Genomic DNA, 113,812 nt, shown 5'->3' with positions numbered 1-113,812 from the left:
TGGAAAAAAGGGTTACGGTTATGACGTTCCGACTTTACTTGAGTTTTTCCGTAAAACACTCGATCAGGATGAGGCTGCGAATGTTGCGCTCATTGGAGTTGGAAGTTTGGGAACTGCTTTTCTAAAGTATAATTTCCAAAAAAACCATAATACAAAAATTGTCGTGGCATTCGATACAAAGGCTCCGGTAGAAGGAACGACCATAAGTGATATTCCTGTGTATCATTCGAGTGTTATGCTTGAAAAGCTAGAGGAATATGGAATTGAACTGGTCATTTTTACTTTGCCAAGTCGATCTGCACAGCAAGTAGCCGATCAATTAGAAGCTTCTTCTATTAAAGGGATATTAAACTTTACACCAATACGTTTACAAACAACCGATGCTATCCGTGTACATACCATCGATCTTTCTGTAGAATTACAGACTCTTATTTATTTAATAAGAAATGAACTGACTGAATAACAAAAAAAGCCTTTGACCATAATGCTAACAGGTCAAAGGCTTTTATTAATGAAAAAATAGGAACTGCATATTTGAATATTGTTTAAGAAACTGTTGAATTTCCTCACCGTAAAATTGAACTAGCACAACAAATCCATTTAATAACATATGGGAGATAATTGATGCGATAATTCGCTTTGTCTTGTAATAGATAAATGCGAATATAAATCCGGAAACCGCATATAGTAGTATGTGCGTAAAGTCAAAGTGAATAATTCCAAACACAATTGCACTTACAGAAGCGGCTACAAAGAAATTCGTTTTTGGCAACAGAGTTCCGAAAATGATTCTTCGGAATATCAGCTCCTCTAATATAGGGGCAAAAATGACAATTGAAAAAATAGCTAATGGTACGGTATGGGCAATTTCTATAAACTGAGTTGTATTTTCTGATCCAGGATCCACACCAAATTTAAGCTCGATGCTTGCTGCAATACCCTGTCCTACAAATACTAGAAAGAAACCAGCAATTCCCCAACCGATCGTTTGGAGGGTTGGGCTTGGCTTACCATTTAGTGGCTTCAAGTAAGTCTTGTCTTTACGGATGATTAGCAGGGTGATCAATGTAGCGATTCCCATGCTAAGAAATACCCACCAACCAGAAATGAAAAGTGCTGGATTTTCCACTCCTTTAGCTTCTAATAGGGTATAAAGCTCTGGTAGGAACGGGACAAGTATACCTGAAGATAGTTGCATTATACAGTAAACGATTAAAATGTATATACCAGTTTTTTGTTGTTTCATAAACAGTTTTATTCCTCTCTATATGTACCTTCTTTTCTTATTGTATCGGAAATAGAAAATAAAAGAAAAAGATAGCTTCTTACTTGCAAAATGTTCTGTGATTAATTATTATTATAAGTGTGTTAGCACTCAAAGAGTAAGAGTGCTAATAATATTACATTTTACTATTTTAGGGAGGTAGTTTCACTTGTTAAGACCATTAGGTGATCGTATCGTAATCGAATTAATCGAAGCTGAGGAAAAAACAGCATCTGGCATCGTACTTCCAGACTCTGCTAAAGAAAAACCGCAAGAAGGAAATGTTGTTGCTACAGGGACTGGACGAGTACTTGAAAACGGCACTCGCGTTGAACTTGACGTAAAAGAGGGAGACCGCATCATCTTCTCTAAATATTCAGGCACAGAAGTGAAATATGAAAACAACGATTATTTAATTTTACGCGAAAGCGATGTTCTAGCTATTATTGGCTAATAAAACTTAGGAAAATATATTCAGGAGGTAACTAACACATGGCTAAAGAAATTAAATTCAGTGAAGACGCACGTAGCGCAATGTTACGTGGAGTAGATAAACTTGCAGATGCTGTTAAAGTAACACTTGGACCAAAAGGACGTAACGTAGTTCTTGAGAAAAAATTTGGTTCACCACTTATTACTAATGATGGTGTAACGATTGCAAAAGATATCGAATTGGAAGATGCATTTGAAAATATGGGTGCTAAATTAGTGGCAGAGGTTGCTTCTAAAACAAACGATATAGCTGGTGACGGTACAACAACTGCTACTGTATTAGCGCAATCGATGATCCGTGAAGGGTTGAAAAACGTAACAGCTGGTGCTAACCCAGTAGGAATCCGTAAAGGTATTGACCTTGCAGTTGCTGCTGCAGTTACAGAGTTAAAAGCAATTTCTAAACAAATCGAAGGCAAAGAGTCTATTGCTCAGGTTGCAGCTATTTCTTCAGGAGATTCTGAAGTAGGTGAACTAATTGCTGAAGCAATGGAGCGCGTTGGTAACGACGGTGTCATTACAATTGAAGAATCTAAAGGGTTCACTACTGAACTTGACGTGGTAGAAGGTATGCAGTTCGATCGTGGATATGCATCTCCTTATATGGTAACAGATTCGGATAAAATGGAAGCTATTTTAGACAATCCATATATTTTAATAACAGATAAAAAAATCACAAGCATACAAGAAATTCTTCCTGTGCTTGAGCAAGTAGTACAACAAGGCAAACCACTTTTACTAATCTCTGAGGACGTAGAAGGGGAAGCTCTAGCTACTCTAGTATTAAACAAATTACGTGGAACTTTCAATGCTGTAGCTGTTAAAGCGCCAGGATTTGGTGACCGTCGTAAAGCGATGTTAGAAGATATCGCAGTTCTTACTGGAGCTGAAGTAATCACAGAAGATTTAGGTTTAGACTTAAAATCTGCTAACATTACTCAATTAGGTCGCGCTTCTAAAGTTGTTGTATCTAAAGATAATACTACAATCGTAGAGGGTAACGGAGAGTCTGATCGCATCGCTGGTCGTGTAACACAAATCCGTTCTCAATTAGAAGACACTACATCTGAATTCGACAAAGAAAAACTACAAGAACGCCTAGCTAAATTAGCTGGTGGTGTAGCTGTAGTTAAAGTCGGAGCAGCAACAGAAACAGAACTAAAAGAACGCAAGCTTCGTATTGAAGATGCTCTTAATGCTACTCGCGCAGCAGTTGAAGAAGGTATCGTAGCTGGTGGTGGTACTGCACTAGTAAACGTATATAACAAAGTTGCCGAATTAGCAGAAACAAAAGAAGGCGACGTAGCTACGGGTCTGAAAATTGTACTTCGTGCATTAGAAGAACCAGTTCGTCAAATCGCTAACAATGCAGGTCTTGAAGGATCTATCGTTGTAGATCGTTTAAAACGTGAAGAAGTCGGTATCGGATTCAATGCAGCAACTGGCGAATGGGTGAATATGATCGAAGCAGGTATCGTTGATCCAACTAAAGTAACTCGTTCAGCACTTCAAAACGCTGCATCTGTAGCAGCATTATTCTTAACTACAGAAGCAGTAGTAGCAGATATTCCAGAACCAGCAGGAGCTGGCGGTATGGGTATGCCTGATATGGGCGGAATGGGCGGCATGATGTAATAAACTTCCCCAAAGTACTGATATAACAGTACTTTGGGGATTTATTTTTGTGATTTATCACTAAAATATCACACAGATGTCACTTTTGTTTTATTTTTTGCTAAATCGAGGATGTTTCCGAAGTGTATTTTCACTTTATCGGAGGCATCTTTTTTCATAGTGTCTGTAATATGTGTGTAAATCCTCATTGTTGTATCTGCATCATCATGGCCAACTCGTTTCATAATGGTAGCTAAGTCGATGCCAGCCTCTGTGAGCATGCTGATATGTGTGTGACGAAATATATGAGGAGTTGCTTCTTTTTTAATTGAAGTCATTTTAAGTATTCGATTCATTCGATTCAAAATGGTTTTAGGAATGAAGGGATAGCCATTTGGACGACTAAATATAAAACCTTCATCATGATAATCAGGGTAGTTATGTTTGGTTCCTAACTTAATTTTAGCTTGTCTAATTTTATGTTTTTTCAAAAGTTGTATAACATCCTCATCTATATCTATCGTCCGTATAGCTGCCGGTGTTTTTGGTGGGGTTAATTTGTATTTTTTCATATTGTTATCTGGATTATATATAGTTTTTGTTATACGGATTTCATTTGTCTCAAAGTTTACATCTGTCCATTTTAAGGCGCATAGTTCGCCTGATCTCATGCCAGAGAATGCTAAGAGATAAAATCTTTCAATGTCTTGATCCATACCATGTTTACTAACGGCAGTTAAAAACTCTTCTATTTCAGCATGTTCTAAGTATTCGTCCTCAATAGAATTGTTCTCGATATCTTCAACAGTTAATAGTTTTTTAGGGATTACTGCACCAATAGTAGGGCTATCCTTTCTCATCTTCTCTTTGATAGCATACTTGTAAACCATTCCTGCAGTAATGTGTACACCTTCTATTGTAGTAAACGCATATCCGTTGTCATGTAAATCATTTAATATGTTCTGGTGCATTCGTGAAGTAACTTTTGTTATATTAACTTTTGCGATGTAGCGAAGAATAATCTTTATTTCTTTTCCTCTTAATCTAACCGTACTTTCCTTAACTTTACCTCGAGCGTAAATAGATAACCATTCCCAAGCAACTTTCTCAAATGTCATGTGCTTTAACTTTTTTTCATCTATTCCATGCTCTTTTAATTCTTTGATAGCAGCTTCAACTCTTTCTTTAGCCACTTTCTTCGATTTATTGCGCCTTCTTATCTGATTCCTCTTTCCAGTCACAGGGTCGCGAGGACCATCAGCTACACATTCCCATACACCGCTATTAAGTTGATCACATTTCATTTGATATTCAACCTCCTAAACATCAACCTATCATTTAAACACAGGTTGAATCGGTCTAATTATGTTAATTCCACTATAATATGTGAAGTGTATTCTCTTTAATTTATTTGTGAATGAAATCTTTTGATAATATGATTAGTAGTTTCTAAATCAACTTCATTACCAAGGCCATCAAAAAACTTATCTACGTAGGTGTAAATTTCACCATCTATCAACTTTATTTTCCCCATGAGAGGGATTCCGATATATTCTCCTTTTTCGTCTTGGCAAGCTGCTGTAATTGCATTTAAAGTACCAAATATTTTTTCAGTCATATTTTAATCCTCCTATAGTGATTCGTATGTGATTACTCATGTATTGATCTAGTCTCTTTTTTGCGAAATCATAGTCTACATTAAATATCTTTTGTAACACATATATTGCTTTTGGTTTAGTGTCAGGCAATTTAATATTATCTAGCATAAAAGTAGGTATACACGCATGTAATGCAAAGTTATTAGCTTTCCACTCTTGATAATCCTTATATAGATAAGGGATGTTTAATTGATTACCAATATCGAAAATTGCATGTCGTAATTCATGCCCGAAATCCTGCCATTGTTCTGTGTCAGACAGTCTTGAATCTAAAATGATAGTATCCCCTTCATAAATGGAACCGATCTGCAAATAATCTATACATATTCCAAGCCTTTTCCCAATCATCTCAGGATTTAATTGACGAGGATGAAAAATACCTATGTTTGTGTATAAGTTAAAAATATAATCTTCTAGATGCGTATAAAGGTGCGGCTCTCTCATAAAACCCCTCTTTTCAAACATATGTTCTCGTAATCATAACAAAAAAACCTTCCAATTGGAAGGTGTCTTTTAATGAAATCATTTTACAAAAGTCGTATTGCGTACTTTCCAATCTTCTAACTTTATAAAAACCCAAAAACCATAAATTCCTAATGTAATTAAAGTTAGTAACCACCACTTTATCCAATGTCCAAACAACCCTATAGCTGAACCATTGAATTGCATTCTCTTTCCTTCTACAACTGTGTGATTTATTTTCCACCCATAGATCATCGTAATAGACCATGGATAACATATACCTAATGTGCACACAGTTACTAATGTACCTAGAATAGTCCAACCGATAAATTGTAATAGTCCGCCGTCGAAATAAGATGTTTTACCATTCCTGGTTTCAAGTGATGTTTCTTGTGTTGATATGTTGATAGTCGTCATTTTCTTCTCTCCTTTTATCGTTTTATTATATCTTGTATTACACTTGTTGCTGCAAACCTTTAATTTTCTCCTCAATCATATTAATATCTTTAGATTGTAGGTTATCATCGATATCGTCTTTCTTTAAAAAGAAAAGAACATCCATATATTTATCTATCGCTTTCTTTGAATTGCCCTTGAATTCCTCTTTTTCTGCTTTTTCATACAAATCTTTATACTCAACGAGATGTGTGTATTCCTTAATTTTTCCTAGCATGGTTGAATCCTTAAAATCATATTGTTTTTTCATTTCTTCAAGAAACAATATAGCTTTATTTGCATTGTTTAGTTTACTATTAAGTGTTTTAGCTAAATCAGCTTTTTGTAAACATTCTGTTACAGTAATATTTGCAAATTTATTTATCATTTTTTCTTTTAAAGAAAGATATTTAATTATATTGGCATCGATATCACCAGTAAGTTGGTACCCTTTGTTAGCGTAGTCTTTTAAATAATTGAGGTGGTCTAGTATATCATCAATTCTACCAATTCTTGTTTTGTAGTTCTTTGATTTCTCAACAAGCTCTTTAGATTCTTTAATTATACGAAGATGATTAGTTACTGCTTGTTGAATAAATGGACTACATGATTTACAAGATTTATTTTTATCTATTGTAAGGAAAATACTTTTCTTATTACAATACATACATTGAGCCATTATAATACCACTCCTATTATTTATTCTGTGCCAATTGACTTGCGTAAATATTACTATATGAAAATTATAAAAAGAGACATGCAAATACATGTCTTATTTCTTATCCTCTTGTTTCTTCTTCCAATACTCATAAAAAATTTCGAACTCTTCTAAAGCGTCCAGTATATTTTCTGGCTGATTCTTAAAAGCTAAATTTTCTCTACTTACAAAGAAATCTATTACTTCTTTCTGATATGAAGATAAATTGTTATAGTCTTCATCGGAAATACCTGCTTGTTCATAAGTAGGTTGTTTATATTCAGATATCCCCAGTAAGAAATCTGTAGAGACATTAAAGTATCTCGCTAACTTTTGTAACAGTTCAAAGTCTGGTTCTCTTTTTCCTGTCTCATACTTTGATAAAGCAGAATATGTGATATCTAAGGCCTTAGCTAAATGTTCACGTGTAATATTTTCTTTTTCTCTTAACTTTTTTAATCTTTCGTGAAACATAGACAGCGCTCCTTAAGTATCTTATATATAGATATTACACTTATTGTCCAATAAATAAATGAGTTTGGACAAAATGTGTAATTAAGTGTTGACATTGGACATATTGTCTTATATAGTTAACTCAAAGGACAAAACGTCCAATTAAGTGAGGTGAACATAATGAGAAATAAAATGAAGAAACTCAGAGAAGAAAGAGGACTGAGTGTAGAAGAAATGGCAATATCTCTAGGGATTTCGATATCTCACTATTATAAAATTGAAAGTGGGATTCGAAACCCTAACTTTATCCTAGCTGGAAACATTGCTAAATTTTTTAATTCTAATGTGGATGAGCTTTTTTTTGATAACGAATTAGACAAAACGTCCAAAAAAGTAGTTTAGGAGGAAGGAAAAATGAATCAATTGAAAGGCGGTGAAGTGGATGACAAGACTAAAAGATTTGACAGTATCTATAGAAGTTAAAAATCTAGATGACTTGAAAGAATTGCTCCAAAAGGCTACCGACCAGGTGGAGCAACTACAAGAAACGATAAAAAAAATTAATCAATCAGAGTATCAAATAAAACCTAATTTAGAAACTTAACTTTTTTTTGAAATATTCAACGTTAGCAGTATCAAGCATTTCTTGCCAAGAATCAAAATTAGAATTTTCTATGATGAAGTTGTCCATTTCATCATCAGGTATTTCTTCAAAAGTTGGATATTTTGAGAAGATTTCTTGTTCTTCAAATACTTCAAAGCTACTAAACTTTGTGTTTTTCGATAAGAAATCATCTGTTAAAAGAGTGGTCAATGAAACTGAATCTGTCTTTGATAATTCTTGTAAATTCTTTTGAAGTTTCTTTAGGTTATTTAAACCAGTAATCTTAACGCCCATAGTAACACCTCCATCCAATATTATTTGGAACATTTGTCCAATTAAACTAAATATAACACAATATATTGTGTTAATCAAATTAGGAGGCACACTATATTGATTTTAAAGCTGAAAGAATTACGTGGAAAAAGAGGTATATCTCGCTATCGACTTTCCAAAATATCAGGAGTCAACGAATCTACTATTCAAATGATTGAAAACAGTGAAGATCCAAATCCAACATTCAAAGTTATGTGCAAGATTGCAGATGCTTTGGAAGTTAGTTTAGACGAATTAAGGAGGAGCGAAATATGAATCAATTAATCACAACGCAAAACAATGAGCAAGGCGAAATAATCATAAGTGGTCGTGAACTGCATGAATTTTTAGAGGTTAAGACTGCGTACAAAGATTGGTTTCCGCGTATGAAAGAATATGGTTTTGTAGAAGGGCAAGACTTTAGCTCATTTTTGAGCGGAAGTACAGGTGGTCGTCCGTCGCAAGATCACCATATCAAAATAGACATGGCCAAAGAAATTGCGATGATCCAACGAACTGAAAAAGGGAAAGAAGCTAGACAGTATTTCCTTCATTTAGAAAGAATGTGGAACAGTCCAGAGATGGTTATAAAACGTGCAATGGATTTCCAACAACAAAAAATAATCACGTTAGAAACTCAAATTCAAGAGGATAAGCCTTACACGAGTTTTGGAAAAGTTGTTTCAATGTCGGATGGAGCAATAAACATTGGTCACTTTGCAAAAATACTTTATGACGATCATGGAATCAATATAGGTCGAAATAAGTTAATTGCTTGGCTACGTGATAATGGTTATCTCATTAAGCAAGAAGGAGCTGAAAAGAACCTACCAAAGCAAAAATATATCGAGCAAGGGTTATTTAAAGTTAGACCAACAATTGTAAAAAGAACATCTGGTGATGTACAAAGTGGCACAACACTTGTGACTGGAAAAGGACAAGTGAAGTTAACAGAAGTATTGCTTCAAGAGTTTAAAAAAGCAATTTGAGGAGGCTGTCAAAAGACAGCCGGAAGGAGAAAAACATGTTAAATGTTCAATTTGATGCAGAAGCGTTGCGGGAGATTATCCGCGAGGAAGTACGCGAAGCAATTAAGGATACAGTCAAAACACAACAATTACCACCAATGCTGACTATTCAAGAACTAATGGGAGTCTTGCATATAGGTCGCTCTAAAGCATTTGAACTAATGGCACGAGATGACTTTCCGGTTTGTAGAGAGGCAGGCGTTCTGATTCCAACGGACAAGTTGTTTAAGTGGATTGACTACCATACTCAATGGGTGGAATCGAATACGAAATACTTTAGCTCTGTAATTTAATTATAACTCTGTTGCCTGTAGTCAACGGTCTACTACAAGTTAACTCTTTAATGAAATGTGAATCCAATATATAGGAAGGTTGGTATAAATGAACAAAAGTAAAGTGGGGGAAATGTTGAAAGAAATGAGAGGGGAACAAACACAGTTATCACTAGGTTTCGACCTTAATTTAACTCGTGAAACAGTTTCAAAATATGAAAATGAAAGGTCTAAAGTGCCTGCTGATATATCTCGTACTCTAGTAAATAAGTTTGATAATCCTAAATTTGCTATAACGATTCGAAATGATTACACAGGTACAGGTCCTAAGTGGTTGGATGGGCCGAATGTAGATCTTCATCGTTCCAGTGTAAAAGAAAAGACATTAGAGGAGCTAGGTGAAGCAATAGAAACACTTTCCAACTTTTGCTTATCTAAGCCGTTGAAAAAATTACAGGTGTTTGAAAAGCAAGCCTTAGAGTGTGTTTTGGATGAACTAGTTGAAGCGCAAACAGCAATAGACCATATGGTTGCAGTTGTATGTAAAGAGGCTGAAATTAGCTACACAGGGGTTTGGGACAAGCATTACAAATCATTAATGAGCGCGGGATACCTAGGAGGTACGAGATGAATCAAAATCTATTCAAAAAAGAAGATTATCACGCAGCACTAAGAGAACACTCTAGCATTTTGGATTGTGGAAAAGCTATTGAGGATTGTGTTAAAACAGGTGATTTGAAAGAAGCTCTAATGTTTGTTCAAGACATTAATAATTCTCTAGAGACATTGAAGAGAATGGCAGAAAAGAAAATGGTGGAAGACAATATGAAAACTTTGCTAGATCAGTTAGTTACAGCAGGAGTAAATGTAATGGTGGTGAGAAGACATGTTCAATAGTCCAGAAGGTGTAATGGTGTATGTGGTTACGATAGCAGCATCGATTTATGTAGGAGTGCTTTGGAGAGAGTTTACAGGCACAAAAAAAGCTGACTAACTCGGGAAAGTTAATCAGCAAATAAAATCTTCTGTTAGGTCTATTATGACGGAGCTTATGGCTCCCGTCAAGAAGTCTAGGATTTCCCCCTTTGCTTTCCTAGGCTTCTTGATGGGATTCAACCCACAGGAAGAGGTGAGAATTATGGACAACCCAATGGTATTTGGTTATGGATACGAAGAACAATTGCGAACTCCTAGAAAGGTTGGGTGCTGCAATTATCGACACTGTAAGGAAGATTTATATGAAGGTGAAGGCTATGAGTGGGATGGCTACTTGTATTGTTCTACAGAACATATGGGTGAACACATTGTAGAAGAAAACTTAGCGGTGGATTTAAGTGCATAAAAAAATCCGCTATGTGGAGTAGCGGATTAGGTTCTCTCGAATTATTAAGTAATTTCATTATAACGAGAGACCTTGAAAATTACAAGAGGAGGGCTAAATATGGAAATAGATTTAAAGTCACAGTTCTATAGTTTGAGTCGTTTTGCGAGAAAAAATAACATGAGCAAAGTGGATTTAGACATTCTCAATATCGCATTAGCAGTAGAGTGCCAACGTTTAGTAATTACTAATGAAATTGACCGCTTGCCATCCTTAATGGAACAGTACCAGGACATTGAAAACCAAATACAAAATGAAAATGGAGTGAAAATAGCATGAGTGAATTATCAATGCAATTTCAACAAAACCAACAAGGTGGGGTAGTTGGACAAGCTACAGCATCGCGTGAAATGGAAGAAGTAAAGGGAGCTATCTTCCTTGCTAAACAATTCCCTAGAAATATCTTTCAAGCGGAACAAAGAATACTAGATTCTTGTAAACGTGCATCGCTTGCAGAAGTAGCTATGTATCAATACCCAAGAGGAGGAACAAAGGTTAGTGGTCCTTCTATAAGACTGGCAGAGGTATTAGCTCAGAACTGGGGAAATCTTTCGTTTGGAGTAAAGGAACTTGAACAACGTGAAGGTGAATCGGTAGCAATGGCTTATGCATGGGACCTTGAAACGAATGTAAGGCAAGAAAAAGTATTTACGGTAAAACATAGTAGACAAGCTAGAGGTGGTTTGCAGCAACTTACAGATCCTCGCGACATATACGAAATGGTTGCAAGTAGTGGTGCTCGTCGTGTTCGTGCTTGTGTACTAGGAATTATACCTGGGGACATCGTAGATAAAGCGGTAGCAGAATGTGAGCAAACGCTTAAAGGAAATAACAAAGGACCTTTAAAAGACCGTATTTCAAATGCTTTAAAAACATTCAAGGAACAGCATAGAGTTACGCAGGAAATGGTAGAAGCGAAGTTTGGATATAACGCTGAATCATTTACAGAATACGACTATCTAGAGCTAATTAAGATTTTTAACTCAGTTAAAGATGGCATGAGCAAAGTAGAGGACTGGTTTGACAAAGATGCTGGCAAGAAGAAATCTAGTGATCTTGGAGAAGCATTCACAAAGGAAAGTAGTAAGGAGGCTGCAGTAGATGGTGGCACAATCGAAGCAGGAGATACTACAACTAAACAGTCAGAACTACCACAGTAATGAAGCTAACAAAGAATACTTTTCCGTTTCACAGTTCAAAAACATGTTGGATTGTGAAGCAAGAGCATTAGCTGAGGTGAAGGGCGAATATATTCGTCCTCCTTCTACAGCATTAGTAGTCGGTTCTTATACACATGCAGCATTTGAGAGTGACGAAGAATTTCTAAAGTTCCAAGAAGAGAACCATGATTCAATATTCAAAAGTCGTGGTGGTAAGTACGCTGAATTTGTTCAAGCAGACTTGATGATTGAAACGATTAAAAATGATCCATTCGCAATGTTTGCGATGGAAGGTGAGAAAGAGAAAATTTTCACTGCAGAACTGTTCGGAGCTACATGGAAAATCAAAGTGGATTCCATCAATTATCAGCGTAAAACATTTAGCGATTTAAAGACTACTCAGAGCCTTTCTAATCGATATTGGTCGGATAAGTACCACAAGTATGTATCGTTCGTACAAGCCTATGATTATGTACTACAAATGGCTGTCTATCGTGAAGTAATCCAAAGAAACACTGGTGAGTATTTCAATCCCTATATTGTGGCCGTAACAAAAGAAACTCCTCCAGATAAAGCGGTATTACACTTTGATACTTCTCGCTTTGACTTTGAATTAGAGTACACAGCAAATATGATGGAGCGTTTTGTTCGTGTAAAAAGCGGTGAAGAAAATCCTATCAGATGTGACAAATGCGCATATTGCAGACAGACAAAGCAATTAAATAATACTTTTGAGATTGAATATTTACTAGATTAGGGGTGAGTGAATTGGAAGGGTGGATTAAATTACATCGAGAGTTACTTGAGAAGCCGATATGGGAAGGATCTACTCCAGAACAGAAGGTGATATTAATTACCCTTCTCACAATGGCCAACCATAAAGAAAAAGAGTGGGAATTTAAAGGTGAAAAATACAAAGCTTTACCAGGTCAATTTGTAACAAGTTTGGACTCGATTGTTAAAAAAGCCGGTAGTGGCATCTCAATTAAGAATGTTAGAACAGCCTTACAACGTTTTGAAAAGTTCGGATTTCTGGCAAACCAATCGACAAACAAAAATAGACTCATAACCATTGTCAATTGGGAGGTTTATCAAGGTTCTAATGATGTGGGTGGCAGGCAAGATGGCAAGCAACTGGCAAGCGAGTGGCAAGCAACTGGCAAGCAACCGGCAACTAACAAGAATGAAAGAACTAAAGAACTTAATCTATCTACAACAACTACTACAGATGATGTAACGAAACTTATAAATATATTTAATCAAAACATTTGTCCGTTATCTCCATTTCAAATGGAATCACTGGAAGATTGGTATAAAGATTTTAAAAACAACTTCGAGATTTTGATGGAAGCTATAAAAATATGTGCTGATCGAAACAAAAAGAGTTTTGGATTCTTTGAGTACTTACTTAGAGATTGGGCTAACAACAACATAACTAGTTTTGAACAAGTACAAAGCTATGAGCGGAACAAGTTTGGTAAACCAAATAAACTCCAAGTAGTTCCTTCACCAGAAAAGAAAAAAGATAAACCCGAATACAATTACGGATTTTAGGAGGGATGAATCGTGAAAGCTATTCAAGAGTTCTCAGCTATGCCAAAGCCAGTTATTTTGAACACATACGAATGTGAAGATTGTCTTGAACAGGTGAAGGTTGCAGAAATGCCGATTGCTGGAGGACCTGATAAAGGTAAAATTGAACGCTTCTATCTTGGATGCAAATGTGGAGATTTACCTTTAGCAGAAAGAGCGTTAAAGAATGACAAGAAAGCTCGGATGAATCGCACAAAGGATATATTCGACCAAAACTCTTTGGTAAATAAATCACTGTTAAAAGCGACGTTAGAGAACTATATACCGCCTACCCAAGAGCTGCATGAAGCAAAGGGGACGATTACTAATTTCGTGAATGAGTTTAACCCAAAGGATGGGAAAAACCTTCTGTTAGTCGGCTCTTATGGAACAGGGAAAAGTCACTTGTCCTATGCAGCGGCTAAGAGATTGATAGAAAAGGGACATTCAGCGTTATTCCTATCAGTTCCTAAACTATTAACCAAAATAAAAGAAACCTATAATGCTGGATCTAAGTTTTCGGAGAACGATTTACTAGAGTTTGTGGCAATGGTGGACCTGCTTGTCCTGGATGACTTGGGCGCTGAGTATACAAACGCTAAGAATGGACCGGATAACTGGACTTGGACAAAGCTATTCGAGGTAATCGATAGCAGAGCCGGAAAACATACGATTTACACGACAAACCTATCCAGTACGGATCTCGAGAGTAAAGTGAATGCTCGTAACTTCTCACGGATTATGGATGATACAGAGGTTATTCAGATGAACGGTAAGGATTATCGGAAGAAAACATTTTAGGGGGATGGAAAGTAATGAGAGAGATTAAATTTCGTGCTTGGGAAACAGGAGAAGAGATAATGCACCCAAATGTAACGAATGGGGTTTATCAAGATCCAGATGAAATTATAGACTTTGATTTTGTTCTCGGACTTGAGCGATTTAAGGTCATGCAATATACAGGACTTAAAGACAAGGACGGAACAGAAATTTTTGAGGGCGATATTGTTTCAACTGATTTAAGTAGACCTTTTCTTATTGTTGAGTTTAGAAATGGTGCATTCATGTATCAATGCCACCATAACGGTCAAGATTACTATGATTTTATGGAACCCTCTTACGAAGAAATAAAAGAGTTTACTAAATATCATAAAGTCATAGGAAACATCTACGAAAACCCTGAGCTACTGGAGGTTGAAGCCAATGCCTGAAAATATGAAAGCTTACCAAGTTAGTAACGGAGAGTATGGCTGTATTGCTTTTGGAACTCGCGGACAAGCTCGTTCATTAGGAGCTAATGAATTTGGATGTAATTTTACTGAAGTGGATGTTAAACGTGCAAAATGGGCTGATGAATACCAAGGGGCTGAAAATATACCAAAGGAAGCATTTTTAAAGAATGGTTGGTGGTGGGAATGCAATTGTGGTCAAGCTCAATACGAAGAAACTGCGATTGTAATAAACGAAGCTGTCTATTGTGAAAAGTGCCTTCCTAACCGAGAAAGCGAGGTCGAAGCCAATGCCTAAATGGATACCAGGGCAAGGCTTTCACCTTGTCCAATCAACTGGACCTATCGACCATGAAGCGAATCAAAAGCGAATGGATATCCTCGAGGAACGTTTGCAAGCTGCAGAGATACGTTTCGGGATGAGAGAGGGGAAATCGGCATGAGTAGAGAGGTTAAGTTTCGTGCAAAAGTATTGAATACAAACAACTGGATATACAGACAACCTTTTCATATCAGAGGTACTTGGTATATGTATAACCAACTGTGGGATATGGTTCCCATCGAACATAAGACAATAGGTCAATTTTCAGGACTATTAGACATAAAAGGAAATCAAATCTATGACGGTGATCTACTTAAAGATGATGAAAATTTCATTTGGGAAGTTTGCTACAAACAAGGCATGTTCTATGCGAAATGTGATGATTTACTAGCGCTACAGATGCTTTCGACAGTCAATCTTTATGGAGTTGTTGTTGGTAACACATTTGACAATCCTGAGTTACTGGAGGTAGCGCAATGAAAACGCCAGTTGCAGCGTGCGAAAACCATCGATGTGAAAAGGCAATCCATAAAGGCGACCAGGTATGGCGTAAAGGCTCTGAAATGTATTGCTCCGGGAAATGTCTATTTCAATCGTTTGGACACGTTAAACAAACGATTTTGCGTGAAAAACAGGTAGTTGGAGGTGCGAGATGAATCTAGCGAAGTTATTTGAGACTCAGAGAGTACTAGATGCACGAATTGAAAAGGAACATCCAAGAGTTGAGGGTGAAGATCGTTTAGCTAAAAAGATATTAGCGTTACAAGTTGAACTTGGTGAATGTGCTAATGAATGGAGAGGGTTTAAATTTTGGAGTGCATATCAAAAACCTAAAAATATCATTCACACTACTCAAGGTGCTACAACTGATAACGCTGTTTATTATCAATGTTCTGAAGAAGAATGCGGTGAAAGATTTAATAAAAATGATGAACGTCTAAATGACCTTTTCGGTAAGAATGATGAAGATTGTCCGGTTTGTGAGGATGGTTTGTTATACGCATTCCGTAAAAAGAATCCGCTATTAGAAGAATACGTAGACTGCTTACATTTCATCTTGTCGATTGGGTTGGAGTATGAATTAAAGCAATCTGATTTTGCTTATTTAGGAAGCGAACTCAATGAAACAATTATCGAACAATTTATTATGTTGAATGTTGTTCTTACTGAAACATTTTATACTCCTAAAATGCATATTGAACCAGAGTTTAGACAGTTAATCGAATTGTTCATAGGACTAGGAGAAATGCTAGGCTTCACTTGGGAACAAGTAGAACAAGCCTATTACGAAAAGAACGAAATCAATCATGCACGACAAGAGGCTGGTTACTAATGAGTACTTGTAACCGTTGCAACCGTCCTCTGAAAACATCTAAAAGCATTAAAGAGAGCTATGGTCCAGTTTGTAAAAAGAAACAGGCAGAAGCTGATGCTGAGTTCTTAAAAAGACAATTAACTATCGAAGAAGTGATGGAAGAATGATGACCAGTATTCTTTTCGAAATACCTGGTGAGCCAGTCGCACAAGGAAGACCTAGAGCAGGGAAATCATGGGGCGGTAAAACCGTCCTTTATGATCCAGATAAGTCTCGTGATTTTAAACAGTATGTGAGATTAGTAGGTAGCCAGTACGCTCCAAAAGAGCTCTTAACAGGTCCGATTGACTTAGCGATAGATATTTACAGGGCAACTCCTAAGAAGTATCAGACGAAGCCAAAACAGGCTCTTATTGAGAAGGGTGAGCTAAGACCGACAACTAAGCCCGATGTAGATAATTATGTGAAGGGTGTGAAGGACGGATTGAACAAAGTCATTTGGCAGGACGATAGCCAAGTTGTTAATTTGACCGTTCGGAAGTTTTATAGCATGCAACCTAGAGTGGTTGTTAGGGTTGCTTATTGATAAGGCGTATTAGAAACACATTAAGTGAATTAAAAGAGGTGAAAGAGATGACAAATAAAATTGTAACTTGGGCACTATTTGATAGTGGCAACGGTTGTTATTTTAATGGAGCTTCAAATTTTGCGAATATCGAAGTCTATAGTATTGGTTTGGATATAGAGAATAAAAATAACCATTTTATTAATTTGAATTTAGCAGATTATAGTTACTTATTCGGTGACAAAACCTTATATGAAACGTTGGATAATTTACCTAAACCCGATTTGATTATCGCATCTCCTCCATGTGAATCTTGGAGCGTAGCGAGTGCTATGGATAAAGGTAATGCATGTTGGAAACAAGAACAAGGAGATTCTCTTTTTGAACCGCAAACTCCACTTTCTCGATTCACAATACGGGATTATAAGGATTACGAGAGGTATCAATTCAAACCTGAAAAGTCGTTGGTAAAACGTATTAATGGGGAATTATGCACAGTCAATTTGATTCAAATCATTAAAAAATACAACCCTACTTATTTTATTATTGAAAACCCAGCTAGTAGTAAGATATGGGATTACATCGAAAAAATATTAGGCTTTGAAATCCCTTACGAAAATCTAACTTATTACAACAACTATGATGATTACCCAGTAAAGAAGCCTACAAAATTTAAGTCTAATTTGCAATTGAATTTAAAAAGCGTAGTTATACCAAATAAAATAGAGTTTTGCCAAATGGCAGGTTATAACAATCGTTCGAACATTCCACAGACTTTAGTAAATGAAATATTTGCGAGAGTCATAGAAGAATATACACAAAAATTAGCAATGTAGTTAATACTCTGTACGAATATAAAGTGACTTAGGAAAGGAGCACAAACATGAGAAAAATCCGAGAAAGTTCATTGTTTAGTGCAGAGGAACAAAAAATCATGCGTAAACATGGCATTACTTTAGAAATGGCTAGAGTACGTCACAAAAAGCTAGGCTATTCTAAAGAAAAAGCTATAACAAAGCCTGTTAGAAAGTGGGTGGAGAGAGTATGACGGATGAAGAACGATTAGATAAATTAACTGTAGCAATCTTTGATAATGCACATCTTGAGCAAGAGAATAAGAAACTACGTAAAGCGTTAGAGTTTTATGCTGATGTTGAAAACAATAGATACTTTGCTGATTATCCTGATAGTTATCTAACAGAATCAGAGGTTATGCAAGATGAAGGAAAAATAGCTAGAAAAGCATTGGAGGATTCCAAATGATTAACCGCGTCGTATTAGTTGGGAGATTAACAAAAGATCCAGAGCTTAAATATACTCCTTCTGGAGTAGCGATGGCTCGCTTCACATTAGCAGTTAACAGAACGTTTAAGTCAGAAGGACAACCAGATGCAGACTTTATAAATATTATCGTATGGAGAAAGCAAGCCGAGAATACGGCCAACTTCTTGAAAAAAGGTAGTTTAGCAGGAGTAGAAGGTCGGATTCAGACGGGGAGCTATGAAGGGCAAGATGGGAAAAGAATTTATACTACTGATGTCGTTGCTGATAGCGTTCAATTCCTTGAACCGAAGAATGGACAGGCTTACCAAAACAACGGCACTACAGGGCAATCTCAAACAAATAATCAATCGAACTACACCAGAGCGGATGAAGATCCGTTTGCAAATAGTTCTGGACCAATTGATGTGCAAGATGATGATTTGCCTTTCTAAGTGAGGTGACAGCATGAATTACTTTTTATTTGAAGACGATAAGCACAAGGTGAACATGGTATTTGAGGAAAGAGAATTAGAAACTTTCGTGTGTTATTGGAAAGAAGGATATGGGATTGAGCGTATTTCGGAGGAAATGAAGAGAAAGCCAGTAGAAATTGCTCTTCTAATACTAGACAGAGCTGAGATAGGGAAAATCAAGCCACGGAAAAAAGGGATATTCGGGTAGGGGGTTTCATGAATATGGAAGATTTAAATATAAACCCTAGTACAATGAAACTAGAAGTTGATATAATGGAACTACCTAAAAGTTGTGTGATTGTTATCTGCGACGGCAAAGCAAAACTCAGAGAACTTCCAACACATGGGGAATATAAGATTGTGACGCATCAAGGGAAAGTGAAGAGGATGCGTGTCGAGCAGGGGGAAGAGTTTTGAAAAAAGGTAAATTGGAAAAAATAATACTTTATATAGTTATAAGTGTTTTATTTATATCATTATTAACTTTAATTTTCTTCATGAACTTTTCTCAAGTTAATTTAAATATAAACAGTGACATATGGGGCCCGATATCAACTTTTACTGGGGCATTAACAGGAGCTCTTATATCAGGTAGTATAGCTATTTACGTTATGCATCGTGACATTTCCTCTAGAAGAGGAGAAAAAGTAAAAGAAATAAATAACAACTTTAAAAAATCCTTTGAATTGATAGATATGTGGTCAAACACTTACCTTCAAACTTTAGATTCTATTCATGGATTTGCAAAGTTAAAAGAAGGAACAAAAAAGAATTCAATGGATATAGAATTAAATGCTATGAAAGAGTGTGCAACTAGACTGGAGAAAATAAATGATGATTATATACCTCAGAAAGTATATAAAGATTTTTTAGACTTAAAAGCTATAATAGATTTAACATTCCACCAATACAAAGCCTTTATATCCACTATAGAATTATTAAAGAGTAAAGATAAATTAATTGTTTTAAATGAAAATAATGACCTGAAAAAGTGGATATTAGAATCAAATGAATCAATTAGAAAGAGTTTTATTGGACATTTAAAGGTTCTGCAGGAATATAAAAGTAATTTAGAATAATAGTCCACCCAGCCAACTGGAGGACAACGAACGATTACAGCAACCGCTGTGTCATTTGTTGTCCTCTTTTTTTATTTCATCTAAGGGAGAGATGGGAATGAGAACGATTCAATCAGAGGTTATCGAAAAAGGGTTAAAACAAGTCGATAGAGAGGGTTTAAGGAATGGACACACGAATACAAGCAACAAGAAGAAAGAAACGCTCACACGTAAGGAAATTGAGGAATTGATGGGGTGCAATCGACAAACGTACCGACGTGTTGGTGGAGCTGTACGAAATAAACGATAGGAGTGGAGAAAATGTTCAAAACCGGAACTTCAATAGCATCAATTATTGCAGATTATCAGATGATGAAAACAGAGATAGCTAGATTAGAACAGATTTTGTACGGTTTTAAAATTCCTATGGATAACTGGGGAGTCGCTCAATATGGTTTAGATGCAGCAATGCCAAAAGGTTCTTCCGGTAAAAGTGAATCTGAATTAAAAAAGATGGATGTTAGAGAACGAAAGCAATTGGAACGACTTACTTATATGAGATACTGCGTAAGTATATTAGAAAACTTCACGAACACATTTTCAGATTTAAGAACAAACATTATTTATGATCACATTCTAGATGGATGGACTTATCGACAAATAGCAAGTGAGCTAGGTGTAGGAGTTACTTACGTAAAAGAACGAAAGCATCAAATCATCGATATCATTGTTAGCGCACGAAACGCACAGAACGCACAAAACGACCACTATTTGCCAAAAGAAAAATCTGCGGTGTAAACTGGAAGGAGGGTCGGCTAGGTAGGTCCCCCGGGCGAAAAATAGTTTTCGTATACCATCTTGCGATGCTTTGTAGGAGGATTTTCACTTTCTTTGACGAATATTGTCAATAGGAGGTGGTAATTATGATGGAAATAACATATGCAGAGTTTTTAAAGCATATGAATAGCTTGAGTTTTAATAACTCTACAGTTGAAGATCAAAATTATTCATTGAAAGACGTTGTAGAAGAGGATAAGATATTGTTTTTTTACCCAAAGAATTTCCTTTTCAAAGAGAAGACTATTAAGGACGCAGAATTATTTTTATTTGAAAAAAATAGAATAAGAGTTATTAACTTTTTAGAGGATGGATATATTTCTATAACAAATAGAAATTTAAGTACCATTACTAAAGTTCAACTAAAACATAAAAACAGAAAATCAACATCTCTAACATTATTTTTTAATGATGATTCAGAATACGTTTTTGATAGCCAAAATGATAGCAGTAATTATAATTTTAAACTCCAGACAGTCATTTTGAATATATATAAACAATTGCAACAGTAATTTCGCATCTCTTATGAGGTGCTTTTTTTTATGTCATAAATAGCAAATAGCATAACGGGGTGATGCCATTGATTGAACGTAAATTAACATTAAAGCAACAAGCGTTTGCAGATAACTATATTGAGTTAGGGAATGCCACAGAAGCTTACAAACGTGCATATCCTAATGTGAAAAGGGATGAGACAGCAAGGGCAGCAAGTAGCAGAATGTTAACTAATGTTAACGTAAAATCTTATATAGAGAATCGTATGGAAGAGTTAAAGTCTGAGCGTGTTGCTGATCAACAAGAGATTCTTGAATTGCTTACATCTATAGCTAGAGGTGAGACGACCGCTGCAACACTGCGTAGTGTCGATGTGGGTGTGCAGACAATTGATGAAGATATGCCTCCTACAATGGGTGAACGTATAAAGGCAGCTGAATTATTAGGTAAGCGGCATGCTATGTGGACTGAAAAACAAGAGGTGGGTATCACTGGAACTATAGATAATAAAGTAGATTTCAGCGGATTAAGTACAGAGGAGTTGAGAGCAATTGCCAACTCTAAGCGCCGAACAGATTGAAGCATTATCCCACGAAGCCGAAAAAGAACTAGCTCGACGCAATTATCGTGATTATGTGGAATTTGTACATCATGGTCATTATTCGCATTTCAAGCATACAGAATTAGTGTGTAGCGTACTTCAAAGGATTGCTGATGGTGAACAACTATCTGTATTGATTGAAATGCCGCCAAGGCACGGTAAATCGATGACGGTAACAGAGACATTTCCCTCTTATTACATTGGTCGAAATCCTAATAAACGAGTAATTGCAGCTGCATATTCTGATGGTTTGGCTACCAAGTTTGGGCGTTTGAATCGCAATAAATTCAATGAGTTTTCTAATGAGTTATTTGAGGTTCAATTATCTGATTCTAATGCAGCTACAAAAGACTGGGGTGTTGAAGGTAAACGTGGTGGCATGATTGCTACTGGTATTGGAGGTTCTATTACCGGACAAGGTGCCGATTTAATGATTATTGATGACCCTATCAAAAATATGAAAGAAGCTAGCTCCCAGACTATCCGAGATAATATCTGGGATGAATGGGAAGCAACTCTTTCAACTCGTTTGCATGATGGAGCTAGTGTCATTGTTATTATGACTAGATGGCACGAAGATGACTTAATCGGACGTTTACTTGCTCGTAGTCCTCGAAAATGGATTCGTTTATGTTTACCGGCTATAGCAGAAGATGAAGAAGATTTATTAGGTCGTGTTATAGGTGAACCCCTCTGTCCAGAACTTGGTTTTGATATTCAGTGGGCAGAGGATAAAAAGAGCGAGGTTGGTTCTCGTACATGGGCTTCTCTTTATCAGCAAAGACCTTCGCCTGCAGGAGGTAACATCTTTAAACGTGAATGGATTAAGTATTACGTCCGTACACCAGAACAAAAGAATGAATGGTCGTTGAGTGATGAAATTCTATTATTACCTACCCATTTCGATAAGGTGGCACAGTCATGGGATTGTACATTTAAGGACTCTGAAACAAGTGACTTTGTAGCTGGTGGTGTATGGGGACGCAAGAAAGCCCAGTATTTCTTATTCGATATTGATCACAGGCGTATGGGCTTTGCAGAAACAATGAAAGCGATTCGTGCTATGTCTGATAAATGGCCGAATGCACGAAGTAAATATATTGAGGATAAAGCGAATGGTACAGCTATCATCGAAATGTTGAAAGATGAAATCAGCGGTATTGTTCCAGTTAATCCCGACGGAGGAAAGGAGGCACGCGCTAATGCGGTGTCTCCTTTATTTGAGGCTGGAAATGTTTATTTGCCTCATCCCAATATGTGTGCGTGGGTTGAAGACTTAATTGAGGAATTAGTAAGTTTCCCTAATGCTGCACATGATGACCTAGTAGATATGACCACACAGGCATTGAATCAGCTCTATTCAAACAATGCTAATCCGTTAGATCGTTACAGAAATTTGTTAGGAAAGTAGGTGGTTAAACTGAAATCAATTGATCAAGCAAAAGAGTTACGTAATGACTTTATGCAAGGTAATGGTAAAGCAAACAGTAAAGACAAACTAACTCGTCAAGTAGCAGGTGCGCGACGTAAATTGTCGCAAGATGAACTTTCTGCTTTATATGCTGATAGTCGTATTGTGCAAAATATCATTGAGATTCCTGCAGAGGATATGACGCGTAATTGGTTCACTCTTCGCATGAAGGATGAAAAACTCGCAAGAGATATTATGAGTAAGTTATCAGACTTGAAAGCCAAGCAAGCTTTTAAGAAGATGCGTTCTTATGAGCGATTGCGTGGTGATGGTTTTATATCGTTGGGTGTTACTCAAGGAAATAAATTTACGTTAAATGATCCATTGGATATGAAAAAACTGTACTCAGTTGATTATTTACATGCATTTAGTTCTCTCAAAGTTAATGAGTTTTTAATTAATGAAGACATGTTCGATATAAAATACGGACAATTAGAGGAGCTGCGTATTAATCGGAATTCACGTAACGGTATTCAGACAGTCGAATCAGAATCGGCAGTGCATATTTCTCGTTTATTGCATGACCAAACGAGACGCTTAGAGGATGAATACCAAGGTCAATCATTGCTAGAGCCGATGTACGACATTTTAACTGTACTAGACACGTCCTTATGGTCGGTAGGTCAAATACTTCATGACTTTACTTTTAAGGTGTATTCATCAAAGGATATCGAGAATTTAGATAGTAAAGATAAACAACAGCTTTCCATGCTTATGGATTTCATGTTTAGAACTGAAGCTCTTGCCATGATTGGTGAAGGAGAAAGTTTGACTAAACAATCAACCTCTGTAACAGGTATTAAAGACTTGCTAGATTATGTTTGGGATATACTTTCTGGTGCTGCACGTATGCCAAAAACGGTTATTAAAGGTCAAGAGGCTGGCACAATAACAGGAGCTCAATATGATGTCATGAACTATTACTCTCGTATAGTAGCGGACCAAGAAAACGAAATGAAACCGCATCTCGAAAGGTTAGTTCGTATGTTGTTAATGTCTGAAAAAGAACTAGGTGGTCGTATTGATCCTGACTCGCTCGAATGGGAGATTAAATTCAATCCTCTTTGGAGTGTAGATTCCAAGACAGATGCTGAAATACGAAAAATCGTAGCAGAAACAGACCAAATCTATTTGGTAAACGGAATTATTATGGCAGATGAACTTAGAGAAACACGTTTTGGACAATTTGGATTAACTGATGAACTGAAGTTTAGTGGTGATTCTGCTGATTTAGAGGAAATGGCTAATGAAATCTATGGTTCTTATAAGGAGAATCGAAATGGCCAAGCGTAAGGTACCTCTTACACGTTTTCCAGATGCAGTTGCGGTCTCATATAATCGAGCAATTACCAAAATGGTTAGAGAATTAGGTAAAGAAACACTAAAAATGTTTGATCAACATATTGAACGCCAGATTGAGCTCAACAGAAAAGATAAACATGACTTTATTGTTGATGGATTTTTCGACGTATTTAAAAGCATATTTCAGTCATTTAAAAACAAGGCATCCAAAACCTTTTCAAGTAAAAGAAAAGAAGATGCAGCAGGTACATTCCTTGCAAGCTTGAACCAATTCAATAAAAGTAACATGTTTCAACAAGGAAGAATACGAGGAATTGATCCTACCAAAACTGAACCTTGGCTGAATAATTTTATGAAAGCGAAAGTTGCTGAAAATGTAAATTATATTACCAAGATTCAAGATGACTACGTTGAAAAGATTGAAGAAATCATTGAAACAGGTGTTAAGGGTGGTACGAACCCTAAAGTAATACGGAATCAACTTGTCGAAAGAATTGGAATGACTGAAAGTCGTGCTCAATTTATTGCGGTAGACCAAGCAGGATCAATATTAGGGCAAATGACTGCAAAGAGACATCAGCAAATGGGTGTTGAAAAGTTTAAATGGCTTACTTCTAAAGATGAAAGAGTAAGAGAATCCCATAGAGAACTTAGTGACATGGTGTTTACTTATGATGATCCACCAGAAGTCGGTTTACCTGGTGAAGATTATCGTTGTAGATGTGTGGCTATTCCTGTTTTTGATGATGATTAACTATTCTCTATATATTGAAGGTGGTCAGTGAATGATGGGAATGGGCATTGAACTCCCTGTATGGGTAATCACTTCTAAATCAAAAAGTAAATTTTTTAATCTAAAGTCAAACAGATTCGATAAAGATGTAAGCGAATCGTGCTTATATTATTCGCCAATCGAAGCGGAACGTCAGCTATGTTTATTAGACTATGGTTATGTTTTGAAAAAAGGTCGTCATTACAAGGACGCAAAAGTAAATCGAATCCAATTAAACAGTTAAATATTGTGATACTGGGTCTTATTTTCGCTGGAAGGGGGTGAAATTGATTGAAACTACAGCGCTATGACAAATCATTTATAAATGATTACGGAGAAACACCAGAAGGCTACTTAACGGTACAGGTACCGATTACACGCCCTGGTGTTTTTCCATATCAACGGCAAGATGGCACAGTCCAAATGGAAGCTAAGTTGCCAGATGAAATTTTTAATGATCGTACTATTCGTTCTGCACGTTCTAAGCCCGTTACAGATGAACATCCAAATGAACCGGTGACAATAGACAACTATCAAACATATGCAAAGGGAATGAGTCACACCGATGCACGTGTAGAAGATTTAAAGCTATTTGTCTCTTTAACAATTACGGATAAAGATCTTATTCAAAAGGTTTATGATGGCAAGCGAGAAATAAGTATCGGCTTTATGAGTGACGTTGTTGCTGAATCCGGAGTTTATAACGGACAAACATATGAGTATGTTCAGCGTAACTTAGAGATTAATCACATTGCCATTGTTGACCAAGGGCGAGCTGGTCCAGAGGTGGCTATTCGTTCTGATAGTGATGCATGGCAAATTGAAAAAGAAGAAAAGGGAGGGCATAAGATGCCGACGTACAAAATTGATGGAAAAGACTATGAAGTAGATTCAGCTGTTAAATCATTTTTAGAAGCACAAGCAGCTAAATTAGAAACTGCTGAAACAAAGGTGGCTGGATTGGATTCCTTACAGGGACGTTTTGATGCGCTTGAAGTGAAATTGCAAAACACTGAAAAGGATCTCAAGGAAGCGAAAGAAAAACAAGTATCAGCTGATGAAATGGATAAAAAAGTCGAGGAACGTGTTGCCTTAATCAGCACAGCTAAACCGTTACTAGGAGATTCCTTTGACTTCACTGGTAAAACAGAACGTGAAATCAAAGAAGCTGTTATTTCTACAACTAAAGAAGAATTTAAAGGTGATGGTAAGTCGGATGACTATATCAACGCCTTTTTTGATGCAACAGTTGAGCAAGTTCAGTCAACTGGTTATTCTTCTACAGGTGCAAACAATGCATTTACTGGTGATTCAAAAGCCAATGAAAAAGAGCTTGAGGAATTGAAACAAAAACGTCTAAATATGCAGAAAAAATAAGGAGGAAAACACATGCCTATTACAAATTATTCAGATTACATGGAGCCAGCTGGTAAAGCAGGTCAATTATCAAATTATCAAGACTACACAGCGGACACATATGCGGTTGAAACTTTAGTGCCTTTCGGTGCTGCAGTTCAATTAAACGCAACAGGGACTGCAATTAAACCTATCGCTACTGCTGGTACCGTTATTGGTATTGCGCTTGCGCAAAACATTCATGATTGGGTGGAAAAGAAAGATGACCAAAACTATCCAGTAGGGGAGCCTGCAGCAATTATGAAGCGAGGTCGTATATTCGTTGTTGCCGGTGGAGACGTCATTAACGGACAACCAGTAAAAGTAGATCCAGCAACACAAAAATTTGTAGCATCAGGTGCAGCAGTAATTGACGTTACAAACGCAGTATTCAAAAATAACGCTTCAGCTGATCAATTAGTTGAAATCGAAATTAACTTACCTTAAGGAGGATATTATTACATGACACAACTACGTATGGACGCATTGATTCGTCCTCAAGATCTAAATGCAATCGACAAAAGAGTGTATGAACCACACGCTTCAGAGCTAAAAGCACGCTCAATTTTTTCTCTAAAAACTGATATTCCAGCAGGAGCTAAGACATATAGCTATGACGTTCTGACTCGCTCTGGTGTCGCTAAAATTCTAGCTCCCGGTGCAAATGACGTACCTTTGGTAGATGCTGATTTAACGGAAGAAACAGTTAAAATCTATTCAATTGCTGCTGCTTTCAATATTTCAGTTCAAGAAGTACGTGAAGCTCAAATGGCTAATCGTCAAATTGAAGTGACAAAGGCTGATACGGTACGTAAAGCAATTGCAGAAAAAGAAAATCAAATTGCTTTCTCTGGAGACTCTAAGCACAAAATTAAAGGACTTACTGATGCAGTAGGTATTCAAGTTTATGCAGTGCCGCAAAATGAAGCTGGCACCTCTACGAAGTGGGCGGACAAGACGGGCAAAGAAGTCGTTACTGATATCCGTAAAGCTAAAAATATGATTAACAAATTAAATGGCCATGAGGCAGATACTTTACTTTTAACTCCTGATTCATTTGAAGAATTAGAAAAGACATTTAACGATTTAACTCAACAAACAGTATTGGAGTATATTCGTTCTCAGAATTGGTTTAAAACCATCGAGACAATCAATGACATAAAAGGCAAAGGGTTAGCTAGTACTGATTGTTTTGTAGTTTTAGATTCTTCACCAGATGTCGTACAACTAGGCATTCCATTGGATATTATGAGACATCCACAAGAATATGCATTTCCAAACACAAAAGTGCCTTTTGAAGAACGTACAACAGGCTTAATTATCCGCTACCCGATGGCAATCTGCCGCGCTGATGGAATTTAAGGAGGAATTGATATGTTAGTACAAAACAAAGGTAATCACTCTTATCAAGCAAACGGATTAACGCTTATTCCGGGAACAAATAAAGTAGATGAGCAGGACTTTGAGAAGTTCATTGCTCATCCTTTGATGTCTTATTTAGATCAAAAAGGTGAATTTGTGTACGACAAAGAAAAGACAAAGCCTAATGCAAAGGAATTAATTGCTTTGATTGAGGATACATTCGATGTTGATACTTTAGAAGAATTGAAAGCGGATGAAGATCGCAAAACAGTTCTTGATGCAATAGATAAGCGTATCGCTGAATTGCTAAATCAAGATAAATAAAAAGGCGGTGGAATACCGTGTTAACAACAATTGAACGTGTAAAAGCAATGGGAAATGAATTTACTTCTATACCCGACGAACGTTTAACAATGTTCATTGAGGATGCTTCATTGGAAGTATCCTCTTTGTCATTTATAGTACCAGAGCAATATAAAGAAAGATTAGCCCGTTATTTAGCAGCTCATTTAGCGACTGTAAATAATAAGCTTGTTGTTCGTGAGAAAGTTGACGTAATCGAACGTCAATATAGTGATCCTAATAAGCTAGAAGGCATTTTCTCTACACGTTACGGGCAAGAATATCAAAGATTAATAGATGCTTTAGAAAAACAGTTAAAGCCAAAAAAATCTATTAACTTGGTGGTGCTTTAATATGGCAGGAATAACTATCCGCATTACTGATACGAACAAAATTCCACAGTTGATTAAGGAGATTAGGGAGTTAAGGAGATACGCAGTGGAGGTTGGTGTTTTTGGTGATGATGATTCTTTTTATGTCATGATTGCAAGCGTGCATGAATTTGGAGTGACCATACAACAAGAAAGAGGTTCGATTGTTATACCCGAACGATCTTTTATGAGGACTACCTTTGATGAAAAAAAAGGAGAATGGTTTGAGTTTGTCAAAAGGCAGTTAAATAATGTTATGGATTTCAAAATAGATGCACAAACGCTTTATGCCCGCTTAGGAGCAAAAATGGTAGGAGATATTCAAGAGAAAATCACCGATTTAGATGCACCACCTAATGCGCCTTCGACTATTAGTAAAAAAGGATCTAGCAATCCACTAATAGATTCAGGTGGTTTACGCAGGAGTATTACTTTTCGGGTGGTGCCAAATAATGCCTGAAATTATGATATTTAAAGAAGTAATTGAAGAAAATGGCGTTCCTTTTACTGCTTTTTTGAGGGGTGAAGGAAGTCATGTTAATGGTAAATGGACTCCAGGTGTTCCTAGTGAGGTACCTATGTTTGGTATCATTTTACCTGTTGTTGCAGGCTCGAAAAGTATAGGTGAAGAGCTCAGTTATATCGAAAACGGTGTGTACACTTTAAAAGAAAAAAAGCTATTTACTACAACTCCAATTGAATTAGGTGTCCAAGTTAAGTATAAAAACGATTTTTACACTGTCCAAGCTTTTAAAGATTTCAGCGAGTTCACGGATGTTTTTATTTATCTTATGAAATGGCGTGAGGGAGTAGGTAAGATTGATTAAATATGATGACATTTGGATTCCATTGCAAAATGGATTATCCAATTATACTGGTATAGAAGTCATTCAAGCAGAGAGTATAGGAAAACAGCCAGAATATCCATTCATCTCTATAAAGAAGACTACAATCGGGCAAAATGTAGGACAAGTTGCAGAATCTCTGACAGGTAATATAAAAACAATTGAACAGGATGTAGAATCTGTGTTTTCAATCACTTGCAATGCAGCAACAATAGAAGATGCAGAAGACTATACGCATAAAGCACGTGCTTACTTCTTGGGTAAGGGTCATATTGATTTATCAGACAAAAACATTACAGTTGTTGACGTGTTAAACGCAACAAATCGTGATGTTTTTTTAACTGTTGCTTATGAAAGACGATGTGGTTTTGATTTGCGTTTGCGAGTACGGGGTCAAGAATCATACGAAATTGATGTAATTGAAAGAGTAACAATTAATTAGGAGGGATAACATGCCATTAAAAGACGTAACAGTCATTATTGACATTAAAAAGCCGTCTGCATTAGAAGGTTTAGGTACACCTTTAATTTTAGCAGATAAGACTGGCGCTCAGTCGTTTAAAATCTATGGGGATATTGAGGGTGTAGAAAAAGATTTCCCTACGACAACAGATGCTTATAAAGCGGCGAAAGTAGCCTTTAAACAAGGAGATACAAGTACAGCGAAAGTAGCAATTGCAACATACGATTCGAGCGCAACAACGCCAATAACTGCTGCAGAAACACTTGCTGAATATTACGGTGAGGATTGGTACTTTGTTTCACTGGCAACAGGTTCAGTATCTGATTTCATTGCTATTTCAGATGTGGTAGAAGGCGAAGGGTTTAAGATTGCGGCACATACTGTTGATAATCTAACAGATTTAGAGACTATTTCAGCTAAAAAATATGATCGCACTTTTGTAATAATGCATGACAAACTAGCGCAATATCCACATTTAGCATTAATTGGTGGTCATGGTTCTAAAACGGTTGGTTCCATTACTTATAAGTTTAAAAAGCTTATTGGGATAGATCCAGCACCTTATGACAAAACCACATTACTTGCTATTCATGCGTTAAACGGTTTTGCCTATGTATCTAAAGGCGGTGTCTATCAAACCTCAGAGGGTACTATGCTGAGCGGTGAGTACATTGACGTTATTCACGGTAAAGACTGGGTGAAAGTGAACATGGAACAAGCGATTTCAACGCTTTTCACAAATAACGACAAAATTTCATTTGATGATGTGGGAATTCCACAAATAGAAGGAGAAGCACGTACAATCTTAGAAATCGCAGGGCAACAAGGCATTATTGCTCTTGATGAAGCGGAGCAACCACTTTACACTCTTACAGCGAAAAACCGCGCACAAACAAACGCTGCTGATCGTGTAGAACGTCACTATAAAGGATTATCATTTAGCCTAGAACTTGCAGGTGCTATTCATGAAGCAACTGTTTTAGGCGAGATGGTTTATTAAGGAGGGGTAATCAATGACAGGACATATTGGAACATATGATGCCCGTAAAGTTGTAACGACTGTTGGAGGTATGTTTATTACCGGTTATGGTGATGGAACGATGGTAAAGGCATCAAAGGACAACGATAATTTTGAAGCGTCCTCTTCTGCACAAGGTGATGCAGTCGTTTCTATTAACGGAGACGGCATGGGAACAATAGAAATCACATTAAATCAAACATCCCCATCCATTTCTTTACTGGATGGCTTCGCAAATGCAAGAACGCTTATTCCAGTCTGGGTAAACTCGAATAATGAAATAAAAGAAGTGGTAGGCGGTACTAAAGCGATGGTAACTAAACCATCCGATAAAGAGTTTGGAAAATCAGCTACTAGTCGCGTATATACACTTAAAGTATTTGACTACACAGTTAAATAAAAAAAGAAAGGGGAGTGGGCTCATGCTCACTCTTTTTAATTTGCTATGAAAAAAACACACATTACCAATCATTTAAAACGAAAAGAATGGGAGCGAAAGCAGATGGCTAAAAAAGGTGAACAAAAAACATTTGAATCAAAAAAGAACGGTAATAAATACTTATTTCAACATCCTGGGTTACGTGAATCGATTAAGATGCGTGATAAATCTAAGAATGAACATGGTGTACAACAATCTGAAACACTTTATGAAGATATGATGGAACATGTAATTTTCTTGGAAGATGGTGGAAAGGTAGACTTCGATCATTTCGAGGAAGCAGGAGGATTTTCAGAGGTAATGTCCGCGGCTGTTAAATTTACCTTTCAAGAGGGCTAAACCCATTCATGTACATCGACAAACAGTTGATGAAAATTGGGTCTTTTGGCGTCCAATCATGGAAGAAAAACTTAGTTATGAACGCGCAGAAACTATGACTTTGGATGAGTTATTAGAAGTTAATGCGGCTTTAGATAGCTATGCACAAAGGTTAAAAGAAGCGAGGGGAGGTTAGTTTGAATGTCGTCCTTACGTGATGTAAACGTTGCAATAGGCATGGATATAGCAGATGGTCCCCTTGCTCAGTTAGATAGAAAAATTGATGATGTAATAAGAAGTTTGATGGGAATTGATGTATCTGCTATTGATAATGCAATAGACGACGTAGGAGATCTAGCAGATGAATTTGGTGATCTAGAGGATACTATTAATGGTGCTGCGGATGAGGTTGGTAATTTAGATGATACAAATCTAAATAATCTAGATAACGAAGTAAAAAAAGCAGATAAGGGTATGGGAGTACTAAAGAAAGGCGTACTAGCCGTTGGTTCTGCCTTACTTGCTCTTGGAATTGGTGCAGCACTTAAAGATTTTACGACAGGAGCTATTGAGGCGGCTGCTGGAGCTCAAGCAATGAACGCTCAATTTAGTTCTGTATTTGGAGAACTTGAAAAAGATTCCACCTCCAGTCTTGATAGAATCGCAAAAGAAACTGGTATGCTTCCAAATAGGCTAAAAAGTAGTTTTACACAAATGGCTGCTTTCGCTAAAACTACGGGAGCAAGTACAGAAGAAGCCCTATCACTGTCAGAACGTGCAACGTTAGCCGCGGCGGATAGTGCTGCTTTTTATGATAAATCTATAGAAGATGTTTCGGAAACCATGCAGTCATTTTTAAAAGGTAACTTCGAAAATGATGCCGCATTAGGAATATCTGCTACAGAAACAACTAGGAATGCAGCAGCTAATGAATTATACGGGAAGTCCTTTAAGAAATTGGACGAAGCGCAAAAACAATTAACTTTACTGAAAATGGTTGAAGACGGCAACAAACTTTCAGGAGCTTTGGGACAGGCTGCTAAGGAATCGGATAGTTTTGAAAACCAAATGGGGAACTTGAAACAAGCCTGGCAAGATTTCTTAGAAAAAGCAGGCACACCAATTTTAGATCAAGCTGTAGATACATTATCGTGGCTTAGCGAGATTCTTTCAAATATTGATCCGGGACCATTTATGGAATTATTATCGGATGGTGTAGGGAAAATATTTGAAATGAAATCTGTAATAGTCGATGTAATCGGTGTTTTCCAAGAGTTATTTTCTGGTGATGGGATGAGCGCTTCAAGCGCTATGACTCTTTATGGAAAATTAGGAGTACCGCCAGAGTTAGTCGATAGCATTGTGTTATTTGTAGATCAAATTGAACAAGGTTTTGAATTAGGTAAAACGGTAGTAACATCATTCGTTGATGAGGTAATTGTTCCACTAATGCCAGTTGCTCAAGAATTTATTGGAACTGCGATGGAATTCATCGGTAATGTAGTTTCAGGTGCAATGAATTGGTTCGATACTTTAAAAACAATTATCGTCGGTTTGATAGAAAATGTGATCATCCCATTGATGCCAGTTGCAAGCTCTATAATCGAAACCGTATTCAATATAATATCGCCAATATTAAGGATTGCTGGCGATTTATTCGAAGCTATATCTGGTGCAGCTAAATTTATGGTAACAGAAGTAATTATCCCACTATTACCTTTAGCAGCCAGTGCATTAGAAGGTGCTTGGGTTGTCATGAAGCCAATACTAGACGGCATTGCTTGGGCTTTTGACGGAATTGCTGATTCGATTGAATGGGTAATTAAAAAACTAGGTAGCGTTACCTCATCAATGAAAAACTTCGATGTCGGAGATAAAATCGGTGGTGCAGTTTCATGGGTAACTGATAAGGTGCCTGGTTTAAGTGTCGGTCTTGGTCGTGTTCCTTACGATGAAATGCCTGCTTATCTTCACAAAGACGAGGCAGTTTTACCAAAAGATGAAGCTGATGCTTTACGTAATACAGGTATCTTAAAAGGTGATGGAACAGATCCTACACTTGATTTAGATGGTGCTAGTTACAATAGTGCATCACCTATTTCCAGTAATACTTCTTCAACCACTGTACAAGCACCGGTTCAAATCATTGTACAAGGTTCAGATAAGCCACAAGAAACTGCAAGGAGTATTAGAGAAGAATTAGAAGGGTGGTATAGCGATTTAGGGGCTATATTTCCAGTAGTAATGGAGGGATAGAGATGGCAAAAATAAACGGAATAAAGATTGATGTATTAAAAGAAGAGCTTCAAAATGACGTTGAATTGCCATCTCATCCAGTCGAGAAGGGTATCAATTTAACCGACCATGTAGAACGCAAACCAATAGTCTTATCTATAAGTGGGAAATTAATAAGACCAGATAATACATCATTAGAAACACTATTGGGGAGATTATCAACAATTGAATCAAAAGGAACTCTAGTGGCATATGAAGGACGCAGAATCTATCATAACTTGATGATTGCGTCCTTTTCTCATGATGCTGACTCTAAAATAATGAACGGTTTCAATTTTAACATGAAGCTTATAGAAGTTCGCTTTGCTCAACCTTCTTATGTATCTTTATCAAAGAAAACAAAAGCGGCTGTCGCAGGTGTATCTAGTGTTGGTCGTAAGCAAACGTCTAACAAAAAACAATTGCCTATTTCTCATGTGGTGAAAAAAGGAGATACCTATTATGCTTTAGCCCAGAAATACGGTGTGAAGTGGCAAGACGTTCAAAAAAATAACAAGTATCCAGCAACTCAAATACCAATCGGATCAAAAATAAAAGTGGGGTGATAAGGAATGAACTTTGAATTCATTGAGATAGAAAAAGAGCTCATTCCTTATCGCTTTGAAATTGAGCTAGGTGTTGAACTCTTTGAGATGGAGATTAATTATAATCTGGTACATGATTTCTTTACTATGGATTTATACAAAGATGAAGAGGTTTTAGTATATGGTGAAAAACTCACTTATGGAGTTCCTCTATTTGAAGAAGTATTTGATTCACGTTTTCCTGGTCCGACAATCATCCCGTTTGATGAATCAGGACAAGAGCAACGAGTGACCTTTGAAAATCTTAATGTAACAGTGTTTTTAAGGTTGGTGAATGATTTATGAGTACTATTCAATTTGGACGGGTCACTGAGATTATAACGAGTGATTTGAAGATGTCTAGTGAAACATTGGAAATAGAATTTAGTATTCCTTTTGACGATGATCCAGATCCCAACATAAGCGAAATCGTTGTTTACAATTTATCAGATACTACATTAAGTAAGCTCAAAAAAGGTGTAAAAATAACCATGAATGCAGGTTATAAGAATGATAAAGGTGTTATCCTATCGGGCTACATCTCAAAAGTTTCATCTGAGAAGGGTGGAGCTGATAGGGCTACAAAAGTCTCTGTAGTTGATAGTTATCCAATTGATAATAAGAAAACAATAAAGATAACATTCAAAAAAGGCATAAAAGGTGATCAAATATTAAAAGAGCTTGCGAAAGCGCTTGGTTTGAAAATTGCAGTTATCAAGTTACCTAAAAATGTTGTCTATAAAAAAGGCTTTTCAGTTAATGGTCCTATTGTTGATGCAATGAAAAAGATAGCTAAAGACTGTGAAGCGAGCTTCTATATCAGTCGTTCGAATGCTTATATCCGTTCGATAAAAGAGGGAGATAACACTAAATTCATTCTTAACTCTGATACTGGTCTAATTGGATCTCCAGAGTATTTCGAAGAAGAAAAAAACGGAAAAGTGGTTAAGGGGTACAAAGTAAAATCCTTGCTCCAATATAGAATGAATACGGCTTCTATCATTGAATTGCAATCAGTATTTGTTAAAGGTAAATTTCGAGTGCGAAAAGGTAAGCATTACAGAAAAGGTGATTCATATTATTCAGAAGTAGAGGTGATTACTTGAGTAATTCTTCTGAGTTTTATTCTAATTTTAAAAATCAAATACTTCTATCTATAAATACCTGCATGCCCTGTAAAGTTCTTTCGTACAATGAAGACTCTCGAACAGCTAAAATTCAACCTTTGTTCATGGTAAAAGAAATGAATCGTGCGCCTGAGAAGTTATCGGTAGTTAATGATGTTCCAGTAATGTTTGAAAGAGTAAAGATAAAAAACAATACGGCCATCTCAGTATCTATACCGAACAGTGATCATACTCAAATTACATTTAACGAGCCTGTAGAGTTAGAACCATCTATTAATGCGGGAGATACTGTCTTAGTTGTTTTCGCTCAAAGGAGTATTGATGATGCAGTTGAAGGGAATCTTGTTTATCCTGGTGCCTCCCGTTTATTTGATGTCCATGATGCAATAATTGTAGGTCTATTGTGAGGTGAAGGAATGAAAACTATTGAGCTAACAGGTGATGGAGATTTAATGTTTGAAAATGGTGATTTTAAGCTGATTGAGGGAACGCAAGAGGTTGAACAAGTATTAATTATCTCGCTGTCAACTAATCTAAAAGAATGGTTCCTAAACCCTGATATAGGATTAGATTTTATGAAGTTACTTGAAAAGCCTTCTGATGAAGAAATAAGGTCCGAAATCATTCGTGTATTAGGGCAAGAGGAACGGGTAGAAATTATTAACGACGTTGAAATAATACAGGACCGTAAATTAAGAAAATTAAATGTCAGATATGAAGTTCAATTAATCGATGGCCAAACATTAAGCGAGGAGGTGGTCTTAGGTGGCGCTTGATAGCAACGGCTATAAACGAAAAACTTATGATGATTTATTAAATGATATGTCAGCAAAAGCAAAAGAAAAGTTCGGAGAGAATGCAAATGTATCTGAACGGTCCATATTAGGCATTTTACTTAGAATAATGGCATGGTTTTTATCTTTGGCATGGCAAGATAACGAAAATGTTTACTATTCAGCTTATCGAAAAACAGCAGAAGGTACACAGTTGGATATGCTCTTACCATATGCAGGTATAACGCGAAATTTAGAACAATATGCTTTTGGAGCATTAGAAATAACCGGCACACCTAATCATTTGGTGAGTGCTGGTTTTTTAGTATCTAAATCTAACTCAGATGTATTCTTCGAAACAACTGAAGATGTAGAAATTGATACTTTGGGAAAAGGGATTGTCGAAATAAAAGCAGTTGAATTAGGTAGTGGTGGAAATGTTGGAGCAAATACAATCGTAGAGATTGTTAATCCAGATGCAGATGTAACTAGTGTGACAAACATTTCTAAAACATCAGGAGGCAGAGAAAAAGAAACGGATTTAGAAGCTCGTGAAAGAGCATCTGTCACTGTTGAGGGCATGGGGTCTGCAACAACCAATGCAATTAGAACGAATATATTGAAACTACCTTCTGTTCGCGCAGCTACAGTTATAGAGAATTACGGAGATGTGCCAGATGCTTATGGAACTCCAATGAGGTCTATACAAGCATTTGTTTTGGGTGGAACAGATGAAGAAATAGCTACGGCAGTATTTGAAAAGAAAGCTGGGGGCATTCAACCTTACGGAACAACTTATGTATCCATCATTGACGACAGCAAAAACATTCAACAAATAGGGTTTACTAGAGCAATTGAAGTACCTGTATATTTAAAAGTTGCCATAAGTACAAACACTTCATTCCCTACAGAAGGAATTGAACAAGTTAAATCTATGCTTATCAGATATATAGGTGGTACTGATATAGACTCATCTGTCTATGCCGGTTTAAATATGGGGGAAGATGTTATTGAATCCAGGTTAATCGCTCGTACTTATCAAGTTCCTGGTATTGAAGACGTTTCAATCCATTTGTCCCTAGATGGTATTAGTTTTGAGGAATCAAACTTAGCGATTGGTTTACAAGAGGTAGCTCAGTTAGATGCTTCTAATATAGAGGTGACAGTTAATGTTTAGTACAAAGACTATCATGAGTCGTTTTGCTGATTACTTTGCTAAGCATCCTAATTCAAACTTATCAAAACTGATCAGTATTTTTTCTGATGAATTGGTGGTATTGCAAAATACAAATCAATTCATCATGTCATGGAGAGATATTGATAATGCAAAGGGCAAATCATTAGATTTAATTGGAGAAAACGTTAATCAGTCACGTGGCGTTGCAACAGATGAAGTTTATCGTATCTTACTTAAGTCAAAGATTGCTAGAAACCTTAGTGATGGAGCAATAAATACCATTATTCAAGTAATCTCGATAGCGTTATCCACAGATCCATCCACAATTAAGATAGTGGAGAAATGGAATGATGTTGATGAACCAGAGCCAGCTGCAATTAAATTAATTGAGCTTCCTCTTACGAAAATTAATGAGGCTGGTTTAGATCCTATAAATTTTATAAGGATTGTTCAAAGGACAGTAGCTGCAGGTGTGAAAGTTGGAGTAATAGAACTTGCAGGTACCTTTGAATTTGGAACAACTGCAATGGAAATAGATAACTTAAAGGGATTCGGAAACATCGATGGAACCATCGGAGGATACTTCGGAGCTGTTTACACTCCATCAACTGATCAAGAATTACCGATATAGGAGGGATATAAATGCCATTTATTAAACCGCTACCTCACTGGGAAGCACCAGGGATAGAACCCCCATTATTACTAAGGCAAGAAGGATGGAAGGCAGGAGTTAAGCCTCCAAGTGATTATTTTAATTACCTACAAAGTAGAAGTTATGAGGCATTGAAAGAGTTGCAAGAGAATGCTATTCATAAGGATGAAATAGATTTAACCGTTTTAGTTACTAATGAAGTGTTTGAGACGCACTTGGAAGACTATTTGAAACACACGGGTTACGCAGTAGCAACAGGTACAGTAAACAATTATGTTGCTACTTTAAATCCAGCGCTCTCAGCATATGCAGAGGGTGTTACTTTACGTTTAAAGGTAAACATAGCTAATACAGGAGCATCTACATTAAATGTAAATGGTCTTGGTGCTAAGGGAATTAAGAAATCTAGTGGGAGCGCTGTTTCAGCCGGAAATCTTAAAGCAGGAAGTATATACACTTTAACCTATGATGGCACGGATTTTATCTTACAGGGTGAAGGGGGGGAGTATGGAAATGCTACAGCAGCTGACGTAATAAGCGGAAAAACATTAGGGACTGAAGACGGTTTAGTAAATGGATCTATGCCAAATAACGGTGCAGTTAGTATAATTCCTGGGGCAAATAATAAACCTATACCAGCAGGCTATCATAATGGTAATGGCGTTGTTGAAGGTGATATAGACTTAATATCGGCTAATATTGTAGCTGGTAAAAATATATTCGGTGTCCCTGGTAGCTTTGTTGGGAAAAAGTATGCATCCGGTACGGCGACAAGGGTTATTGAAAATGGGAAGAGTATCATTAGAGTAACAGGTTTAACTTTCACACCTTCATACGTATTTCTAGGGTCATCCACACCTACTGCCGCGCCAGAAGGCATTGCGTTATTTGCAGGACAACCCATCCCATATTCATACAGTGGCTCAAATATAAACATGAAAGTAGCGTGGACTACAATCAATAGTTCAACTTCTGGGATGGATACAATGCCTTCAACTGAAGCTAATATACTCGCAGATGGTTTTTTCGTAGCGCCAAGAACTGCCATTACATCGTTTAACTGGACAGCATTTGAATAGGAGGTCAAAAAGTGAACCCGATTGGAAGAAAAATATACTATGAAATATCAACAGGGAATGTAATTGTAGATACTGGAGACAGACAAGGGGGAGTAGTTGCTACTACTATTGAACAAGATTACGAGAGCTATATAGCCTTGAGTGAACGTAATCCATCTACAGTAGGTGTATTAGAATTAGAATTCGGACAGTACGCACAAGATTTTGCGGAATCTAGCAGTTATAGAGTAAATCCAACTACTAAAGAAGTAGAATTCAGCTATCCAAACCCGGACGAAACAGAAGCTCCACAAGTATTTCGAAAACCTTTGAGTGAAGAAGTTGAGCGATTAAAAGCAGAAGATCTAAACAACAAAGAAGCAATAGCAGAACTCTACCTCCTATCGATGGGAGGTTTTTAAATGCCTGAAATTAAGTCAATTCATCGAATTTTTGCCGCTTTAATAGCAGCGGAAGCTCCCCGGAGAACTATAGAGGATGTTCCAGAATCAGATCGCGAGGGTGTTCAATATGTATTGGATACAGAATATAGCAATTAAAATACTCATGAAAATAATAGGAGGTAATATTATGTTTATGGTAGCAATTTTTAGTGGATTAATCGCAGGGAAACGAAGAACGATTGTGGATGTTCCGGACCATTTGAAAGAACCTGTGCTAGCTGATTTAGCTACGCTTGGTTTAGATGGGCAAGGGAATCTAATTACTGATTAAAGGTTTTAATTAAACGCAGCATAAGCTAGCGTTATTTTTTATGCTCATAATTACAGAAAATACCTACGTAATAATGTAAAATAAAATTATGGAGGGGTTGTTATGAGTGAGATAGCAAAATATAGAGAAAAAGAATTTAAAAAAGCTAGAATCAGTTTTTTAAAGGAAACTCAACATGATGAGGCTTTAATTGTCATTTTAAGAGCGCATCTTCTTGTAGAGAGAGAGTTAAACTTAGTTCTGGAAAAGTGTCTTAAGTATCCTGACAAAATGGATTTAGAGAGGGTTACGTTCTCACAAAAGCTCAATCTAGTTTATGCATTGGGAATGCTAAAAGATGGTATTTATAGATCAATTAACAAGTTCAATAATATTAGAAATGGCTGTGCTCATAGTTTAGATTATAAGATTGATGAAAATTCTGTAGACTCTATTATTTCTTGCCTTTCTAAGGATGAAAAAAATGAAATGGAATCAGATTTAGGTGAGTTTAAAATTTCTGAGCAACCAAGTATTAAAGAAAAAATACGTTTAGTGCTAGCATACCTACATGCAGACATAACTGTAGAAAGATTAGTGGTCCACTTAACTCTTCGTGAGAGGTCAATTGAAATAGAACAGAGTGAATTAACTGGAATTTTTAGTACCCTAATTTCAAAGTAGGAACATAAAGCGTCGTAAGAAAAAAGAATAAACTAAGCGAGAACGTCCATTGGTCGTTCTTTTATTTTGCAATAAAGTAGGGGGTATGGGGATGACGGAAGGGAGTAGACCGTCAATGTTCGAGACAGTAAGGGATCATGATGAAAAAATAAATAATCATGAAGAACGAATTGGAGCATTAGAAAAGGTTGACCAAAAGCATGAAGAACGAATAAACAATCTTGAAGAACAATCAATTAAATTAGAAAATACCATTCTAAAAACAAGCACTGAAACAAGAGAAGTGATGCGTGAGCAAACAGAACAACAGACGGAAAAATTATTTGAACTTTTGCAAACTGCTATGGGTATTCAAAGTACCAGGTCCACACAAAATCATGAGTTCAAAATGCTCAAATGGAACACTATAGCTACAATCGGAATGAAAGTGAGTGGAGCTTTACTTGGACTACTTTCTTCTGGCGGATTACTTTATTTCTATATAACAGAATACATGATGAAATAGGAGGAAACATTTATGAAAATCAATTGGAAAGTACGTTTCAAAAACCCTGTATTTTTATTTCAACTACTACTTACTGCTTTAACTCCAGCACTAGCATACACAGGACTTAGTTGGGAAGGGTTAACTACTTGGACTTCTTTATGGGATTTGGTAGTACAGGCATATAGCAATCCATTCTTGTCTGGTCTTATAGTGATAGCTCTTTACAATCAGATTACTGACCCGATGACCAAAGGATTTTCGGATTCTAAACTAGCGTTAAGTTACGACAAACCAAAGGAAGATGCGAAATGGTGAAAATCCTAGACATCCGAAATAAAGTAGCTCCTTCTAAAACCACTCGTAAAATATCTCAAATAACAAAAATAGCACGTCACCATTCAGCAACAACGAATGGTGATTATTTTGCGTTCTGGAATAATCGTTGGAAAGGTCTTGGGTGGGGTAAAGGTGGATATCATGAAATCATTTTAACTGATGGTACAGTTCAACTCTGTTATGATCCTATCTATCCTACTAACGGGATTGGTAATCATAATACAAACACCTATCATATTTGCGTTGTAGGTAATGGGGCATTTACTGCAGCACAAGAAAGAGCATTTGAAGAACGTTGTCTATTAGCTATTCACAACTTTGGTTTAAGTGTAGATGACGTACTTGGCCACAATGAATTTAGTGGCACCGCAACATCTTGTCCAGGCATTAACATGGATAGCGTTCGAAAACGTTTGAAGGAGCTAAATCAACCTAAGAAAGAGGTGGCTGGAGTGACAGAACAAAAATTAAATGCAGACCAAGAAAAAGTACGTCAAGAAGCGATAAAGTTAGGTATTACTGATGGAAAAAATCCTTTTCGTGAAGTAAATCAATACTATGTTTGGAATGCTTTGCTGACAATTGCAAGAGAGTTGGAAGAACTGAAGAAGAAAGTTAAGTAATCTTATGCCCTGCTCATTAATTTGAGTGGGGCTTTTTTGTTTGTAATAATATTTTTTTAAAATAAAGGATTTAACACACTTGTATAGAATATACATATAAATAGATATAGGGGTGAATAAGTATATGACAGCTGAAATATGTTTAATCAATAAAATGGGAGTTGCTTTAGCTGCCGACAGTGCGGTTACTATTGGTGGGGGGAATAAAATTTATAACAGTGCAAATAAATTATTTGCTTTGTCTAAGTATCAACCAGTAGGAATTATGGTTTATGGTAACGCAAGTTTTCTAAGAGTTCCTTGGGAAACTATAATAAAATTATTTAGAGAACAACTTGGGAATACAATTTTTGATCAACTTAGCGATTACAATGATGAGTTTATTAATTTCCTAGAAAATAATGAATTTGACGAACTAATGACTGTTAAAGAAGAAGAAAATTATAATCTGACAATTATTGAAGAAAGTATCATTAATATATACCATAATATTATGAAGGATTTGAAAGAATACATAGACGATTCACCACAATTGAATGAAGAAGAATTAAAAGAACTTGTTAAAGACTTATTTAAAGTGAAAATTGGCTCTAAACTAGACGAAATAAATAATGAGGAATATATTGACGACCTAGATGAAAACGATCTAAGATATATAAGTGATATATATGATACACATATTACACACATTGTAGATAAATACTTTGAAAACTTCATTTTTTATGATGAGCAAGTAGAAGAAATTAGTCAAATAGTAAAGCAAAAGCTTTTGAAAGAATTTTCAAGTCACACTTCAGGAATTGTAATTGCAGGGTTTGGCAAGAAGAATTTATATCCAGTAGTGATTGCACAAGAAATAGATGGTAAGATAGACAGTAAAATAAAAACTGCCGTTACAACTCATACTTCTATTGGCGAAAATGCAGATTCAGGGATATATCCTTTTGCACAAAGTGAAATGGTTTATTCGTTTTTAGAAGGAATTGACCCAGATATGGAATCACTTTCTGATTATTATTTAACTCAAATATTTAATGAAACTTCTGATATTTTTGTAGATCAAATGGAATCTATATTAATTCCAGAAGTACAAATAGATGTTTTAAAATCAACTATTAAAGGTGAAATGGTAAAAATATACGAAAGATATAAGGCGACAATTAAAAGCTATCAAGAACGTGAATTCACTGACCCAACACTAGGTATTTTGCGTAGTCTTCCCAAAGGAGAACTAGCAGAAATGGCAGAAGCTCTAGTTAATCTAACATCATTTCGTAGAAAAGCATCAGGCAGTTTAGAGACAGTAGGAGGTCCAATTGATGTGGCTGTAATAACAAAAGGTGATGGATTTGTTTGGATTAAGAGAAAACATTATTTTGAACCGGATAGAAATCAACATTTTTATACAAACTATTTTAAAAGGGAGGATTAATTATGAACCAGTTATTAAAACTTTCAGTTTTGTCAAGAATGGATAGTAAATTAAATATAAATGAAATTAAATTAACTCCAAAGTCTAGTTTGAAGGAATTGGGTTCATCTATGGCGAAAAAGTCATTGGATAAGGTACTTATTAAAATATAGCACAACTCAGGAAGCATCTTTTAGAAGGTGCTTTTTTTATTTGCCCAAAAATTACTAGTTGTAAAATGGAACGATTGTTCGTATACTAATCAAAAGAAGGAGGGAACAGATGTGCGTATAAATATTTTAAAATCCATGCAACTCAATCAAATAATTGAAATGATTTACATGAAAAATAGCGGTGAAATTAGTAAGCGAAAAGTAAAGGTGTTATCTGTGGAGGGCAATACATTTAAAGCGTATTGTTTTTTACGAAATACCAAAAGGACTTTTAAAGTTGAAAATGTACTCGCATTTGTTCCCATCATCCATAAGGAGCGTGAGGTTGTATGAATAGACGTCAAAAAGAAATTTATGAATACATCAAACACTTTTTAGCAGAAAATAAATATTCTCCATCAATGAGAGAGGTCGGCAATGCTGTTGGAATAAAGTCTTCTTCGACAATTCATAAACATCTAGATAATATGAGGAAAAATGGTTACATCGATTTTATTAACTCATCCCCAAGAACTTTACAAATAATCAGATGATTGATTATAGCGCATTACCTAACCGGTCAATTGCTTGCATAGATATGATGAGCTTTTATGCATCTTGTATAGCAGTATTACATGATTTAGATGTTAGAACCGTTCCAATTGCTATTGTTGGTAATTTCGAACAAAAAGGTGCTGTTGTATTGGCAGCATCTCCACCTATGAAGAAACGATTTGGTGTCAAGACGGCATCCACAAGATTACATGAAATACCTAGTCATCCAGATATACGATTATTTGAACCGAAAATGCAGTACTTCCTTGAAATGAGTATGGCAGTTACAAATATCCTCCACAAATATGTTCCGCCAGAAGCAGTTCATGTATACAGTGTAGATGAAAGTTTCATCGATTTAACAGGTACTGAAAAACTTTGGGGATCTCCAGAAAATACCGTTAAAGAAATTCAAAAAGAAATATTAGAGACCTTACAACTACATTCATCTGCAGGCATGGGACCAAATATGTTAATGGCAAAACTTGCTCTTGATTTGGATGCTAAGAAAACAGGTTTTGCTAAATGGACATATGATGATGTGCAAACAAAATTATGGCCAGTGACTCCGTTAACAGAAATGTGGGGTATTGGTCGAGGAACAGAAAAGACTTTAAACAATATGGGTATATTCAGTATCGGACAATTAGCTAGGACTCCTTTAGAGTTACTGGAAGATAAATTTGGTGTTATGGGGAATCAATTATTTCATCATGCACACGGAATCGATTTATCCGATATGAGCTCACCTTCGGTTGAAAGACAAGTCAGTTTTGGCAAAAGCCAAATCCTCATGCGTGACTACAATAAAATTGAAGAAGTAAAAGCAGTTCTTCTTGAAATGTGCGAGGACGTTGCAAAGAGGGCAAGAGATACTTTCCAAGCTGCTAGAACTATTTCATTGGGAATTGGTTATAGTAAAAATGCATTTGGTGGAGGATTTCAGAGAGCTAGAACAATACATGATGCTACAAACGATACCATGAAAATTTATAATGTTTGCTTAGATTTGTTAAAAGAAAATTACAATAAGAATCCTGTAAGACATATATCTATCTCCATAACAAAGTTAGAAGATGAACACTCCATGCAGTTAAGTTTATTTGAAAAGAAAAACTGGAAGAACAGAAAACTCGCGACTGCTATGGATAACATTCGAAATCGATATGGATCCGCAGCGTTATTAAGAGCAGTGTCTTATACTCCAGCAGGAACAGCAGTTAAAAGGTCTAAAATGGTTGGTGGGCATAAAGAATAGGAGTGGTACGTTTGATTAGAGATCGCGGTATGATGAAATGGCAGGGCATGATGTTAACCGAACATGTAGCGATGTTGAAAGAATATAACCAGGATATAAAAAAAGAACCCAGACCAGAATTAGACGAATGGGATTATGATGCCATTCAACATACTTTGGATGCAGCCATTAAAAGTAAAGCTGATACAAAAATTAAAAGATGGAAAAATGGAGAATTTATATACAACAGAGGAACGGTAGAAAGTGTGAATTTGCAGAAGCGAGAAATCGAATTGCAAGATCCTTTTTATTTGTTATCATTAAAGCTTGATGAAATAGTAGACGTAACTATAATGGATTAAAGGTTGTGAAGGTAGTGGATAGAACGGAAGAACTATTTAATAAGTTACTGGATGAACATCCTCCAGAGTTAGTACTAGGTGCCCTAGATGAGATGTCACGAATGAATAGAGAAGAACTTATAGCATTAGGTAAATTATGCGAGGTCATAAATCGAGTAGAAGCTAAAAACCACCAACCAAAATAATGGAAGGTGGTTTTCTGTTGTTATATATTTAAAAAATATCACAAAAATTATCACAAAATTTTTAGACTCTATTAAACTATGGTGGACTTTCTCCTATATAAATACTAATAAGGATAATGATTATGAGGGTAATAGTTTAGATGTGGAAGTACGTGGATTCCGTTGGGTATATGGGCGGCATGATGTAATAAGAATTAGAAACCCTTTATAAATAAGGGGTTTCCAGTTCACTTTGCACTACTTGACCACTTCGGTGTGTAAAAAAATGCATATGACTAATTTTAGAGAAGGTCTTTCATCAGTTTGCTAAACTGTTGGGAGGCCTTTCTTCCATGTTTATTGTTATATTCTTATTCATTGTAGTTATTTTTTCATCAGTCTGGATTTTTATTCGTTCACTATTTTAGGTACATCAGAAATTCAAGTCACACTTATTCCTTGTATTTAGTTTAATCTATATGTTGGTTATTGTATTATGGATAATAGAACGACTGCCTCAACAAATATTAAAAATATAAAATTTAAGGAGACTTACATGTCCTGGAGCAAATTGAAGCAAAATCTGGAGAGTTTTCTCTGTCCTGCATTATTTGGAAGGGTTGAATACACTGCAACCAGCTATCGTTATTTACCTGATAAAGCAGGACTTTGTTATATTGCGGTAGATAAAAAGAATGTACTCAATATGAATGATAAAACTACCTTAATTAGATGGTATCAGTCGGAACAAGAAATTAAGAATGACCCAGATATCCAAATTCCTATCAATGAAGAGGAAATTGAAGCGATAAGAAAACAAACTAAGGGGACAGTTCCGGAGGATCGCTTACTAGTAATTGCAAGGGGTAGGAAATTATCAGAATATGCAAAGGAGATGTTGTCAGCGCAGTCATCATTAAGTAAATCAAATTTTATCGTTGTAGCTAATAACTTCTTATCCACTTCTATAGAGGAAAGTATAGAGAGTAATGATATCCTATTGAATATCCTAGCTTTAGTGGATAGACGGGTTGGAAAAAAACGGATTTTGAACATGACTGAGCAAATGAAATTAAAGCATCCAGCTGTGCAGTATTTTTATGAACTACGGCTTAGTACGTTATGATAATAAATACTGATCAACTGAATACCAATTGCGAAAAATTATAGCTTATCCACGGGCAGTTCAACCTAAACTGTAGTGGTTTTTTCATTTTCGAATAACTAAAAAATAGTCCGGTCATTTAGAGAAGCTATTTTGTACTCTAAAAAAAAATATAGCTCCTATTTTGAACAAAGATTGATCAAAAATAGGGCTATTTTTCATAAACTAATTAGTGCTATTATTATTGAACCTTCCCATAATTACGGTATTATAATAATTTCCATCTGATAGTAGCTTATCCATCTTTAATAATCCTTCTTCTTTAAAACCATATTTTTTATAAAGCATTATGGCTTTTTCATTGGTTTCAAGTACATTCAAAGTAATTTTCTTAATGTTATTTGTATCGGCCCATCTAATTGTTTCTTTTAAGAAGTTTGTACCAATGCCATATCCCCAGAAATCCTTTAGTACACAAACCCCAAACTCAACTTTATGGGACATTCTTTTCAACTGATTGCCTTCACACCTTGAGAACCCTACAATACTTCCATTTGATTCGCAAACTAAAAAAAGATTATGGTCACTTTCTGTATCTTCTTTGATAAGTTGTCTAAAGCCTACTTCATCAATGTATGATTCACCTTTTTCTCTATCCATATTTTCTGTTTCGCTATCTATCTGCAATCGTACTTCAGACAAGCTTTTCGCATCATCTTCTTTTGCCAACCTTATAACATAACTTCTATTTCGAATATTAAAATCTATAGGATTTTCTCTTATTGTAAACTCCTCCTTTAAATTATACTGGTTTGTTATTTAAGTGGGGCATATGACCATTTTGATATGTAGGTTTTCTCCAACCACATTATAATAAAATTCAGGTTTTTCTAAGAGTTTGAGACACGACAATAATTAATGTTTGTATTTATAACTTGATTTTATTAAGGGAAATCATTGCCGTTCTTGTCTTGGATAATTAGCTCATATTTCTGATTCTCTGTCATTCTTTTTACTTCTTCACTATCCAGGAACTCAGTAATTTCTTTTCGGATTTTGGTTACGACCTCTTTAGTCTCTGGATCCGATGATTTCATGTTAGTCATGATGGTAATAGACACTTTTTCAGGCTTGTAGGAATATCTAATGTCAGCTACCTTGTACACTTTTTTTAGAAAAAACTCTTCTTGAATACTAAACGTGACGGGCATCCATTGACTCTCGATTTCCTCTTCTGAAAGGTCTCGAGTTATAACTTGTACCTGTTTTGGTGTTTCGTTTGCTTTTAATAGTTCAATCGCTGCCTTGTAGATTTCTACTTTTTTAGCTTCATCGGTTATTGGGATGTACACACTGACCACAGGGCTGTAGGCGTTAACATTCATAATCGGATATCCTGCTTCCTGCAAGTCCGACATCAACTTTTCGCCTAGTTCCTCCCTCTGTTTTTCTATCTCGTTTAGCTTGGGGGATACTTCATTCGTGTCAGAAGAAACCCTTAACTCGTAGTTATCATACCCTCTCTTTTCCAAAGTTTCAGTCAATATTCTTAAAACTTTATCCTCTTCTTGCTTAACGTATTCTTCCGTGCCCTTTAGCCTTATGTTAAAGAGTGCCTTCTGTCCCCATATGCCCATGCCGATACCATTTGGTTTATATCCTTCTTTCTCCAAGGTTTCTGAAATTACTACTTGTATTGGTTTATGGAATACTTGTCCTAGATACGGGATTTTTGACATTACTTCGGCCATAGCTGGATTTAGGAATGCGGACCCTATTAAGACGCCAAGACTGATAACTGCGGCAATTACAAACTGTGATTTCCTCCAACCTCTTTTTTTTCTTGTCGATTTTTCATAATCCGCTCTTTTTTCCGATTCTTCCTTTATGTTTTTTGCAAATTCATACATGGAAGATGGGGCCTGGATTTTCTCCATCTGTTCGTCAATTTCTTTCTTCAACAATTCATCGATCTTCATTGTGAATTCACCCCTATAAACTGATTTTCAATCAACCTTTTTTTCAGAGCGTTCCTTGCTCTGCGAAGATGGGATTTAACAGTCGAATTTTTCAGTCCTAGCAAATCTGATATTTCTTGGATTGCTTGTTCTTGGTAGTAATAGAGGATGAGAACGTTCTGGTAGTCGCTGTTATCAAGGGATGATATGCCCTTTTTAATCTCGTTTTCTTTTTCCTCTTTTAACACGCTTTCAATAACGGCATGTTTTTCTGTCCCCACATCAATTTCAAGCGGTGATTCCTTCAGACGATCGTTTTTTCTCCAAGCATCAATTGAACGATTGGTAACCAATTTATAGAACCATGTGTTGAAATAGGAGATATCCTTTCCACTCATAATATTTCGGTATGCCTCGATCAGCGCATTTTGGATAACCTCTTCTGCCTGTTCTTTCGATTTGAGAATACTAAAACTGGTCCTGTAACCCTTTTCAATCAAGGGGTTGACTAGTTGAGCAAAAGCATCGTCCTCGCCGTTCCGAATCCGTGTCATCAATGTTCTCTGTTCCATGAGGAAAACCCCCTTTGTTGTTTCTATCTTTTAGGCGACGGTGAGGCTGTTTAGGATGCACAATTTAAAAAAATAAATCTATACACAACTATACTGATGTGGAAGATGAGATGAATGGATTAATAATGTATGATTTTAAAATCAACAAGTTTTTATTCCAAGGTAAGGGAGATAAATGAATTATTGTATTTCTTCCATTTTGATTTTTAATTCTTTTAGACGCTATCTATAAGTCCTTTGAATTTATTATAAAGTATTACTAAATTATAAAAGTGATAAAAATTATAAACTTTCTTAAAAGAAATTTATAAAATTAAAGACTTCTCATTAGTTGGTTAAACTTTTGAGAAGTCTTTTCTTATTCGTTACTAAACTTTTTATTGGAAATCCAATAATTTGTTATAAAGATTGCTATGGCGGCACAAAGAAGGGATACTACTAGATTCACCATAGCGTTAGAGTTTACAGATCCTGTTATAAGCACTTCCATTGCATGTTTACTCATACTGGCGGGATTTATTATATCTATCATAGAACTTAAGCCAACGATAAGTCGGCAGCCTATTAAAAAAGCAATGGATATTAGTGCGATAAGCCCTGGGCTATTTATAAGAGTGCTAATCATTGTTGTAAAAGTGATAATAAAAAGAATCCAAACAAGATAGAATAGTAGGGCAGTAAGCATATCGAAAATAGCTACATTTGTGAATAGAAAATTCACGTAAAGATAGGATGCAAGGTATCCAACAGCAACACTAAATGCCGTAAAAATATAATTCGAAGCAATTTTACCTCCTATGTATGAACGAACAGGTACTGGTCTAGTTAATATAAAGGCCAACATTCCGTTAGCTTTATCGGTTTGGATGATTCCCATTAAAGAGATTGCAATTATTATAATCCCAAGCTGATCAAACTGTGCACCTAGTGTGCCAGCTAATATTTCTCCCCCTTGCTGAGCGGCAATACTTGGGTCAATTGTAATGCCTTGACCGCTTCCCAAAGCTTCTAATATGGTAGGTAAGTAATAGGTCATTACAGGCTGGGTGATTCCTAATAAGATAAAGACTAGAGGGAGCCAAATTATTTTAAAATCTCTGACCATCTGGGTAAATTCTTTGTTCATCAAGACTATAAAACTATTCATTTCTCCACCACCAATTTTAAGAAAATGTCTTCTAATGTATCGTTTCCGACTTCAAACTTTACAATATCTACATCATGCTTCAGTGCATGACCGAGTAATAAATTCTTGTTATTTTCTAGATTTTCAACCTCAACCTTTAGTTGATTCCCAAATACTTCTAGGCCTTTCACATAAGGTAATTCTTCTATAGTGCCAATCCATTTTTGATCCTTCTCAGTTATTTCTATATTCAATTTTTTGTCGCTATTTCTTTGAAGCAGTTCAATAATCGATGTGTCCTCGATTTTCAACCCATTTTTAATAACTATAAATCGCTCACAGATTTCTTGTGCATCACCTAAAATATGAGTTGATAGTAGGATGGTTGTTTCTTTTTTTATTTCTTGAATAAGGTTTAATACTTCTCTGCGACCAATGGGATCAAGGGCTGAGACTGGTTCATCCATAATAATTAGGGTGGCTTATGTAGTAAGGTTTGAGCAATACCAAGTCGCTGTTTCATGCCGCCTGAAAATGTACCTACTTTTGAATCTTCCTCTCCGCTTAATCCAACTTTTTTTAAAATGTTTGGAATAGAGGTGTTTAATCCATTTTTACTTAGTCCTGAAAGCTTTCCCATGAACATAAGTGTTTCTTTGGCAGTCATCCAATGAAAAAAGTTTGGATATTGTGGTAGGTACCCAATTTCTTTTTTCATTGAGGAAATTCTTTTTCCGTTTAAAAGGATTTCACCAGTGTCAGGATTTATAATATCTGCGATCATCTTTATAAGAGTCGATTTCCCAGCCCCATTTGGTCCGATTAGTCCGACACACTCTCCTGATTGTAGCTCCATCGAGTAGCTATCGACGGCAGTTTTGTTTTTAAACGTTTTCTTTACATTTCTGATTTCCAATTTCAAGCTCGCTCACTATCCTTTCTTCCTATAACAAAATACAGAATAGGTCCAATTGTATTGCCGAAAATTATTATTAATGTCCATATGAGTACATTATTTCTACTTTTTTTATTTTTGTACAAATCTATTAAAGCAACCATTGCAAGTATAAATCCTACTAAAATAACTGGAAGTATAATAGGTAGAAACGACATTAAATCAACATCTTTTAAATCATTTATTCCATAATGTAATTGCATAATTCCAACTCCTTCTCAAAGTTCATTTTCATTATTGATAATGATAACATAGAGTGTTATATTTTGCACTACTTATTCTTATTCTTTATAATGAGAATAAGAATAACCAAGTGAGGGGATAGAATGTTAAATAAAGTGGAAGTTCTAATGCATCCAGTACGAATGAAAATTTCTCAAGCATTATTAAGGAATAAAGAAGATGGACTAACACCCTTAGAAATGGTCAAAATCATTAAGGATGTGCCACAAGCAACACTCTACAGACATATACAAGTGTTATTGGACTCCGAGATAATTCATGTGATGAAAGAAAAAAAAGTAAAATCCGTTTCTGAGAAATATTATGCACTTAATGAGGAGAAGCTAAAACTTGACCAAGATGAATGGAATCAAGCATCTCCACAAGAAAAACTAGATTTTGTATCTTTTTATCAATTATCGCTTATGACTCAATATCAAAACTATTTAGAGAAAATAGAGAATCATTCTCATGATGGAGCGACATTTTCTTTAGTCGAATTAAAAATGAATGATGTAGACTTCTTGAAATTTCAAGATGAGCTAAAAGAAATTTTAACTAAATACTACCTTTCTACTAATAACCAAGATGGAAAAGATATCCCTGTGCGAACTATAGCGGTTACAATTATTCCAGATACATGAAGTAGTAATTTAATTGCGAGGGAGGTAATAATTATGGAACAACTTCAACAAGCTATAGAAATGCGACGAGACGGAAAGATTGAAGAGTCTATAAAAATATTAGAAAGTATCCCTGATAAAGATGGGCGTATATATTTTGAATGTGGATGGAATTATAGTGTTCTAGACAATGCAAATGAGGCCATCAAGTATTATAAGTTAGCCATTGAACTAGAGTTACCAAAGGAATTAAAGCAAAAAGCTTATATGGATCTTGGTTTTAATTATTTTTCACTCCATCGGTATGAAGAGGCAGAACAAATACTCTATAATGGCATAGGGAAATTTCATGATTCGGAAGCATTTCGTGCAATGCTTGCTGTAGTACGTTATAAGCTAGGGGATTCAAGGGAGGGCATGATTGATTTAATGCAGCTATTACTTGAATTATATCCGAATCCGAGTAAGGAAATTGCCAAGTACAGAACAGAACTAATGCATTATGTCCAACAAAGGTAGAGGTGAATTATGACGATAATAGAAAAGGTAAAAGCGGCTTTAACTGGAGTTGGTGTAGGTGGTTTTCATACTGGTATGGTACCTCCATATGACCGCTATGATTTATATTTAAATGATCTGGACATGGAAGTAAGAAGAAGTGCAACTACAGCTTTTACAATGCAACTTGGTACTTGGCATGCTGGTAGTAGTTTTTCGTTTACCCCTCAGCATAAACGTAAGTTTGCCGGTGGTTTTGGAGATGTAAAATGGCATGAATTTCATCACTATATAAAAGCATTTGTCACATATCATCAGGAAATCCAACGAGATTTTCCGATTATGTATGCATTTATTGTATGGTTTTTTATTCATTTGGAGGACGAGAAACCAATATCGTTTGAAGAAAGGTTTCCAGAATTAGACCCTATTTGGTGTAATCGACTTAGGAAAGAAGTTTTACAGCCGAATGCGGACATTAACATACCTCATATGAAACATTTTTTTAGAGAAACAAAGCTAGAGCCATTTTTTAAAGATGAATTTTGGAATGACGAAAACTAAAATAAGACTCCAATCAATTTACTGAACTGATCGGGGGCTTTTTTACATAATACTTAGAAACTCCATTAAGGCTAATTCTTCATTATTAAATTGTAGAGAGGTCTTTATTTATATGAAGACTTATAGAAGGAACTTTCTATCTTTGTGTTGAACTACTAATTAAATGAAAAGAATGTAGGTGCATATGTGAATAACATTATTGACTACTACAATAGTTTTGATGAATGGGGAAGACTAGATAGAGAGCCTATCGAGTTCCAAGTGAATTGGCATTATATTAAAAAGTATCTTCCTCTGAATGGGAATATTCTAGATAATGGTGCCGGACCAGGGAAATATTCTATGAAGTTGGCTAATGAAGGATATAAGGTAACACTAACCGATTTAACCCCAAAGCTAGTAGAAATTGCTAAAAATAAAGCGCATGAACTCAAGGTAGAACAAAATTTTAATGGATTCCATATGGCGGATGCAAGAGATCTTACTATACTGGAGGATGAACAGTTTGATGCTTCATTAATGCTTGGTCCATTGTATCACTTACAGGAAGAATCAGATCGGATTAAAGCAGTAGAAGAGTTATATCGAGTTACGAAAAAGGATGGTATTGTTTTTGTGGCATTTATGCCGAGAATTAGACATATCTTAACTTCTCTTTTACATCCTGAAAATTGGAAGCCAAATAACGAGATGGATAATATCGAGCAATTTGCTCAAACAGGCTGCTTTAATCATGAAGATGAAGGACGATTTACAGGTGCTTATTACTTTAATATAGAAGAAATAAAACCATTTATGGAGGGACAGGGATTTGAAAGTCTAGCACTAATTGGTTCTAATATAGGTGCTCTCTTAAGCAGTGATAATTGGAGTTACTGGCGTGATAAGGAAGAAAATGAGTTTGAGAAAGTTATAAAATTATTAACGGAAAAAGCTAGTGACCCCAATGTTTTAGGAATCTCCTCACACTTACTTTATATTGGGAAAAAGAAAAGCGATATATAGTATTAAAATTTTTCGATTATAACGTTCAAATCTATTTAGTCAGTCTAAATAACTACTCTTTCAGTATAGGTACTTTCTAGTCATTATCAGATAATTTACATAATATTTATGAACTGGGGTAAATATTAGTAGGTTACTTATTAAATAATGTTTAGAGAGGAGATTATACTATGCAAATCAAAGGAGAGGTATTACGTTCAGTTCGAAAAGAACAGAACATGTCGCAGGAAGAGCTGGCTCTCGAGTTAAAAGTTACAATCAGTACTGTTTCTAACTGGGAGCGTCAGGATGTGCCAGACGGACGCTATATTAAGCCGATTGCGGATGCCCTAGATGTGAGTGTTCATAAGCTAACTAGAGTTCCACCAAATGTTTCATCGATTGATATGAAACCAATAGATACCTATGAAAAAGAAAATATTTTGCTTGAACGCTTGATGGAATCGTTTGAGGAGTTTGTAAAAGATAAAGAGAAAAATATAGGAAGTGAAAAACAGGAACTTTGGGATGAAGAATGGCGAAATGGCTGATAAAGAAGCACTTCTCGAAAGCTCGGAAACTATACTGTGAAAGAGTATTTATAGTGAATTGGTGCTATATTTGAAGTTTCAGCTGCCAATTAACAACTTTAATGGGCCTCACTACATATCCAATGTAATGAGGCTTAAATTTTGTATTTCTAAAAGATATTTTATATTTGCGCCATACATAAATGTTGTCATTAATCTTATTTCTGTAAATAAAATTGTTGGTTCAACATAGGGTAACCAGCTAATAAATCTTTAGAGTTAATGATAAACAAATGGAGGAAAGATGATGAGACAAATAATTGCTCTAGGTGGTGGAGGATTCTCTATGGAGCCGGACAATCCATTATTGGATTCATATATTCTGCAAAAGTCAGGTAAAGCTATCCCAAAAATCTGTTTCATTCCTACTGCAAGTGGGGATTCAGAGAATTATATTTCAAGATATTACGACTTTTTTGATAAACAAGATTGTGTACCTTCTCATCTTTCATTGTTTAAGCCGCCAACTAGAGATTTAGAAAACTATCTATTAGATAAAGATATTATTTATGTTGGTGGCGGTAACACGAAGAATTTATTAGCGTTATGGAAGGCATGGGGAATTGATACTATTATAAAAAAGGCATGGGAGCAAGGAGTAGTTTTGGCTGGCGTAAGCGCAGGTTCTATTTGTTGGTTTGAAGAAGGGGTTACTGATTCGTTTGGGGATAATCTTGAAGCGATATCGTGTCTTGGCTTATTAAGTGGAAGCAATTGCCCACATTATAACGGAGAGGCGAATAGGAGACCTGCTTATCAGAACCTTGTTGCTACCAATAAAATTAAACCAGGAATAGCGACAGATGACGGTGTTGCCATCCACTATATTGATGAGAAGATATATAAAATAGTAAGTTCAAGACCAGCAGCAAAAGCATATAAAGTATCATATGATAAACACTTGATAGAGACAGAAATAGAAACGGAATACTTAGGTTCGTATTAGATACGGGGGAAGATGTATATGAGTGGAATTGCAAGCACACCAGAACCACCTTATTACGCAGTGATTTTTGCATCACAGCGGACGAAGGGTGACAATGGATATGGAAATATGGCAAAAAAAATGGAGGAGTTAGCATCAGGGCAGAAGGGTTTCTTAGGTATAGAAAGTGCTCGAGATAATGAATTAGGAATTACTGTTTCCTATTGGGACTCTATGGATGCCATAAAGAGTTGGAAAGATAATGCAGCGCACAGGATTGCACAGAATAAAGGTCAGTCAGATTGGTACATCAACTACTCCGTAAAAATTTGTAAAGTAGAGAGAGCTTATTCTTTCGAAATGGACTAAAATAAATTGGATCAAAATACAGATCTAGAACCTGCTTTGTTACTTCGAGAAACAGAACATTCATGAGGCTGGGACAGAACCCCAAAACAGCATTTTTCTCTGTGAGAACAATGCTGTTTTTTTTGCTGTGCACAAAATTGATTTCCATACCAGGGACGCTTTCCACGGGCGTGGCCTGAGCCTGTAGTCTCAGGCGTCACGATATTCCTGTAGGAGTCGCCCCCCCATTCCAATCAATCTGATTAAATATCCATTATTTAGTAAAGCTTTCTCCTTATCCAATAAAATTTCTACTTCTGTCCCAGCCTCTTCATTAGTAACTAAAAATATCTCATGAGTACTGGGTTCTTGGGACTTGGAAGAAACCAAGGAACGATGGCTAAGAGTATCACCCAAAATAGAGGACAATCTAAGTTCCCCGCGTACAGCGGCAGCTGCATGACCAACCTCCTATTGGCCTACACAGGGTGAGCGATAAGCCTTCACTCGGAAATCAATGGCATATTTAGGTTTCTGTTGAGAGAGGAAAGCATCTTTTTGCCCGATTTTTCATATTGACCTATATAAGAATCAAACCTAAATTCTAGTCCAAAACCCAATATCTTATTCCAAAAGTTAAAAAAGTATAGGTAATGATAAAAGAATACAGTTGATAGCGCTTTCATATTAATATTCTGAATTTATAATTAAGGAGTAATTACTTTTTAGAAAAAGGGAGAGGGATAAAAGAATGAAGAAGTTCAAGGGGTTAACTTTTTTAGTTATTTTGATGGTTTTCGCATTAGTGGCCGCAGGATGTAATAATGGCGGGGACAGTTCGGTAGATGTTGGTATCGTATTACCGACAAAGGATGAGCCGCGTTGGGTTCAAGATGAGCAACGCTTTAAAGATGCTTTAGCAGATTCGGATTATTCTACGGAAATTCTGTTCAGCCAAGGATCTTCAGCGAAAGAAAAAGAAAATGTTGAAGCACTTTTAAATAAAGGAATTAAAGTATTAATCATCACACCTCATGATGGAGCAGCAGCTGCTGCAGCAGTGGAAGCAGCGAAAAAAGAGGATGTTACAGTTATCGCGTATGACCGTTTAATAACGGATACGGATGCAGTAGATTACTACGTAACTTTTGATAGTTTAGCAGTTGGTGCTGCACAAGCACAGTATTTAGTAGACAATGCAGATGGCTCAGATGTACCACTTTATTTGTATGCAGGAGCAGCGTCTGACAACAATGCATTCTTGTTCTTTGAAGGAGCTTGGAAAGTGCTTCAGCCGAAAATTGCAGATGGAACTTTCAAGATAGCTAACTCAAGTGAGGCAGAAGCGTTAAAAGATTCAGCGGATCTATCACGTGACCAATTAGGTAAAATCATCGGTCAGATTACAACGAACTGGGATGCCAATGATGCTAAAAATAAAGCGCAGACACATTTAACTGCAGCTAGTGACGATTTAAAAGGAAATGTTTCAATTCTTGCACCAAATGATGGAACTGCTCGTTCTATCGCAGATGTATTTGCATCTGACAGCGCTATTACAGATTACTTTGTAACTGGGCAAGATGCAGAAAAAGCTTCAATTCAATACATTATTGATGAACAACAATCCATGACTGTTTTCAAAGATGTTCGTACATTAGTAAAGGATGCAATGGGAATGGCAATAGAAGTTCTAGATGGTAACACGCCAGAAACAACAGGTTCTTACGATAATGGGTCAGTTGAAGTAAAAGCAAAACAAACAGATGTAATCGTAGTGGATAAAGAAAATGTTAAAGCAGAGCTTATCGACTCTGAGTATTACGAGGCAAGCGAATTCACTGGTTTAGAGTAAACATCTGAAAAGGAAGAATAGTGATAGATTAATCTATCACTATTTCTCCATTTTTATTTGTTTTAGTAAGGGGAGGCAATAGTATGAGTGATTATATTTTAGAGATGAATAATATTTCTAAAGAATTCCCAGGTGTCAAGGCCCTCTCAAATGTGAATTTCAAAGTGAGAAAAGGTGAGATTCATTGTTTGGTTGGAGAAAACGGTGCAGGAAAATCGACTCTGATGAAAGTGCTGAGTGGAGTGTACCCATATGGAACTTACGATGGGGATATTGTATTTGAAGGAAAAGTTCAACAGTTCAATGAAATAACAGATAGTGTCAAAGTTGGTATTGGAATTATTTATCAAGAGCTAGCACTATTTCCAGATTTGACTGTGTATGAAAATATATTTGCTGGAAACGAACTTAAAAAAGGTCCCTTCGTAGATTGGAATAAAACGATAGTTCAAGCAACCGGTTTGTTGGAAAAAGTAAAGTTAAAAGTGACTCCAGAAACATTGATCAAGGAATTAGGTGTAGGGAAACAACAGCTAGTTGAAATTGCCAAAGCTCTAAGTAAGGATGTTAACTTGCTTATATTAGATGAACCAACTGCCGCACTTAATGAGGATGACAGTGAAAATTTATTGGTACTTCTAAAGGAACTGAAAAACCAAGGAATTAGCTGCATTATGATTTCTCATAAGCTAAAGGAAGTCATTTCCATTGCAGATAAAGTAACAGTATTACGTGATGGACAGACGATTTGTACTCTAGACGCGAGTAGTGGTGAAGTATCTGAAAATGTCATTATAAAAAATATGGTAGGCCGCGACATAGAAGATATTTATCCAAAGCGTCTGAACAAGAAAATCGGTGAAACGATTCTAGAATTATCTGATTGGACTGCTTATGATTCCCAACTCGGTCGGAATGTCGTAAAAAACGTTCAGCTTGAGGTGAAAAAAGGCGAGATTATTGGAATTGCAGGACTTATGGGATCAGGTCGTACAGAACTTGCACTCAGCATTTTTGGTAACCCTAAAAACTATAAGCTACAGGGCAACATGAAAATGTTTGGGGAAACAAAAGAACTAAAGCATACAAGTGAAGCTATTAAAGCTGGTATTGCCTATGTGACTGAGGATCGTAAGGGAGACGGCTTATTCCTATTACAGGATATTAAGAGTAATGTTTCTGCAGCGCATCTAAAAGGAATCTCCACAAAGGGAATACTAAATTTAAATGAAGAAGTGAAGATAGGAACTGAATATAAGGATTCGCTTTATATTAAAGCAAGCTCACTTGAACAGATTGTTGGGAAACTCAGTGGTGGAAACCAACAAAAAGTATCACTTGGTAAATGGTTGTTTACTGGACCTAAGATTTTGATATTGGATGAACCGACAAGAGGAATCGATGTAGGAGCGAAGTTTGAGATTTATACAATAATGAACGAACTGATCAACGAAGGAATGAGTATTATTATGATTTCTTCAGAACTAGGTGAAGTACTAGGGATGAGTGATCGAATATATGTCATGGCGGAAGGCTCCGTTAAAGGCGAGCTAACGATGGAAGAAGCGACACAAGAAACGATAATGGAACTTGCGACGCAATAAAAGGGGGATAACGATGAACTTTTTTAAGGAAGCTAAAGCGCTCGTCAAAGCCAACATTCGAGATTATGGAATGTATATTGCGTTAATAGTGATAATGTTAACGTTTACGATTATGACGAACGGATTATTTATGTCTTCACGAAACATTAGTAATTTATTGGATTCAGCAGGCTATATCGCTGTATTGGCAGTAGGGATGACGCTAGTGATTGTCATACGTCACATAGATTTGTCAGTTGGATTTTTAGCAGGATTTCTAGGTGCCATTGCTGCGATATTTTTAACACAAATGGGAGTATCAGTATGGATTACTATCCCAGTTATTTTAATCTTTGGAGCACTAATCGGATTGGTTAATGGTGTATTAGTTGCGAAAATTGGAATACCATCCTTTGTAGCAACACTTGCAGGAATGCTGATTTTCCGTGGGGCTTTGCTTCAGGTTACGGAAAAGACAGGAACTATTATTATTAAAGACGATCAGTTTAATGCGATTGGGAACGGATTTATCCCATCTATTATGCAAATAAATGGCTTGCATCTTTTAACATTATTAGTAGGTTTAATAGGGATTCTTTTATTTGTTTACAATGAAATTTCAAATAGACGTAACAAAATGACCTATGGTTTCGAGGTTATGTCTAGTGGATTATTCAGTGCAAAGCTTGTATTAATATCCGCAATTATTGGATATATTACATGGATTTTAGCAGGGTATAACGGTTTGTCTTGGACAGTAATCATTATGATTGTAGTAGTAGTTATCTATCATTTCTTATCGTCGAAAACTGTACTTGGTCGCCATATTTATGCAGTCGGGAGTAATCCAGAAGCTGCTCATTTAAGCGGTATCAATGTACAAAAGATTACATATATCGTATTTGGGTCGATGGGAATGCTCGCTGCATTATCTGGGATTCTATTTACTTCTAGGCTTCAATCAGCAACGACTACAGCAGGAACACTATTCGAGCTAGATGCTATCGCTGCAGCATATGTTGGAGGGGTATCTTCTGCTGGAGGTGTCGGTAAAGTAACAGGTGCAATTATTGGTGCCATTGTTATGGCTTCCTTATCAAGCGGGATGAACTTACTTGGTGTTGGTATTTCTTATCAATACATGATTCGCGGAGGGGTATTAGCTGGGGCAGTTATCTTTGATGTGATGACACGTAAGCAACGGGCTTAATACAATAGGATATAATTTGTGGCACCCTTTCTTTTTGGGGGTGCCTTGTATTATATATAAGGGATTATGGAGTTTACTTGCTTTCATTAGTAATTTACTTGTGCTCTGTAATCGTTTACTCACGGATAGCTAAACAATACTTGCTTACAATCTATATTTACTTGCTCCCATGTGTTAAATACTTGCGGAACGGATAATTTTGTAAAAAAAAGGCGTGGAAAGCATCTAGAAATACGATTGGTCAATTTCATTCCTGATGTTAATATGGAAGAAACAGGCCAACGGAAAGGGGAAGGTAAATGCGGAAAAAAATTGTTCTTCTATTAGGAACTCTAATCATTGTTTTTAGCTACTTAACTATTGTATCTGCAACAAAGGCTTTTCGATCCACAAGTGAATTACCTGCCACCCTTTCCGAGATGGAAGATACTATTCGTCTTGTATTAATCACCCAAGAACTGGATACTCCTTTTTGGAATAAAGTCGGACAAGGAGCAAAGCAGCAAGCGAAGGAAGAAAATGTTGAGCTTGAAGTATGGGGAAGTTACGGAAATGATCAGGAAGAATTTTTAAAAAAGATGGAGATTGCCATTCATTCCAAAGTGGATGGAATCATCGTGCAGGGCTTAGATACAGAGGAATTTAAAGAACTGTCAAAAATTAAAGCAGCCTTTTATGGAATTCCTGTCATAACAGTTGCAAATGATGTTCCAGTAGAAGAAAGCTTGCGTAAAACATACGTCGGCTCCGATCAGTTTTGGGCAGGAAAAATGATTGCCCATCAGCTTATTAAAGAAATGGGCACATCTGGGGAAGTGATAATTCTTGGGGATGAAGTGCAAGCATATTATCAAAAAGAACGTTTAGCAGGGATACAAGATGTTCTCGAGGGATACCCAGATATTAACATAATTATAAGAGGGACAAAGGACACTAATGAACAAGTGATTTCGACAACCCAACAGCTTATGAATGAGGTACCTAGAGCCACTGCATTTATCGCGGTCAATGCAAAATATGTGGGTCCAATGATTCAAGAAATAGGAAGGCGAACACAGGTGGAGCCATATCATATTTATACGTTTGATGATGGAGTTGAATCGACGGCCCTTCTAGAACAAGGAAAGCTAGATGGTATTTTAGAGCAAAAACCAGTGGAAATGGGCCAGGAAAGTGTGAAGTGGCTCATGGAATGGATTACAGGAAAGACGGTTCCTCTTAATTCTGATGGGTATTTAACAGAAACAAATATGCTTGTGTCGGATGGTGAAATGCCTTGACCACCATTCAACGAAAGATTTGGTTACTCGTTTCCGTTATGCTACTTATCATGGGAATTATTTGGATGATGCTGACTTATTACAACCAGCAAACACAAGAACAAACAAATACCATTCTACAACGGTATTTACGTATGAATGAAGTAACGATTGCTAGTCAGAAAATTATAACCGATTTAAATAATTTCTTGCTGGACCCAACAGAAATGAATAAAGCCAAAATAGAGAAAAGTATTAAAACCATTGAGGAAGTTCAACAGGACGTAGCAAAACTTCGCAATGAAGAAAATGCCTTTTCTGTTACAAACTATATACATTTAATAGATAGTTTAGTGGAGACGACAAATCGTTCTATACTATTTTCAGAGGAGCAGGAATTAGAAGGTTCTACGAATGAATTCAATGAAGCGAATCGTATATCGATGTACATATCTGAAACGACATTAACAATCTTAGATCGAGAATTAAAGACCTATAATCTATTTTATCGAGAAATTATTGATCAGTCCGAGGAGTTAAAAAAACTAGGTTTTTGGATACTCCTGTTAGTAACTTCTGTACTGCTTTTGGCTACCTATTGGTTCTCGCTCAGTATTACAAAACCTGTTCATCAGTTAACGAAGGCTGCAAATGAGTTAGCTCGGGGCCGTTTCAATCAAAGAATAAAAGTGGAATCTAACGATGAAATTGCATTCTTAGCGCAAACATTTGATGAAATGCGTATTAATATTAATGACTTAATATTGGAGATTCAACAAAAGGCGCAGCTTGAACATGAACTTCAGCAAAGTAAGTTGCTATTGAAGGAGAGCCAGTTAAGAAGTTTACAGAGTCAAATTAATCCTCATTTTCTATTTAACACATTGAATACCTTGTCTAAGAAGGCCTATTTGGACGGTGCAGAAGAAACGAGTGACCTATTGGTTAGTGTAGCGGGATTGTTGCGTTATAACCTAAAGCGGATAGATCGTTCGGTTACATTATATGAGGAAGTACTTGTGCTCAATCAATATATGGAAATACAAAAAGCACGGTTTACGGACCGTTTAAATTTTAAAAAAACTATCGATGAATCATGTTTGCATGTCAATATACCTGGTCTTACACTTCAACCTATTATTGAAAACGCAGTCATTCATGCAATCGAGCCAGAAGAAAATGGAGGTACCATATCGTTTAAAATTTTAAGAGATGGTTCCTGGATTATTATTGAAATAGAAGATAGTGGAAAAGGGATATCACAGGAAAATATTGAATTGTTACTAAGTGGACAAATGGGTTCCAACGAAGGGCACTCCACTGGTATTGGTTTTCAAAATGTAGTTAAAAGGCTCCAGCTATTTTACGGTGTAGATAATTTAGTATCTATTGAAAGTGTAGAAGGTATTGGAACGAAGGTAATCATACAAATCCCAGAAACTAGGGAGGAGGTAAGTGATGAGACTTTTAATCGTAGATGATGAACCAATTGAGCGAGAAGGAATGAAGGCCATATTGCAAAAGGCATTTCCTAATCTTTTAATAGAACAGGCGAAAAATGGAAAAAATGCAATTGAAAAAACTGATAGCTTTCAGCCTAATATAGTATTAATGGACATAATGATGCCTGGGATGACTGGGTTAGAAGCCATTGAAACTATTCAGGTTTCACATCCTACTACCAAATTTGTAATGGTAACTGCTTTTGATATGTTTGATTATGCAAGACAGGCTATCAAACTTGGAGTGAAAGATTATTTATTGAAGCCAAGTAAAGCTAGTGAAATAGTTTTAACGGTAGGAAAGGTACTGGATGAGTGTCAGCAGGAGCTAGAGGCAGCAGGTAATAGTGAGATCCAAATCGAGAAGTGGGAACAGGCACTCGCATTGGCTGAGACAGACATTGTCACCCAATTACTATTTGACCACGTACATGAGGTTCATATTGATATGCTCGTAGAAATGCTGGATATTCGCACTTCACTTGAAAAATTCGTTGTAGTGGTTGTTTTACCTGAAGGTGCACTACATTATTATTTATCGATTAAAGAGAAGGTTAAGGAATACGGAGATGCTTGGGTTGGTGCTTTAAATGGGAGGCAGCTTCCTCTAATCATTTTTCGAGATTCAAAGAGAAGCTTTCGTTCCCAAGCGATAGCTTTAGCAAAAGGAATCTTATCTTTGGATAAGGAGAAGCAGGGAGCAGATTGGTTTTTGGGGATAGGTCAGGTGTGTGAAAATCTAGACGATATCCGCCTATCTTACCAAGATGCACTTATTGCAACTATGGATACATCATTAGCAGTTAAGTATAGATTTTATATGGATGTTCCAGCGCTTACTTTAGAAACAGACAATCAGATTATCAAGCAGCAGCAGAAAGATTTCTTTGATCATATCCGGCTCGGGGATTGGGTGACTATTCGTACTCGTTTATTGGATGTGATTCAGCAGTATGAAAATGTCGGGAATTCATTAATCTATACTCAGCAGAGAATTCTTGAGTTACTTTGGGTGGCAAATCGTGTGATGGATGAAATGGGAATGGAAACAAGTGCATTATTTTTCTCCTTTCAAGCAAATGATTATAGACAGCTGCGAACAGAGACATTATTACTGCTTGAACAGATGAATTCTGTATATAATACACATTACGATCAAATAGAAGCCGATAAGATACATCAGATACAGCAGTATATTAGAGAACATTCACATGAGGATATTTCTTTAGATGCGCTAGCATATCGAGTGAATTTGAGCCCGATTTATATTAGTAAAATGTTTAAGGAAAAGCTTGGAGTCAACTATATAGATTATTTAACGGAGTGTCGCATAGAAAAAGCAAAGAAATTATTGAATAACCCAGAGAAAAGTTTAAAGGAAATTACCTTTGAGATTGGCTACCATGAGCCGAATTACTTTAGCAAGGTTTTTAAGAAAATGTGTGGAGTATCTCCTAAGGAATATAGAAAAACATTATGGAGTAAAAAAGCTGAAGTGTAGAGGAGGAGTCAGATGAAAAGGAAATTCATTGCCGTTTATCTGTTAGGCGTAATTATGTTTCTTTTTGCCTGTACGGACTCATCTGCACCTAAAAATCCTAGACCAGAAGATAGTCCGATTGTCAAAAATGCCGACCCTGTTCGGATTGGATTTTCCATGGATACATTGCTAGAGGAACGTTGGTTGAAAGACCGTGAGTTGTTTAAAGAAGCTATAGAAAACCTCGGAGCAGAAGTTGAAATAGTTGCTGCAAACGGAGATGATGCGTTACAGATTTCACAAGCAGAGACACTCATTCAAAGCGGCATTGACCTATTAGTAATTGTTCCTCATAATGCGGCTGCTACAGCGGCAATTGTTCATAAAGCTCATCTTGCAGGTATTCAAGTCATTGCCTATGATCGTCTTGTCAAAAACGCAGAGCTTGATATGTACATATCCTTTGATAATGAACAAGTTGGCAAAATGCAGGCAGAGGCTATGACAGCGCTTGTTCCAAAGGGAAACTATGTCTTTATAGGAGGAGCTATCACAGACAACAATGCTCACCTCTTAAAAGATGGCGTATTCAAGGTGTTACAACCGTATATTGAGCGTGGAGATATCCATGTTGTCTATGATCAGTGGACGAAGGATTGGACTCCTGCAAATGCACAAGCTAATATGGAACAGGCTATTCGTACTACGAATGGTCAGATTGACGCAGTAATTGCTGCAAATGATGCCACAGCAGGTGGTGCGATTCAGGCACTCGAGGACCATGGCTTAGCTAGTAAAATACCAGTAGCTGGCCAAGACGCAGATTTAGCAGGTGTTCAACGGATTGTAATTGGAACACAAACAATGACTGTTTATAAGCCTATTCAAATCCTAACTCAGAAAGTAGCAGAAATAGCAGTGGCCATGGCAAAGGGAGAACCCGTAACCGCGAACCAACAAGTAAATAACGGCAAGAAGGAAGTGCCGTCCGTTTTGCTAGCCCCAATTGCAGTAAATATAGATAATCTCGAAAGCACTGTTATTGAGGATGGCTTTCATACAGCAGAAAATGTTTATGAAAGAAGTGAGGAATAAATTATGGAGAACCGTATTTCAACAATAGTGGCGCTGGTTCAACCCATCGTCACGATACCAAGTTCAATTCCCGATTGACTCTCATTTTGAATGATGATATAGTGTAAATATTCTAATAAAAGGTGTGGTGGAGTATGTCTGAAGTAGGTATGAGCTAATTTACATTAGTTTAATAAGGTGTGTAAAACCTGGTTATAAACCAGCTTGTTTAGTACGCCTTGTTCTACATTGTATTTCAATGTAGATACCTACCTGAAGACTGCTTCCGCATTCCTTATTCGTTTAACATATTGGTATGTTAAGGCGAAGAGTGTAGTGGGATTTGTCCCGCTGCGCTCTTTTTTTACCTCTTTTTATAAACGATTTGTATGTCATGTATTTATATACGTGGCAGATGCCCGCAGGAGCTTTCTATCCATTTTTAAAATGGAGTGGTAGGAGACTTCTTTGCGGGCATTTTTAAATTATTTTAGGAGGTAAGAAAATGAATAAGATGACATATGAAAAATTACAATATAACGAACTTAAAGAAATGGTGAAATCCTACTGCGTTAGCAGCTTAGGAAAGGAACTATTGGATAATCTATTCCCAAGTCCAAACATTAAAGTGGTGAAAAATAGACTAAACGAGACAACCGAGGCAAGAAAGTTATTAGATGCAGAAAATCATCTCCCGTTAAAGGGTATCTCCAATATTAGTCACCTCATGGAGAAACTTGAGAAAGGGATTATTTTAGGACCGTCTGAATTAGTAGCAATATCAGATTTCTTAAGAGGGTGTAGGGTGATTAAGAAATTCATGTTAGGAAAAGAATTTTTTGCCCCTATTCTTCACTCTTATGCTTATTCCATGATGGAGTTTGCGACTATTGAGGAAACGATTAATGCTTCTATTAGAGGGAATATGGTGGATTCTGAAGCGAGTAGAGAGTTAAAGCGTATAAGAAATCAAATAGCAAAAACCGAAGAAAAAATAGAAGAGCGGCTGCATAGATTTCTCAAAAGCAGCGCAAACAAAGAATATATTCAGGAATTTTTTATCAGTAAAAAAGACGACAGATTTACTATCCCGATTAAAGCGTCCTATAAAAACCAAGTACAGGGAACGATTATTGAATCATCTTCTAAAGGATCTACAGTATTTATCGAACCAGCAACAATTACTAAATTTAACGGAGAGCTAGCTACTCTTAAATCAGAAGAATCGATAGAAGAGTATCAAATTTTAGCTACTATTTCTGGAATGATTCAGGAGGAAATTAGACAAATTCATATTAATATTGAATTGATCGCTCAATATGACATGATCTTTGCAAAAGCGAAATTTAGTAAGAGTATCGATGGTATTGAACCAAAGTTAAACAATCATGGGTTTATCCATTTAAAAAATAGCAAGCATCCACTTTTACCTGGCAATATAGTACCTCTAGACTTTGAAATTGGTAAGGATTATCGGAGTTTGATAATAACTGGACCAAATGCGGGAGGAAAAACGGTGGTGCTGAAGACAATTGGTATTTTAACTCTTGCTGTTATGTCTGGTTTTCATATTGCTGCTGACGTTGGGACGGAAATAGCAGTGGTCGATAATTTATTCGTCGATATTGGAGACAATCAAAGTATTGAAAATTCACTAAGTACCTTTTCATCTCATATGAAAAATATTTCAGAAGTTATGCGTGTATCCACGAATAATACATTGCTTCTTTTCGATGAGATAGGAAGTGGAACAGAACCAAATGAAGGGGCAGCGCTAGCAATCGCAATCTTGGAGGAGTTTTATCAAATGGGCTGTATTACCGTCGCAACGACCCACTATGGAGAGATAAAGCGCTACTCAGAAATCCATAGTGACTTTATGAATGCGGCGATGCTGTTTAATAGTGAAGCATTGGAGCCAATGTATAAGCTACTCATTGGAAAATCAGGGGAAAGTAATGCGCTATGGATTTCTAAAAAAATGGATATTCAAGAGAAAGTTCTAAAAAAAGCACAAAGTTATATGGAAAACAAAACATATGATTTAGAACGTGTGAGAGAAAATAAGATTAAAAAACCAACTACTCATAGGGAATCGGAAGTAGAAACATACAATTTTGAAAAAGGTGACAGAGTTAAATTACTTGAATTTGACGATTTTGGGATCGTGTATGAGAAAAAGGATCAACAGAATAATGTGTCCGTTTTCTATAAAAATGAAGTAATAAAGCAAAATGTAAAAAGAATGGTGTTGGAGAGCAAAGCATCCGACTTATACCCCGAAGGATATGACCTATCTACATTATTTGTAAGCTATGCGGAAAGGAAATTCGCGCATGACATGGAAAGAGGGTCCAAAAAAGCTTTGAGAAAAATAGCTAAAGAAATAAAAAAGCAAAAGAATGAATAACAAGAGAGTAAGTGAACTTGAATATACACTTACACAGAAAGCATAAAACCATCTAGCTAGAGCAAATTATACTCTAGGAGGTGAATATTCATGAGTAAAAATAACAAAAAGACAATCAATGTAAGAACGCATAATAGTTACGAGCTTTATAAAAATCCCACGAATAATCCTGATGAGGAATTTTCAGAAGAGTTTGTGGAGATTTCAAAAAATAAGATAACGAATGAAATTAATAAAAACCCATCTAACAAAAGAAAAAATAATTAGTACACGTAAGGTGAGTTCAATATGAGCTCACCTTTTTCTTGCATCTATTTATCGCCGATTAACAGTAAGTGGTCTTAGAGAATACTAGATTTTACGTATTTTAAAGGTATTTTCTCCCTGCTATAGAAATTATTAAGGAGGAGGTTGATAGACATGAATAAAGATAAACCAATTGAGGCAGCCCAAAAATTTATACATAAATATTTTCCAAATTGTAACGGAGCTTTGTTAGCAGGAAGCGTCGTTCGGGGAGAGGAAACAGATACATCAGACTTAGATATTGTGATTTTTGATGAAACAGTTCCTTCTTCTTATAGAGAATCGCTTATCGAATTCAATTGGCCAATTGAAGTGTTTGTACATAATACAAGCTCCTATAAGTCGTTTTTTGAGAGTGATCGAGAGCGTGCACGCCCTTCTCTGCCGAGGATGGTGTCGGAGGGAATTATCTTAAAAGATGATGGAGTAATTGAAATTATAAGAAAAGAAGCAATAGATTTGTTAAAGGAGGGCCCAGAAGAATGGTCCGAAATAACTTTACAAATAAAACGGTATTTTCTTACCAATACACTTGATGATTTTATAGGATGCAATAAAAGAGGAGAAGAAATATTCATCGCAAACGCATTAGCAGAACTTGTAAGTGAATTTGTTTTAAGGAGCAACCGTCATTGGATAGGAACTTCTAAATGGATTGTTCGCTCTTTAAGGGCATATGACGAAGACTATACTATTCAATTTGTTGAAGCATTTGAGACATACTATACAACAGGTGATAAAGAGAAGGTAATTCACTTAGTTGAGGCAGCAATGGAGCCTTTTGGGGGACGATTGTTAGAAGGTTTTTCGTTGGGGAAATAAGGAATTTGGAGGCTGTATGAAAACTTTTATTGGTGTAATATCCATACTCTTTGGAGTGCTATTTATAAATGTAACAATTAATTCATTTGAAAAAGCAGGAAATATTATGCTAACTCTCTATGGAATAACATTATGTGCACTTGGTGCTATTATACTTAGCAATCGAAAAATAACAAATGGTAGAATTTATACAAGGGTTATAGGTCTAGGTATTACGATGATTTTATTTGGAATTGCATTCGTATTGAAACCGGGAGATTCGGGAAGTAGTTTTGGAATGCTCCTAATTGTTTTAGGTTCGCTATTTTCCATAGTAGATTACTTTTGGACTAAAGGATAGAGAGTGGGTGTGAAATTGCTAACTAAAATAGATGCTTTGCCGACTGATAAAAAAATTGCAGGAGTTCATTGTGTTCCATTTACGGAAAATGGCAATATTCTTATGTCGTGGGATAGAGATGAACAACTTTTGACGACAATAGGAGGAAGGTTAGAAGGAAATGAAAGCATTGACCAGGCTTTAGAACGTGAGGCTATGGAAGAAGTGGGAATTATATTAGAAGAAGAGAAAATCCCTTTTGCTTTATGGTATTGGGATTCTACAGATTCTTATACAATATGGTTTTTAGCGAAAGTTAAAAAGATGGAGCCATATTCCTTTGATTTTGAAAAAACGGGCTATGTTTCGTTTAATTTTGAAACAGCCTTGCAATTAATAGAGAAGATTGAACCAAACAATCCCAAAAGAATTAACCTCATAAAGTTAGCGGAAGAATCTGCTAAGAAACATAATTGGCTTTAAAAAAAGGGGTGAGTACTTGCCTAAAATTGTACATAAACTAATCATAAATGCTCCGAAAGAAACTTGTTTTGACTTGGCAAGGAACGTAGAAGTCCATACAAAAACAACCTCCCACACAAATGAAAAAGCAGTAGGAGGAGTGATGTATGGTTTACTAGAACAAGGTGATACAGTTACCTGGGAAGCTACACATTTCTGTATTCGACAAAGGCTTACTGCTAAAATAGTATGGATGGAAAAACCAAATCAGTTTAAAGATATTATGATAAAGGGTGCTTTTCAATCATTCATTCATACACATGATTTTCTAGAGGTACCTGAAGGCACATTAATGGTTGATACATTTGAGTATAAATCTCCTTTAGGTATTTTAGGAGTTTTGGCAGATAAATTATTTTTAGAAAGATATATGGAAAAATTTATTATTTCCCGTTCGATGGAATTAAAGAAAATAGCGGAAAAAAATAGTTAAATTACCAAACCTTTTATCCTCGTGCAACGTCTAATAAATAGTTAAAGAACATACATCAGGAGGAGACAATGAAGAATTTACTAGTTTTTTTAATACCAATGGTTTTAATGATTGGGTGCAATAATGAGGAGACAGAACAGGCTCCAGAAACGGATCAGCTCGGCAGTGAAACGGTAACAGAAAAGTCAAGTGTGGATGAAGAAAATAAATTAGAAGAAACTACAATTGTTGAAGAAGATAAAAGCAATGATATAGTGGAGGGAAATAAGGATACGAATGAAAAGCCAGTAGTGAAGGAAAAACCTGTAACTAAAGAAAAAACAGAAACGGTAAATCTTTCTGGAACAAAAGAGAAATATTTAAAGCAGCTAAATAACATTGAAAATAGTCTAAGTGATTTAAACAATCAATACAACAGTGGTACACAAACCGAGATGCACGAAGCGAAGTCTGAAATTCTCAGAAAATGGGATAATGCTCTTAATGAGATTTATGGAGTATTGAAAAAACAGCTATCTGCAAATGAAATGAGTAGTCTAAAAGAGGAACAGCGAAATTGGATTAAGCAAAGAGATCAAAAGGCAAAAGAGGAGTCTTCTGTTTTTGAAGGTGGAACGATGGAGGCTACTATATATGTTGCTACACAGGCACAGCTGACGAAAGAACGCTGTTATGAATTAGTACAAAAATATATGAAGTAAAAATAGAGTTGAAAATCAGCGGATGTTGGTTTTCAACTTTTTTTTTAAAAGATAAGAAAGTATAAAAAAAGTGTCCCGTGAATACTGGGTTTTCGACACTTTTAAGAGTGAATAATCCTGCTGATTTACGTTTCAGGTGGAGTACAAAGGCTAAGTGCGCCACGTCGTGTGGCAACGCCTTCGTGACGAAGCGATGAACCATCACCACAAATAGTCTAACTTTTATAAAGGGCTCTACCTAATGATAAGAATACTAGCAGTCACTTTGTTAGGGTTACCATTAATATTGACAGCTTGTTCGCGGAGTCAATTGAGAAAGAAAATGAAAATGAAAATGATTTTCCACCACAATGGCAGGAATAATTGTTGATTTGTAGAAATAAGGAAATAGTCTGAAATAGAGGTGATATACTTTGTTGATTATTAGAAATATAGAGAAAAATGAACTGGAATTCATGAAGGATATGTTATATGAATCTATTTATATTCCCGAAAACGTTAAGAACAAGGTAGAACTATTAAACTCTCCCTCTATAAAAAAGTATTATAAAGACTGGGGAAGAAAAGGGGATACAGCATTAATAGCAATTGATAATAATAACCAAGCCGTAGGAGCAGTCTGGTATAGATTATTTGATGAATCAAATAAGGGATATGGCTTTGTAGACAATAGAACTCCTGAATTAGGAATAGCAGTAACTAAAGAAGCTAGAGGGCTAGGAATAGGGACATTACTTATGAAACAGATAATCAAACAGGCTTTAGAGGATGGATATAAAACTCTATCCTTAAGTGTAGACCCTGAGAACACGAGTGCAGTTTATATCTATAGGCAATTAGGTTTCATAGACTACAATGTATCGGGGACATCCATTACGATGATTTACCGAGGATAATAAAATAAATAGTGCAGGTTTGGGGAATAACTAAATTGGAGTAGAAAAATTTTAAAAAAGGTGTGTTGCATATGAAAACTGCTGTATTCTTGGACCGCGACGGTGTTATAAATGAGGTTTTAACAGAAAGAGTTAAATTTGTGAACAGGCCAGAGCAACTTTACTTTCTACAAGGTGTCCCCGAAGCCATTAAGAAATTAAATGCGGTATTCGATCATATATTCGTCGTTACCAATCAAGGTGGAGTAGGATTGGGATTTATGAAGGAATCTCAATTGCAAAAAATCCATGATCATATGATTGCAGTATTAAAAAAGGAAGGTGCCACCATTCATGAAGTGGTGTACTGTCCTCATAAGCCAAAGTCTGGTTGTGAATGTCGGAAACCAAATAGTAAACTAATCGTAGATCTTGGTAAAAAATATAATATCGATTTGTCTAAATCCTATATGGTAGGTGACACTGACACAGATATTATTGCAGGGAAGAAAGCAGGAACAAAGGGAGTTTTCTTAGGCAAAAGGGACCCTATTGCGGATGCTGTTTTTCCAGATTTAATAACTGCAGTAGATTGGATTTTACTAGATGCAAAAACAAGTTAAGGGAATTTAGTTCCAATGTTTGTTGGACAGGCGGAATAGTACAGTTATTAATCCAGATGATAAGATTGGGGACAATGTAGTAATATCTCCTGTATCCTACTTAATTTCATGGATAATGTAAGGGTTGGCGTAAACCCTGCTAGGATAATAAAGTATTTATTGGGTTTTATTTATTTTATCTTTTATAAAAATTGTTAGGCTGAGAAATAAGGGGAGAATTACCCAAAAAGGTAAAATAAATGGTACTCCAACTACTTGGGGAAACTCGATAGATATATCAACAACATTCCTTGGTAGTAGAGATAGAAAAAATGCTATACCAGCAATATAAAACACCATTTTTTGTCTATTTATTTTGGCTGTATACATTGAAAAACCATAACTAGTTACAAATAAATATAAACAAATTTTCAAGAAGATACTTAATATCCAAACCGTTATCACAATTGCATCTAAATTTTCGATCATCCCGAAGATTGAAATGTACCTTTCTAAAATTAGAAATGGATATAGATGAGTAGAAGCGATTTTAACTCCGAATGTAGCGATAATGGATGTAACAGATAATAAATATAGTAAACCGCTTGTTAGAATACTCCACGTCAAATATTTTATTTTATTTGGATGAAATTCACTAAGATTAAAAATCCATAATATTAATACACAATCAGTTAGAAAAGCAGCAGGTCCTAAGGAACCGGTTATAATAGCTAAAATGCCACTGTCATACCAAAAGGGTAGTAGATGTTTTACATCCATATTTACTATGCCGAGAATTATAGGAGATATAATTCCCAACAAAAGAATGGGTCCAAAAATCTCTGCTAGACGGCCTATAACACCTAATCCATGAAAAGTTGGATATATGGCAGTGACTAAGATACAAAATATTATTACACTAATCGGAGTCTTTGGTAAAACTGTGCCTGATACGAATTCCCCGTATTGTCTAAGCATTACTGCTAGTACAACAGTAAAAGAAACTAATAAAAAAATGGATAATAATCTACCGATCCATTTTCCAGCAATAGTTTCAATAATTACATGAAAATCCATACTTGGATATCTAGCGCACACTTTAATAGAACTCCACAAAGTAACTAAGGAAATTAATATTGCTATTAAAGCGGACAACCAAGCATCTTGTTGGGCTATCATTATTGAACCTGAGGGTGTAAGCAGCATATTCATAATTACCTGCATACTTAAAAATAACCAAAATAATTGTTTGTATGTCAATACATTATCATTCAAAGTCATAACACCTGCTCTACTTATTCTCGATATTCAGGTTTGTAACTCCTGGATTTTTAATTTTTACTTCCACTTGGATGGATACCTTTATATTTTCAAATTGTTCCTCCCAGTTTTCTTTTACATCATCCGTTTCTTTAGGATAGCTTCGATGAAATGCTTCATAAAATTGAAGGACATCAGCTTTTAAATCTTTTTGTATATGATTTAAGAATTCTTCTATATCGGCTTTTATTTTCTTAGAAAACTCTTTCTTCATTTGATTCATCACAGTAGGGTTATATATGTCAAGGGAAGTGGAGTTTTGTAGAATCAATAAATCTGTATTAACTTTAATTTTTATACTCCATGTTTTATCTTCTAATAAAGGGGATAATTTAATAGATTTTTTAATCGTTTCTGCAGACACTTTGCCATTTTTCCCATCCGGATTAATGTTAATGGGAATATTTGTCTTCGGAAATAATAGCCATTGACTGCCAATATCTTTTTCCCCTGAGATACTTGAAATCATTTTTCCTTGGTAGATAATAGCGGACCCTTTGACCGCAAAAGAGTCAATTGTATCTTCTGAAGTTTTAACGCTGTTAGTATCACTAATAGGAATGAGGCCAGCTTGAGAATTATTTACAAGCATTTCCTCTATATCTTTTAATGTCATCGATTTTAAATAACGAGACTTCGGAAGTTTACTAAACAATTCAGCAGTATTAATGCTTACAAATTTATCTACTTCCACTTTAGCTTTTTCTTGGCTAATATAAATTTGAGATTGTTCTCTTGGTTCTGCTGTTCTAACAAGAAAATCTAGCTGTTTACCAAGTTCATTTTTTGCAAGCTCACTTCCAAAGATAAAAATATTTGAGTGACCCCAAAAGATTTCTCTAGGTACTTCTGATTCAAGCTTCATAACAGCATCTGAAAACGTATCTCCAGTCATTGAAATTGAATAGGAGTTTTTACTAGAGCCACTTACTTCTCCACTCGCAGCCCCTGATGGATTGGGTACATATAATAAAAAAGTTACTTCTATTTGTTCCTCCTCTATTTGATCAATACCTGTTGCAATTACTATTGCTAGATCGTTGACTTCCATTACATCCCAACAACCGGAGAGAATAATTGAAGTTAATATAAGAGTAATATATATTTTAAAAGAATTAAGATGTTTTCTGTGCATTTATTTCCCTTCATTTCGTCGATTAGGATTAATGGATGAATAGATGCTCGGTCTTTTTTTCATAAATTTAAGAGGTACTCTTATTAATACATCCTTTAACAAAGAAGAATCATTTGGAGCCAAGGGTGCTAAATAAGAAACACCGAATGATCTTAGTGAACAAAGATGGCTAGCAATTATTAAAACTCCTAGCATTAGCCCCACTAGCCCCAACATTCCAGAAAGAAACATTACAGGAAACGGAATCCATCTAAGTACTATGCTTAGTGTATACTGAGGCAACAAGAATGAAGAAATACCAGTGATAGCTACAATCATAACCATCGGCGCTGAAACTAGTCCTGCTTGAATCGCTGCTTGTCCAATGACCAAAGTACCTACTATACTTACCGTGGAACCCATTTGTTTTGGTAAACGGATTCCAGCCTCTCGAAGTACTTCAAATATCACTTGCATGATTAAAGCTTCTAAAAATGCAGGAAAAGGGATTTCCTCTCTACTCTGTGCTATGCGGAGTAAAAGTGTAGTAGGAATCATTTCTTGATGAAAAGTCAAAATAGCTATATAAGCTGATGGTGCCAGTAGTGCAACCATTAGAAAAAAGTATCTAAGCCACCTACTAAGTGTCCCGTTAATGAACCTTTCTGTGTAATCTTCAGGTGTTTGCAAAAGGGTAAAGAGAGTGACTGGGACCATTAAAACAAATGGAATACCATCGATAAAAATAGCTACCCTTCCCTCCAAAAGGGCAGCGGCTACCACTTCCGGCCGTTCGCTGTATTGAACTTGTGGAAACGGAGAAGACCAATTATCTTCTAATGCTTCTTCAATAGAAGCATTAGAAAGAACGGCATCAACATTAAGCTTCGTTAACTTTTCTTTTACATCCTCTACAATCTGTAAACTGGCGATACCTTCGATATAAGATATATAAATAGAAGTATGAGAATATGTTCCGATTACCATAGAACTCATTTTTAAAGAAGGAGTTTTTATTTTTCTTCTAACAAGAGACAAGTTTGTACTGATAGACTCAATAAATCCTTCTCTTGATCCAATAACAACAGATTCTGCTTGGGGCTCTTCTATTGATCTTTTTTCATAACTCGTAATACGATAGGAAACTGCCTTATTTTCTATATCATTAAAGAGAATGGTATTTCCATCTGCAATCTCGTCTATAATTTCAAGTGTATTAGACAGAATCTTTGTATTTGTTATATTTGTTACATGAGATATAATCAACGGTAATTCTGGTGACACTATGCTTGTATGTTGTATCGGTCTAACAATATGTTCATGTATCTTTTCTTCGTCACATAGTCCACTTACAAAAATAAGAAGATAAGCAGATTGTTTAGAGAAAAAAGGATGCAAAACTATATCATCACAATTTTTATAGATTTCTTTCAATATTTTTGTTTTCTCTTCAAGTGATGATGGTAGAAATTCATAGGATTTAATAAATTCTTTTAGATGAAGATCTGCTGTTTTCATCAAAACTCCTCTTCCTTAATGTTTATTTAATTATTTCCAAGTTAGCTTGTTATCATTCAAGTTTGGAAATATTAGAAAGAATAAAACAAACATTTTGGGGGGATTTTCAAATTTGCATGTTCCACCTAAAAGAAAACATTATTCTATAAAAATTATATTGTGTGTCATTAAGCATATAATTTATAAGAAGTAGGTTTTTGCTAAAGACGTGCGAATGTGAGATGATTTGAATATACAATGAATCGCGAATAAAACCATTAGTATGTGAAATACTATATGGGCGTAACAGGTTGATAAATTTTGTGTAAATGAAAGCAGTAGTGGGTAAATGAATGATAGAAAGAATATCGTAACAATATGAGGAGGAATTTTGAATGGAAGAAAAAATGGGTAGCATCGAAGTGGGAGAAATCCTAACAGTATTAGATGAAGATGATCGTGAACAAGAAATCGAAGTAATCGGGCTTCTAACAATTGAAGATAAAGAATATGCAGCGGTTGCTTTTGCGGAGGATACTCAAGAAGAAACAGACGAAGACATGGACGTGTTCTTTTTCCAAGTTGTTGAAGGAGAAGACTTAGCGGAAATAGAAACGGATGAGGAATTTGAAAAAGTATCTGCAGCATTTCTTGATGCTGAAGAAGCGGTAGAAGACGAAGAATAGGGAATTAGAAAGAGAGGAGTATTTCCTCTTTTTTTCAATTCTCAAGTAAGATAGTTTTGGTAGGAGGTATAAGGGATGTTACAAAATGAAGGTAAACTAGATATTGGCAATACATTTAAGGTGTTAGACGAAAATGATCAAGAACAGGAAATGAAGGTTTTAGGTTATTTGAATATAGAAGACACTGAGTACGTAGCAGTTAGTTTTATAGAGGACATACAAGAAGATTCAGAAGAAGAAATAGGTATTTTCTTTTTCCGAGTAAACGACGAAAATAACTTTGTCATGATGGAAAGCGAAGAAGAGTTCGAGCGTGTCTCAGCAGCATATATTAAGCTTGAGAAAAATAACTTTACTAAACAGAAAAAAAGATAATAGCTAATAAAATGAGAACATGGTACCTGATACAATAGGTATCATGTTTTTTTACAACTATATCTCGCTGATTTGAAAAAATAAAACAACGTGTTTAATAAAAGGCTGAATATAAATTATTACTTAGTTACTACATTCTTTGTGATTGTAATGGAAGACGACGACTTCAGTGAGCTTTCGCTAAGCTCCATTAACACTTCCAAATACCAATTATGCTTCCGCTTTTCTCCACTACTTCTTCAGGCGGAGAGACAACCGACCCTCGGACCAATTTGAACACAACTGTAATAAGCTATAATGAATCATAATAGTAATAGATAAGGGGTTTGAAAAGATGGATACATATAGATGGAAAGTTGAGGAGGAACTTTTTCTTTGGAAGAGGAAAATGACAAAACGAACTGGACTAATAGGGCGTACATCTAAAAACATACAAACAAAGATTAATGGGATTATCCCTGAAAAGGTCCACCAAGTCATGACCGAAAGCATTAAAACCATGGTAAAAGCAACGCTAGTTGGCTCGAATATAAAGATGAAAAAAAGGCTACCACTAGAACATAGCCTTCAGGAGCGGGATGACCTATTAAAGGAAAAACTCACTACGTTTAGGAAAACCGCCGTTGTAGAAGGGGCTGGAACGGGGGCGGGAGGTATTTTCCTTGGACTCGCGGACTTCCCACTACTGTTATCCATTAAAATGAAATTTCTATTTGAAGCAGCTGGGGTTTATGGGTTTGATACGGATGAATATGAGGAACGACTTTTCATTTTGCATATATTCCTTTTAGCTTTTTCTAGTGAGGAAAAACGAAAAGAAACGTTGGAAATAATAGAAAACTGGGAGCAGCAAAAGCATTTAATTGGTGAGATGGATTGGAGAGACTTTCAACAGGAATATCGGGATTATATTGATCTTGTGAAAATGTTCCAATTACTACCGGGAATTGGAGCGATGGTAGGGGCTGTTGCTAACTATAATTTGCTCGACCAACTTGGTGAAACAGCCATGAATTCATATAGATTACGATTATTATCTAAAGATGCTTAACAGTGAAATAGCTAAAAAGTAATTCAGTGAGCTAGTTAGACTTGCTATGATAGACTAAATAAAAAAATTAGAAAAGAGGGTTTTATGTTTAAGAAAATAATGAAACAAATCAAAAATGCTTCCAGAGGAAGTAGTGAGCGCAAACATGGCCATTATCGTAAAGGGAGTAGCAGCGATCGTCATAGAAACTATTATAAACGAGGAAGTAGCAGCAGTAGTAACCGATATAAACGTAATCCGTTAGGTGGGAGTAACTACTACAAACGTAAAGGACGCAGTAGTAGCTAAATTAATTTTTAGTGATTTCTATAAGTGCAGCTTCTACATCTTTTACAATGCATTCTAAGGTGGTATAGGCTTCATCGATTTGTAGTAATTTTTTCAGTAATTTAACAGTTTTCTTTTCTAATGAAAGTTCTTCTGTCCAAGGAAGAGCTTTTTTATTTTTCGAAGAAAAGGTCGTGTAGAGTAAATATAGGAGTACTTCGCCTAAATCATAATAGTCCCCTTGTTTCATCTCTAAAAATTTGGAGTCGTTTTGTTCTACCTTTGACAAGCCAAAATCAATAAGGGAAAGTTTACCTTTGTTAGTTAAAATGTTAGAAATTCGTATATCTCCATGGAGAATATACCTTTCATGTAAGTGATCTATTAAAGAAAGTAAATCTAATATAAATGCTAATGCCTCTTTTTCATTGAATGTTTGATTTGTTGAGAAGATCAAGTCCTCCATGTTTATACCCTCTATGTAATTCATCGAGTAAAAATAAGAACCATTCACTGAAAAAGCTTCGTAAAACTGTGGCATGTTAGAGTGTTGCAACCTACTAATAATCGAAATTTCGTTTTCAAATAAAGCTACTCCGCTTTTTGTTCGATTTTTGCTCGGTCGCAGTTGTTTCAGGACTTTTATTTCATTTGTTTGTATATCTTTACAATAATAAATAATTCCATAGCTACCAGAACCAATAACATGTGAAATCTGATAAAGATTATTTATAATAGTCCCGCTGTCAAGAGGTCTATCTACAAACAATTGGTATATTTTTCGAATTGAACGTATGAAAGAAAAATTACTCACCTCCTATTTACTCATTATAATTCAATTGCACTTTAATTGGATTAAATAGTTCCATATCAAATAATTGGCATTTTCTTTCTTCTTCAATCATAGAATTCAAAGACTGCAAAAGAAGGAGAGATTTTTTTATGGGTTTTAAACATGTTGGTATCATATTAGGGGCTTCTGCATTATCATTTGGACTTTTTTCTGCTAACGTAAATGCAGCTACAACTTTGAATGAACAACTGCCTGTACAAATTAAAGCAGCATCAACAGAGAATGTCTTCACAAAAGAAGATTTGATCAAGAAGTTTCGTGGATTGTTTCCGAAGCAATTCGATTTTTTAACGAATGCTGATTTTCAAATGAACGGTGGATATTATTACCCTGGTGAAGAGACAATGCGTTATGATCTATACTTTACGAAAACCATCAATGGAAAGCAGTTATATGGAAATATTTCATTTGTAGGAAAGGATTTACAAATAGAGAATTTTTCTTATCAACCGGCGACTGTAACAGATGCACTCTTTCCAGCTAAAGTTTCCAAAGAGGAAGCACAGAAAATTGCAGGAGATTTTATGAAAAAGTATCTTCAAGGTGGGGAATACCAATTAGAAACGGATACTTATGGATATTATCCGACTCAATTATTAACGGAACCTATCCGATATTCATTCTCTTACACTCGCTTAAAAAACAAAGTTTCTATTGCTGATCAACGAATAGAAGTTTCAGTTTTAGGTAATGGAGAGATAGTTGGTTTTTATAGAAATCTGGACGCTAACAAAGCATCTACCTTTGATGACGTAAAAAAAGCCCAAGCAAAGGATACCATATTAAAAAAGGTAAAAGAAAATCTATACGTAGAAAAGCAATATCAGATAGAAACAGATAACCAAACCGGTAAACGCCACGTTCGACTTGTTTATCAGCCGTCACCTAATTTTCTTGGAGTACATGCTTCATCTGGAAAATATCTAACATTAAATGGATACTCAACAACCTTTCCTAAGAAATCAAATATAGCTATGCTGGCATCAAAACCACTCCCAACAAAGAACGAGGGAGGGACAACTATGGAAGAGGCCAAAAAAATAGCTGAAAAATTACTAAAGGTCGATTTAAAAGATGTTAAATTGAACATAGATTCAATTAGAGAAATCGACAATTATAATGGACAGGAAGTTATCAGTATTCAATATATGTACAGTTTCCCAAATGGTGGTGGTACAGGAGCAAGTCTAGAAATTGATAAACAAACAGGCGAAGTCATACAGTACCATAATATGAAGAGTCAAATTTTAGAGCAACTAGGAGAGAAGCCTAGTGAAGTGAAGCCATTGTCGGAGAAACAGGCTCTTGAAAAAGCAATTGACTATATTAAGAAATGGGTTCCATCTTACCTGCATAACTATGCAAAACCTATCGAAGCAGCATATTTGGATGAAATGCAAGGGGGCTATATGTTTAATTTCCCGAGAGTTGCAAACGGAGTGATTGTTTCTGGTGACTATATTAGTGTAGGTGTAACGAAGGATGGTTCGTTAAATAATCTTTATGTAAATTACCAAGAGGTAGAAAACTGGCCATCGCCAGAAAAGGCTATTTCAGAAAAAGAAGCGAAAAATATATTGAATAAGGCCTTAAGTTTAAAACTAAATTATATGATGACAGACCATAAACAAGATAATAATCATTATGATCTTGTTTACTCACCACTATTTAATGACAAGTCTTTTAGTTCTCTAGATGCTATCACTGGAGAATGGCAAAGTCTTTATGGAGAAAATACATCAACGCAAGTTTCACATCCATGGGCAGAAGATGAGTTAAATTATCTTATTAGCACAAAAGTGTTAGATATAAAAGATCCAAAAAAGTTTGATGGAGATGCTTCTATTTCAAAAGGAGAAGCTCTAAAGGTAATTATGAAATCACTAACTTATATGTATGATGGCTATTATTATCCTGAGCAGGAGAATCAGAAACAAACATTCGAAAATATAGATCCTGCACATCCATTATACCAATCCGTTGAGCGCGCTGTTGAAATGGGTGTAATAAAACCTGATACGAAGAACTTTGCAATAGATGAATCAATTAGTAAAGAACAGTTAGCGGTTTGGTATATACGGGCATTAGGTCTGGAGCAGGCAGCTGAAAATTCTACAATCTATAAACTTCCATTTAAAGATGCTGATAAAGTACAAAAGGAACTCCTGGGTTATGTCGCATTAGCTAACTCGACTGCTTTATTAGAGGCAGATGAAGGTACATTCAATCCTAAAAAAGAAGTAACATATGCAGAGTTAGCAGTTTCAACGATTCGACTTGCTCATAAAATTTCCGAAAAAGGAAGAACTTTTCTTTATTAAACTATAGATGTTTTCGATCACATAAATTTAGGTTGCATTCTTGAACCTTTGATGATATTATCGGATTATAAATACACATATTGGTCACATGTTACTGAACTTTTCAGGCATGGTGGTAAAACGAGAGAGAATATTATTATTCTTTTCCTTTGCCCCATGTCTTTTTATGTTCTTATAGGCATCTAGAAGCAATATATATTAATAAAACGGTTTTTTTACAACTAGAAAATACATCTACACAAAGGAGTTCTACTAATGTTTTCTAAATTTATGAAAAAAAACAAAGTACAAGTATTCGCACCACTAAATGGTCAAGTGATTCCTTTAGAACAGGTACCAGATCCAGTTTTTAGCCAAAAAATGATGGGCGAGGGAGTAGCTATTATGCCAATCGGAGGAGATGTTGTCGCGCCAATCGATGGTACGGTTGTGCTAATCTCCAAAACAAAGCATGCTATAGGGATTCGTACAAAAGATGATACTGAGCTGCTAATTCACGTCGGATTGGAAACGGTTACATTAAAAGGTGAAGGTTTTAATGTATTTGTAAAAGAAGGAGACGTAGTTTCTGTCGGACAAAAGCTTATGGCAGTGGATTGGGATTTTATTAAAGATAAAGTGCCAAGTATTATTACACCAATCGTAATTACTAATAGTACAGATAGATCTGTAGAATATGCTGATGACACAGCAAGTGTTGCGGGTGAAACGTTAGTAATGTCTGTTTCTTCGAAGTAAGTGCAGATGGTAAGTATGTGAAAGGAGGCTGACTTTCCATTAAGATCACAAAGATACTTAATAATAACGCTGTGATTGTTATACAAGATGGACGAGAAAAAATAGCAATTGGCTCTGGCATAGCTTTTCAAAAGAAACGAAATGATATTATCATTGGTTCCAAAATTGAAAAGATTTTTGTCATGCAAGAAAATGACAAGTTAGTGCAGCTATTAAGCAGAATTCCAGAAGAACATTTTACTATCTCAGAAGAAATAATCACCTACGCTGAAGAATATTTAAACACAAGATTGAATGAGCATATTCATATAGCGTTGACAGACCATATTTCGTTTGCAATTGAACGAGCTAAGGATGGTATTAATCTTAATAACAGATTACTCCATGAGATTCGCGTTTTATATAGATCAGAGTTTGAAATCGGTCTTTGGGCAATCCAGCATATAAATAATACGTGTCAGGTAGAAATGCCTGTTGATGAAGCGGCTTACATAGCGCTTCACATACATACGATGAAAATTCAAGGGGGGGATTTACATCAGACTATAAGACAAACGAATTTAATAAAAGGTATGGTTTTATCGATTAAACAGTACTTGAACATTGAGATGGAGGAAAACGACATTTCCTATCATCGATTAATTACCCATCTGCGTTTTGCATTAACAAGGTTAAATCAGTCTGAGCTTCATATGATGGATGAAGAAATGTTAGTAATGATTCAAAAGAAATTCCCGGTTGGCTATAGTTGCGCAACTCACATAGCAAAAGAACTGAAGGATGAACATGGTATTGAGTTTCCCGAAGAAGAGTTAGGCTATATTGCGCTGCATATTGAACGTTTAAGAAAACAAGTTTAGTAATTCGGCATTATTTTATATTATTATATTTTATTTATGAACAGTAAAAAGGGGGAAAAAGATTATGATGAAATTTTTACAAAGGCTGGGACGTTCTTTAATGCTTCCAGTAGCTGTACTACCTGCAGCTGCTATATTAATGGGTATTGGATACGGGATCGATCATGAAGGTTGGGGATCTGGAAATGTCTTAGCTGCCTTTTTGATAAAAGCCGGGGGATCCATCCTCGACAATATTCCTATTCTATTTGCAGTAGGAGTTGCAATCGGGATGTCCAAAGCAAAGGACGGTGCGTCTGCTTTAAGTGGATTAGTTGCTTTCCTAGTTGTCACAACGATGCTTTCAAGTGGAACAGTTTCATTATTACAAGGAATCGATGTGGAGAACGTTGATCCTGCATTTGGAAAAATTAATAATGCATTTATAGGTATTCTTTCTGGTCTTGTCGCGGCAGTAATGTACAACCGCTTCAGTCACGTGAAATTACCTGACTTTTTAGCATTCTTCAGTGGTAAACGTTTAGTTCCTATCATGTCAGCTGTTGCAATGTTAGTTGCTTCTGCAGCACTATTTTATATTTGGCCAATCGTTTTTGGTGGTTTAGTTAACTTTGGTGAAACAATTAGTAATCTAGGAGCAGTAGGTGCTGGGCTTTATGGATTCTTTAACAGACTATTAATACCTACAGGATTGCATCATGCACTAAACGCAGTATTTTGGTTTGATACAGTTGGTATTAATGATATTGGTAAGTTCTGGGCAAGTGAAGGTGTTAAGGGTGTAACTGGTATGTATCAGGCTGGATTCTTCCCGATTATGATGTTCGGGTTACCGGCGGCAGCTCTCGCGATGTATCATACAGCTAAAACGAAAAGAAAAAAACAAGCAGCTTCTCTTATGCTTGCAGCTGGTTTTGCAGCCTTCTTTACAGGTGTAACTGAGCCTCTTGAATTTGCTTTTATGTTTTTAGCTCCAGCTCTTTATGTAGTTCATGCAGCATTAACAGGTTTATCTTTATTCATCGCTGCATCCTTTAACTGGACAGCAGGCTTCGGATTTAGTGCAGGGCTTGTCGATTACCTTTTGAGTCTTAGTGTACCTATAGCAAATCAACCACTTATGCTAGTACTTCAAGGGTTAGTATTTGCAGTTATCTATTATTTCTTATTCCGTTTCTTAATCGTGAAGTTTAACTTAAAAACTCCTGGTAGAGAAGATGATACAGATGAGACGGATGATACTGTTGGAGTTTCATCTGATGATAAGTTTTCAAATATGGCAGCTAGAATTTATGATGGTCTAGGTGGAGATGCGAATGTTGCTTCTGTAGACCACTGTACTACACGTTTACGCGTAGAAGTATTAGATATGGATAAGGTCGATCAAAAGAAAATTAAAGACACTGGTGTTCCAGGTATTAATGTAGTGGGACCGAAAAGTATTCAAGTTATTGTAGGAACAAGCGTACAATTTGTTGCTGACGAAATTGATAAAATTCGTAAATAGTTATTAATTGAGTTGATTTCATTTCATTTCATTGATTGGAGAGCAAGGCGCGACTCAAGCGCAAGCTGAAACTTATGCAGTAAAGACATGGAGCGAACTTTGTTTGACCTATGTTTTGGCGAAGAGTAACCGCGGGTGCATATGTTTTCGCAGTAACTAGAAGATTGAAGCCGTGCGCAGAAAGAGTCCGCCTAGAGCGAAAATCAATGTTAATTATATTTTATTGCTACTTACTCTTATTCAAATTGATTTAATTGAAAAAGCCGTTTAATATGGGATTCCACATTAAACGGCTTTTCTTTATCCTTTTAGGTTTTATTAATCTATACTGTTACTAAGCAAACTGCGGAGGTGTTATAAATGAAACAAACCATTCTCATTTCAAATGTAACTATTGTGAATTATGACCAAGAGTGTATTGGAGATCTATTGATCCGAGAGGGTAAAATTGAACAAATAGGACAAGCTTTACAAGTAGAGGCAGATGTCTATATAGATGGAACTTCAAAGAATTGGATAGTTATGCCAGGGTTTATCGATATGCATATTCATGGATCAGCTGGTTTTGACATGATGGATGCTACGGAAGAAGCACTTAGGGGGATTTCACGTTCTTTAGTAAAAGAAGGAACCACAAGCTACTTACCGACGACAATTACTCAGGCAGTGGAAGCAATTGAAGCTGCACTCAAGAATGTAAGTACGTTTGTAAATAATGAGGATGAAGCTGAAGTTATTGGAATTCATGTAGAAGGTCCATATATATCTACAAAATGGGCAGGTGCACAACCGGTTGAGCATATTACAGAACCATCTGTTGAACAATTTCTAAACTGGCAGCAACTAAGTGGTAATCGTATTAAACAAGTGACAGTTGCACCCGAAATATCTGGTGGTTTTGAATTTGTACAGGTTATGAGTAAGGAAGGTATTGTCGTTTCAATTGGACATTCAGATGCCAATTCAGAAGAAGTAGAAAAGGCAGTTCAATTAGGAGCTAAACAGGCTACTCATTTATATAACCAAATGCGTCCGTTTCATCATCGAGAACCAGGTGTAGTCGGATCAGTATTGATGGAAGACCGCATGCAAGTCGAAATTATCGTCGATTATATACATAGTCATACGAGGGCAGTAAATTTTGCATACCGTTTAAAAGGTGCAGAAGAAATAATATTAATAACCGATGCTATGCGTGCAAAAGGATTAGAGTATGGGGATTATGATCTTGGTGGACAAACTGTTCATGTCACAGAAAAAGGTGCTCATCTTTCTAGTGGTGCTTTAGCGGGAAGTATACTTACAATGGATCAGGCCGTTCGGAATATGAAACTGTCGACGAATTGTTCATTGAAGGAACTTGTTTCAATGTCCTCTACAAATGCTGCGAAACAATTAGACTTATCCCACAAAGGATATATTGGTGAAGGCTATGATGCAGATTTAGTTATATTAGATATGGAATTGAATGTACAAAAAACAATCTGTCGTGGAAATATTGTATTTGAAAATTAAATGAAAATGGTGGTGATCATTTGCAGTCCTATTGGAAAGAAATAAATTTTTTACTGGAGAAGGTTGCAGAACAAGAAAATGAGAATATAGAGAATGCTTCAAAACTGATTGCTGAGCGAATTAAAAAGGGCGGAATACTTCAATTATTTGGTTGTGGACATTCTCATCTTTTGGCCCAGGAAGCATATTACCGTGCAGGTGGGCTAGTACCTGTTGCTCCCATTAATATAGAGCCTTTAATGCTACATAAAGGTGCACTGACTTCTTCAAGTAACGAGAAAGATCCTACGCTCATCGGACAATATAAGGATCAAGTAAGCTTTGAACCGAATGACATTCTAATTGTTATTTCTACTTCTGGTCGCAATCCAGCACCAATAGATATGGCTTTCTTAGGGAAGGAAGCTGGAATTTTGGTCATCTCACTTCAATCTTTATCCTACAGAGACCAGGAAGGCCGACATGCGAGTGGTAAAAGACTAGAGGAAGTAGTAGATATCGTATTAAATACATATGTTCCTGTCGGTGACGGACTATTAAGTAATAAGGGACTGCAATACGGACCGGCTTCGACGGTTGTTGGTGCTGCACTTCTTAATGCACTCATATGCCAAGTTATCGAGGAGATAAGTAAAGAGTCTGAAGAATTACCTGTTTTTAAAAGCGCAAATCTATCAGATAGCCAGTTTCATAATGAAACCATGTTGAAGAAATACAGAAATAGAATAGATTTTACCTAGAGTAATCATTAGTGCCAGTGACTTCTCTACTTGAAGCAAATGTAGAAATTGAATATAATGATTTTTCATTCACTGTAAGTAAATAGTGCGTAATTGCAATTTAGGAAAAAGGTGGTTTAAATTATGACATTAAATTTAGAAGTTTGGGAAGATAAGGATGATTTATATAGTCGTGCTGAAGAATTATTTTCAGCACAATTAAAGAATGGTGCAACTACATTTGGATTAGCAACGGGTGGTACCATGATTCCGCTATATGAAAAACTACGAAATAGTTCGTTGGATTTTTCTCATTGTAAGAGTGTGAACTTGGATGAGTATGTGGGAATTCCACAAGGGCATCCCGAAAGCTATTATACGTTTATGCAGAATCATCTATTCGAAGCAAAACCATTCAAAGCTACATATATTCCAAATGGTGTAGCAGAAGATGTACATGCCGAAGCATTACGATATGAAGACTTATTGAAATCACTAACAGTCGATATGCAATTACTAGGTGTTGGTGTGAATGGTCATATAGGTTTCAATGAACCAGGAACGTCGTTTCATAGTGAGACAGATGTTGTCGAATTAACAGTTTCCACAAGATCTGCAAACGCAAGATTTTTTGATACAATCGATGAGGTTCCTAAGCAAGCCATTACAATGGGCATTGCCTCAATAATGAGAGCAAAGTGCATTCTTTTAATAGCAGTTGGAGAAGAAAAAAGAACGGCCATAAAAGCATTGTTAAGGGGAGATGTAACGGAAGATATTCCGGTTACCAGACTCTGCAATCACCCCAATGTTATCGTTTTAACTGATTTGAAGATGAATTGAAGTTTAGTGGAGTAATTACCTTAATGGTGATTACTCTTTTTCGTTCAGATAACTTGTTGATTAGGTATTTAGTTTTAGGGTAAATTATATCAAATAGCTATTAATAATGGTGAAATAACTACACTACACTTAAGTAAACAGTGATCTAACTATCGTTTAGTTAAGTGGAGTTTTTCTTCAGAATCTATAGATAATGTGTGCAACAAAAGTATAAGAGAATTGTTTCCCGCAAAAAAAGAATCCCATTACTTTCTCTCGAAGGACTCTCAAGTCGGTAGTCTTCTCCCAAATTTTTCCCTAAAACCTATCCATTTTATGGTCCGATTGACTGATTCATTTTTGGGAGAAATAAAATGAAATTTACTAAAATTAGTACCGAAAGTTCAAATAGTAGTACGGAAGGAAAATCTATATGGAAAGATTATTTAATAGTATTTCGTTTGATATGTATCGATTTTTAATAAGCAATAATCCTGATGCTATTTTCTTGTTAGATGAAAGTGGCCACGTGTTGGATATTAATAAAGCAGGCACTAATATATTCGGATACACTAATGCAGAACGATCAGAGTTACACTATCAGAATATCTTAGTTCCGAGTAAGGATTATAATGTGAAACGATTATTTGTAAAAACCTTACTTGGTGAATCCTGTGCTTATGAAGCAGACGCCTATCGAAGAAACGGGGATATTCTTCATTTACAAGTGAAGAATATTCCGATGTTAGACAATGGGGAAATTTTTGCTGTGATGATTATAGCGAAAGATGTGACTGAACTAGTTCAAACTAAAGCAACCCTGCTAGAAACTGCAGAGAGGCTGCACTCATTACTACATTCCTCTGCGGATGCGATTGATTTAATTGATACAAACGGGAATGTTTTGACAGTTAATCCGGCATTTGAAGAAATGTACGGTTGGAAAGTCGATGAATTGGTTGGCAAGCCATTACCGACGATCCCAAAGGAGAGAATGGATACGGTAAATAAACAACGTGATGAACTGAAAAATGGTCACCATATAAAAGGGCTAGAAGCAACCTGTTTAAAGAAAGATGGATCATCTATAGAAGTAAGTTTCACCTTATCCCCTTTGAATGACCAAAATGGTAATGTGGTTGCATTTTCTGGGATATCTAGAGACATTACTGAAAGAAAGAAAATGGAGGCAGCCCTTAGAAATAGCAAAGATAGGTACAAATCTCTACTAAATGCATCACCTGAACCCATTTATGTTTTAAGTTACGGAGTCATACGCTACATTAATCTTGCTGCAGTAGAAATGTTCGGATTTAAAAGGCCAGAACAAATGCTAGGGAGACATGTGCTAGATTTTGTTCATCCTGATTCATGGGAAGTAGTCCAAAGTAAAATTCGACGTATTACAGTAGAGGGGAATTTCCCAAAAGAAATTGTAGAGCAAAAAATGTTACGTGCAGATCGTTCGACGTTTCTAACAGAAACCACTTCTGTAGGAATTGAGTATGAAGATGAGTCAGCAGTTCAAGTGATTTTACGAGACATTACAGAAAAAAAGGTTCTTTTAGAGAACTTAGTTCATAATGAAGAAAAATACCGATTAATCGCAGAAAATATGACAGATTTAGTTTCGGTAATTGATGAAAATGGGCAGACGAACTATGTATCTCCTTCTTACTTTACTGTATTAGGAATACCTTTAAATAAATTGGAAGGGGTTTCTGCAAAGGATTTTGTGCATCCAGAAGACTTACCAAATGTTACAAAGGTGTTTAAACAAATTATGAGCACAAAAGGTTCCGCCAATTTGGATTTTAGACTTAAGCATACGACTAAGACTTGGTTATGGGTAGAGTCAAAAGCAACCTTCTTTATCGATGAACAATATGGAAAACCTTTTCTGTTAATCGTGTCTCGTGATGTGGAAGAAAAGAAGCAATTGAGAGAAGAACTAAAATTAATGGCTTTCCACGATAGTTTAACTGGATTGCCAAACCGAAGATTATTCGAAGAAAAAATGCAACAATCATTAAAAGAAGCGAAGCGCCAACAACGAAAATGTGCTTTACTCTATATGGATATCGATAAGTTTAAATGGGTAAATGACAATCTTGGTCATTCAATTGGGGATGAATTATTGAAATTATTTGCACATAGGGTGAGTAAATGCATTCGTGACAGAGACATATTAGCACGTCAAGGTGGAGATGAGTTCACCATTTTATTGTCTGATATCGAACATGAGGAAGATGCCCGTGCTTGTGCAGAGCGTATTCTAGAAAGCTTGCAGCAAGTTTGGGAAATCGGTGAACATAACTTTAAAACAACCTCAAGTATCGGTATTGCCTTCTTTCCACAAGACGGCGACAATATAAATAATTTATTCACTAATGCAGACTATGCATTGTATGAAGCAAAAAAGAGTGGACGTAATACTTATAGATTCTTTTCTCACTAACAATACGCAAAATTATAAATTTTGAAGGGTAAATGGTACTTAGCAAGGTAGAGTTTTAAATAATCAAACTTTTATATTAAATTTAGGGGCTGGTACAGAACCCCAAAACAGCATTTTTCTCTGTGAGAAAAATGCTGTTTTTTTTGCTGTGTACAAAATTGATTTCCATTCCAGGGACGCTTTCCACGGGCGTGGCCTTAGCCCGTAGTCTCAGGCAGCACGCTATTCCCGTAGGAGTCGCCCCTCCATTCCAATCAATTTAATTAAATATCCATTATTTAGTAAAGTTATCTCCTTATCCAATAAAATTTCTACTTCTGTCCTAGCCTCTTTTTTTGTGTGGAGCATTTATAGTGTTACTCGGATACTAATACTTTTTGGTGAATGTTAAGATGCATAATCTAATAGTGACCGGGGTTATTAGATTGAAAAATTTCCGTTTAACAAAATAGCCTTCCTTTCATTCATTGACACTCAATCTATTAAAACATATGATTTATATAAATAGAATGAAAATTTAGATTTCTAAAAGGTTGGTGACGTTTTAGATGCAGAGTACTATGGTGGAATATGCGAAAAGTTTAGACGAGCAAGATGCTTTGGGAAAGTATAGAAATGAATTTTATATCCAACCGAATGTCATTTACATGGATGGGAATTCCCTCGGGTTACTATCTAAGCGGGCAGAAAAGTCTGTATTAACGCTGCTAGATTCATGGAAACGATATGGTATAGATGGATGGACGCAGGGGGAGCACCCATGGTTTTATTTCCCTGAAACATTAAGTGAGATGTGTGCCCATCTAGTAGGAGCTTCAAAAGAAGAGGTTATCATAACAGGGTCTACAACGGCAAACTTACATCAATTAGTCGCTAGTTTTTATAGACCAGAAGGACTGCGTACGAAAATATTAGCGGATGAACTGAACTTTCCATCCGATTTATATGCAATTAGCAGTCAGCTATCATTGCATGGATTTAATGGTGATGAACATATGAAACTGGTAAAAAGTCGTGATGGCTATACATTACAAGAGGAAGATATTATAAGCGCGATGACTGATGACGTTGCTTTAATAATACTACCTAGTGTGTTATATCGAAGTGGTCAGGTATTAGACATTAAAATGCTGACCGAAGTAGCTCATGAGCGAAATATTATGATTGGCTTTGATTTATGTCATTCAATTGGATCTGTACCACATGAACTGGATAACTGGGATGTGGACTTTGCGTTTTGGTGTAACTATAAGCATGTGAACGGTGGGCCTGGAGCAACAGGGGGGTTATATGTAAATCGTAAGCATTTTGGAGGAAAGCCTGGACTTGCGGGATGGTTTGGTTCTGATAAAGAAAAACAATTTGATTTGTCGACTCACATGACTCCAGCAACAAATGCAGGTGCCTATCAAATCGGAACACCGCATATAATGAGTAGTGCTCCGCTATATGGATCTTTAGAAATGTTCGCAGAGGTTGGAATAGATGCCATTCGAGAAAAGTCACTAAAGTTAACCAATTATATGATGACGTTAATCGAACACGAATTAAGTGAATATAATTTTGTAATTGCTAATCCAAGGGAAACAGAGAAGCGTGGAGGTCATATATTTTTAGTACATGATGAGGCAGCTCGTATATGCAAAGCGTTAAAAGTGCAACAAGTTATTCCAGATTTTCGTTCACCAAATGGCATTCGTTTAGCACCAGTTGCATTGTATAACTCGTATGAGGATGTTTGGAAAACAGTGCAGATTTTAAAATTGATTATGAAGGAAGAGCTTTATAAAAAGTATGAAAATAAACGTGATGTTATTGCTTAAGAAAGGAGGTATAGCATGCCAGATGATAATAGGGAAAGTGGAATACATACCGATTTTCGAGAAGAAATGACGTATGGTGAATACTTGCAGCTAGATAATTTATTGGCCAGTCAACAAAGGTTATCAGGACATCATGATGAAATGCTGTTCATAATTATTCATCAGGTTAGTGAACTTTGGATGAAACTTATATTGCATGAACTTACGAGTGCAATTCAAGCTATACAAGCGGATAAAATGCAATCTGCATTTAAAATGTTAGCACGAGTGACGAAAATTCAAACACAAATTATCCAGGCTTGGGATGTCCTTTCCACACTAACACCTGCAGAGTATTTAGAGTTTCGAGATAAGCTGGGCAAGGCTTCTGGCTTTCAATCGTTTCAATATAGACAAATTGAATTTGCCCTTGGCTATAGGACTAAGCATATACTGAAGATTTACGAACAAGAGACAGAATTGTATGAAGAGCTGCAAGATGCTTTTCATGCACCAAGTATTTATGATGTTTCAATTCAAGCTTTGGATCGAGCTGGGTTTCCGATAAATACTCAGTTATTGAATCGAGATTATTCCATTACGTACGTCGGAGATGAATCAGTAGCAAATGCATGGAAAGAAGTTTATCAAAACGTCGATAAGTACTGGAATTTGTATCAATTAGCAGAAAAGTTAGTAGACGTAGAAGACTGGCTCCAGCAGTGGCGCTTTCGTCATATGAAAACGGTAGAAAGAATAATAGGATTTAAAAAAGGCACTGGAGGATCATCTGGTGTGAATTATTTACGGCATGTATTAGACCATCGTTTCTTCCCAGAGCTTTGGGATTTACGTACAAATTTATAGGGAGGTCAGGAAAATGAACAAAGAATGGATTGATATTACACAAACTATCTCGACTAGAATAGCAACATGGCCAGGGGATACTATTTTTGAATATGAACTTACCGCTACAAAGGAAGAGGGGGGTGCTGCAAATGTTGGGACGATAACAGCAAGTTTGCATACAGGAACTCATGCAGATGCTCCATTTCATTATGTAAGTGAAGGAAAGACACTGGATATGCTCGACGTTAATATGTATATTGGACGTGCAAAAGTGGTTAGTGTCGTTGGTGCTTCCGAGATAGGTAGGGAGGAATTAGAGGGGGTTGATTTAACGGGTGTAGAGCGTTTGCTTTTAAAAACGACGAATACAGCATCACCTGAAAAATTCCCTGAAAAGATTAATACATTGAAGCAAAATATTGGACCATTTTTAAAGGAAAAGGGTATTTTTCTAATCGGCACAGACCAACCATCAGTTGATGGGATAGAAAGTAAGGAGCTATTAGCGCATCATTCACTGTTTAGAAATGATGTATATATTATAGAAAATCTCTTGCTGGAAAATGTAGAGCCTGGTGATTATGATTTAATCGCTTTACCTTTGAAAATTGAAGGGGCGGACGGAAGCCCCATACGTGCAGTGCTAAAAAAAATATAATAGACGGGATAGATAGCACTTTAATATGCTAGTCTATCCTTTTCTATTTTAAAAGGAGGAGCTAGAATGAAAAGGTTTTTATTTATTTTCTTTTCCACAGCAGTAATTGGATTTGTTTTTTATTTTGGGATGGATTATCAAATGAGATTAAGAGAAAAGTCAGCAATCATATTTGATATTAAGCCTTATATATCATTTGCAAGCTTTTTCTCTATTTTTATTGGAATGTTGTTACGATTACCCAAACTAATTTTAGAAATTAGAGAAAAACAAAGGTGGTCATTCGATTGGATGAAGTTCATCGTAATTGGAATACCATCTCTCTATATTGCAATGATTCCACTTTTTGCTATTGTCTATGGAATGAATTTATGGTTTTCAAATGTGGTTATGCTACTAGGGGATATAACATTCACAACAATAGCTGGGGTAATATTTGGCTATGTATTGTTAGATAGCTTAAACAGTAAAGCTTCCACAACTATTAAAGTACTTTAGCAGAGTGGAGCATAAAGCCCAGTATCAATCAAAGATTCAGGGCTTTTACATATGGAGGTGTAGTTTATGAGAAAGTTATTACTATCTTTATTGGGTGGAACCATAATTGGATTAATTGTGTCTTTTACTCTTATGGATTATAGAGATATAAAATATGAAATTAGAAATCAGGGTGGAATAGAATCCAGGTGGATAAGAGAAATGGATCTTGATTTTGTCTTCAATGCCTCAGCATTAATTATCGGGATATCAGTTTTAATTTTTATTGTTTGGACTTTTATTGAGAAAAGATGCTAATAATTGGTCTTTTTTATAAGAAAGCCCAAATTGCTAAGAGTGTGCAAAAGGCAGCTACCATAAATATTACTTCAACATGTATACTAAAAACTCCAAAAAATATTGCGGCTGCAAGTTTAGAAAATGTCGTCCAACCAAGCAGGCTTTTTTTAAAATAGTTTCCACATAAATTTAATCCTCTGCATACGTATTATCTCCTCCTACTCTTAATTACTGAATAACTTCTTTAGAACTAACTTCTTTAATTGTTCATAATTTACCTTCTAGCAGTGATGTAAATCATATCAGTAATTTTCAAAAACGCTTATACTAGTTGTATGAATTGATATAAGGAGTGGTTAGGTTGAAAAAAATAGTGGTTATTGGTGGCGGAATCACAGGGCTTTCTACTATGCATTATTTGCAAAAACTTAAAAACGAAAAATCTTTAGACATAGAGCTAGTATTAGTTGAAGCGAACGAGTACTTAGGTGGCAAAATCCATACCATGCAGGAAGACAACTTCATTATGGAGGTTGGAGCTGATTCAATTGTTGCAAGAAACGAAGCAATCACAAATTTAATTGAAGAGCTAAATCTTGAAGAAGAAAAAGTGTATAACTCTACAGGCATTTCGTATATTTACACAAACAATGAGTTACATGCAATTCCTGCAGACACTGTATTCGGTATTCCCACAAGTATTGAATCATTAAATAGCAGCACGCTAATATCAGATGCTGGGAAAAAAGAAGCATTAAAGGATTTAGAATTACCAAATGAGAGCTTCACAAAAGAAAGCTCAGTCGGGTCATTTTTAGAGTATTTCTTAGGGAAAGAATTAGTTGAAAAACAAATTGTGCCTGTGTTATCAGGTGTTTATTCTGGTGATCTCAATAAACTTTCTATCGCCACTACACTACCTTATTTGATTGACTATAAAAATAAATACGGCAGTATAATTAAGGGGTTAGAGGAAAACAGAGCAAAATTCCAAGCAGCAGCTAATAAAAAGTTCATTTCTTTCCAAAATGGACTTTCCACACTAATTGATCGCTTAGAGGAAGTGCTGGGCGAATCTACGATTATTAAAGGTGTGGCAACAAAGAAAGTAGAGAAGAAGGATGGACGTTATTCGGTTTTATTGACTAATGGGGAAACGGTTGAAGCAGATAGTGTAGTGCTAGCTACTCCTCATAATGTAGCGCAGCTGATTCTTCAAGATGAACAGTTGGATACCGATTTCAATAGACTAAAAAATTCATCTCTTATTAGTGTATATCTTGGATTTGATATTCCAGATAATCAGCTTCCAGCAGAGGGCACTGGTTTTATCGTATCTGAAAATAGTGATGTGAAATGTAATGCATGCACGTGGACAAGTCGTAAATGGACACACACGTCAAAAGACAATCAATTACTTGTTCGTATGTTCTATAAGAGCTCAAGTTCTGCCTTTGAGAGCATGAAGAATATGAGTGAAGAAGAGCTAGTAGAAGTTGCGCTCCAAGATATTAAAATAAGCTTGAAATTAACGGGCAAACCTGAGGTAATAGAAGTAACAAAATGGAACGATCAAATGCCAAATTATCATCTAGCACACGGGGATGCAATTCAATCATTAACAGCTAAGATGGCTGGTGAGATGCCAAATGTGGTGTTGGCTGGTTGTTCTTATTACGGGGTTGGAATTGTAGCTTGCATTAAGAACGGTAGAGAAACAGCAGAAAATATTATAAATTCAATAGTTGATTAAGTTTGCTGGCCAAAATTCATTTTTGGCCATTTTTTTATGGGGAAAATTGAATAGTTGCTTATTTGGTGAAATTTACATTTTCTTTTGTTGTGCTACGATTCAATTGGAGGTGAAGTATGCTTAAAGTAATGGATTCTTGCGAATATAATTTAATTGGTTTACAAATGTTAGCAAAAAGATTGAATGATACACATCCTCAAAAGGAGATAATCTTAGCTAAAGAAAAGGCAGCAAAAGCTGGACTGCAAGGTGAACGTAGAATAAGTGAAGTTTTTGCGAAATATACATTTCCTTTTGAATACTTTTTCGTTGAAAATATCGGATTAGATTCAAACGGTAAGTTCCAAATAGATGCTATCTTTCTTACTCCCTATTTCTTAGTAATTCTCGAAAGTAAAAATATAAGTGGAAAGTTATTTTTCAAACAAAACCCTGCGCAGTTAGAGCGCGAAACACTCGATGGTAAAATCGATGTTTTTGAAAGCCCAGAAATCCAGTTATCGCGAAATATTCATTTGCTACAAGAATGGCTGGGAAATCATGGGCTGACAATCCCAATATACGGTGTGATTGTTCTTAGCAATCCAAAAGTGAGAGTAATTGAACCACCGAAAAAACTTAGTGCTATTCTTCCCCAAACCATCCCAGTATATTTACGTAATCTTCCCCGCGAAAATGTATATTTTGATTCTGAAAAAATGAAAAAATTTGAAAATCAAATAAAAGTAGGTCAACAAACTTATATTCCCTTTCCAATGTGCGGACGCTGGGGTATTAATCCTAAAGATTTAAGAAGCGGTGTCCAGTGTGAAAGCTGTGATTTTCATGGAATGGAAAAAAGAAAAAATGGCTGGACTTGTCCTCGTTGTGGCTATTTTGATAAGCTCGGACATGAAAAGGCCATAAGGGATTGGTTTATGCTGATTAGTGATACTATAACTAATAAACAATGTAGAGACTTTCTTCATTTAGAATCAAAATATATCGCGCACAGAATCTTGCAATCAATGAATTTAACCAAGATAGGAACATCCAGAAACACTAAGTATAAATGGATATGGTAAAGCACCTGTGCATATACTGAAAAAGATAGAAAAAGAGTGAATCGCTAGAATGTAGCGAAGAATCGCTAGAATGTAGCGAAGAATCGCTAGAATGTAGTGAAGAATCGCTAGAATGTAGTGAAGAATCGCTAGAATGAAGCGGAGAATCGCTAGAATGTAGCGGAGAATCGCTAGAATGCAACGGAGAATCGCTAGAATGTAGCGAAGAATCACTAGAATGAAGAAGAAAATCACTTAAATAGGATAAATAAACACTAAGAGAAGTGTATAGAAAATTCAAAACACATCTTGACGCTTTAATGGAATAAAGGTACGATATGTTTAATTAAAAAATTGAATAATGAAATTCTTATCAAGAGAAGCCGAGGGACTGGCCCTACGAAGCTTCAGCAACCAGCCAATTAATTGGTCAGGTGCTAAATCCAGCAGACTTAACAAAGTCTGAAAGATGAGAAGGTGGTATCTTGCATACTCGTAAAGCCTTCTTTTCATGGAAGGCTTTTTTATATGGAGAGGATGGATACAAATGGGTTTATTAGAGAAGTTACAGTCGTCCATACTGACAGCGGATGGGGCAATGGGTACGCTACTTTATTCGTACGGAATTGACTATTGCAATGAAGAATTAAACATTCAAAAGCCGGAAATCATTGAGAAGATACATCAGGATTATATTGAGGCCGGAGCAGATATTATTCAAACGAATACGTATGGAGCGAATGCCATTAAATTGGCGCGTTACGGGCTAGAAAACCAAGTGAAAGAAATAAATGAAGCGGCTATCCAAATTGCTAAAAGAGCTGCTGCACCCGGAAACCAATTTGTCATAGGTACGATTGGGGGCATTAGAGGAATTCGGAAAAGTGATGCCACGCTCGGTGAGATTATCCATTCACTCGATCAGCAAGCCATCCAGCTGTTAGCGGGAGATCCAGATGGTTTATTACTCGAAACCTATTATGACTTAGAAGAATTAAAGACTACTGTGACTCATCTTCGTACCTTAACTGATATACCAATTATAGCCCAAGTATCCATGCATGAGCCTGGTATTTTGCAAAATGGCTTACCACTTAATGATGCTCTGCTTCAGCTTGAAGCAATTGGAGCGAACATAGTTGGAGTCAACTGTCGACTAGGTCCCCATCATACAATTCAAGCATTTGAAGGAGTAAAACTTCCGAATAAGGCTTTTCTCTCTGCTTATCCAAATGCTAGTTTACTGGATATAGATGAAGGGCGAATTGTCTATGAGTCCGATGCTGAATATTTTGGAAAAGCGGCGTTATATCTTAGGGATGCTGGAGTACGACTAATAGGAGGTTGCTGCGGGACGACACCAAAGCATATCGAAGCAGTAAAAAAACATATTGGTCATTTAGCGCCGATTACGAGTAAGGTTGTTGAAAACAGAAAGCCGATTATTATTCAAGACGCCAAGCCGACTAACACACTGGCTCTCCATGAAAAAGCAAAAACAGAAAGGACGATTATTGTTGAGCTAGACACTCCTCGTCATCTTGACACGACTACATTCATGGAAGGTTCAGAAAAGCTATATGCTGCTGGAATTGATGCAGTGACAATGGCGGATAACTCATTAGCCTCCCCACGTATTAGTAATATGGCAATGGGCTCGATGTTAAAACACCAAAAAAATATTAGACCGCTTGCTCATATTACATGCCGTGATCGTAATTTAATCGGTCTTCAATCTCATTTAATGGGGCTGGATGCGCTTGGAATCCATGATATTCTTGCTGTAACTGGAGACCCGACGAAAATTGGTGATTTCCCTGGGGCGACAAGTGTTTATGATGTATCAAGCCTAGAATTGATACAACTAATCAAACAATTAAACGAAGGTATTTCTTTCTCAGGAAAGTCACTACGAAAAAAAGCTAATTTCTCCGTAGCTGCTGCTTTTAATCCGAACGTTCGTGTTCTGGACCGTGCAGTGAAGCGACTAGAGAAGAAAATAGAATGTGGAGCAGATTATTTCATCACACAACCTGTCTACTCGAAAGATAAAATTCATGAAATTTATGAAGCGACTAAGCATTTATCAACCCCTATTTTCATTGGAATTATGCCACTGACTAATAGTCGTAATTCAGAATTCCTTCACAACGAAGTACCAGGTATAAAATTGTCCGAAGAGGTACTGGAGCGTATGCGTTTATGTGGAGATGATAGAGAGCTAGCTACTGCAGAAGGTATCCAAATTTCAAAGGAATTAATAGATACAGCAGCGAAGCTATTCAACGGTATTTATATAATTACGCCATTTTTCCGATACGATATGTCTCTTGAATTAATTCATTATATTCAAGAGATTGATCGAAAGAAAGAGAGAGGGTTCAGCTATGTCCAAACATCTAATTGAGCAACAACTCCAAGAAAGAATACTAATTATTGACGGTGCAATGGGAACGATGATTCAAAATGCGGATCTTAATCCCGAAGATTTCGGAGGGGATGAATACGACGGTTGTAATGAGTATTTAAATATAGTAAAACCGGATGTTATTGAACACGTCCATCGTGAATATTTAGCTGCTGGTGCTGATATTATTTGTACGAATACATTTGGTGGAACTCCTGTAGTGTTAAATGAATATGATCTCGGTAATCAGGCATATGATATTAACTTTCGTGCAGCTCAGCTAGCTAAAATATGTGCAGAGGAATTTTCTACTTCGGATTGGCCGAGATTTGTAGCGGGGGCAATTGGACCGACGACAAAAACATTATCAGTCACAGGTGGTATCACATTCGATGAACTTACGAACGACTTTTATGTGCAAGCAAAGGCTTTAGTAGAAGGTGGAGTAGATGTTATCTTACTGGAAACTAGTCAAGATATGCTGAATGTGAAGGCTGCAACAATCGGTATCAAACAGGCGTTTAAGGAATTGAATAAAGAGCTACCTATTATGATTTCAGGAACCATAGAGCCAATGGGAACGACACTTGCAGGGCAAAGTATCGAAGCGTTCTATATTTCAATCGAGCATATTAAACCACTTTCGGTAGGCTTAAATTGTGCGACAGGACCAGAATTTATGACAGATCATATCCGCTCGTTATCTGAGTTGTCGGATGGATATGTGAGCTGTTATCCAAATGCCGGCTTACCAGATGAAGAAGGGCATTACCATGAATCTCCAGAATCACTCTCTAAAAAGCTAAGAGGCTTTGCTGAAAAGGGATGGTTAAATGTTGTGGGTGGATGCTGTGGAACGACCCCTGCTCATATTCGAGCAGTCCGAGAAGCAGTACAAGATCTTGCTCCACGTAAACCGGTAGAGTTGGGTCGACAAGGGCATGTTGTTTCTGGAATTGAGCCTCTTCAATATGATGAGTCAATGCGTCCTTTATTCATAGGGGAGCGTACGAATGTAATAGGTTCTCGGAAGTTTAAACGTTTAATCGTGGATGAAAAGTTTGAAGAAGCATCTGAAATTGCGCGAGCACAGGTTAAAGGTGGAGCTCATGTTATTGATATTTGCCTCGCAAATCCCGACCGCGATGAACTAGAGGATATGACTAACTTCATGAAAGAGGTCGTGAAAAAAGTTAAAGTACCACTTGTTATTGATTCGACAGATGAAAAAGTAATAGAAGTAGCACTTAAATATTCCCAAGGAAAAGCAATCATCAATTCCATTAACTTAGAGGACGGGGAAGAGCGATTTGAAGCAGTAATGCCTCTAGTGAAAAAGTACGGTGCGGCAGTAGTAGTTGGAACAATTGATGAAGTAGGAATGGCGGTGACAAGGGAGAGGAAGTTAGAAATCGCAGAACGTTCCTATGATTTACTAGTAAATAAATGGGGACTTGCACCAGAAGATATAATTTTTGATCCTCTTGTATTCCCAGTCGGAACAGGAGACCAACAATATATAGGATCAGCAGTTGAGACAATTGAAGGTATCCGTCTAATAAAAGAGAAGCTACCACGAGCATTGACTATTTTAGGAGTTAGTAATGTATCATTTGGTCTTCCACCAGTTGGTCGTGAAGTGCTGAATGCTGTCTATTTATACCACTGTACGCAAGCTGGACTGGACTACGCGATTGTAAATACTGAAAAGCTTGAAAGATATGCGTCTATTCCTAAACTGGAAATCGACATGGCAAATGAGCTATTATTTACAACGACTGATCAGACACTTGCTGATTTTACCGATTTTTACCGCGATAAAAAGAAAGAAAAAACCGAGGATGATATACCAAAAACAGTACCAGAACGTCTTGCTTATTATGTTATTGAGGGGACAAAAGAGGGACTTATCCCTGATTTAGAAGCTGCACTTCAAATGTATGATGCTCCGCTAGATGTCATTAATGGCCCTTTGATGAAGGGGATGGCTGAAGTAGGGCGACTGTTTAATGGCAATCAGTTAATAGTTGCAGAGGTTCTTCAAAGTGCAGGTGTAATGAAGGCATCTGTTGCTTATTTGGAGCAGTTCATGGAGAAAAAAGAGGATGACTCTGGTAAAGGTAAAATCGTTCTAGCTACTGTTAAGGGCGATGTGCATGATATCGGAAAAAACTTAGTAGACATCATATTAAGTAACAATGGATATAAAGTAATCGATGTCGGAATTAAAGTAACTCCAGCGACTTTAATAGAGGTTATTCGAAAGGAAAAGCCCGATATTATTGGACTTTCTGGACTCCTTGTAAAGTCAGCACAGCAAATGGTTATTACTGCTCAAGATTTTAAAGAAGCAGGTATTGATGTCCCTATACTTGTAGGGGGGGCAGCTCTCTCTCGTCGTTTTACCGAAACGAAAATTTCCGCTCAATATGATGGACCAGTCCTATATGCAAAAGATGCGATGCAGGGACTAGATCTTGCCAATCGATTGCAAAATGAAGAGGATAAAGAGACTTTATTAGTCGAACTTGGAGTTCAACAGGAAAAAAGAAAAATTGCAGAAGCTAATCGCTCAGCAAAGCAGGCAGTGGCTGTTTTAGAAAAACCAGTAAAAACCGTACGTGATGATGTTCGGGTATATGTACCAAAGGATGTTCGGAGACATGTACTAAAGGATTACTCCGTCGCGCACTTACACCCATATGTGAATATGCGAACATTGATAGGTCATCATTTAGGATTAAAAGGGTATAGTGAAAAACTATTAGCAGAGAAAGACGAGCGGGCAACAAATTTACATGAATTAGTCACTGGATATTTACAGTCGGATATTTTGAAGCCACAAGGGGTATATCAATTTTTCCCTGCACAAGCGGATGGAGATGATGTAATTATCTATGACCCAACCGACTCGAAAACAGAAATCGAGCGTTTCACATTCCCACGTCAATCTGCCCAACCCTTCCTTTGTCTAGCAGATTATTTAAAATCTGTAGATAGTGGAGAAATGGATTATGTGGCACTAATGTTAGTTACTGCGGGACATGGAGTTCGTGGGGAAGCAGCAAAACTGAAAGAACAAGGGAAATTCTTAGAAAGTCATGCATTACAAGCAACTGCGCTAGAACTAGCAGAGGGATTTGCCGAACGAATTCATCAAGAAATCCGAGACCAATGGGGTTTTCCTGATGCAACCGATTTTACCATGCGCGATCGTTTTGCTGCAAAATACCAAGGCCAGCGATTTTCCTTCGGGTATCCAGCCTGTCCAAATCTAGATGATCAAGCAAAACTGTTTGGCTTGATAAAACCTGAAATCATTGGAGTAGAGCTTACTGAAGAATTCATGATGGAACCAGAAGCATCCGTTTCTGCCATTGTATTTGCACATCCAGATGCTAGGTACTTTGTTGTAGATTAAAAATAAAACACTGCCTTCTTGGCAGTGTTTTTCTGATGATGAAATCGATTAATGCTGAACAATAATCAATCACCTAAACCAAACAACAATCACAAAGTACGACTCTTCACTCGTTTCAATTGTGCAACGATAATTACGCTAATAATCACTAGTAAAAACCACGAGCTAATTTTCCCGATATGGACGAGAGACCAAGTTTCCGCTTGGTTAGGGTATTGCCATGCTCCTAAAAAGGTCACGATATTTTCAGCGATCCAAATAAAAAAACCAATCAATAAAAATGCGAGAATCATGGGCATTTTAAAAACCTTTTCCTTCAATTGAAAAGTTACTACTGTGCGGAAAAAGATGATTAAAAGTAAGCATTTAAGAACCCAACGAATGTCATAAGTAAAATGATGGGTAAAAAAATTGAAATAAATAAGAGTGCTAATTCCAACTGCCCAAATTGGTTTCGGCCAATTATACATATGTAGATTCATTCTTCGCCAACTTTGACAAATATAACTCGCAACACTGGCATACATAAATCCGCTATATAAAGGCACGCCAACCACCTTACTATATGCCTCCTCTGGATATGACCAAGAACCCATATGTACTTTATATAACTCTAAACCAAGACCAATAATATGAAATAAACAAATTACCTTAAACTCATCCCAAGTCTCTAATTTTGAAACGAGCATAAATACTTGTCCAATTATACAAATGAGGAGGATAAAGTCGTATCTAGGAATAAATGGGATAGCTACAAATTTTGAAAGGGCTAGAGCTGCAAATATGATTACTGGAAATATACAAGATAGTGCCTGTAAATATGTAAATAGTAGAAAAGAACGCATACGAGTACTCCTTTTAAACAGATATAGGAATATGGACGAACTTAAAAGAGTTTGGTTCAAGGTAAGCTAATCATGTATAATTTTCACTATGTATAAAACAATGGAGGAATGCTCATGAATTCAGAAAATCACTCAATAGCGAAGAACAAAATTTCTTTAAAGAGCATTTTGTCCAGCAGGTGAAAGAAAAAGGGATACAATAATGTAACTGTCACGGATATCGTGGAAAAGGTAGATTATGAATTGACTCAAGTTTTATAATAAAAAAGTTGGTCTTGACGGATGTCAGGACCAACCAGTTTTATTTCTTGTCTAGGTTTACTTCAGATGCTTCGACTTTCTTATCATCTTTTTCTTCATCATTTATAATATCTCGAGTCGAGGTTTTGAATTCTTTTAATGTTTGTCCAACTGCTTTGCCTAATTGAGGTAATTTAGATGGACCAAAGATAATCAAAGCAATAATTAATACAAGTATTAAACCGGGTATTCCTATGTTTGGCATAGAATCTCCTCCTTCTATATATAGAATCGTTATTAATATAACACATTCCGTGCAAAAATGTAAAAACGACGTTTTTTTAAGTATTCGACCATACCTTCAACTGCTAGATAAGCCAACATACCAACATTTGTATGGTGTCCACAAACGATTAAATTTTCTACATCCGACATTTGCATATCATTATTGATAGCAAAGTTATCAGGGCTATCTCCCATCATGCTAGAATGTGGATCTTCCACCAAAGTGAACAGCGATTGGGATTGTGTCAATAATGTGTGCTTTCATTTCCTTTACTACTTCATACCATTTTTCTACTAAAAATTCATTACATTTATGGTCCAACTACACGGATAAGTAAATCTCCATATTCATCTGTATATACTAAATCTAAGTCTAGATATTGATCTTCTTGCGGTTAGATAGCTCTTTAAGTTTATTATAAATTTCCGGTTATTTTAAGCGGATATACAAAATGGATGGAAAGTATAGCATTCAAAGATGACTATTTTTTTTCGCCCCTATTTAACTAGGAATCTAATTGTTAATCATATACGTCTTAGGTCTTAGTAATTTTCCACCTTAAGTACGTATGGAATAATTAGCAGATAGAGCATGATTAAAATAATAGAAAAGAGGCAAAAATGTCTCTTATGAACGAGGTGGCAAAAATGGGGAAAAAGATTTATATCATTCTTAGCAATACGGGTACACTATTTTCGAAGGCGATTGGCATGTACACAAGAAAAGAATTAAACCATGCTTCTATTGCTTTTGATGAGGAATTAAATGAAATGTATAGCTTTGGTCGGAAAAGTAGTCATAATCCATTCAATGGGGGTTTCGTAAAGGAAAATCCTGTTGAAGGACTGTTCCAAAGAGCTACCTGCGCCATTTATGAGTGCGAAGTTACAGATTCTGAATATATGCGGATGAAGAGTAAAATTAGCCAAATGGAACAGCAAAAGCAATTATACAAATATAATCTAATAGGTTTGGTGTTAGTTGCAGTAAATATTGAAATGGAACGTGAGAATGCTTTCTTTTGTTCTCAATTTGTCGCTACTATTATGAAAGAATGTCCATCTTCGCGATTTCATATTGCGCCACCTTTGGCACAACCGCATCACTTTGAACAACTTTCAGCATTAACCTTAAAATTTAAAGGAAATCTTCAAACATATGTAAGTAGTAAAAGGAACGTAGAACAACCTATTCATGTATCAGTTTGGAGAAAGTATGCGTTTTCGATAGCAAGCTTTATGTAATTTTGGAATATTTACTCATCGTTCTGGACAGTATATAGGGGAATGTAAATTCTATCTATAATGTTTAGGAGGATGAAGAATGGCAGAAGAGCAACCAAATAACGAGACAAATGTGGAAAATGAGGATACGCTCACTAATAGACAGGGGCATCCTGTAACGAATAATCAGCATATTAGAACTGTCGGAAACAGAGGGCCAGCAACTTTAGAAAACTATGATTTCATTGAAAAAATTAGTCACTTTGACAGGGAACAAGTACCAGAGCGCGTCGTACATGCAAGGGGCGCAGGTGCGCATGGTTATTTCGAAGCTTACGGTGCTGTTGGGGACGAGGAAGTTTCTAAATATACTCGAGCTAAACTGTTTCAGGTAAAAGGAAAGAAAACTCCTGTATTTGTTAGATTTTCTTCCGTTATTCATGGAGGACATTCTCCAGAAACATTGCGTGATCCACGCGGATTTGCAGTTAAATTTTATACAGAGGATGGAAACTGGGATTTAGTAGGGAATAATTTAAAAATATTCTTTATTCGTGATGCGATAAAGTTCCCAGATATGATTCATGCGTTTAAGCCAGATCCTGTAACGAATATTCAGGATTCTGAACGCTTCTTTGACTTTTGTGCTAGTTCACCTGAGTCCTTCCATATGGTTACATTTGTATATTCGCCGTGGGGAATTCCAGCAAATTATCGAATGATGCAAGGCTCTGGTGTGAATACGTATAAATGGGTAAACAATGAAGGTAAAGCAGTACTCGTAAAATATCACTGGGAACCGAAGCAAGGTATACGAAATTTAACTCAAAAGGAAGCAGAGGAAATTCAGGCAAAGAACTTTAATCATGCCACACAAGATTTATATGATGCAATTGAAAAAGGTGACTTTCCTGAATGGGAGCTTCTAGTTCAAACGATGAGCGATGATGATCATCCAGAGCTCGATTTTGATCCATTAGATGATACGAAGCTTTGGCCAGAAGATTTATTTCCATGGAAAGCCGTAGGTAAAATGGTGTTAGATCGAAACCCTGAGGATTACTTTACAGAAGTGGAGCAGGCGGCGTTTGGCACAGGGGTGCTCGTAGATGGGTTAGACTTTTCAGACGATAAAATGCTGCAAGGTCGCACATTTTCGTACTCGGATACTCAGCGACATCGTGTTGGAGCGAACTATTTACAGCTTCCAATCAATGCTCCTAAGAAGCGCGTCGCAACCAATCAAAAGGGAGGACAGATGGCGTACCGGTTAGATAGAGGACCTTTCCAAAATCCACATATCAACTATGAGCCTTCTATATTAGATGGATTAAAGGAAGCAACACAGGTAGGCAAAGAATATACTCCTATGATAAAAGGAAACTTAGTTCGCGAATCCATCGATCGTCAAAGTAATACCAAGCAAGCTGGGGAAACTTATCGCCAATTTGAACAATGGGAAAAAACGGAGCTCATCTCTAATTTAGTAAATGACCTATCTGCATGTGATCCGCGAATTCAAGAGAAAATGATTGCACTAGCGGAGGAAGCGGATGCCGATTATGGGCGACATTTAAGAGAGGGACTTGCTCAAGCTAAAAATAATGGTTCCTCTCAAAAACCGTTAGGAAATAAAGGCGGAGATCAAGCACCAGAACAAGCGGTCAAAAAAGGTCATGAAGCCGATCCATATTAACAGTAAAAACCCTGCTCTTTCTTGAGCAGGGTTTTTTATTGTTGTGGATGCGGGCAACTGGATTGTGTTTGTACGTTAACATACTCCACTCATGCTTGTAGTTAAGGTCTTTTAACGATAGACACCTTGTGTATTTTCAATAAAGAAATATAATAAAGGAAAGAAACTGCATAGGGGGTATATATATGAGTTTACTAGCATTCGGAGCTATTTCATTGGTTATTTTGTTTGGATTATTTGCGCTGGCTATTGCAATATTCGTATTACTGAGGATGTCTAAAAAGTAAGAGGATGGCCGATCACATTATGGTTCTCATTTAATAGCCTGCAAAGCCTAGGATACCAATTGTTTTTCGTTAAACTAAGATTTTGTTATGATTAACATAAACTAGTTACATAGGTTTCTATTTTGGAGGAAATAAAATGAAGTTGGTTTCATGGAATGTGAATGGCTTAAGAGCCTGCGTGAAAAAAGGATTTTTGGAATATTTTAATGAAGTAAATGCAGATATTTTCTGTTTACAGGAAACGAAGCTACAAGCAGGTCAAATAGAACTATCATTAGATGGGTATGAGCAGTACTGGAATTACGCTTTGAAAAAGGGGTATTCTGGAACCGCAGTGTTCACCAAGGTAAAACCGTTGTCTGTGAAATATGGAGTTGGGGATAATGATTCAGAGGATGAAGGTAGAATTATTACGCTTGAGTATGACCAATTTTATTTGGTGAATGTATATACGCCTAATGCAAAACGAGATTTAACAAGACTTCCTTATCGACTTGAATGGGAAGATGAAATGCGTAACTATTTGAATATGTTAGATGCGATAAAACCTGTTATCATTTGTGGCGATTTAAATGTGGCTCACGGGGATATAGATTTGAAAAATGCTAAGTCTAATAGAGGAAACTCTGGGTTTACAGAAGAAGAACGTGGCAAAATGACAGCTTTACTTTCAGAAGGATTTGTAGATACATTTCGTTATTTTTATCCAGACAAAGAGGGTGCCTACACTTGGTGGTCCTATATGAGTAAGGTGAGAGAGCGGAATATAGGGTGGAGGATTGATTACTTTATTGCCTCTGAAACACTTGCCCCCTTATTAAAGGACGCTTCTATAGATGCTCATGTCCTTGGAAGTGATCATTGTCCTGTCATTTTAGAGTTGAAGCAGTAACAAGGTTAGAACGATATAATTTATGAAAGGGTATTATACTTTAGGTAAATAGAGTACAATATTTTTAAATCAAACATTTCGGAGGGACCAATAGATGAATGCTTTAGCAGCCCAATTAAACGAGAAAATGCAAAATGAAAATCCAGCTATTTATAATATGTTATCGGATTTAGGTAAGAACTTATTCTATCCGAAAGGTATTTTAAGTCAAAGTGCAGAAGCAGGGAAAAAAGCACACCGATTTAATGCTACTATTGGAATCGCAACGGAAAATGGCGAACCGATGCATTTCCGTCATATACAAAACAAACTAGATTATAAGCCAAATGATATATATCCATATGCAGCTCCTCAAGGTAAGGAAGCTTTACGATCAATATGGAAAGAAAAACTTTTAGTAGATAACCCTTCTATGAAAGGTAAATCGATTGGCACACCGATTGTGACAAGTGCACTAACACACGGCTTAAGTATCGCTGCAGACTTGTTCATGGATGCTGGTGATGTATTAGTAACACCACAGCAATACTGGGGTAATTACAATACTGTATTCCAAGTAAGAAGAGGCGGACGTGTCGAGACTTTCCCTCTATTCAATGAAGCAGGCGGTTTCCATGTAGAAGCCTTCCGTGAAACAATTGCTAAGCAAAAGGAAAAAGCAATTGTATTGTTAAACTTTCCTAACAATCCTACTGGTTTTACTCCTTCTGTAGAAGAAGCTAAAGCAATCGTCCAAGTGTTGAAGGATGCTGCTGAAGGTGGATTGAAATTAGTTGTTTTACTAGATGACGCTTATTTTGGATTATTTTATGAGGATTCTATTAAGGAATCATTGTTCGGATTACTAGCAGACAGCCATATGAATATTCTGCCAGTAAAAATTGATGGTGCGACGAAAGAAAACTACGTTTGGGGATTACGTGTAGGATTTATCACGTATGCAGCGGATCCGGATACACTAGATGCTTTAGAACAAAAAACAAAAGGTATTATTCGTGGGACTATTTCAAGCGGATCTCATATTTCTCAAACGATTCTTTTAGAGTCACTACAATCTGAAGAGTTTTCACAAGAAAAAGAAGAGAAATTCCAAATTATGCAAGGGCGAGCTATAAAAACGAAGCAAGTCTTAGCGGATGAAAAGTACGCACCGCACTGGACATACTATCCGTTCAATTCTGGTTACTTCATGTGCTTGAAGTTAAATTCAGTGGATGCTGAAACTTTAAGACTGCATTTACTCGATCAATACGGTGTAGGTGTAATCGCAAGCAATCAAACAGATATCCGAGTAGCATTCTCCTGTGTAGAAGAAAACGATATTCAAGAGTTATTTGATCTAATCTATGAAGGTTGCAAGGACTTAAATAAATAAGAATATTTTAAAGAAAACTGTTCTAGGGTCTAAACTCTGGAACAGTTTTTTATTTGGTTCGATTTCAGAAGGAACGGCATTTCTTTCAAATTCGAAACATAAACTATTTAATCAGCACATTTCAACAGGTTGGAGGGAGGGTCAGATGCGAAGTAGAGGATTATCGGTATCCGCACTAATCTTTATAGGTTCATTAAGTATTTTTGTAGCTTTTTTTATGGTATTTCTAGTAGTAAACTTTGAAAAATCGGATGATGGAAACGATGAAGTTCCATATGCCAGCATAACAGTAAAAGAAGAACCTGATAAAGAAGGCCAAGTTGAACCTAGTCCATCAAATGATGATGCAATTGTAAATTATGCTTCTACAGAGTGGACAACACATGGTGGAGATTACTACAACAGACGCTATTCTATGCTAAACCAAATTACTACTGAAAACATTGTGGATTTAAAACCTACCTGGGTTTCAAGCTTAGGTTCTGGAGCAGAAAATAAATATTCTGGTGAAGCAACGCCAATTGTTGTAGAAGGAATAATGTATATTGCCACAGGGGCTAATGATATTTTTGCAATTGACGCAAAAACAGGAGAACAAATTTGGGCATATACTCCAGAAATTCCTCAAGAAATGGATACTGTATGCTGCGGGTGGACAACGCGCGGGTTTGCTTGATGCACGTTTAATCGCACTTGATCAAAAAACAGGTGAATTACTATGGGAAACAACAGTAGCAGAATGGGAAGAAGGATATACAGTAACAAGTGCACCACTTTACTACAACGGTAAAGTTTATACTGGGGTAGCAGGTGGAGAATATGGTATACGCGGTCGTGTAATGGCTTACGATTCTGACTTAGGATCAGAAGTATGGAGATTTTATACTATTCCAGGACCGGCTGACGAACATGGAGATACTTGGCCATCAGATAATGATGCTTGGTTAACAGGTGGAGGACCGGTTTGGAATACTCCAGCAGTTGACCCAGAACTAGGTTACATTTACTTTGCTACAGGTAATACCGCCCCAGATTTAGACGGGAGTAATCGTGAGGGGGATAATTTATATGCCAACTCTGTAGTAGCGGTAAATGCGGAAAACGGCGAGTATGTATGGCACTTTCAAGAGGTACATCACGATATATGGGATATGGATCCGGCAAATCCAGTTATTCTTTTTGATGTTGAAAAAGATGGAGAAATGCCAAAGGTCTCGGGCAGGCTGGTAAAACTGGGTGGATTTATTTCTTAGATCGTATAGACGGTACTCCACTTGTAGGTATTGAGGAAAAACCTGTGCCTCAAGATGAACGACAAAAAACAGCTGCGACACAACCATTCCCGGTAGGAGATGCATTTGTTCCTCAAGGTGTAACTGAGGAAGACATTGAACGAGATTTAGTTAATACCTTTGAAGGTGAAATAGGTGATATTTTTACCCCTTTCTGGGATGTGCCGGTTACGCTAAAACCAAGTCCTCAAGGTGGAGCAAACTGGCCGCCATCTGCATATAACCCAGACACGGAACTATTTTATGTACTAGGAAATGATACTTATGTGGCACTTTCCAAAGAAGATGAGGCCGCTTATGAGGAAGGTTCAATGTATATAGGAAGTATTATGGCACCTGTTTCCAATGCTCCTCAGAGAGGAACTATTACAGCAATGGATGTTAAAACAAACAAAATTGTATGGCAAGTTGACTGGGATGCAATTGCATATAGTGGAGTTTTAACAACTGCTGGAAATTTAGTATTTGTTGGACATAATGACGGACGTTTAATAGCTTTTGATGCAAAAACAGGAGAGCAAGTTTGGGAATATATGATGGATGCAGGTGCGAATGCGCCATCTGTTACTTATGAAATAGATGGCGAACAGTATATTTCTATTTATGTTGCTGGGAATGCACTTGCTGGAACAAAGCATGGCGACAAAGTTTATACATTTAAATTAGGAGGAGCTTTACAAGAAGGGCAGGTTATAGATGCCTCGGCTAAAGGTAAAGCCACTAAAGTAGAAACTGAAGTAACCGTAAGTGTAGATACTGGGCTTACTAGTTACAAAAATAGCTGTATAGCTTGTCACGGAGATCAAGGTGCTAATGGACACAATGGTCCAAACTTGCAAAATAGTACAGTAGCAGAAAACAAAGAGGAAGTGATTGACCGTATAATAAACGGCAAAGGCGCAATGCCATCATTTAAGGATACACTTACAGCAGAAGAAATAGATGCGATAGCAGAGTACGTAGCTACTGTCATTTCTCCGTTGGGCGATAAATAAATTAAAAACCAGTCATCCTGGATGTCTGGTTTTATTCGTGATGGCATATTACCATAAAATTATACGCTACACTCTATAAGCAACAAAATCTGTGTCATTAATGCTCTTCTAAGTAAGTGTTTCTCTGAATGGTTTACTTCCACTCCTTAGAGATGATTACTTGCCAAGAAAAAGGGTAAATAGTGTATACTTAGTTCAATAGTTATGGAGAAGGGGATTTTCATGAAAAAAAATTATCCAGATGATGGTTTAGCATTACATACAGACTTATATCAAATAAATATGGTAGAGGCCTATTGGGCAGATAATATGCATGAACGAAAAGCGGTATTTGAGCTATTTTTCCGCAAACTTCCATTTGGTAATGGTTATGGAGTTTTTGCTGGGCTGGAAAGATGTCTTGATTATTTGCGAA

At 36.3% G+C, this 113,812-nt stretch carries 144 protein-coding genes, 2 pseudogenes and 1 riboswitch (2 of these 147 cut by a window edge); of the genes and pseudogenes, 124 read left to right on the top strand and 22 right to left on the bottom strand.

Annotated elements, in window-relative coordinates; genetic code table 11:
* Positions 1-463, top strand: partial view of a redox-sensing transcriptional repressor Rex gene (locus MKY60_RS17555; RefSeq protein ID WP_093495947.1) — the 3' portion only. Its footprint begins 179 nt before the window's first position; only the last 463 of its 642 coding nucleotides appear in the window; its start codon lies beyond the left edge, outside the window; the stop codon is at positions 461-463.
* A 45-nt stretch (positions 464-508) separates the two neighbouring features.
* On the opposite strand, the gene MKY60_RS17550 is transcribed toward MKY60_RS17555, so the two are convergent.
* Complete coding sequence (locus MKY60_RS17550; RefSeq protein WP_340930837.1) at positions 509-1,246, bottom strand: CPBP family intramembrane glutamic endopeptidase; 738 nt, start codon at positions 1,244-1,246, stop codon at positions 509-511.
* A 187-nt stretch (positions 1,247-1,433) separates the two neighbouring features.
* Here MKY60_RS17550 and groES point away from each other — a divergent pair, with 187 nt between their 5' ends.
* Both groES and groL read left to right on the top strand, forming a co-directional pair.
* A complete protein-coding gene (gene groES, locus MKY60_RS17545; RefSeq protein WP_090568929.1) occupies positions 1,434-1,718 on the top strand; it encodes a co-chaperone GroES in 285 nt (94 codons plus the stop codon).
* A 38-nt stretch (positions 1,719-1,756) separates the two neighbouring features.
* Positions 1,757-3,391 carry a chaperonin GroEL gene (gene groL, locus MKY60_RS17540; protein WP_090568932.1) on the top strand — a complete coding sequence of 545 codons (1,635 nt, stop codon included), beginning with the start codon at positions 1,757-1,759 and terminating at the stop codon, positions 3,389-3,391.
* A 68-nt stretch (positions 3,392-3,459) separates the two neighbouring features.
* On the opposite strand, the gene MKY60_RS17535 is transcribed toward groL, so the two are convergent.
* From MKY60_RS17535 to MKY60_RS17510, 6 genes are all read right to left on the bottom strand, one after another.
* On the bottom strand, positions 3,460-4,674 hold the full coding sequence (locus MKY60_RS17535; RefSeq protein ID WP_340930836.1) for a tyrosine-type recombinase/integrase: 1,215 nt from the start codon (positions 4,672-4,674) through the stop codon (positions 3,460-3,462).
* Positions 4,675-4,772: 98 nt separating this feature from the next.
* Positions 4,773-4,988 carry a hypothetical protein gene (locus MKY60_RS17530; RefSeq protein ID WP_340930835.1) on the bottom strand — a complete coding sequence of 72 codons (216 nt, stop codon included), beginning with the start codon at positions 4,986-4,988 and terminating at the stop codon, positions 4,773-4,775.
* Entirely contained in the window at positions 4,981-5,472 is a 492-nt protein-coding gene (locus MKY60_RS17525) for an ImmA/IrrE family metallo-endopeptidase (RefSeq protein ID WP_340930834.1), read from the bottom strand. Before MKY60_RS17525 ends, MKY60_RS17530 begins: the two co-directional genes overlap by 8 nt.
* Before the next feature lie 78 nt (positions 5,473-5,550).
* Positions 5,551-5,907 (bottom strand): hypothetical protein, encoded by a 357-nt coding sequence (locus MKY60_RS17520; protein WP_340930833.1) that lies wholly within the window; start codon positions 5,905-5,907, stop codon positions 5,551-5,553.
* Between the two features lie 37 nt (positions 5,908-5,944).
* Positions 5,945-6,604: a hypothetical protein gene (locus tag MKY60_RS17515; protein WP_340930832.1), complete on the bottom strand. Its 660-nt coding sequence runs from the start codon at positions 6,602-6,604 to the stop codon at positions 5,945-5,947.
* A 93-nt stretch (positions 6,605-6,697) separates the two neighbouring features.
* On the bottom strand, positions 6,698-7,096 hold the full coding sequence (locus tag MKY60_RS17510) for a helix-turn-helix domain-containing protein (protein WP_340930831.1): 399 nt from the start codon (positions 7,094-7,096) through the stop codon (positions 6,698-6,700).
* A 171-nt stretch (positions 7,097-7,267) separates the two neighbouring features.
* On the opposite strand from MKY60_RS17510, the gene MKY60_RS17505 reads away from it, so the two are divergent.
* Entirely contained in the window at positions 7,268-7,477 is a 210-nt protein-coding gene (locus MKY60_RS17505; protein ID WP_340930830.1) for a helix-turn-helix transcriptional regulator, read from the top strand.
* Between the two features lie 40 nt (positions 7,478-7,517).
* A complete protein-coding gene (locus tag MKY60_RS17500) occupies positions 7,518-7,679 on the top strand; it encodes a hypothetical protein (RefSeq protein WP_340930829.1) in 162 nt (53 codons plus the stop codon).
* Here MKY60_RS17500 and MKY60_RS17495 read toward each other — a convergent pair.
* A complete protein-coding gene (locus MKY60_RS17495) occupies positions 7,668-7,973 on the bottom strand; it encodes a hypothetical protein (RefSeq protein WP_340930828.1) in 306 nt (101 codons plus the stop codon). The genes MKY60_RS17500 and MKY60_RS17495 overlap by 12 nt on opposite strands.
* Before the next feature lie 96 nt (positions 7,974-8,069).
* Between MKY60_RS17495 and MKY60_RS17490 the strand changes: the two genes are divergently transcribed.
* From MKY60_RS17490 to MKY60_RS17155, 68 genes are all read left to right on the top strand, one after another.
* Positions 8,070-8,267 (top strand): helix-turn-helix transcriptional regulator, encoded by a 198-nt coding sequence (locus MKY60_RS17490; RefSeq protein ID WP_340930827.1) that lies wholly within the window; start codon positions 8,070-8,072, stop codon positions 8,265-8,267.
* Positions 8,264-8,980, top strand: coding sequence for an antA/AntB antirepressor family protein (locus tag MKY60_RS17485; protein ID WP_340930826.1), 717 nt, complete (start codon positions 8,264-8,266; stop codon positions 8,978-8,980). Before MKY60_RS17490 ends, MKY60_RS17485 begins: the two co-directional genes overlap by 4 nt.
* A gap of 35 nt (positions 8,981-9,015) precedes the next feature.
* Entirely contained in the window at positions 9,016-9,312 is a 297-nt protein-coding gene (locus MKY60_RS17480) for a DNA-binding protein (RefSeq protein ID WP_340930825.1), read from the top strand.
* Between the two features lie 88 nt (positions 9,313-9,400).
* Positions 9,401-9,922, top strand: a complete 522-nt coding sequence (locus MKY60_RS17475) for a helix-turn-helix transcriptional regulator (protein WP_340930824.1) — start codon at positions 9,401-9,403, stop codon at positions 9,920-9,922.
* Positions 9,919-10,188 carry a YqaH family protein gene (locus tag MKY60_RS17470; RefSeq protein WP_340930823.1) on the top strand — a complete coding sequence of 90 codons (270 nt, stop codon included), beginning with the start codon at positions 9,919-9,921 and terminating at the stop codon, positions 10,186-10,188. Before MKY60_RS17475 ends, MKY60_RS17470 begins: the two co-directional genes overlap by 4 nt.
* Positions 10,189-10,429: 241 nt before the next feature.
* On the top strand, positions 10,430-10,633 hold the full coding sequence (locus tag MKY60_RS17465) for a hypothetical protein (protein ID WP_340930822.1): 204 nt from the start codon (positions 10,430-10,432) through the stop codon (positions 10,631-10,633).
* A gap of 99 nt (positions 10,634-10,732) precedes the next feature.
* Complete coding sequence (locus MKY60_RS17460) at positions 10,733-10,951, top strand: hypothetical protein (RefSeq protein ID WP_340930821.1); 219 nt, start codon at positions 10,733-10,735, stop codon at positions 10,949-10,951.
* Complete coding sequence (locus tag MKY60_RS17455) at positions 10,948-11,832, top strand: hypothetical protein (protein WP_340930820.1); 885 nt, start codon at positions 10,948-10,950, stop codon at positions 11,830-11,832. The genes MKY60_RS17460 and MKY60_RS17455 overlap by 4 nt, the downstream gene beginning before the upstream one ends.
* Positions 11,774-12,589 (top strand): PD-(D/E)XK nuclease-like domain-containing protein, encoded by an 816-nt coding sequence (locus MKY60_RS17450; RefSeq protein ID WP_340930819.1) that lies wholly within the window; start codon positions 11,774-11,776, stop codon positions 12,587-12,589. Before MKY60_RS17455 ends, MKY60_RS17450 begins: the two co-directional genes overlap by 59 nt.
* An 11-nt stretch (positions 12,590-12,600) precedes the next feature.
* A complete protein-coding gene (locus MKY60_RS17445; protein ID WP_340930818.1) occupies positions 12,601-13,386 on the top strand; it encodes a DnaD domain-containing protein in 786 nt (261 codons plus the stop codon).
* Between the two features lie 12 nt (positions 13,387-13,398).
* On the top strand, positions 13,399-14,205 hold the full coding sequence (locus MKY60_RS17440; protein WP_340930817.1) for an ATP-binding protein: 807 nt from the start codon (positions 13,399-13,401) through the stop codon (positions 14,203-14,205).
* Positions 14,206-14,219: 14 nt separating this feature from the next.
* The gene (locus MKY60_RS17435; protein ID WP_340930816.1) at positions 14,220-14,615 is read left to right on the top strand and encodes a YopX family protein; all 396 of its coding nucleotides are present in this window, start codon (positions 14,220-14,222) and stop codon (positions 14,613-14,615) included.
* A complete protein-coding gene (locus tag MKY60_RS17430; protein WP_340930815.1) occupies positions 14,608-14,931 on the top strand; it encodes a hypothetical protein in 324 nt (107 codons plus the stop codon). The genes MKY60_RS17435 and MKY60_RS17430 overlap by 8 nt, the downstream gene beginning before the upstream one ends.
* Positions 14,924-15,076, top strand: a complete 153-nt coding sequence (locus MKY60_RS17425) for a hypothetical protein (protein ID WP_340930814.1) — start codon at positions 14,924-14,926, stop codon at positions 15,074-15,076. Before MKY60_RS17430 ends, MKY60_RS17425 begins: the two co-directional genes overlap by 8 nt.
* The gene (locus tag MKY60_RS17420; protein ID WP_340930813.1) at positions 15,073-15,435 is read left to right on the top strand and encodes a YopX family protein; all 363 of its coding nucleotides are present in this window, start codon (positions 15,073-15,075) and stop codon (positions 15,433-15,435) included. The genes MKY60_RS17425 and MKY60_RS17420 overlap by 4 nt, the downstream gene beginning before the upstream one ends.
* Positions 15,436-15,607: 172 nt before the next feature.
* Positions 15,608-16,288: a dUTP diphosphatase gene (locus MKY60_RS17415; protein WP_340930812.1), complete on the top strand. Its 681-nt coding sequence runs from the start codon at positions 15,608-15,610 to the stop codon at positions 16,286-16,288.
* Positions 16,288-16,437, top strand: a complete 150-nt coding sequence (locus MKY60_RS17410; RefSeq protein ID WP_340930810.1) for a DUF6011 domain-containing protein — start codon at positions 16,288-16,290, stop codon at positions 16,435-16,437. Before MKY60_RS17415 ends, MKY60_RS17410 begins: the two co-directional genes overlap by 1 nt.
* The gene (locus MKY60_RS17405) at positions 16,437-16,856 is read left to right on the top strand and encodes a RusA family crossover junction endodeoxyribonuclease (RefSeq protein ID WP_340931117.1); all 420 of its coding nucleotides are present in this window, start codon (positions 16,437-16,439) and stop codon (positions 16,854-16,856) included. Before MKY60_RS17410 ends, MKY60_RS17405 begins: the two co-directional genes overlap by 1 nt.
* Before the next feature lie 47 nt (positions 16,857-16,903).
* Positions 16,904-17,671 carry a hypothetical protein gene (locus MKY60_RS17400; protein ID WP_340930809.1) on the top strand — a complete coding sequence of 256 codons (768 nt, stop codon included), beginning with the start codon at positions 16,904-16,906 and terminating at the stop codon, positions 17,669-17,671.
* A gap of 47 nt (positions 17,672-17,718) precedes the next feature.
* A complete protein-coding gene (locus MKY60_RS17395) occupies positions 17,719-17,883 on the top strand; it encodes a hypothetical protein (RefSeq protein WP_340930808.1) in 165 nt (54 codons plus the stop codon).
* Positions 17,880-18,098 (top strand): hypothetical protein, encoded by a 219-nt coding sequence (locus tag MKY60_RS17390; RefSeq protein WP_340930807.1) that lies wholly within the window; start codon positions 17,880-17,882, stop codon positions 18,096-18,098. The genes MKY60_RS17395 and MKY60_RS17390 overlap by 4 nt, the downstream gene beginning before the upstream one ends.
* Entirely contained in the window at positions 18,095-18,550 is a 456-nt protein-coding gene (ssb, locus tag MKY60_RS17385) for a single-stranded DNA-binding protein (RefSeq protein WP_340930806.1), read from the top strand. Before MKY60_RS17390 ends, ssb begins: the two co-directional genes overlap by 4 nt.
* A 13-nt stretch (positions 18,551-18,563) precedes the next feature.
* Positions 18,564-18,779: a helix-turn-helix domain containing protein gene (locus MKY60_RS17380; RefSeq protein WP_340930805.1), complete on the top strand. Its 216-nt coding sequence runs from the start codon at positions 18,564-18,566 to the stop codon at positions 18,777-18,779.
* A gap of 8 nt (positions 18,780-18,787) precedes the next feature.
* Positions 18,788-18,988: an XtrA/YqaO family protein gene (locus MKY60_RS17375; protein WP_340930804.1), complete on the top strand. Its 201-nt coding sequence runs from the start codon at positions 18,788-18,790 to the stop codon at positions 18,986-18,988.
* Positions 18,985-19,650: a hypothetical protein gene (locus tag MKY60_RS17370; RefSeq protein ID WP_340930803.1), complete on the top strand. Its 666-nt coding sequence runs from the start codon at positions 18,985-18,987 to the stop codon at positions 19,648-19,650. The genes MKY60_RS17375 and MKY60_RS17370 overlap by 4 nt, the downstream gene beginning before the upstream one ends.
* A gap of 97 nt (positions 19,651-19,747) precedes the next feature.
* Positions 19,748-19,939 carry a hypothetical protein gene (locus MKY60_RS17365; protein WP_340930802.1) on the top strand — a complete coding sequence of 64 codons (192 nt, stop codon included), beginning with the start codon at positions 19,748-19,750 and terminating at the stop codon, positions 19,937-19,939.
* Positions 19,940-19,950: 11 nt separating this feature from the next.
* On the top strand, positions 19,951-20,427 hold the full coding sequence (locus MKY60_RS17360) for a sigma-70 family RNA polymerase sigma factor (protein WP_340930801.1): 477 nt from the start codon (positions 19,951-19,953) through the stop codon (positions 20,425-20,427).
* Positions 20,428-20,552: 125 nt separating this feature from the next.
* Positions 20,553-20,978, top strand: coding sequence for a DUF3908 family protein (locus MKY60_RS17355; protein ID WP_340930800.1), 426 nt, complete (start codon positions 20,553-20,555; stop codon positions 20,976-20,978).
* 68 nt (positions 20,979-21,046) lie between these two features.
* Positions 21,047-21,541 (top strand): terminase small subunit, encoded by a 495-nt coding sequence (locus MKY60_RS17350; protein ID WP_340930799.1) that lies wholly within the window; start codon positions 21,047-21,049, stop codon positions 21,539-21,541.
* Positions 21,513-22,973, top strand: coding sequence for a phage terminase large subunit (gene terL / locus MKY60_RS17345; protein ID WP_340930798.1), 1,461 nt, complete (start codon positions 21,513-21,515; stop codon positions 22,971-22,973). The genes MKY60_RS17350 and terL overlap by 29 nt, the downstream gene beginning before the upstream one ends.
* On the top strand, positions 22,974-24,326 hold the full coding sequence (locus tag MKY60_RS17340) for a DUF1073 domain-containing protein (protein WP_340930797.1): 1,353 nt from the start codon (positions 22,974-22,976) through the stop codon (positions 24,324-24,326).
* Positions 24,313-25,089, top strand: coding sequence for a phage head morphogenesis protein (locus tag MKY60_RS17335; RefSeq protein ID WP_340930796.1), 777 nt, complete (start codon positions 24,313-24,315; stop codon positions 25,087-25,089). The genes MKY60_RS17340 and MKY60_RS17335 overlap by 14 nt, the downstream gene beginning before the upstream one ends.
* Positions 25,090-25,120: 31 nt before the next feature.
* Entirely contained in the window at positions 25,121-25,351 is a 231-nt protein-coding gene (locus MKY60_RS17330; protein WP_340930795.1) for a hypothetical protein, read from the top strand.
* Between the two features lie 47 nt (positions 25,352-25,398).
* Positions 25,399-26,484, top strand: coding sequence for a DUF2213 domain-containing protein (locus MKY60_RS17325; protein ID WP_340930794.1), 1,086 nt, complete (start codon positions 25,399-25,401; stop codon positions 26,482-26,484).
* A gap of 12 nt (positions 26,485-26,496) precedes the next feature.
* Positions 26,497-26,949: a structural cement protein Gp24 gene (locus tag MKY60_RS17320; RefSeq protein ID WP_340930793.1), complete on the top strand. Its 453-nt coding sequence runs from the start codon at positions 26,497-26,499 to the stop codon at positions 26,947-26,949.
* Between the two features lie 15 nt (positions 26,950-26,964).
* Entirely contained in the window at positions 26,965-27,864 is a 900-nt protein-coding gene (locus tag MKY60_RS17315; protein ID WP_340930792.1) for a DUF2184 domain-containing protein, read from the top strand.
* 12 nt (positions 27,865-27,876) lie between these two features.
* A complete protein-coding gene (locus MKY60_RS17310; protein ID WP_340930791.1) occupies positions 27,877-28,188 on the top strand; it encodes a hypothetical protein in 312 nt (103 codons plus the stop codon).
* Positions 28,189-28,205: 17 nt separating this feature from the next.
* Positions 28,206-28,559, top strand: a complete 354-nt coding sequence (locus MKY60_RS17305; RefSeq protein WP_340930789.1) for a DUF4054 domain-containing protein — start codon at positions 28,206-28,208, stop codon at positions 28,557-28,559.
* A 1-nt stretch (position 28,560) separates the two neighbouring features.
* Positions 28,561-29,037 (top strand): hypothetical protein, encoded by a 477-nt coding sequence (locus tag MKY60_RS17300; RefSeq protein WP_340930788.1) that lies wholly within the window; start codon positions 28,561-28,563, stop codon positions 29,035-29,037.
* On the top strand, positions 29,030-29,404 hold the full coding sequence (locus MKY60_RS17295; RefSeq protein ID WP_340930784.1) for a hypothetical protein: 375 nt from the start codon (positions 29,030-29,032) through the stop codon (positions 29,402-29,404). The genes MKY60_RS17300 and MKY60_RS17295 overlap by 8 nt, the downstream gene beginning before the upstream one ends.
* Entirely contained in the window at positions 29,397-29,864 is a 468-nt protein-coding gene (locus MKY60_RS17290) for a phage neck terminator protein (protein WP_340930783.1), read from the top strand. Before MKY60_RS17295 ends, MKY60_RS17290 begins: the two co-directional genes overlap by 8 nt.
* 10 nt (positions 29,865-29,874) lie before the next feature.
* Complete coding sequence (locus MKY60_RS17285; protein WP_340912908.1) at positions 29,875-30,885, top strand: DUF3383 family protein; 1,011 nt, start codon at positions 29,875-29,877, stop codon at positions 30,883-30,885.
* A gap of 13 nt (positions 30,886-30,898) precedes the next feature.
* Positions 30,899-31,303 carry a phage structural protein gene (locus MKY60_RS17280; RefSeq protein WP_340912905.1) on the top strand — a complete coding sequence of 135 codons (405 nt, stop codon included), beginning with the start codon at positions 30,899-30,901 and terminating at the stop codon, positions 31,301-31,303.
* Positions 31,304-31,405: 102 nt separating this feature from the next.
* On the top strand, positions 31,406-31,681 hold the full coding sequence (locus tag MKY60_RS17275; protein WP_340930782.1) for a hypothetical protein: 276 nt from the start codon (positions 31,406-31,408) through the stop codon (positions 31,679-31,681).
* 180 nt (positions 31,682-31,861) lie between these two features.
* Positions 31,862-33,916, top strand: coding sequence for a phage tail protein (locus tag MKY60_RS17270; protein ID WP_340930781.1), 2,055 nt, complete (start codon positions 31,862-31,864; stop codon positions 33,914-33,916).
* A gap of 2 nt (positions 33,917-33,918) precedes the next feature.
* Positions 33,919-34,500: a LysM peptidoglycan-binding domain-containing protein gene (locus tag MKY60_RS17265; protein ID WP_340930780.1), complete on the top strand. Its 582-nt coding sequence runs from the start codon at positions 33,919-33,921 to the stop codon at positions 34,498-34,500.
* Between the two features lie 6 nt (positions 34,501-34,506).
* Positions 34,507-34,824 carry a phage baseplate plug family protein gene (locus MKY60_RS17260; protein ID WP_340930779.1) on the top strand — a complete coding sequence of 106 codons (318 nt, stop codon included), beginning with the start codon at positions 34,507-34,509 and terminating at the stop codon, positions 34,822-34,824.
* Positions 34,821-35,624: a phage protein gene (locus tag MKY60_RS17255; protein ID WP_340930778.1), complete on the top strand. Its 804-nt coding sequence runs from the start codon at positions 34,821-34,823 to the stop codon at positions 35,622-35,624. Before MKY60_RS17260 ends, MKY60_RS17255 begins: the two co-directional genes overlap by 4 nt.
* Positions 35,621-36,052, top strand: coding sequence for a Gp138 family membrane-puncturing spike protein (locus tag MKY60_RS17250; protein WP_340930777.1), 432 nt, complete (start codon positions 35,621-35,623; stop codon positions 36,050-36,052). Before MKY60_RS17255 ends, MKY60_RS17250 begins: the two co-directional genes overlap by 4 nt.
* A gap of 9 nt (positions 36,053-36,061) precedes the next feature.
* Positions 36,062-36,421, top strand: coding sequence for a DUF2634 domain-containing protein (locus MKY60_RS17245; RefSeq protein ID WP_340930776.1), 360 nt, complete (start codon positions 36,062-36,064; stop codon positions 36,419-36,421).
* Positions 36,411-37,595, top strand: coding sequence for a baseplate J/gp47 family protein (locus MKY60_RS17240; RefSeq protein ID WP_340930775.1), 1,185 nt, complete (start codon positions 36,411-36,413; stop codon positions 37,593-37,595). The genes MKY60_RS17245 and MKY60_RS17240 overlap by 11 nt, the downstream gene beginning before the upstream one ends.
* Entirely contained in the window at positions 37,588-38,226 is a 639-nt protein-coding gene (locus tag MKY60_RS17235) for a DUF2612 domain-containing protein (RefSeq protein ID WP_340930774.1), read from the top strand. The genes MKY60_RS17240 and MKY60_RS17235 overlap by 8 nt, the downstream gene beginning before the upstream one ends.
* A gap of 11 nt (positions 38,227-38,237) precedes the next feature.
* Positions 38,238-39,326, top strand: a complete 1,089-nt coding sequence (locus MKY60_RS17230) for a hypothetical protein (RefSeq protein WP_340930773.1) — start codon at positions 38,238-38,240, stop codon at positions 39,324-39,326.
* Positions 39,327-39,337: 11 nt separating this feature from the next.
* Positions 39,338-39,727 (top strand): hypothetical protein, encoded by a 390-nt coding sequence (locus MKY60_RS17225; RefSeq protein WP_340930772.1) that lies wholly within the window; start codon positions 39,338-39,340, stop codon positions 39,725-39,727.
* Positions 39,728-39,865, top strand: a complete 138-nt coding sequence (locus MKY60_RS17220) for a hypothetical protein (RefSeq protein WP_340930771.1) — start codon at positions 39,728-39,730, stop codon at positions 39,863-39,865.
* 31 nt (positions 39,866-39,896) lie between these two features.
* The gene (locus tag MKY60_RS17215) at positions 39,897-40,040 is read left to right on the top strand and encodes a CD1375 family protein (protein ID WP_340930769.1); all 144 of its coding nucleotides are present in this window, start codon (positions 39,897-39,899) and stop codon (positions 40,038-40,040) included.
* A 102-nt stretch (positions 40,041-40,142) separates the two neighbouring features.
* A complete protein-coding gene (locus MKY60_RS17210) occupies positions 40,143-40,703 on the top strand; it encodes a hypothetical protein (RefSeq protein ID WP_340930768.1) in 561 nt (186 codons plus the stop codon).
* 91 nt (positions 40,704-40,794) lie between these two features.
* Positions 40,795-41,208: a hypothetical protein gene (locus MKY60_RS17205; RefSeq protein ID WP_340930767.1), complete on the top strand. Its 414-nt coding sequence runs from the start codon at positions 40,795-40,797 to the stop codon at positions 41,206-41,208.
* A gap of 12 nt (positions 41,209-41,220) precedes the next feature.
* Complete coding sequence (locus tag MKY60_RS17200) at positions 41,221-41,505, top strand: phage holin (RefSeq protein ID WP_340930766.1); 285 nt, start codon at positions 41,221-41,223, stop codon at positions 41,503-41,505.
* Positions 41,499-42,149 carry a peptidoglycan recognition protein family protein gene (locus tag MKY60_RS17195; RefSeq protein ID WP_340930765.1) on the top strand — a complete coding sequence of 217 codons (651 nt, stop codon included), beginning with the start codon at positions 41,499-41,501 and terminating at the stop codon, positions 42,147-42,149. The genes MKY60_RS17200 and MKY60_RS17195 overlap by 7 nt, the downstream gene beginning before the upstream one ends.
* A gap of 124 nt (positions 42,150-42,273) precedes the next feature.
* On the top strand, positions 42,274-43,581 hold the full coding sequence (locus tag MKY60_RS17190; RefSeq protein WP_340930764.1) for a hypothetical protein: 1,308 nt from the start codon (positions 42,274-42,276) through the stop codon (positions 43,579-43,581).
* Between the two features lie 2 nt (positions 43,582-43,583).
* A complete protein-coding gene (locus MKY60_RS17185) occupies positions 43,584-43,733 on the top strand; it encodes a hypothetical protein (RefSeq protein ID WP_340930763.1) in 150 nt (49 codons plus the stop codon).
* A 111-nt stretch (positions 43,734-43,844) separates the two neighbouring features.
* The gene (locus MKY60_RS17180) at positions 43,845-44,066 is read left to right on the top strand and encodes a transcriptional regulator (RefSeq protein WP_340930759.1); all 222 of its coding nucleotides are present in this window, start codon (positions 43,845-43,847) and stop codon (positions 44,064-44,066) included.
* Positions 44,063-44,266, top strand: a complete 204-nt coding sequence (locus MKY60_RS17175; RefSeq protein WP_340930757.1) for a LexA family protein — start codon at positions 44,063-44,065, stop codon at positions 44,264-44,266. The genes MKY60_RS17180 and MKY60_RS17175 overlap by 4 nt, the downstream gene beginning before the upstream one ends.
* The gene (locus MKY60_RS17170) at positions 44,263-45,525 is read left to right on the top strand and encodes a Y-family DNA polymerase (RefSeq protein WP_445677992.1); all 1,263 of its coding nucleotides are present in this window, start codon (positions 44,263-44,265) and stop codon (positions 45,523-45,525) included. Before MKY60_RS17175 ends, MKY60_RS17170 begins: the two co-directional genes overlap by 4 nt.
* An 11-nt stretch (positions 45,526-45,536) precedes the next feature.
* Positions 45,537-45,866, top strand: a complete 330-nt coding sequence (locus MKY60_RS17165) for a YolD-like family protein (protein ID WP_340844844.1) — start codon at positions 45,537-45,539, stop codon at positions 45,864-45,866.
* Between the two features lie 14 nt (positions 45,867-45,880).
* Complete coding sequence (locus tag MKY60_RS17160; RefSeq protein WP_340844843.1) at positions 45,881-46,051, top strand: hypothetical protein; 171 nt, start codon at positions 45,881-45,883, stop codon at positions 46,049-46,051.
* Between the two features lie 535 nt (positions 46,052-46,586).
* Positions 46,587-47,156 (top strand): SF0329 family protein, encoded by a 570-nt coding sequence (locus MKY60_RS17155; RefSeq protein ID WP_340930753.1) that lies wholly within the window; start codon positions 46,587-46,589, stop codon positions 47,154-47,156.
* A gap of 204 nt (positions 47,157-47,360) precedes the next feature.
* Here MKY60_RS17155 and MKY60_RS17150 read toward each other — a convergent pair whose 3' ends face one another.
* From MKY60_RS17150 to MKY60_RS17125, 6 genes and pseudogenes are all read right to left on the bottom strand, one after another.
* Positions 47,361-47,864 carry a GNAT family N-acetyltransferase gene (locus MKY60_RS17150; RefSeq protein ID WP_245402524.1) on the bottom strand — a complete coding sequence of 168 codons (504 nt, stop codon included), beginning with the start codon at positions 47,862-47,864 and terminating at the stop codon, positions 47,361-47,363.
* A 215-nt stretch (positions 47,865-48,079) separates the two neighbouring features.
* Complete coding sequence (locus tag MKY60_RS17145; protein WP_340930750.1) at positions 48,080-49,114, bottom strand: DUF4030 domain-containing protein; 1,035 nt, start codon at positions 49,112-49,114, stop codon at positions 48,080-48,082.
* Positions 49,111-49,665: an RNA polymerase sigma factor gene (locus MKY60_RS17140; protein WP_340930749.1), complete on the bottom strand. Its 555-nt coding sequence runs from the start codon at positions 49,663-49,665 to the stop codon at positions 49,111-49,113. The genes MKY60_RS17145 and MKY60_RS17140 overlap by 4 nt, the downstream gene beginning before the upstream one ends.
* A gap of 358 nt (positions 49,666-50,023) precedes the next feature.
* On the bottom strand, positions 50,024-50,812 hold the full coding sequence (locus tag MKY60_RS17135; protein ID WP_340930746.1) for an ABC transporter permease: 789 nt from the start codon (positions 50,810-50,812) through the stop codon (positions 50,024-50,026).
* Positions 50,809-51,713: pseudogene (locus MKY60_RS17130) on the bottom strand (ATP-binding cassette domain-containing protein). The gene MKY60_RS17135 and the pseudogene MKY60_RS17130 overlap by 4 nt, the downstream one beginning before the upstream one ends.
* Positions 51,710-51,949, bottom strand: coding sequence for a PLD nuclease N-terminal domain-containing protein (locus MKY60_RS17125; RefSeq protein ID WP_241600244.1), 240 nt, complete (start codon positions 51,947-51,949; stop codon positions 51,710-51,712). Before MKY60_RS17125 ends, MKY60_RS17130 begins: the two are co-directional and overlap by 4 nt.
* A gap of 123 nt (positions 51,950-52,072) precedes the next feature.
* Here MKY60_RS17125 and MKY60_RS17120 point away from each other — a divergent pair, with 123 nt between their 5' ends.
* The 7 genes from MKY60_RS17120 to MKY60_RS17090 all read left to right on the top strand — a co-directional run bounded on the left by MKY60_RS17120 (position 52,073) and on the right by MKY60_RS17090 (position 56,521).
* A complete protein-coding gene (locus MKY60_RS17120; protein ID WP_241600243.1) occupies positions 52,073-52,612 on the top strand; it encodes a helix-turn-helix domain-containing protein in 540 nt (179 codons plus the stop codon).
* 33 nt (positions 52,613-52,645) lie between these two features.
* Positions 52,646-53,110, top strand: a complete 465-nt coding sequence (locus tag MKY60_RS17115; protein WP_340930744.1) for a hypothetical protein — start codon at positions 52,646-52,648, stop codon at positions 53,108-53,110.
* A 9-nt stretch (positions 53,111-53,119) separates the two neighbouring features.
* A complete protein-coding gene (locus MKY60_RS17110) occupies positions 53,120-53,653 on the top strand; it encodes a hypothetical protein (RefSeq protein WP_340930742.1) in 534 nt (177 codons plus the stop codon).
* A 186-nt stretch (positions 53,654-53,839) separates the two neighbouring features.
* Positions 53,840-54,658: a class I SAM-dependent methyltransferase gene (locus MKY60_RS17105; RefSeq protein WP_340930740.1), complete on the top strand. Its 819-nt coding sequence runs from the start codon at positions 53,840-53,842 to the stop codon at positions 54,656-54,658.
* A gap of 170 nt (positions 54,659-54,828) precedes the next feature.
* On the top strand, positions 54,829-55,188 hold the full coding sequence (locus MKY60_RS17100) for a helix-turn-helix domain-containing protein (RefSeq protein WP_340930737.1): 360 nt from the start codon (positions 54,829-54,831) through the stop codon (positions 55,186-55,188).
* A gap of 286 nt (positions 55,189-55,474) precedes the next feature.
* A complete protein-coding gene (locus MKY60_RS17095) occupies positions 55,475-56,173 on the top strand; it encodes a Type 1 glutamine amidotransferase-like domain-containing protein (protein WP_340931116.1) in 699 nt (232 codons plus the stop codon).
* 18 nt (positions 56,174-56,191) lie between these two features.
* Entirely contained in the window at positions 56,192-56,521 is a 330-nt protein-coding gene (locus tag MKY60_RS17090; RefSeq protein WP_090568969.1) for an antibiotic biosynthesis monooxygenase family protein, read from the top strand.
* Positions 56,522-56,710: 189 nt separating this feature from the next.
* Here the strand turns inward: MKY60_RS17090 and MKY60_RS17085 are convergent, their stop codons facing one another.
* Entirely contained in the window at positions 56,711-56,929 is a 219-nt protein-coding gene (locus MKY60_RS17085; RefSeq protein WP_340930735.1) for a hypothetical protein, read from the bottom strand.
* 322 nt (positions 56,930-57,251) lie between these two features.
* Here MKY60_RS17085 and MKY60_RS17080 point away from each other — a divergent pair, with 322 nt between their 5' ends.
* The 16 genes from MKY60_RS17080 (at position 57,252) to MKY60_RS17005 (ending at position 73,474) form a co-directional block, all read left to right on the top strand.
* Positions 57,252-58,355, top strand: coding sequence for a sugar ABC transporter substrate-binding protein (locus tag MKY60_RS17080; RefSeq protein ID WP_093495965.1), 1,104 nt, complete (start codon positions 57,252-57,254; stop codon positions 58,353-58,355).
* Between the two features lie 83 nt (positions 58,356-58,438).
* Complete coding sequence (locus tag MKY60_RS17075; RefSeq protein WP_340930733.1) at positions 58,439-59,959, top strand: sugar ABC transporter ATP-binding protein; 1,521 nt, start codon at positions 58,439-58,441, stop codon at positions 59,957-59,959.
* Between the two features lie 13 nt (positions 59,960-59,972).
* Positions 59,973-61,148, top strand: a complete 1,176-nt coding sequence (locus tag MKY60_RS17070; protein WP_093495967.1) for a sugar ABC transporter permease — start codon at positions 59,973-59,975, stop codon at positions 61,146-61,148.
* Between the two features lie 299 nt (positions 61,149-61,447).
* Positions 61,448-62,428, top strand: coding sequence for a substrate-binding domain-containing protein (locus MKY60_RS17065; RefSeq protein WP_340930731.1), 981 nt, complete (start codon positions 61,448-61,450; stop codon positions 62,426-62,428).
* Positions 62,425-63,888: a sensor histidine kinase gene (locus MKY60_RS17060; RefSeq protein ID WP_241600234.1), complete on the top strand. Its 1,464-nt coding sequence runs from the start codon at positions 62,425-62,427 to the stop codon at positions 63,886-63,888. Before MKY60_RS17065 ends, MKY60_RS17060 begins: the two co-directional genes overlap by 4 nt.
* Positions 63,863-65,410: a response regulator gene (locus MKY60_RS17055; RefSeq protein WP_241600232.1), complete on the top strand. Its 1,548-nt coding sequence runs from the start codon at positions 63,863-63,865 to the stop codon at positions 65,408-65,410. Before MKY60_RS17060 ends, MKY60_RS17055 begins: the two co-directional genes overlap by 26 nt.
* A 12-nt stretch (positions 65,411-65,422) precedes the next feature.
* Entirely contained in the window at positions 65,423-66,484 is a 1,062-nt protein-coding gene (xylF, locus tag MKY60_RS17050; protein ID WP_340930729.1) for a D-xylose ABC transporter substrate-binding protein, read from the top strand.
* A gap of 484 nt (positions 66,485-66,968) precedes the next feature.
* A complete protein-coding gene (locus MKY60_RS17045) occupies positions 66,969-68,873 on the top strand; it encodes an endonuclease MutS2 (protein ID WP_340930727.1) in 1,905 nt (634 codons plus the stop codon).
* A 90-nt stretch (positions 68,874-68,963) separates the two neighbouring features.
* Complete coding sequence (locus tag MKY60_RS17040) at positions 68,964-69,140, top strand: hypothetical protein (RefSeq protein ID WP_175496323.1); 177 nt, start codon at positions 68,964-68,966, stop codon at positions 69,138-69,140.
* A gap of 153 nt (positions 69,141-69,293) precedes the next feature.
* Positions 69,294-70,001: a nucleotidyltransferase domain-containing protein gene (locus tag MKY60_RS17035; protein ID WP_269915810.1), complete on the top strand. Its 708-nt coding sequence runs from the start codon at positions 69,294-69,296 to the stop codon at positions 69,999-70,001.
* A 16-nt stretch (positions 70,002-70,017) separates the two neighbouring features.
* The gene (locus tag MKY60_RS17030) at positions 70,018-70,341 is read left to right on the top strand and encodes a hypothetical protein (RefSeq protein WP_090569003.1); all 324 of its coding nucleotides are present in this window, start codon (positions 70,018-70,020) and stop codon (positions 70,339-70,341) included.
* 15 nt (positions 70,342-70,356) lie between these two features.
* Entirely contained in the window at positions 70,357-70,803 is a 447-nt protein-coding gene (locus tag MKY60_RS17025; protein WP_340930724.1) for an NUDIX hydrolase, read from the top strand.
* 16 nt (positions 70,804-70,819) lie between these two features.
* Positions 70,820-71,275 (top strand): SRPBCC family protein, encoded by a 456-nt coding sequence (locus MKY60_RS17020; protein WP_093495973.1) that lies wholly within the window; start codon positions 70,820-70,822, stop codon positions 71,273-71,275.
* 68 nt (positions 71,276-71,343) lie between these two features.
* Positions 71,344-71,976 carry a lysozyme inhibitor LprI family protein gene (locus MKY60_RS17015; protein WP_269915812.1) on the top strand — a complete coding sequence of 211 codons (633 nt, stop codon included), beginning with the start codon at positions 71,344-71,346 and terminating at the stop codon, positions 71,974-71,976.
* A gap of 416 nt (positions 71,977-72,392) precedes the next feature.
* Positions 72,393-72,872 (top strand): GNAT family N-acetyltransferase, encoded by a 480-nt coding sequence (locus MKY60_RS17010; RefSeq protein WP_241600226.1) that lies wholly within the window; start codon positions 72,393-72,395, stop codon positions 72,870-72,872.
* 71 nt (positions 72,873-72,943) lie between these two features.
* A complete protein-coding gene (locus tag MKY60_RS17005; protein ID WP_340930719.1) occupies positions 72,944-73,474 on the top strand; it encodes a D-glycero-alpha-D-manno-heptose-1,7-bisphosphate 7-phosphatase in 531 nt (176 codons plus the stop codon).
* A gap of 156 nt (positions 73,475-73,630) precedes the next feature.
* On the opposite strand, the gene MKY60_RS17000 is transcribed toward MKY60_RS17005, so the two are convergent.
* Genes MKY60_RS17000 through MKY60_RS16990 form a run of 3 tightly spaced genes read right to left on the bottom strand, consistent with a single transcriptional unit; the run spans position 73,631 to position 77,405 of the window.
* On the bottom strand, positions 73,631-74,728 hold the full coding sequence (locus tag MKY60_RS17000) for a GerAB/ArcD/ProY family transporter (RefSeq protein ID WP_269915813.1): 1,098 nt from the start codon (positions 74,726-74,728) through the stop codon (positions 73,631-73,633).
* Between the two features lie 16 nt (positions 74,729-74,744).
* Positions 74,745-75,908 (bottom strand): Ger(x)C family spore germination protein, encoded by a 1,164-nt coding sequence (locus MKY60_RS16995; RefSeq protein WP_241600225.1) that lies wholly within the window; start codon positions 75,906-75,908, stop codon positions 74,745-74,747.
* The gene (locus MKY60_RS16990) at positions 75,909-77,405 is read right to left on the bottom strand and encodes a spore germination protein (RefSeq protein ID WP_093495978.1); all 1,497 of its coding nucleotides are present in this window, start codon (positions 77,403-77,405) and stop codon (positions 75,909-75,911) included.
* 386 nt (positions 77,406-77,791) lie between these two features.
* Between MKY60_RS16990 and MKY60_RS16985 the strand changes: the two genes are divergently transcribed.
* The 3 genes from MKY60_RS16985 to MKY60_RS16975 all read left to right on the top strand — a co-directional run bounded on the left by MKY60_RS16985 (position 77,792) and on the right by MKY60_RS16975 (position 79,496).
* Positions 77,792-78,070, top strand: a complete 279-nt coding sequence (locus MKY60_RS16985) for a DUF1292 domain-containing protein (protein WP_093496004.1) — start codon at positions 77,792-77,794, stop codon at positions 78,068-78,070.
* Between the two features lie 75 nt (positions 78,071-78,145).
* Positions 78,146-78,445, top strand: a complete 300-nt coding sequence (locus tag MKY60_RS16980) for a DUF1292 domain-containing protein (protein ID WP_093495979.1) — start codon at positions 78,146-78,148, stop codon at positions 78,443-78,445.
* Between the two features lie 334 nt (positions 78,446-78,779).
* Positions 78,780-79,496, top strand: a complete 717-nt coding sequence (locus MKY60_RS16975; RefSeq protein ID WP_093495980.1) for an EcsC family protein — start codon at positions 78,780-78,782, stop codon at positions 79,494-79,496.
* Positions 79,497-79,785: 289 nt separating this feature from the next.
* Here the strand turns inward: MKY60_RS16975 and MKY60_RS16970 are convergent, their stop codons facing one another.
* Positions 79,786-80,577 (bottom strand): serine/threonine protein kinase, encoded by a 792-nt coding sequence (locus tag MKY60_RS16970; RefSeq protein ID WP_340930709.1) that lies wholly within the window; start codon positions 80,575-80,577, stop codon positions 79,786-79,788.
* Between the two features lie 128 nt (positions 80,578-80,705).
* On the opposite strand from MKY60_RS16970, the gene MKY60_RS16965 reads away from it, so the two are divergent.
* From MKY60_RS16965 to metH, 17 genes are all read left to right on the top strand, one after another.
* Complete coding sequence (locus MKY60_RS16965; protein WP_340930707.1) at positions 80,706-82,937, top strand: YcdB/YcdC domain-containing protein; 2,232 nt, start codon at positions 80,706-80,708, stop codon at positions 82,935-82,937.
* A gap of 255 nt (positions 82,938-83,192) precedes the next feature.
* Positions 83,193-83,675, top strand: coding sequence for a PTS sugar transporter subunit IIA (locus MKY60_RS16960; protein WP_093495982.1), 483 nt, complete (start codon positions 83,193-83,195; stop codon positions 83,673-83,675).
* Between the two features lie 38 nt (positions 83,676-83,713).
* Positions 83,714-84,535, top strand: coding sequence for a PRD domain-containing protein (locus tag MKY60_RS16955; protein ID WP_093495983.1), 822 nt, complete (start codon positions 83,714-83,716; stop codon positions 84,533-84,535).
* A 64-nt stretch (positions 84,536-84,599) separates the two neighbouring features.
* The gene (gene nagE, locus MKY60_RS16950; protein ID WP_340930705.1) at positions 84,600-86,042 is read left to right on the top strand and encodes an N-acetylglucosamine-specific PTS transporter subunit IIBC; all 1,443 of its coding nucleotides are present in this window, start codon (positions 84,600-84,602) and stop codon (positions 86,040-86,042) included.
* Positions 86,043-86,402: 360 nt separating this feature from the next.
* The gene (nagA, locus tag MKY60_RS16945) at positions 86,403-87,557 is read left to right on the top strand and encodes an N-acetylglucosamine-6-phosphate deacetylase (protein WP_241600217.1); all 1,155 of its coding nucleotides are present in this window, start codon (positions 86,403-86,405) and stop codon (positions 87,555-87,557) included.
* A gap of 20 nt (positions 87,558-87,577) precedes the next feature.
* On the top strand, positions 87,578-88,297 hold the full coding sequence (locus tag MKY60_RS16940) for a sugar isomerase domain-containing protein (RefSeq protein WP_241600215.1): 720 nt from the start codon (positions 87,578-87,580) through the stop codon (positions 88,295-88,297).
* 123 nt (positions 88,298-88,420) lie between these two features.
* Positions 88,421-89,119, top strand: a complete 699-nt coding sequence (locus tag MKY60_RS16935) for a glucosamine-6-phosphate deaminase (RefSeq protein WP_093495987.1) — start codon at positions 88,421-88,423, stop codon at positions 89,117-89,119.
* 412 nt (positions 89,120-89,531) lie between these two features.
* Positions 89,532-91,556 (top strand): PAS domain S-box protein, encoded by a 2,025-nt coding sequence (locus MKY60_RS16930; RefSeq protein WP_340930701.1) that lies wholly within the window; start codon positions 89,532-89,534, stop codon positions 91,554-91,556.
* 548 nt (positions 91,557-92,104) lie between these two features.
* A complete protein-coding gene (gene kynU, locus MKY60_RS16925) occupies positions 92,105-93,379 on the top strand; it encodes a kynureninase (RefSeq protein WP_340930699.1) in 1,275 nt (424 codons plus the stop codon).
* A 15-nt stretch (positions 93,380-93,394) separates the two neighbouring features.
* Positions 93,395-94,225 carry a tryptophan 2,3-dioxygenase gene (gene kynA, locus MKY60_RS16920; RefSeq protein ID WP_093495990.1) on the top strand — a complete coding sequence of 277 codons (831 nt, stop codon included), beginning with the start codon at positions 93,395-93,397 and terminating at the stop codon, positions 94,223-94,225.
* A gap of 13 nt (positions 94,226-94,238) precedes the next feature.
* Entirely contained in the window at positions 94,239-94,865 is a 627-nt protein-coding gene (gene kynB, locus MKY60_RS16915) for an arylformamidase (RefSeq protein WP_340930697.1), read from the top strand.
* Between the two features lie 66 nt (positions 94,866-94,931).
* Positions 94,932-95,363 carry a hypothetical protein gene (locus MKY60_RS16910; RefSeq protein WP_093495992.1) on the top strand — a complete coding sequence of 144 codons (432 nt, stop codon included), beginning with the start codon at positions 94,932-94,934 and terminating at the stop codon, positions 95,361-95,363.
* Between the two features lie 66 nt (positions 95,364-95,429).
* Entirely contained in the window at positions 95,430-95,660 is a 231-nt protein-coding gene (locus tag MKY60_RS16905) for a hypothetical protein (protein WP_340880429.1), read from the top strand.
* Between the two features lie 343 nt (positions 95,661-96,003).
* Complete coding sequence (locus tag MKY60_RS16900) at positions 96,004-97,395, top strand: protoporphyrinogen oxidase (RefSeq protein WP_340930695.1); 1,392 nt, start codon at positions 96,004-96,006, stop codon at positions 97,393-97,395.
* 116 nt (positions 97,396-97,511) lie between these two features.
* Entirely contained in the window at positions 97,512-98,459 is a 948-nt protein-coding gene (locus tag MKY60_RS16895) for an NERD domain-containing protein (protein WP_340880427.1), read from the top strand.
* 346 nt (positions 98,460-98,805) lie between these two features.
* Positions 98,806-98,914, top strand: a riboswitch (SAM riboswitch).
* Positions 98,915-98,985: 71 nt separating this feature from the next.
* Positions 98,986-100,845, top strand: coding sequence for a bifunctional homocysteine S-methyltransferase/methylenetetrahydrofolate reductase (locus MKY60_RS16890; RefSeq protein WP_340930693.1), 1,860 nt, complete (start codon positions 98,986-98,988; stop codon positions 100,843-100,845).
* Positions 100,826-104,266, top strand: coding sequence for a methionine synthase (gene metH, locus MKY60_RS16885; protein ID WP_340930691.1), 3,441 nt, complete (start codon positions 100,826-100,828; stop codon positions 104,264-104,266). Before MKY60_RS16890 ends, metH begins: the two co-directional genes overlap by 20 nt.
* An 89-nt stretch (positions 104,267-104,355) precedes the next feature.
* Here metH and MKY60_RS16880 read toward each other — a convergent pair whose 3' ends face one another.
* The 3 genes from MKY60_RS16880 to MKY60_RS16870 all read right to left on the bottom strand — a co-directional run bounded on the left by MKY60_RS16880 (position 104,356) and on the right by MKY60_RS16870 (position 105,885).
* Positions 104,356-105,111 (bottom strand): DUF817 domain-containing protein, encoded by a 756-nt coding sequence (locus tag MKY60_RS16880; RefSeq protein ID WP_093495997.1) that lies wholly within the window; start codon positions 105,109-105,111, stop codon positions 104,356-104,358.
* 301 nt (positions 105,112-105,412) lie between these two features.
* Positions 105,413-105,616, bottom strand: coding sequence for a twin-arginine translocase TatA/TatE family subunit (gene tatA / locus MKY60_RS16875; protein WP_090569087.1), 204 nt, complete (start codon positions 105,614-105,616; stop codon positions 105,413-105,415).
* Positions 105,617-105,648: 32 nt separating this feature from the next.
* Complete coding sequence (locus MKY60_RS16870) at positions 105,649-105,885, bottom strand: hypothetical protein (protein ID WP_340930689.1); 237 nt, start codon at positions 105,883-105,885, stop codon at positions 105,649-105,651.
* Between the two features lie 399 nt (positions 105,886-106,284).
* On the opposite strand from MKY60_RS16870, the gene MKY60_RS16865 reads away from it, so the two are divergent.
* From MKY60_RS16865 to MKY60_RS16830, 8 genes and pseudogenes are all read left to right on the top strand, one after another.
* Positions 106,285-106,881 (top strand): hypothetical protein, encoded by a 597-nt coding sequence (locus tag MKY60_RS16865; RefSeq protein WP_139176027.1) that lies wholly within the window; start codon positions 106,285-106,287, stop codon positions 106,879-106,881.
* A gap of 79 nt (positions 106,882-106,960) precedes the next feature.
* Positions 106,961-108,556 carry a catalase gene (locus tag MKY60_RS16860; protein ID WP_090569094.1) on the top strand — a complete coding sequence of 532 codons (1,596 nt, stop codon included), beginning with the start codon at positions 106,961-106,963 and terminating at the stop codon, positions 108,554-108,556.
* A 423-nt stretch (positions 108,557-108,979) separates the two neighbouring features.
* Complete coding sequence (locus MKY60_RS16855) at positions 108,980-109,735, top strand: exodeoxyribonuclease III (RefSeq protein ID WP_093496733.1); 756 nt, start codon at positions 108,980-108,982, stop codon at positions 109,733-109,735.
* Positions 109,736-109,829: 94 nt separating this feature from the next.
* On the top strand, positions 109,830-111,110 hold the full coding sequence (locus MKY60_RS16850; RefSeq protein ID WP_241600196.1) for an aminotransferase class I/II-fold pyridoxal phosphate-dependent enzyme: 1,281 nt from the start codon (positions 109,830-109,832) through the stop codon (positions 111,108-111,110).
* A 145-nt stretch (positions 111,111-111,255) separates the two neighbouring features.
* Positions 111,256-111,786: a hypothetical protein gene (locus tag MKY60_RS16845; protein ID WP_340930686.1), complete on the top strand. Its 531-nt coding sequence runs from the start codon at positions 111,256-111,258 to the stop codon at positions 111,784-111,786.
* Between the two features lie 58 nt (positions 111,787-111,844).
* Positions 111,845-112,959, top strand: a pseudogene (locus tag MKY60_RS21215) (pyrroloquinoline quinone-dependent dehydrogenase); the annotation flags it as partial.
* On the top strand, positions 112,936-113,397 hold the full coding sequence (locus tag MKY60_RS21210; protein ID WP_445678012.1) for a c-type cytochrome: 462 nt from the start codon (positions 112,936-112,938) through the stop codon (positions 113,395-113,397). The pseudogene MKY60_RS21215 and the gene MKY60_RS21210, both read left to right, overlap by 24 nt.
* A 222-nt stretch (positions 113,398-113,619) precedes the next feature.
* Positions 113,620-113,812, top strand: the 5' portion of a protein-coding gene (locus MKY60_RS16830; RefSeq protein WP_093496736.1) for a nicotinate phosphoribosyltransferase. Its footprint extends 1,292 nt past the window's final position; the window shows 193 of its 1,485 coding nt (coding positions 1-193); the start codon lies at positions 113,620-113,622; the stop codon falls past the right edge of the window.

It is taken from the genome of Psychrobacillus sp. FSL K6-1415, from assembly GCF_038003185.1.
Taxonomy (GTDB): domain Bacteria; phylum Bacillota; class Bacilli; order Bacillales_A; family Planococcaceae; genus Psychrobacillus; species Psychrobacillus psychrodurans.
Note: the sequence above shows the minus strand (reverse complement) of the source record. Positions and strands in the feature narration are given on the sequence as shown.

Coding starts and splice junctions, on each gene's coding strand:
- MKY60_RS17510 (WP_340930831.1), bottom strand. CDS start 7,096: ATGTTTCACGAAAGATTAAAAAAGTTAAGAGAAAAAGAAAATATTACA.
- MKY60_RS17190 (WP_340930764.1), top strand. CDS start 42,274: ATGACAGCTGAAATATGTTTAATCAATAAAATGGGAGTTGCTTTAGCT.
- MKY60_RS17220 (WP_340930771.1), top strand. CDS start 39,728: ATGCCTGAAATTAAGTCAATTCATCGAATTTTTGCCGCTTTAATAGCA.
- groL (WP_090568932.1), top strand. CDS start 1,757: ATGGCTAAAGAAATTAAATTCAGTGAAGACGCACGTAGCGCAATGTTA.
- MKY60_RS17095 (WP_340931116.1), top strand. CDS start 55,475: ATGAGACAAATAATTGCTCTAGGTGGTGGAGGATTCTCTATGGAGCCG.
- MKY60_RS17470 (WP_340930823.1), top strand. CDS start 9,919: ATGAATCAAAATCTATTCAAAAAAGAAGATTATCACGCAGCACTAAGA.
- MKY60_RS17480 (WP_340930825.1), top strand. CDS start 9,016: ATGTTAAATGTTCAATTTGATGCAGAAGCGTTGCGGGAGATTATCCGC.
- MKY60_RS17475 (WP_340930824.1), top strand. CDS start 9,401: ATGAACAAAAGTAAAGTGGGGGAAATGTTGAAAGAAATGAGAGGGGAA.
- MKY60_RS17015 (WP_269915812.1), top strand. CDS start 71,344: ATGAAGAATTTACTAGTTTTTTTAATACCAATGGTTTTAATGATTGGG.
- MKY60_RS17365 (WP_340930802.1), top strand. CDS start 19,748: ATGAGAACGATTCAATCAGAGGTTATCGAAAAAGGGTTAAAACAAGTC.
- MKY60_RS17530 (WP_340930835.1), bottom strand. CDS start 4,988: ATGACTGAAAAAATATTTGGTACTTTAAATGCAATTACAGCAGCTTGC.
- MKY60_RS16965 (WP_340930707.1), top strand. CDS start 80,706: ATGGGTTTTAAACATGTTGGTATCATATTAGGGGCTTCTGCATTATCA.
- MKY60_RS17255 (WP_340930778.1), top strand. CDS start 34,821: ATGAGTACTATTCAATTTGGACGGGTCACTGAGATTATAACGAGTGAT.
- MKY60_RS17080 (WP_093495965.1), top strand. CDS start 57,252: ATGAAGAAGTTCAAGGGGTTAACTTTTTTAGTTATTTTGATGGTTTTC.
- MKY60_RS16930 (WP_340930701.1), top strand. CDS start 89,532: ATGGAAAGATTATTTAATAGTATTTCGTTTGATATGTATCGATTTTTA.
- MKY60_RS17525 (WP_340930834.1), bottom strand. CDS start 5,472: ATGAGAGAGCCGCACCTTTATACGCATCTAGAAGATTATATTTTTAAC.
- MKY60_RS17535 (WP_340930836.1), bottom strand. CDS start 4,674: ATGAAATGTGATCAACTTAATAGCGGTGTATGGGAATGTGTAGCTGAT.
- MKY60_RS17040 (WP_175496323.1), top strand. CDS start 68,964: ATGAGTAAAAATAACAAAAAGACAATCAATGTAAGAACGCATAATAGT.
- MKY60_RS16880 (WP_093495997.1), bottom strand. CDS start 105,111: ATGCGTTCTTTTCTACTATTTACATATTTACAGGCACTATCTTGTATA.
- MKY60_RS17070 (WP_093495967.1), top strand. CDS start 59,973: ATGAACTTTTTTAAGGAAGCTAAAGCGCTCGTCAAAGCCAACATTCGA.
- MKY60_RS17330 (WP_340930795.1), top strand. CDS start 25,121: ATGATGGGAATGGGCATTGAACTCCCTGTATGGGTAATCACTTCTAAA.
- MKY60_RS17045 (WP_340930727.1), top strand. CDS start 66,969: ATGAATAAGATGACATATGAAAAATTACAATATAACGAACTTAAAGAA.
- MKY60_RS17115 (WP_340930744.1), top strand. CDS start 52,646: ATGGAACAACTTCAACAAGCTATAGAAATGCGACGAGACGGAAAGATT.
- MKY60_RS16865 (WP_139176027.1), top strand. CDS start 106,285: ATGGGGAAAAAGATTTATATCATTCTTAGCAATACGGGTACACTATTT.
- MKY60_RS17100 (WP_340930737.1), top strand. CDS start 54,829: ATGCAAATCAAAGGAGAGGTATTACGTTCAGTTCGAAAAGAACAGAAC.
- MKY60_RS17500 (WP_340930829.1), top strand. CDS start 7,518: ATGACAAGACTAAAAGATTTGACAGTATCTATAGAAGTTAAAAATCTA.
- ssb (WP_340930806.1), top strand. CDS start 18,095: ATGATTAACCGCGTCGTATTAGTTGGGAGATTAACAAAAGATCCAGAG.
- MKY60_RS16980 (WP_093495979.1), top strand. CDS start 78,146: ATGTTACAAAATGAAGGTAAACTAGATATTGGCAATACATTTAAGGTG.
- MKY60_RS17405 (WP_340931117.1), top strand. CDS start 16,437: ATGACCAGTATTCTTTTCGAAATACCTGGTGAGCCAGTCGCACAAGGA.
- MKY60_RS17230 (WP_340930773.1), top strand. CDS start 38,238: ATGCCATTTATTAAACCGCTACCTCACTGGGAAGCACCAGGGATAGAA.
- MKY60_RS17410 (WP_340930810.1), top strand. CDS start 16,288: ATGAGTACTTGTAACCGTTGCAACCGTCCTCTGAAAACATCTAAAAGC.
- nagA (WP_241600217.1), top strand. CDS start 86,403: ATGAAACAAACCATTCTCATTTCAAATGTAACTATTGTGAATTATGAC.
- MKY60_RS17295 (WP_340930784.1), top strand. CDS start 29,030: ATGCCTGAAATTATGATATTTAAAGAAGTAATTGAAGAAAATGGCGTT.
- MKY60_RS17140 (WP_340930749.1), bottom strand. CDS start 49,665: ATGGAACAGAGAACATTGATGACACGGATTCGGAACGGCGAGGACGAT.
- MKY60_RS16845 (WP_340930686.1), top strand. CDS start 111,256: ATGCGAAGTAGAGGATTATCGGTATCCGCACTAATCTTTATAGGTTCA.
- MKY60_RS17145 (WP_340930750.1), bottom strand. CDS start 49,114: ATGAAGATCGATGAATTGTTGAAGAAAGAAATTGACGAACAGATGGAG.
- MKY60_RS17455 (WP_340930820.1), top strand. CDS start 10,948: ATGAGTGAATTATCAATGCAATTTCAACAAAACCAACAAGGTGGGGTA.
- MKY60_RS16855 (WP_093496733.1), top strand. CDS start 108,980: ATGAAGTTGGTTTCATGGAATGTGAATGGCTTAAGAGCCTGCGTGAAA.
- MKY60_RS17430 (WP_340930815.1), top strand. CDS start 14,608: ATGCCTGAAAATATGAAAGCTTACCAAGTTAGTAACGGAGAGTATGGC.
- MKY60_RS16935 (WP_093495987.1), top strand. CDS start 88,421: ATGACATTAAATTTAGAAGTTTGGGAAGATAAGGATGATTTATATAGT.
- MKY60_RS17185 (WP_340930763.1), top strand. CDS start 43,584: ATGAACCAGTTATTAAAACTTTCAGTTTTGTCAAGAATGGATAGTAAA.
- MKY60_RS17205 (WP_340930767.1), top strand. CDS start 40,795: ATGACGGAAGGGAGTAGACCGTCAATGTTCGAGACAGTAAGGGATCAT.
- MKY60_RS17420 (WP_340930813.1), top strand. CDS start 15,073: ATGAGTAGAGAGGTTAAGTTTCGTGCAAAAGTATTGAATACAAACAAC.
- MKY60_RS17485 (WP_340930826.1), top strand. CDS start 8,264: ATGAATCAATTAATCACAACGCAAAACAATGAGCAAGGCGAAATAATC.
- MKY60_RS17260 (WP_340930779.1), top strand. CDS start 34,507: ATGAACTTTGAATTCATTGAGATAGAAAAAGAGCTCATTCCTTATCGC.
- MKY60_RS17030 (WP_090569003.1), top strand. CDS start 70,018: ATGAAAACTTTTATTGGTGTAATATCCATACTCTTTGGAGTGCTATTT.
- MKY60_RS17090 (WP_090568969.1), top strand. CDS start 56,192: ATGAGTGGAATTGCAAGCACACCAGAACCACCTTATTACGCAGTGATT.
- MKY60_RS17195 (WP_340930765.1), top strand. CDS start 41,499: ATGGTGAAAATCCTAGACATCCGAAATAAAGTAGCTCCTTCTAAAACC.
- MKY60_RS17170 (WP_445677992.1), top strand. CDS start 44,263: ATGATTGATTATAGCGCATTACCTAACCGGTCAATTGCTTGCATAGAT.
- MKY60_RS17285 (WP_340912908.1), top strand. CDS start 29,875: ATGCCATTAAAAGACGTAACAGTCATTATTGACATTAAAAAGCCGTCT.
- MKY60_RS17465 (WP_340930822.1), top strand. CDS start 10,430: ATGGACAACCCAATGGTATTTGGTTATGGATACGAAGAACAATTGCGA.
- xylF (WP_340930729.1), top strand. CDS start 65,423: ATGAAAAGGAAATTCATTGCCGTTTATCTGTTAGGCGTAATTATGTTT.
- MKY60_RS17270 (WP_340930781.1), top strand. CDS start 31,862: ATGTCGTCCTTACGTGATGTAAACGTTGCAATAGGCATGGATATAGCA.
- kynB (WP_340930697.1), top strand. CDS start 94,239: ATGAACAAAGAATGGATTGATATTACACAAACTATCTCGACTAGAATA.
- MKY60_RS17275 (WP_340930782.1), top strand. CDS start 31,406: ATGGCTAAAAAAGGTGAACAAAAAACATTTGAATCAAAAAAGAACGGT.
- MKY60_RS16975 (WP_093495980.1), top strand. CDS start 78,780: ATGGATACATATAGATGGAAAGTTGAGGAGGAACTTTTTCTTTGGAAG.
- MKY60_RS16960 (WP_093495982.1), top strand. CDS start 83,193: ATGTTTTCTAAATTTATGAAAAAAAACAAAGTACAAGTATTCGCACCA.
- MKY60_RS17125 (WP_241600244.1), bottom strand. CDS start 51,949: ATGCAATTACATTATGGAATAAATGATTTAAAAGATGTTGATTTAATG.
- MKY60_RS17215 (WP_340930769.1), top strand. CDS start 39,897: ATGTTTATGGTAGCAATTTTTAGTGGATTAATCGCAGGGAAACGAAGA.
- MKY60_RS17335 (WP_340930796.1), top strand. CDS start 24,313: ATGGCCAAGCGTAAGGTACCTCTTACACGTTTTCCAGATGCAGTTGCG.
- MKY60_RS17520 (WP_340930833.1), bottom strand. CDS start 5,907: ATGACGACTATCAACATATCAACACAAGAAACATCACTTGAAACCAGG.
- MKY60_RS17355 (WP_340930800.1), top strand. CDS start 20,553: ATGATGGAAATAACATATGCAGAGTTTTTAAAGCATATGAATAGCTTG.
- MKY60_RS17505 (WP_340930830.1), top strand. CDS start 7,268: ATGAAGAAACTCAGAGAAGAAAGAGGACTGAGTGTAGAAGAAATGGCA.
- MKY60_RS17360 (WP_340930801.1), top strand. CDS start 19,951: ATGTTCAAAACCGGAACTTCAATAGCATCAATTATTGCAGATTATCAG.
- MKY60_RS17315 (WP_340930792.1), top strand. CDS start 26,965: ATGACACAACTACGTATGGACGCATTGATTCGTCCTCAAGATCTAAAT.
- MKY60_RS17280 (WP_340912905.1), top strand. CDS start 30,899: ATGACAGGACATATTGGAACATATGATGCCCGTAAAGTTGTAACGACT.
- MKY60_RS17460 (WP_340930821.1), top strand. CDS start 10,733: ATGGAAATAGATTTAAAGTCACAGTTCTATAGTTTGAGTCGTTTTGCG.
- MKY60_RS17310 (WP_340930791.1), top strand. CDS start 27,877: ATGTTAGTACAAAACAAAGGTAATCACTCTTATCAAGCAAACGGATTA.
- MKY60_RS16860 (WP_090569094.1), top strand. CDS start 106,961: ATGGCAGAAGAGCAACCAAATAACGAGACAAATGTGGAAAATGAGGAT.
- MKY60_RS16905 (WP_340880429.1), top strand. CDS start 95,430: ATGAGAAAGTTATTACTATCTTTATTGGGTGGAACCATAATTGGATTA.
- kynA (WP_093495990.1), top strand. CDS start 93,395: ATGCCAGATGATAATAGGGAAAGTGGAATACATACCGATTTTCGAGAA.
- MKY60_RS17235 (WP_340930774.1), top strand. CDS start 37,588: ATGTTTAGTACAAAGACTATCATGAGTCGTTTTGCTGATTACTTTGCT.
- MKY60_RS17075 (WP_340930733.1), top strand. CDS start 58,439: ATGAGTGATTATATTTTAGAGATGAATAATATTTCTAAAGAATTCCCA.
- tatA (WP_090569087.1), bottom strand. CDS start 105,616: ATGCCAAACATAGGAATACCCGGTTTAATACTTGTATTAATTATTGCT.
- kynU (WP_340930699.1), top strand. CDS start 92,105: ATGCAGAGTACTATGGTGGAATATGCGAAAAGTTTAGACGAGCAAGAT.
- MKY60_RS17175 (WP_340930757.1), top strand. CDS start 44,063: ATGAATAGACGTCAAAAAGAAATTTATGAATACATCAAACACTTTTTA.
- MKY60_RS17035 (WP_269915810.1), top strand. CDS start 69,294: ATGAATAAAGATAAACCAATTGAGGCAGCCCAAAAATTTATACATAAA.
- MKY60_RS17395 (WP_340930808.1), top strand. CDS start 17,719: ATGAGAAAAATCCGAGAAAGTTCATTGTTTAGTGCAGAGGAACAAAAA.
- MKY60_RS16850 (WP_241600196.1), top strand. CDS start 109,830: ATGAATGCTTTAGCAGCCCAATTAAACGAGAAAATGCAAAATGAAAAT.
- MKY60_RS17065 (WP_340930731.1), top strand. CDS start 61,448: ATGCGGAAAAAAATTGTTCTTCTATTAGGAACTCTAATCATTGTTTTT.
- MKY60_RS17200 (WP_340930766.1), top strand. CDS start 41,221: ATGAAAATCAATTGGAAAGTACGTTTCAAAAACCCTGTATTTTTATTT.
- MKY60_RS17135 (WP_340930746.1), bottom strand. CDS start 50,812: ATGAATAGTTTTATAGTCTTGATGAACAAAGAATTTACCCAGATGGTC.
- MKY60_RS17120 (WP_241600243.1), top strand. CDS start 52,073: ATGTTAAATAAAGTGGAAGTTCTAATGCATCCAGTACGAATGAAAATT.
- MKY60_RS16995 (WP_241600225.1), bottom strand. CDS start 75,908: ATGCACAGAAAACATCTTAATTCTTTTAAAATATATATTACTCTTATA.
- MKY60_RS16890 (WP_340930693.1), top strand. CDS start 98,986: ATGGGTTTATTAGAGAAGTTACAGTCGTCCATACTGACAGCGGATGGG.
- MKY60_RS17265 (WP_340930780.1), top strand. CDS start 33,919: ATGGCAAAAATAAACGGAATAAAGATTGATGTATTAAAAGAAGAGCTT.
- metH (WP_340930691.1), top strand. CDS start 100,826: ATGTCCAAACATCTAATTGAGCAACAACTCCAAGAAAGAATACTAATT.
- MKY60_RS17495 (WP_340930828.1), bottom strand. CDS start 7,973: ATGGGCGTTAAGATTACTGGTTTAAATAACCTAAAGAAACTTCAAAAG.
- MKY60_RS17450 (WP_340930819.1), top strand. CDS start 11,774: ATGGTGGCACAATCGAAGCAGGAGATACTACAACTAAACAGTCAGAAC.
- MKY60_RS17380 (WP_340930805.1), top strand. CDS start 18,564: ATGAATTACTTTTTATTTGAAGACGATAAGCACAAGGTGAACATGGTA.
- MKY60_RS17300 (WP_340930788.1), top strand. CDS start 28,561: ATGGCAGGAATAACTATCCGCATTACTGATACGAACAAAATTCCACAG.
- MKY60_RS16985 (WP_093496004.1), top strand. CDS start 77,792: ATGGGTAGCATCGAAGTGGGAGAAATCCTAACAGTATTAGATGAAGAT.
- MKY60_RS21210 (WP_445678012.1), top strand. CDS start 112,936: ATGATGGATGCAGGTGCGAATGCGCCATCTGTTACTTATGAAATAGAT.
- MKY60_RS16895 (WP_340880427.1), top strand. CDS start 97,512: ATGCTTAAAGTAATGGATTCTTGCGAATATAATTTAATTGGTTTACAA.
- MKY60_RS17210 (WP_340930768.1), top strand. CDS start 40,143: ATGAGTGAGATAGCAAAATATAGAGAAAAAGAATTTAAAAAAGCTAGA.
- MKY60_RS17515 (WP_340930832.1), bottom strand. CDS start 6,604: ATGGCTCAATGTATGTATTGTAATAAGAAAAGTATTTTCCTTACAATA.
- MKY60_RS17320 (WP_340930793.1), top strand. CDS start 26,497: ATGCCTATTACAAATTATTCAGATTACATGGAGCCAGCTGGTAAAGCA.
- MKY60_RS16990 (WP_093495978.1), bottom strand. CDS start 77,405: ATGAAAACAGCAGATCTTCATCTAAAAGAATTTATTAAATCCTATGAA.
- MKY60_RS17245 (WP_340930776.1), top strand. CDS start 36,062: ATGAAAACTATTGAGCTAACAGGTGATGGAGATTTAATGTTTGAAAAT.
- MKY60_RS17375 (WP_340930804.1), top strand. CDS start 18,788: ATGAATATGGAAGATTTAAATATAAACCCTAGTACAATGAAACTAGAA.
- MKY60_RS17425 (WP_340930814.1), top strand. CDS start 14,924: ATGCCTAAATGGATACCAGGGCAAGGCTTTCACCTTGTCCAATCAACT.
- MKY60_RS16910 (WP_093495992.1), top strand. CDS start 94,932: ATGAAAAGGTTTTTATTTATTTTCTTTTCCACAGCAGTAATTGGATTT.
- MKY60_RS17550 (WP_340930837.1), bottom strand. CDS start 1,246: ATGAAACAACAAAAAACTGGTATATACATTTTAATCGTTTACTGTATA.
- nagE (WP_340930705.1), top strand. CDS start 84,600: ATGATGAAATTTTTACAAAGGCTGGGACGTTCTTTAATGCTTCCAGTA.
- MKY60_RS17155 (WP_340930753.1), top strand. CDS start 46,587: ATGTCCTGGAGCAAATTGAAGCAAAATCTGGAGAGTTTTCTCTGTCCT.
- MKY60_RS17415 (WP_340930812.1), top strand. CDS start 15,608: ATGAATCTAGCGAAGTTATTTGAGACTCAGAGAGTACTAGATGCACGA.
- MKY60_RS17005 (WP_340930719.1), top strand. CDS start 72,944: ATGAAAACTGCTGTATTCTTGGACCGCGACGGTGTTATAAATGAGGTT.
- MKY60_RS17390 (WP_340930807.1), top strand. CDS start 17,880: ATGACGGATGAAGAACGATTAGATAAATTAACTGTAGCAATCTTTGAT.
- MKY60_RS17110 (WP_340930742.1), top strand. CDS start 53,120: ATGACGATAATAGAAAAGGTAAAAGCGGCTTTAACTGGAGTTGGTGTA.
- MKY60_RS17435 (WP_340930816.1), top strand. CDS start 14,220: ATGAGAGAGATTAAATTTCGTGCTTGGGAAACAGGAGAAGAGATAATG.
- MKY60_RS17400 (WP_340930809.1), top strand. CDS start 16,904: ATGACAAATAAAATTGTAACTTGGGCACTATTTGATAGTGGCAACGGT.